The sequence below is a fragment of the Bradyrhizobium prioriisuperbiae genome (assembly GCF_032397745.1).
Classification (GTDB): Bacteria; Pseudomonadota; Alphaproteobacteria; order Rhizobiales; family Xanthobacteraceae; genus Bradyrhizobium_A; species Bradyrhizobium_A prioriisuperbiae.
In genome coordinates, this window is record NZ_CP135921.1 from 5,785,892 (window position 1) to 5,900,572 (window position 114,681).

Consider the following 114,681-nt stretch of genomic DNA (forward strand, 5'->3'; position numbering starts at 1 on the left):
GCGCGATACACCACCTGATGCCGATTGCGCGTACCGAGGTCAGCTCGTTTTGATGTGCCAAAGCTATCTGGAGGCAGCGAGGGTGAAAGGACAGTCGGCATAACCAAGGAGTTCGGGAAGAAAAATGCGAATGTTGGTTCGCAGGCTCTCCTTGTCCTGCGAAATTTCATCTCCAGGAGGACATGAAACACACCTGCCGCGCGATTCGGCTGGATAGGTCTCAAAGCTAGTTTCTGCGAGTCTTCGTCATCAAGCCGGTCTCTTTCGGTGTTGAGCGGTCAGACCTCTTGAGCCGGTGGTCTCAGAGTTCGTCGGGCGGCGGTTCTTCTCGATCTTCCGGCTCCAAAACCCACCCGAAGCGCGGCCATCAGAGCAGCTGAGCCGGGTTGCACGGAGCGGCCTCGTGCGGTGGCTATCGCTATTGAACGCATTAGCGGCTTGGGCGCAACGCCGGCGGTCTTCAGGTCGCAGGTCTCGAACAGGGGAAGGACGCCGACAGGCAAGTAAGAGATGCCGAACTCCGCCTTCAGCATGGCCACGATCGTGATGACATTGTGGGATTGAAAGGCCGGTTTAAAAATCGCTCCTTCCGCTTCATAGGCCTCGCGTAACATCTCCCAGGCTGCCGTCTCGGTCGGCATAGTCAAAAGAGGATACTTCGCCGCCTCAGCCAACTGGACAGTACGGCTGCGAAAGAGCGGATGATTGGCGTGTGCGACCAGAACGAACTGTTCCAGGACAAGCGGTTCAAACTCGAAGCGATCATCGGCCTTAGTCATCGGACCAAGTGAAAAATCGATCTCGCCCGAAACCAGCCGGTCAAGTGAGCGACCGACCAGGTCATCGCGTACGATTACCTCGATCCCCGGCCATCTGCGCCTGAATTTTTCGATAATCGGAATGAAGACCGTGCCGGCCGCCACGGTCGGAGCGACTCCTATGACGACGCGCCCGCGCTGCATGCGTGCTTCATCACGGAATTCGTGGATCACCGCGCGAAGCTCCGCCATCGCCTGTTCCGACCGGATGCGCAGGCGCTCACCGTGCTCGGTAATCCAGACCTTCCGGGTTGTGCGATGAAACAGCTTCACGCCAAGCACATCCTCCGCATGTCGAACGCGCGATGACACGGCGGGTTGTGAGATGCCGAGCGAGATAGCCGCGGCGTGGAAACTGCCGTGCGCGGCGACCGCAAGAAATGCCTCGATATCGCGGGGACCGAGATTGATTTCAGACATGAATTAATCGATACAATAAAATGATTTTTGTTGTCAATCGTTTCGACCTAGCGTTCTGGCCAACGACAACCGCCTGCGATGCAGGGAGAGTTGCTCAGGGAGGTCAGATTTTCCGTGACGGTTTCCAGACAAGCCAAGCAAACAGAGTCTCAGGCGCTTGCGCACTTCGCTCTCGGATTGAAGTACGAGGCAATACCTTCCGAGGTGTTGCAGATCGCGCGCGGTCATTTCGTGGACGCTCTGGGAATTGCCCTTGCGTCGTCCACTTTCGACTTCGGTGATAGCGTGCTGCGCGCAGCGCGCCAACTCGGCAAGGGCGGAGAAGCGCACGCCATCGGATCTCTGACGCCGCTGCCGGCCGCTGCTGCCGCTCTCGTCAATGGCACGCTCGCGCACGGACTTGATTTTGACGACACGCACATCGCCGCGATTTATCACGCCAGTGCGCCAGGGCTGGCCGCATCGCTCGCCGCCGGCGAAGCGGCGGGCGCGAGCGGTGAGGATGTGCTGGTCGCGTTCGTCGTCGCGCTTGAAATCGGCTGCCGGCTCGCTGGCGCCGCGCCCGGTGCCTTCCACGCGCGCGGGCTCCATCCAACAGCTATTTGCGGAATTTTCGCGGCGGCTGCGGCGTCGGCACGACTGCGCGGAGCCGACGAAGGTCAGCTGGTTTCTGCCCTGGGGATCGCGGGCAGTCAGGCAGGTGGAATTCTCGAAATCGGAGACAGCTGGCTCAAGCGCCTCCATCCGGGGTGGGCGGCTCACGCCGGTTTGGTGGCCGACGCCCTCGGCCGCAGCGGCTTCAAGGGGCCACAGACCGTGTTCGAAGGCCAGCACGGACTTTACGCGTCCCATATTGGGGATGTCCCACAAGGGGCGCTTGCGCCTTCGTACAAGCTCGGCGAGGACTGGCGGATTCCGGGTATCGCTCTCAAGCCCTATCCCTGCTGTCACTTCATTCACGGTTTTGTCGATGCAGCGCTTGCGATACGAGATCAGGTTCCGCTCGACCAGATCGTCCGCATCGAGTGCCCGCTGAGTCCGGCGCTCCATCACATGGTTGCCGAGCCGCACGGCCAGAAGATCAAGCCGACCACCACATACGAAGCCTTGTTCAGCGTGCAATATGTCGTGGCGCTCGCACTCGCCAAGGGGCGCGTGGATCTCGCCGGGTTCTATTCCGATCCACTTGATGACGCTCAAGTTCTTGAGACCGCAGCACGCGTCATCTGTACTCATGACCCAATCAGTGACTACCCCAAACATTTTCCGGGTGAGCTGCGCGTGCAACTGAAGGACGGGCGCGTCATCCAACGGCGCGAGCATACGAGCCTGGGCACGCCCGAACGACGCCTGCCGAGGGAGATGATCGATCGGAAGTTCGTGGCGAACGCCGGCCGCGCGCTCGGTCCAGAAGATGTCCAGCGCGTGCTCGACGCAGCTTGGCATCTCGACACACTTCGTACCGTCGGTGAACTCATCTCGCTCTGTGGATCCAAGGAAGGGAGGGCCGCGTGACGACCAGGAAGATTCCACATGGCCTCTACTACGAGGATTTTGAGGAAGGCCGCCGCTTCGACCATCACTGGGCGCGCACTTTCAGCGAGTCCGATGCGCTCTGGTACGCGAACATGACGATGCAGTACAATCCGATCTACTTCAGTGCGCCGCATGCGAAAGCGATGGGCTACGAGGGCATTCTCGTCCATCCGCTGTTTGCGTTCACAACCGCGCTTGGCCTTTCCGTCGAGGATCTTTCTGAGGCCGGTGGCCCGTTCCTCGGCATCGACGATCTGCAATTTCGCAGGCCCGTTTATCCTGGCGACACCATCCGCTCTGGTTCCGTTGTCGTGAGCCGCCGTGCCACAGCATCGCGGCCCGGGTGGGGCGTAGTCGAATGGACGACAATTGCGGTCAATCAAAGAAGCGAGCGCGTGCTCGAATTCCGCAGGCGCAACCTTTCAAAGATGCGCGACGCTGCGAAGGGAGTCTGACATGGAAGACCTGTCAAGAGATCTGCTCGAACTCAGGGCCGCGACAAAGCAATTCGCAGACACGGAGGTTCGTCCGGTCGCACATACGCTTCATTTGAAGGACGAGCAGATCCCCGATCCGATGCTCGCCAAGATGAGGGAAATGGGCTTTTTCGGGCTGCTGTCCTCACCGGAGCACGGTGGGCTCGGCCTCGGCGCCATGGCTGTGGCCGTCGTGACGGAAGAACTGAGCGCAGCCTGGTTTTCGGTCGGTGCCCTGCCGGCCCGCAATTGGGCTCTCGCCGTCCTGCTCGAGAAGTTCGGCACGCCTGACCAAAAAGAGAAGTGGCTGCCGAAGATCGTGTCGGGCGAACTTCAGGCGGCCCATTCCGGAACCGAACCGGAGGCCGGATCCGACGCCGGCAATATCAAGACAATGGCTTACCTGAAAAATGGCACCTACAGCATCCACGGCGCCAAACAATGGTGCACTCATGCCAACCGAGCCGACATTATCTCGACCTTTGTGCGCACGAGCAAAGAGAGTAAGCACGGAGGCATCAGCCTGCTGTTGGTCGAGAAGCCGCGCGGCGAGGATTTCGTGCCGCCGAAGCTGACGGGCGCCCGCCTCGAGACCATTGGCTACCACGGCATGCACTCCTATCAACTCTTCTTCGACGGGTACGAGGTTCGGCAGGAAAATCTGCTCGGCGGCGTAGAAGGCAAGGCTTTTCGTCAACTCATGGCGGTCTATGAGCTCGCCCGGATGCAGTTCGCCTTCCGGTGTATTGGTCTCGCGCGTGAGGCTTACGAGCACGCCGTTTCATATGCGCAGCAGCGTGTGCAGTTCGGTCAGCCGATCGCGCAGTTCCAGGCCATTCGTCACAAGCTGGCCGACATGGCGACCCAGATCGAGGCAGCTCGCCAGCTAGGCTACATGGTGGCGCGCAAGATGGACGCCGGCCTGCGCGTGGATCTAGAGGCGGGCATGGTCAAGTTGTTCGCCTCGGAGATGGCCCATCGCGTTTGTCATGAGGCGGTCCAGATCCATGGGGGCAATGGTTTTGCGATCGAGACCCCCGTCAACCGCTTCTGGCGCGATTCGGGCCTCTGCACGATCGGCGAAGGCACCAGCGAGATCCAGCGTGAGGTGATCGCCCGTCGGTTGCTCGGGGAGCGCTGAGATGAACTCCAGCGTCGTCACCTACTTTGAGGACTTCGCCGTCGGCGACATCTACGAGCATTCCCGCGGCCGGACCGTTACGAACTTCGACAACTATTCGATCACGCATATGTCCATGAACACGGCGGAGGCGCATTTCAATCTGCCATATTCGTTCAAGATGCTCGATGGCCGCTTCCGCGAGAGGATCGTCGCGGGCCCGTGCACGATTGCCATCGTCGTTGGCCTGACCAGTCAGGACATGAGCGAGAATGCGTTCATGGATGTTGGACTGACTGGAATAATGCTTCATCACCCAGTCTTTGCCGGCGACACACTTTACGCGCGCTCGGAAGTCCTCGCCGTTGAAGAGGATACCGGCCGCAACGACACGGGAATGGTGCGTTACCGCTTCTCCGCCACGAACCAGGACGGGAAGCTGATTGCCGAAGGCGAACGCACAGTTTGCCTCAAGAAGCGTTCCGCATGGGAAGCGCGCGACAAGGCTGCTCAGAAATTGGAGATTGCACCATGACCGCCGCACTTTCGGGAATAACCGTCATCGATCTGACGCAGGGGGTCTCGGGGCCGTTTTCCACGCGGTTGCTTAGCCAGATGGGCGCGCGTGTCCTCAAGATCGAGCGCCCGGGGAGCGGTGACCTCATTCGCTTCTGGGATAATATCGTGCATGGCATGTGCTCGGGCCATGCCTGGGTGAATCCGGGCAAGGAGAGCGTCGCACTCGACTTGAAGAAGGAGGCGGGACGTGACGTACTCAAGCGGTTGATCGCTGAAGCGGATATCGTCATCGAGAACTTTGTGCCGGGCTCGCTCGAGGCTTGGGGGTTAACTTACGAGGCCATCAAGGCGATCAAGCCGGACATCATCTTTTGCCGGATTTCCGGCTTCGGCCAGGATGGTCCATATCGCGACCGCGCTGCGCTCGATCTGATCGTGCAGGGCGAGGCGGGGCTTATCCTTACGAATGGGACGCGAGAAGATCCGGCGAAGATCTCGGTCTCGCTCTGCGACATCGCAGGTTCTATGTATGCGACGATTGGAATTCTCGAAGCGTTGTTTCATCGGCAGCGCACTGGACGCGGCCAGCAATTTCAGGTCTCGCTGCTAGAGGCGGTTCTCACCTGGACTGGCTACTTCCCCTATATGTACTGGTACGGTGGCAAGCTTCCCCAGCGCGTCGGGCTGCATCATCACACCATGGCGCCCTATGGGCCCTATCCTTGCCGCGACGGGAAGCAGGTTATCGTCGCTGCAGGTGCCGGTCACGTCGAGATGTGGCGCAAGTTTTGTCAGGCTATAGAGCGGCTAGAGATGTTCGACGATCCGCTCTTTGCCAATAACAACGCGCGGCTCTCCAATCGCGTTTTGCTCGACAAACACATATGCGACGCGATTGGCAAACACGACCGTCCGTACTGGCTCGACCGATTCCATAAATTCGGCATTCCGGCGGGTGCCTTGAACGATCTCAGCGAAGCGCTCAGCCATCCGGCAATCGAGGCGCGTGGCTTCATCAAGGAAGTCGATAGCGCGGTTGGTAAGGTCAAGGTGTTCGACTTTCCGCCGCAGTCCTCGGAAACGCAGTCGGTCAATGATCTCGGCCCGCCCACGCTGGGGGAACATACGGCGAGAGTGCTCGGCGAGTTCGGCTATTCGGCCGACGAAATCGAACGCATGCGCGCAGATGGGGTCATCCAGTGCAGCGAAACCGCGAAGGAGGCCGCCCGTGCTTGAGCGCACTCCTACGTCGCAGACGCGACATCTAGCGGACTTCGCCGCTACCACTGAGCTCGCGAGTGTTCCTGCGGCTACGCGAGCGCGACTCAAGGAATGCCTGCTCGACACGATCGGCGTTGCGGCATTTTCTGCGCAATTCGCTGAAAGCAGCCCAGCGTTCCGCAACGGTGTCCTTGCCATGGGCTACGGTCCCGGCGATGCGACGGTCATCGGCGAGGCCCGGACCTATGCGCCGATGCAGGCGGCGCTCCTCAACGGCGCGTTTGCCCATACACTCGATTTCGACGATACCAACGTCTGGGGATACCTCCATCCCGGCGCCCCTGTGATCGCAGCGGCATTGGTGGAGGCTGAGCGCCTGCGTTCGAGTGGGGCCGAACTGCTCGAAGCACTCGCGGTTGGTTATGAGGTCGCCTGCCGGGTCGGCGCCGCGCTTGGGCAGACGGCATACGACCGGGGTTTCCACATCACGTCTGTGGCCGGTATCTTTGGCGGGGTCGCGGCGGCCGGGCGGCTCCGGCGGATCGACGGTGCCACAATAGCAAGTGCGTTCGGCGTCGCAGGGAGCAGTGCCGCCGGCTCCATGCAATACCTGTCGAATGGTTCGTGGAACAAGCGCCTCCATCCGGGGCTTGCCGCGCATGCGGCACTGCTGTCGTTGGGATTGGCGCAGGCGGGCGTCCTCGGCGCCGAGGCGGCGATTGATGGGCAATACGGATTGCTGGCGGGCTACACGGACAAGCCGAATGCGGCGCTTCTGACAGAACGGCTCGGGACTTGGTGGCCGAGCACCAACACGGCTCTGAAACCGTTTCCGTCCTGTCGACTCACGCATACCGCAGCGGAGGCAGCACTCCTGCTGCGCGAGCGGGCGACCGAAGGGCAGCGCAGGAACGCGCGGCTGCGGGTACGCCTGTCGCCCAAGGCGGTGCAGATTGTCGGTGAGCCTCTCCCCAACAAGATCAAGCCAGCGAACATCGTGGAGGGGCAGTTCAGTGTCTATTTTCAGGTCGCAGTTTCCTGGCTCGACGGGCGCTGCAACTGGCAAAGCTACGAGCGCCTGGGTGCAAGCGACGTCGATACCTTCGCTTCGACGATTGAGGTCGTTGCCGACGACAACCTCGCAATGGCGGCCGCTGAGCTGACCGACACCGTGCATCCGTCTCTGACGTTACGCATCGATGATCCGCTCGGCGAGAGCAATCGTCCGCTCGATCCAGACCATGTTCACCGCAAGTTTCGCGATCTCGCCATGCCCGTTTACGGCAAGGAGCGGGTGAAACGGATTGTGGAGCGCGTCGCGGCGCTCGAAGAGGAACCAGACGCCGCCGTCCTCATCCATCTGCTCCGCGCGGAGTCTGGCTCATGAGCGAACAGGACTTTGTCCGCCGAAGCCAGTTGGTGACGCCGGCCGCGAGTGAAAAAATGATCGTCAAGGCGCTTGCCGTTGACTGCGATAGTGTGGTCATCGATCTCGAAGACGCAATTGCGCCGGGCCGGAAAGCGGAAGGCAGGCAGGTGCTACGCAATGCTCTATCCGGTGCAAATGCCGGAACTAGAGAACTAGGTGTCCGGATCAACGGCCTTGAAACGCCGTGGTGTCTCGACGACCTTCTGGCCCTTGAGGGGCTTCCGATCGACACGATAGTTGTACCGAAGGTCAATTGCGCGGAAGACGTCTATGCGTACGACCAGCTTGTCCGCCAGATCGAGTTTCGCCTGAAAAAGAGACTGACACTTCAGCTGTTGATCGAAACAGCGCGCGGGCTTGAAAATGCATATGCAATTGCACGGGCTTCGCCACGGATCCGCTGCCTGATCTTCGGCGTCGGCGACTTCATGGCCGACACCGGAATGGCGTTCGATGCCGCACTGCTTATGCCGGTGCGCAGCCGCGTCGTTACAGCGGCGTCCGCTGCCGGCGTTCAGGCGATCGACCATGTTCACCCCGCCGTGGCCGATATCGAGGGCCTTAACCGCGCGGCGCGTGAGGCGCATGCGCTCGGCTTCGCCGGCAAATGGGCGATCCACCCGCAGCAGGTCGGGCCGATCAACATGGCCTTCAGCCCTTCGCCCGAAGAGATCGAAAAGGCGCGGCGGATCGTCGACGTCTACGAGACAGCGCAACGCGCTGGTCAGGGTGCAATCTCCCTCGACGGCGCGCTCGTGGATGAAGCGGTGCTCAAGATTGCGAGACGCAGCCTTGCGATTGCTCGATCGAACTCGTGAGCGTCAGTTCAGAATAATCGATAAGAGTATAAGGGAAACGCGACAATGGAATATACAGCAGCGCAACGGCTCGACCGTTTGCCGGAGACCAAATTTCACCGCCGCATTGCCGCGATGATTGCGGCGGGGCTGTTTTTCGACACTTTCGATCTCTATTTGGCGTCAAGCGTGATGGCAGCGTTCACGTCCACGAGGTGGGCAACGGTAGAACAGAACGCTCAGTTTGCTTCCGCCGGTGCGTTTGGCGCCCTCATCGGTGCCTTTCTCGCAGGATGGCTCGGCGACCTATATGGCCGCAAGTTTTCGTTTCAGTTCAATTTGCTTCTATTCGGCGGCGCCTCGCTAGCCGCTGTCTTTGTACCCTCGATGGACTGGCTGATCCCGCTTCGCTTCATCATGGGAATCGGGCTCGGCGCCGAGATAGTCGTGGCCTACGCGACGATTACCGAGTTTGTACCTCCCACGAAGCGCGGCAAGTGGAGCGCGATTCTCTTCTTCGTTGGCACGGCGGCTTTGCCAACATCCAACGTCCTGGGCTACCTGCTGATCCCGGCGGTTGGCTGGCGCTCGATGTTCGCCATCGCCGGCCTTGGTGCCATGTTCGTTTGGTGGATGCGCAAGCAGCTGCCGGAATCGCCGCGCTGGCTCGAATCGAAGGGCTATATAAAGGAAGCACGCGAAATTCTTGATCGTATCGAAGCCGACGTTGTGAAGGATACCGGGGCAGCCTTGCCGGTTCCGGATGTCGCAGCTTCGGTGTCGAGCACCGCAAAATTTACTTTCGGGGACTTGTTCAAACCGAACTTGCTCGGTTCGACGATTACCGGGATGGTGCTGCATATTGTGGCGCTGAGCTCGCTCTACGGTTTTATCGTTTGGTTGCCGACATTCCTGATTAAGCAGGGCCTATCATTGGAAACGGCGCTCGGTCATGCGGCGCAGGTCTCCATCGGCGCTTTGGTTGGCGTCGTTGCAGGCGCTTGGTGGTCAGACAAATGGAGCCGCAAGCGTAGCATCGTTCTCATTTCGATTGTTTCGGCCGTGGTCGGCTACATCTATGCAAATGTCGGGTCGATCGAGAGTACCAAGCTTTTGGGGAGCGCCTTGATTGCACTTATCTATTTCAGCGCAGCGATGGGTTACAGCGCGTATGTTCCCGAGCTCTTCCCAACGGAGCTCCGCTTGCGAGGGACTGGAATTTCAAGCATGGCGGGCCGTGCTGCGTCGATCGTGGCGCCGCAGGTGGTCGCAGTACTGTTCGCTGCAAACGGCGTCACTGCGGTAACGCTCGTGCTTGTCGGGCTCTTTCTCATTCAGGCCGTCGTCATCGGTCTCTTCGGTGTCGAGACGAATTCACGCAGTCTCGAAAGCCAGTTTGCCGCCAGAAGTGGTGGAACACCGACTGTAGAAAGACGAGTTGCCGCAGACATATAGCCCAGACGAAAGCGCGATCGGCATCGAGGATGCCGGTCGGACATCGACATATCAGGCATTGAAATTCTGATGGTGTCCGCGCCGTATCTCTAGCAACCGCTACCATAGATGGAGAATCGACTTGACTACTCAGACGATCGATCAACGACCTGCCCAGCCCACTCCGGGGTGGCTCAAGGGCTACTACTTCACCCGCTTTGCCTTCTCGGCGGCCTGGGTCGCGACGGCCTTCGGCGCCGCGAAAAATGTGCCGATGCTGGCCGCGATCATGCTGGTTGGTTATCCAGCATGGGACGGCATTGCGAACTTTGTCGATGCCCAGCGCAATGGGGGCCTCGGCCGTAACAAGACTCAGTTGCTGAACTTCATCGTCAGCATTATCACCACAGTCGCCGTGGCCGTCGCACTCGGCAGCATGAACAGCGTACTTGTGGTATTCGGCATCTGGGCCGGCTTCGCGGGCATTTTCCAACTCGCCACCGGCGTCCGCCGCTGGAAATCCTATGGCGCCCAATGGGCAATGATCCTGAGCGGCGCGCAGTCCGCATTGGCCGGCTTCCTATTTGTGAAGATGGCTGGCGGTACCGAGCCGGTCGGTATCTCCACCGTCGCCCCATATGCCGCCTTCGGCGCCTTCTACTTCCTCGTTTCGGCTGTCTGGCTGACGGTGAGCCAGGCCCGCAAGAGCACGTAACGCACAGCGAGTTGAGGCACCCAAGATGCTCTCGGGTGCATAATGGCCGGCTCAATCCATGTCGCCATGCGCATTTCGTCCGAACTTTGACGACCATTTGGTGCAATCGCGCAGGCTCGATGGCCACACCTCATGCGAAGGTTGGATAAGTCTGATCGCGGCGATCTCAGGCCGCCAAGTCGCCGACGATCCCGCTAAAGCCTCAAACACTCCCAATCCGATATTGTCGCGGCATCTCTTCAAGTTGATCTAGTACGATGTCTCGCTTACCCCCCGACTGAATTAGAATATATGTGACATCATTCTCCGTTTCGTTTTTGACGTGATGAATCACCCCCCGATCAACAGAAAAATAGTCGATTACTTGTACCGATCTTTTTTCATCGCCAACTCTAAACTCGACCGTCAACACACCGGCAACGACAACCCAGCGATCACTTACGCTTGTGTGATAGTGCCATTGTGTCTCGCCGCCGGCACGCACAGTAGCTTTCGAAACATGGTAGCCATCCGCTTCAAGGAGTGTTTCATATTGAACTTTATCGTTCGCAAGCGGCATATTCTGGTCAATCACCTGTATCCCTCCAATTTGGTTTTGCGCTTAGCGTTCACGTCACCTCCACAAGGAGCTTCATGCAAAACCGCTAGTAGCGCAGCCTAAGATTTTTCGTCGTCCGATTGTAGGCAGCATGTGAAATGCGACGAGCAGTCACTACCAATTGCGACGACTATAAGCACAACTGAAAGCTTCACTAAAAGCGCGAATTATAAACAGGTGTTTGGGCAATCGCATCGCGTTATAAACTTATCACTATATTCGCAGATGCAATTACATTTTATTATCATCTCATTTCCCTCCTCCCCAACGACCTGCAAAATGATGAGTCGGACTGGGTGAGGTTGCTAGGGTCCAGACTCATTAGATCCACCATACAAGAGCGGCGGCGAGGCAGACAGATGCCAAGTAGTTGCGGGCCAGCTTATCGTATCGGGTTGCGATGCGCCTGAAGTCCTTCAGTCTGCTGAAAGCGCTCTCGATACGCCAGCGCAGCTTGTAGAGGCGCTTGTTGAAGCTGAAAGGTTGCTTCCTGTTGCGGCGGTTTGGGATAACCGGCTTGGTCCCGCGCGCGTGCAATTCCTCGCGCAATTCGGCGCTGTCGTAAGCCTTGTCGCCGAGCATGCACTCCGGCGGCATCACCCTGTGGATCAGTCGTTCCGCGACCGGGCAGTCATGCGCTTCACCTCCGGTCAGCAGAATGGCGATCAGGCGCCCCTTAGCATCTGCGAGTGCGTGGATCTTCGTGTTGCGCCCTCCGCGCGAGCGGCCAATAGCCTGATTGTGCTCCCCCTTTTTCCGCCCGCTGCCGAGCGATGTGCTTTGACATGGGTTGAGTCGATCATTTGCGTGTCCGTGGCGCGGCCCCGGCCGGCAAGCTCTCGGAACAGATTTTCCCAGACCCCACGTCGTGCCCAGCGCACAAAGCGATTGTAAATCGTCGTCGGAGGACCATATTCGGGCGGGCAATCGCACCAGCGGCAGCCGCTTCTCAGCACATGAATGATGCCGCTGATGACCCGACGATCATCCGCGCGCTCTACGCCGCGGACATCCGTCGGAAGGTGAGGTTCAATCCGTCCCCACTGTTCGTCGCTCAACCAAAATAGATTCTTGCGCACGATCCCAAACCCTTCCAAAAGCGAATCAGGATCGTATTGTCTCTGCTGAGAAATTAATGAGTTCTAACCCTAGTTCGGTGAGAACCCGTCTTAGGTGAGAATCCGTCGCGATTCTTAATCGCTTCATATGCGCGTGAAAAAAAACAAGCGGGCACGCAAATTGGTAGCCACGCTTAAGCTGACAAAGTCGTCGCCCGTGTGAACTGAAGCAAGCCTCGCGCAATCGGTACTGCGGACGGAGACGCGCTTCTCATTTGCTCAATAAGTTGGCAGCAACGATTATAAAAAACCCATTACTCTAGCAGAGTGCAATGTTGCAATTAACTGTGCGCAACTCTGCCTTCTCTTTTGCACGTGCGTAACGAACAATCGCAGACATCATCTGCACACTCTACCGCAGATGAAAGCGAAATGCATCACACGAATAAAAATGTGAAACGCAGTGGTAGCGTAAATGCTGGCGAGAACCGAAATCCCAAGTCAGGTCGAAGCTTATGATCTGATTCATATGGAGCAGGCGGGTCTCGTATATCGCTGCGGCGACTCCGTAGTCGAGGCGCTGGCAAAAACCGAGCTACGAATCGCTGCTGGCGATTTCGTCGCGCTGGTGGGGCCGTCGGGCTGCGGCAAGTCAACAATCCTGAAACTGGTAAGCGGCTTGCTGCAAGCGACGTCGGGCTTTGTGTTTTTGGCGGGGCGCGAGATAGGCGCCCAGGACGTTCGCATCGGAATGGCTTTCCAAAACCCAACGCTGCTTCCATGGCTGACCATTCGTCAGAATGTCATGCTGCCGCTAAAGATCGTTCGTCCTTTTCGGCAAGAGTGGCGCAAGAAAAGGCGTAGCGAATATACTGAACGCGCGCGACACCTGCTCGCTAGTGTGGGATTGCTCGACTTCGAGCACCACTACCCGTGGCAACTGTCGGGCGGTATGCAACAACGCGCATCGCTATGCCGAGCGCTTATTCACAACCCGACGCTATTGCTGCTAGACGAGCCGTTTGGCGCGTTGGATCAGTTTACCCGTGAGGAGTTGTGGGAAACGCTGCAGCAGCTGTGGATCAATCAGAAACCGACAGTGCTTCTGGTGACGCACGATCTTCGGGAAAGCGCCTACCTAGCGAACCGCATCATTGTCATGAGCGCGCGACCAGGGCGCATCGTCGAGGATCAGCGTGTGCCCTTCGCTCGGCCCCGAAATGTGGAAATGACTTATCGGCCGGATTTCGTAGTCCTCACTCAAAGACTGCGTAGCCTTATTGTTGCGGGAAACGAGGCAAAAGTTGTTGCGGGAAACGAGGCAAAAGCCGCGCGTTCCGGAGCAATCCAATGATTGCCACGCTTAAGCGGCGGTCTCTGTCGACTATCGTCATCGTTGGTGTGTTCGTCTTTTGGGAGGTCGCATGCTTAACTTTTGATATTAGCGATATCGTCCTGCCCCGTCCAAGTCAGATTGCTGTCGAACTCTGGAATCGTTGGCCGCTGATTGCGCCACATGTGTTGCAGACCCTCTACACGACTTTGATTGGCTTTGCGCTTGGTGTTGCGATCGGTGTCGCCTTCGGCGTTATGATTGGATCGTCCAGGCTGGCATATGAAACGGCCTATCCCCTCTTGATTGGCTTTAACGCTATTCCAAAAGTGGCCATCGTCCCGATCCTGGTTCTGTGGTTCGGAATGGGAACGACGCCTGCAATACTTTCGTCGATGTCGATCGCCATGTTCCCGGTCGTTGTCAACATCGCGACTGGCCTGGCAACGACCGAACCCGAGCTCGAAGACGTCTTAAGGGCACTCAAGGCGACAAAGCTGGACATCCTCTGGAACGTAGGCCTGCCTCGTACGGCTCCTTACTTCTTCGCTTCGTTAAAGGTCGCGGTCACGCTCTCATTTGTTGGTACGGTTCTCGCAGAGACCGTCGCGGCAAACAAGGGCATCGGCAATATGATGATTGTGGCATCATCAAGCTTCAACGTGCCTCTGGTATTTGCCGGCCTGATCGTCCTCGCAATCATGGGAATTGCGCTTCACGTCCTCTTTTCGCTGATCGAAATCCGATTGACCGGCTGGGCCAATCGTAGATCGGAAATTCTGGCCAACTAGTCGTTTGAATGGAGAAACTGATGCCTACGATGAGCCGTCGTCGCACGCTTCTGGGAGTGGCCTCAATTATTGCTGCGCCATCGATCGTCAGGGCCCAAGGTGCGGTGACTCAGCTTCGTTTCACCTTGGATATTCAAGTGCAGGGCGTACATGCCTTCTACTATCTCGCGCGCGAAAAAGGCTATTTGCGGGAGGAGGGCATCGAGCTTGTTATAGATCAAGGGGAAGGCTCAGCAGCGGTGACATCGCGCGTTATGTCCGGCGCTTACGACGCTGGCTTCGGTGACATCAACGCTATTATTGAAATGGCCGCCAAGCGCCCCGGCGAAGCACCGCAGATGGTCTACCAATACTACAACCGGCCGCCGTTCGCCTTGATTGTGAAGGCGTCGAGCCCGATCAAGACCTTGAAAGACTTCGAGGGACACACCGTCGGCGCACCAGCCGGCGCCGCGACGGTCCGGCTCCTTCCGCTGCTCGCTAAGCTCAATGGCGTTGATCCCAGCCGAATAACGCTTTCAAACATGCAATCGAAGCTGCAGGAGCAATTGTTTCTGCAGGATCAGGTCGACGCTCTCGCCAGCTATGACAACAACCTCTATTTCAATTTAGCTATCCTCGGAAAGAATCCAGACCGTGACTTCCGCTGGTTCAGGTACGGGGACTTTGGTCTCAATCTCTATGCAAACGGCGTTATGGTCTCGCGCAAGCTTCTGAAGGAGAAGCCGGACAAAGTTGCAGGTCTCGTGCGAGCCATTAATCGTGCTACAAGGGACGTCGCTGCGGACCTCAATGTCGGAATGGCGACACTGATGAAAGCCGAGCCGTTGCTCAATGAAAGGATCGAGAAGCAGAGGCTCGAGTGGTGTTTCAAGAACTCGTTCACGTCGGCTGAAACTGATCGGAATGGCTTTGGTGATATCGATGATGTTCGCTTTAGTGGTGCGATCGACCAAGTGACCACCGCGTTTGGCCTCACGCGAAAGCCAGAGCCCAGCGATATATTCAATCGGTCATTCCTGCCGCCGAAGATGGAGCGCGACTTTAAACTGACTTCTACCTAACGCGGTTTGATCGAAGTAGGCATTGGCAAGTCATTCTGAAGCATCGGGCTGGCTATATCCTTGTCTGCACCGATGCTGAAGGCGGGTGCAGTGTCGTCTTCAGAACTGATACTGCGCGGAGCTTCGCACATGACTGAACTCTCCTACACGGATGATTTGAGACTTTGCTGGCTCATCAGCCTGCGGCAGGCCATTGCGTCGAAGAGAATTACGGGCCGACACGGACGCGAAGCTGACGACGATCGCGACCGTCGAGATCATCAATTGCATGGAACTGGTCGGCGAGAGCATGGGCGTCCGCACAAAGGAACATCTATGGGTACCCGAAGATAGCGCGCGATGTCGACTGGATTATCGCCGCGACACGCGATCAAGCCGCCCTTCACGGGTTGGACGACGACACGGTACGAAAGTCTTCTTGCGGAACCTGCGAACGTCCCGTCCATGCCCGCATTGAAGAGGCGATAGGCCTCATTCAAGCTATCAGGTCGCCGCGGCCAGCCTTGCGGGGCTCACGATTGGGACATCGCGAGGATCATATCGGACGATCGTGTCGCGCAGGGTGCGGCTGCGCCTCACGAGAAAATCGATGATGTGGTTGCGGATAGGATAGTAGTGGGGATGCCGGTGCAGTTCCTCGCGCGCGTAGCTCCTGGCCAGCGGGTTCTCAACGATCTCGGCAATGACCGAACTAGGGCCGTTGGTCATCAGAAAGATCTTGTCGGCGAGATAGATCGCTTCGTCGACGTCATGGGTGATCATGAAGGTCGTTTGCCCGGTTTCCTTGCAGATCCGCCTAACCTCGTCTTGCAGCGCGCCGCGGTTCAGCGCATCGAGCGCGGAGAACGGCTCGTCCATCAGCATGATCTTCGGCGAGATGCTGAGCGCGCGGGCGATTCCCGCGCGCTGCTTCATGCCGCCGGACAGTTCCGACGGGCGCTTAAGCTCCGAGCCGTGCAGTCCGACTAGATCAATGTAGTTCTGCGCGTGCGCAAGAACCTTGCGCTTGTCCCATGATGGCCATTTCGATGCGACCGCGAAGATGACATTCCCCATCACAGTACGCCACGGCAGCAATGCATGGCTCTGGAAGATCACAGCACGGTCGAGACTTGGACCATCGATGGCCTCTCCATCGACGATGACGGCGCCGGCACTCGGAGTGTCGAGCCCAGCCAGTATGTTCAGGACCGTAGTCTTGCCGCATCCGGAGTGGCCGATGATGCAGCCGAATTCGCCGCGTCCCATCGCGAACCAGAGATCTTCGAAAATGACGTTCGAGCCGCCGCCACGTGCCGGGTATCGTTTTGCGATACCCTCGATCGAGATAAACTCGCTCACGACTTACTCCGTGAAGGTGACGAGTTTCGTTAAAATCGCGAGGAACTGGTCCAGTACCATTCCAACAATTCCTATCCCCAAGATGGCTACGATCACATTGGCGATCGACAGATTGTTCCATTCGTTCCAGACGAAATACCCGATGCCGGTTCCGCCAACCAGCATCTCTGCGGCGACGATCACGAGCCAGGCAATGCCGATCGAGATGCGCATCCCGGTCAGGATGGTTGGCGCGGCGGCCGGCAGAATCACCGAGAAGGCCTGGCGCCATACGCCGACTTCGAGCGTGCGTGCGACGTTGATCCATTCCTTGCGTACGCTGGCGACGCCGAAGGCGGTGTTCAGCAGCATCGGCCACAACGCGCATATGAAGATGACGAAGATAGCCGACAGCGTCGAGTCCTTGATCGTGTACAGAGCGAGTGGCATCCAGGCGAGCGGCGAAATCGGTTTAAGGATCTGGATGAAGGGATCAAGCGCCTTGCTCACCACCGGCGACATCCCGACCAGAAATCCGATCGGCACCGCGAGCATGACGGCAAGCAGATAGCTGGCGCCGACTCGCGCCATGGAATAGGCGAGCTGTATGCCGATGCCGCGGTCGTTCGGGCCGTTGTCATGAAACGGGCGCTCGATCTGTCGCCACAACGTCACGCCGACGTCTAGAGGGGTCGGCATCGGCGACTTTCCCTGGGTCACCGCCAGGCCCATCAACTCGGCATATTCGGGGGACATGCTGACAGTGCGGGCCGCCGATCTCGTTGCGAGATGCCAGGTTGCGATGAAAGCCATCAAAATCAAGGCCGACAGAAGCGACGCACGCAGGCGGATCGAATGCGCCATCACTCTGCGGCCTTCGCATGTGCGCCGAATTTCCGGGTGGGCGCGGCGAAGCCGCATGACGTGCCGTCGGTGACCTTGACTTGGTCTTCCCAGGGCAGGCGGAAGGTGCCGGCGACCATGTCCTGCATGAATGTATAAGGGCAATCCATCGCGCCGCCCTTCACCGCGACATAGCCGCGGTGCCAGAGCTGGTAGATGTTGTTCTCGACGCCCCAGTTGATCCGGGCCTCGCGCACCAGGTCGGGGCGCACCTCGGCGGTGATGATCTCGTCGACGCGGCCGGTGGTGCCGTGGGCGATGACGGTGCCGTCGAAATTGACGATCATGCCTTCGCCCATGGAATCGAATGAGCCGTCCGAGCCGCACATGCAGACGTTCGCGGTTACCATCAGATTCTGGAACGCATTGGCCTGGTTGGTGAAGCGCCAGCTCTCGCGGATCGGCGCGGTATAGCCGGCAGTGCGGATCATGATCTCGGCGCCCTTGTAGGCGCATTCGCGCGCCATCTCCGGGAACATACCGTCATGGCAGATGATCAGCGCGATCTTGGCGCCCTTCGGTCCCTCGATCACGGGAATGCCGATGTCGCCGGGCTCCCAGGGCTCGACCGGGATCCAGGGATGGAATTTGCGGTAATAAAGCTTGATCTCGCCGTGATCGTCGATGATCAGCCCGGAATTGTAGGGGTTGCCGTGCGGGTTAAGCTCCATGATGGAGAAGCAGCCCCAGATCTTGTTGTCGATGCAGGCCTTCTTGAAGGCTGCGACCTCCGGCCCGTCAAGCCGGCACATGATCTCCGGATTGGTGTCCATCGACAGACCGTGCAGAGAGTATTCCGGGAAGACCACGAGATCCATGGTCGCGAGGTTGCGCCGCGCCTTGCCGACCATCTCGACGATGCGCCTAGTCTGTCGCGCAAGGTCCTCGGGGGTAACGACGACCGGCAGCTGCAATTGAACCAGGCCGACGACGACGCCGTCGGGCGATTTGTTGAGGCCGCCAAGTCCGTTCATCCGTTGCTTCCTTCCCCGTTGGGAGACCCGTTTGTCTGCCGGGAAGAAAGCATAAGTTGCACGCTGAGGGGCGCACATATTTCAACATCTGCTCTGCCCGCCGGTGCGGCTCGCTCCGGCTATGACGAGATAAGGTCGCATTATAAGCCCCGAAAAACACTCTGAAAACGCCCGCGGCCTATGCCTGCAGCACAACCATCAGCGCTGGCATGTCGTTTGCTATGTGCAGCGCTTGAAGGATGGTGCTGCCGGTGAATCACGACGACGTCGACACAGGACATGGACTCGATTGTAACTGCGGCTGTCGGGGGGCGATGCAGGAGCATCGCGCGGCTCTCGGGCCGGCCATGACGGAGAGCGCGTACGCGGGCTACGAGCAATACAGCGACCGTCTCGTCGAGATGACGCTGCTCAATGCGATGTTTCCGCATCCGCCGACGCGGCGCGCCCTCCTGAAGGCCGTCGGCGCGTCGACTGCGCTCGCCGCGATCGGCCAGCTGTTTCCGCTGGGCACGATGAAGGCGCTGGCTCTGGACACGCCCAAGCTGGAGAAGACCAAGCTGAACGTCGGCTACGTGCCGATCACCTGCACGGTGCCACTGCTGCTCGCGCATGCGATCGGCGAGTACCAAAAGGAAGGCCTCGAGGTCAATCTGGCTCGCACGCCGGCCTGGGCGCTGGTGCGCGACAAGCTGATCAACGCCGAGTTCGACGCCTCGCACCTGGTGCTGGCGCTGCCGTTGACGATCTCGCTCGGCATCGGTTCGCCAGCCACGCCCACTCATGTCCCGATCGTCCAGAACGTCAACGGCAACGCGATCACGCTGCACGTCAAGCATAAGGACAAGCGGGATCCGAAGGACTGGAAGGGCTTCAAATTCGGCATCCCGCACGAGCAGTCGATGCACGCGATGCTGCTGCGCTACTACCTCGCCAACTCCGGGCTGGACCCGGATCGCGACGTCGAGCTGCGCGTCTATCCTCCGCCGGACTCCGTCGCCAACATGGCCTCCGGGAACCTGGACGGAATGCTGTTCGCCGAGCCCTGGGGCCAGCGCGCCGTGTTCGAGGGCGTCGGCTTCCTGCACAAGTTGACCCGCGATATCTTTCCCGATCATCCCTGCTGCGTCGTCGCGGTCACCGACAAATTGCTGACCGAGGCGCCCAACAGTTTCGGCGCGCTGTATCGGTCGGTGGTCCGGGCCACCGAATATGCCGACAAGGCCGAAAACCGGAAGCGTGTTGCCGAGCTGCTCGCGCCGCAGGCCTATCTCAATCAGCCGCAGACCGTGCTCGAGCAGGTTCTGCTGGGGCGCTACGCCGACGGGCTGGGGCAGGTGGTCGAGGTGCCGGATCGGATCGGTTTCAAGGCGTTTCCCTATGAATCGACCGCGGTCTGGCTGCTGACGCAGTTGCGGCGCTGGAACATGGTCCCCGCCGGCATCGACTACGCGCAAGTGGCTAAAAGCGTCTTCATGGCGACAGACGCCGAAAAGCGGATGAAGGAGATGGGCTTTGCGGTACCGCCGTCGCCGATGATAAAGCACACGATCATGGGCAAGACGTTCGACCCCGCGGCGCCCCAAGCCTATGTCGACAGTTTTACGATCAAGCGGATCTAGGAGGATTGCCGTGCGAGGTTATCACGATATCGGCGGTGACGAAGCCGGTCCGATTCCGATCGTCGAGCTGCCATGGCTGCATTGGGAGAAGCAGGTCGAGGCAATTCGCAACCTGCTGGGCGACGGAACGCGCCGGATGATGTCGCTCGACGAGCTGCGGCGCGGCTTCGAATCTTTCGGCGAGGACAAGTACAAGAAACTGTCGTTCTATCGACGTCGCCTGGAATCCGTCGTCGACATCATGATCGAGAAGGGCGTGTTCAGCCGCGAAGAGTTCGACAGGGAGGCGGAGGCGGTCCGCGGCCGCTGGACGCCGCCGGACGCTTGCTGGGAATGAGGCACCGGTTTGATACGGGCGACAAGGTCATCGTGCTCGAACTGAACAAGGCCGGCCACGTGCGCACTCCGCATTACGTGCGCAACCGCGTCGGCACCGTGCTACATCGCTGCGGCTCCTACCTCAACCCGGAGCAGCTCGCGGTCGGCGATGTCGGCGGGCCGGTCATTCCGCTCTATCGAGTCGCATTCGACCTCGCCGAACTTTGGGACGATTACCAGGGCAATCCCGGCGATCGCCTGTGCGTCGAGATCTACGATCACTGGCTCGAAGCGTCGCCCGACCTGCGATCCGAGCGTTTCCACGAACTGGAGTGCTGAATCATGAGCGATCACGATCACGACGACCACGACCACTCGCATGCCCATGAGCCGCTGGTCGTGGAGGATGAGGCCGGCAATGTCGAGGGACAGATCCTTGTGGACGCGCTGATGAACTTGCTGGTGCGGCAGAAGCTGCTGGCGCCCGGCGAGGTCCGGCGCGAGATCGAGAAGATCGAGGCGCCGGGCGCGCATCTGGGCGCAAGGATCGTCGCACGTGCCTGGACCGACGACCGCTACAGGCAGCGTCTTCTAGCGGACGGAAAGTCGGCGGCGGCCGAACTCGGGATCGCGGTCGGCGAAGCGCAGCTGATCGTGGTCGAGAACACCACGGACACGCACAATCTGGTCTGTTGCACGCTCTGCTCCTGCTACCCGCGGTCGATCCTGGGACAGCCGCCGGCGTGGTACATCAGCAAGGCTTACCGCTCTCGTGCTGTCCGCGAACCGAGGGCCGTACTCGACGAGTTTGGATTGCATATCCCGGACCACGTCGAGCTTCAGGTCCACGACAGCAATGCCGACATGCGCTATCTGGTGCTTCCGGTCAGGCCGGCCGGCGCCGAAGGCATGACCGAAGCCGATCTTGCCGCGCTGGTGACCCGGGACTGCATGATCGGGACAGCCCAAGCCGTGCTGCCGTCGTCCTGACGGCGACCCCAAATGCCATGACCGGATCGCGTGTCAGCGAGGCCTGAACCGGTCCAGATGTTGCCCGACCTGAGCCTCCTCGGCCGTGTCCAGAAAGGCCTGGATGACCGGTGGAAGGGGACTTCGTTCCTGAACGAGGAGGCCGATGGCGCTGGTGATGACCGGATTTTCGATCGGAATCGAGCGAATGTATCCCCAGTCCCCAAGCAGATAGAAGTAGGAGTGCGGCACGACAGTGAGCCATTTGTTCGACCGCATGTGCGCGAACAGGCCGAGACTGCAGTCGGTTTCGATCACCGCCTTCGGTGTCACGCCGACTTGGGCGAAGACGCCGTTGAGGATGACGCGGTTCTGTAGCGACGGCGCCAGTAGACACAATGGCAGCTCGCCGACCTCCTTCCAGCCGATCGAGCGGCGGCCGCTGAGGTCGTGACCGTCCGGGACCAAAAGGTAATATGACTCGCTGTAGAGCTGATACGGTCGCAGGCCGGGATGCTCGACGGCATCGAGATAGCTTACGCCGACATCGACGTCGAAATTGCGAAAATCCTGTTCCAGCTGCCGCAGGGTTTGTGATTTGATCGAGATGGTGACGTTCGGATGGCGATCGGCGAACGGCGTCGTGAGCAGAGAAACGATCGACATCGTGACCGGCGCGAGAGAGAGCCGAAGGCTGCCGCGCAGTTCAGCATCATGCGGCTTTCCCGCCTCAGTGACCAGGCGGTCGTGATCGACGACGGCCTGGCGCGCCCACGCAAGGATGTCCTGTCCCTCCGCGGTGAGACCCTGAAATCCGCTCTGGTGCCGCTGCACGATCGAGACGCCGAAATGGCGCTCCAGCTGCTGGACGGCCTGCGACAGAGCGGGCTGGCTGATCGCAAGCGCGTTGGCGGCGCGGCTGAAATTTCGCTCCTTCGCCAACATGACCAGATAGGTCAGATGTTTGAACTGGAGCCCGCTCCTCAAAATGCAGCGTTCCTTCGAAGTCCGTGGATGGACCTGCGCCACAGTGACAAGTCCCGGTCGCAAACGCCAGACAAAACGATCGACGAGACACAAAGCTTGCATATGTGTTTCTGCACTGCGCGTCGCACAATTCGTTATTTTCTTTTCCCATAGCTTAGAGACACTCCAAACATCGATTGCTCGCGCGAGGACTGCAATTGCTGCGCTCGCGACCTGCTCACTATTGCCTCTGTTGGGAGACACTCCATGCCGATGATCACCCGCCGCAACTCGCTGGCCGCCGGCGCGGCGCTTCTCGTCGCGCCGAACGCCGTCGGCGCCGAGCCAGCGCGCGATACGTCCGACCCGGCGCTGCGCTGGCTGCGGGTCTCCAACCTCGCTATGACGCGCCTGCTGGATCTCGACCTCGCCGGACGGTCGCAAATGACCTTCATGCGCGGCCACATGTCTGAGATCGTGCAATACACGGACGCGCAAGCTTACTTCAACAGGTTCTATACGAGCGTAGGCAAGGAGTTTCTGCAGTTCGACGATTACTCGTTCGTGCTGCATCATTGCCTGCGTGTGCTCTACGTGCCTTGGAGGGAAGAGATCGAGCTGTTGCGCACCGGCCTGCTCGGATCGACGCTCGGCAACGTCGGCGGTCGATTGCCGGACATGCGGGAGCGGCCGACCGCGCCAACGCGGCGGCCCGGCGCGGTCAAGGCGAACTGGTACAGCGAGGTGTATGAGGCCCTGTCCAAAGGCGTACGGCCGGTAGAAAAGGGCGCGCGGAACGAGGCCATCAAGCCTGATAAGTGCGTGCTGAGCGGATCCGAGGGTTTGGATCTGATCTGGGCTTCGTTCCTCGTCTACGGTTGCGACGTCTGGGCGCGTCAGATTCCGTTGATGTGGGAGCTGGTCGGATCGGCGATCTCAGCACGCAGGGCTGTCGACCAGATGCCCAAGAGCGATCTGCAAAAGGCCATCGCGGCCCGCGCGGACGAGTACACTAGGGAGAGCCAGGAGTTCACGCGTCTGTTCCTGGCCTGGCAGGACTATCACTCCGGTACAGTCGCCGTTCACGATCCCATGTTCGACAAAATCGTTCGTGGACTCGGCGCCTGGCTGCAGTCGCTCACGACGGATCTGGATTCCTGGACCATCAAGCCGATCATGAAAGACGAGATGTATGGCGAAGTCGCATCGACCGTTCTCGCTATGCGTGGGACGCCAACGTCGGTCAAGCTGCCCGAGATGAAATATTGGCGCGTGCTGCAGTTCACGCCGCCCTCCAACAAGATCGGAGCCCCGGGCATGCCGCCCTTCGCTTGAACCGGACGGTCGCCGACCAGGGAGATCATGGTGATGTCATCGCGCGGCATCATGGCGTGGGATCTTCCGACCCGCATGGTCAAGTGGCTGCTCGCGGCAACGGTCGTGATCGCTTGGGCGACCAATAGATACGCGGTGCAGCACCCGGATTGGCACAAGTGGAACGGCTATGCAGTTCTCGTGCTCGTCGTCTTCAGGCTGCTCTGGGGACTCTACGGCAGTTCGACTGCGCGATTCTCCTCTTTCGTCAGATCGCCACTGGCGCTGGCCGCATACGTTCGCGCGCAGATGCAGGGCGGGACGCGGCTGTTTCTCGGACACAATCCGCTCGGCGGCTGGATGGTGATCGCGCTGCTCGTCGCAATGGCGGCCCAATCCGTGCTGGGTCTCTTTTCGGCCGGCGACGATTATCTGAGCCTGCAAGGACCGTTGGCGCGCCTTGCAAGCGTCAAGACTGTCGATTGGGCCACTTACCTGCACCGTCTCGGCTTCGACGTAATTCTCGCACTGGCAACCATCCACGTCGCCGCGAACGTTTCCTACGACCTGTTTCGCCGGACCGGGCTCATTCGCGGAATGATCACTGGCCGCAAGCCGATGGGGGACTATGTCGACCAAACCGAGGTTCGCGGGTCGCGGCGCGGGGCGGCGGTCTGCCTGGCTGCGGCTTGCCTGATCGTGTACGGCGCGCTCCGACTGTTGGCATGACGGGAGGCGCCGATCTCCACTGCGGCGGCCATCGCAACAATGGAGGATCACCTTGACGGAATCATCGAAGCTCGCCCATCCGGCGCCGTATCTGCACAGCGCGCCCGTGCCGGATCGCTGAAGCGTCTCCAGGCTATGCTCGAAGATCCGTGCGCCGTTCCCGCCGACGCACATCGCGCCGTGGCGGCGACCCTCGCGGCGGTGGCGGGGAGCGATCTTCGCGAAGCGATCGATCTCTGCCTTGCGCATCTCTCGCCCGTGGACAGCGAGTTTCTGGTGGCGGATGTGATTGCCCGAGGTCGCGCGGCCGACGCATTCGCGGAGCTAGTCTAGACATGTCAATTCCGGCAATACTGGTCTCGGGCGGACTCGGCAGCGGCAAGACCACCTTGCTGAGGGCGGCGCTCGTCGCGGCGATTCGGCGAGATGGGTGTGGACGGCGATCTGATCCGGCCAAGCGTTCCGGAGATCGTGGAAATCCGCAACGGCTGCATCTGCTGCGCGACGCAGGATCAGTTGGCGCCCGCCATTCGCGAGCTCGTCCGAACCTATCACGTCGACATTCTCATGGTCGAAATGTCCGGCGTGCCGGAGCCGCTGCCAGTGCTTCGCGAGCTCCAGGTGCTCGCTCCGCTCATCGACGTGCGATCGCACGTCGTGCTGGTTGACGGCACCGCCGATCCCGATCGTTCGACGCGCGATCGAAGCGTCCGCACCGCGCTGGAAGCCGCGGATGTCGTCGCGATCACCAAGATCGATTTTTGCCGCACGGACCAGCTCGAAGGCTGGTCGTCCCTGTTGGGCACGATGACGCGTACCGCGACCATCTTTCGTGCGGCGCGCGGCGACCTGCCGCTGTCGTCCCTTCTGGATCGTCCCAGAGACGAGCCTCGCGAACCCGCCGTGCGGGTAATGTCGCACGGTTCAACATTGCACCGCTTCACGAGCGTGTGCCGTTTCGTGGCGGTGCTCGTGCGCGAAGACCTCGCGGATTTCGTCCGTCGCCACGGCGCAAAGATGGATCGCATCAAGGGCATCGCGCGGGTCGACGGCATCTGGTCTGAGGTCCAGGTCGTGCGGTCGGATCTGCAGATCAGGCCATTTCAGGGGCTTGCGCCCAAACGCGGCCGGTTGGTGTTCATTAGCAGGCAACTCTACCGCGCCGAGTTGCTCAGGACGATTGACGCGGCCTTCGATGACATTGCCACCTTCGATGGAAACGATCCGACAACCATGGCGGTCTCCCGGGGGATTTTGGACGGCCGAGCCCCGACTTCTCGGGGCTGAGATCGAAGGCATCGGACCGGCTTTCGGGACGATTTCCGCAACCGCAACACAGGTGAACTCCGCCAGCGTCGCACAAATTTTGTGCGTAGTCGCGCGGGCGCGCTTGTCTGCACGCGCGTGCAATCGTCATTGGTGCAAACGGTTTAGCGGCCGTGAAGGGGGCTCGGCGTCCGATTGCCCGCAAACAAGGCATGCGAGCACGCAAATCAATCAGACAAAATCTTCATTTCAATTTGGAAAAATGCACAACGCGGTGCACAATTCGCCATTCCATTCATCGTCGTTTGCCAAGAAATTGGCTGTCTTCCGGCGCGTTTCTGCGCCGGCATCGTGGATCGAAAAATGAGCGCGCTGACCAACCCTCTCGGAAAACCGAACCTCAACCGCGGGCTGGAACTCGTGGTGGGACCGCTGCTGCTGATCCTGGTTTGGTGGGTCGCCTACAAGGCGCAGCTGGTGAACAAGGATCTGCTGCCGTCGCCGATCGACACGCTGCACGATACCGTGAGCAATATCAACGCCGGGCGTATGACCAACGACTTCGCCCGGACACTGACGCGCGTCGGCTATTCGGTGGCGATCGCCGTCGTCGCTGGCGTCCCGGCCGGGATCGTGTTGGGCGCGAATGCGGCCGTCTACCGCTCGATCGAGTTCATCATCGATTTCTTCCGCTCGACGCCCGCAACCGCCATGTTTCCGCTGTTCCTACTGCTGTTCGGGCTCGGCGACTTCGCCAAGATCGCGGTGGCCGCGTTCGCGTCGTGGCTTGCCATCGTCTTCTACGTCGCCTACGGGGTGATGAATGCGCGCCAGACCCGGATCCTCGCGGCGCACTCGATGGGGGCCTCGTCCCTGCGCATCTTTAGGGACGTCATCTTCTACGAGACGCTGCCCCAGATCTTCCTCGGGTTGCGGACCGCGGTGTCGATGGCGCTGGTCGTGATCATCGTCGCCGAGATGTTCATCGGCGCCACCGACGGCATCGGTCACCGCATCATCGACGCGCAGATCTCGTACTCGCTGACCGACATGTACGGCTCGATCCTGGTCGCCGGCGCGATGGGATACGGCCTCAACTTCGCACTTCTCCTCGTCGAACGCTCGATCGTTCACTGGTCCGGAAAATAGTCGGATGTCTCACCAGCATGAAGGCCGCCTCGTCATGATCAAGTATCTCGTCGTCGCTCTCTCGTCGCTGTTCCTCGGGACCGCCTCAGCCCAGGCCGCCTGTAGCAAGATGGACACCGTCAGCGCCGCCTGGCTTCCGATCATGCAGACCACGGCCTATTTCGTCGCGCTCGAGGAGAAACTGTTCGAGAAGGCCTGCATCGAGATCGTGTCGACGAAGATGGAATCGCCGAACCAGATTATCGACGCGCTGATCGCCGAGCGGGCCGATTTCGGACCTCCCGGCGCCGCGGCGGGCATCGCCATGATCGCGGAGTCGAAGTTTCCGGGCAAGCTCAAGGTGTTCGGCTTGCAGGGCGGCGGCATCGCCGTCAACCGCATCAATGATGGGCTGATCGTCAAGCCGGACAGCCCGATCAAGAGCTTTGCCGATCTCAAGGGCAAAACGCTGGGTCATGTGCCCGGCATCCAGTGGCGGACCATCTCCCGCCACATGGTGCGCGCCGCCGGCCTCAATCCTGACACCGACATCAAGCTGGTCGAGCTCGCGGTCGGCCTGCAGGTCTCCGCGGTCGTCGGCGGCACCGTCGATGCCGTGCTGGCCCTGGAGCCGGTCGGATCGATCGCTGTGGCATCCGGCAAGGCGGCGCGGGCCATCACCAATCCCGCGGCGCAGTTGATCGCCGATCCCTTCTATTCCGGGGCGGCGCTCATGACCTCGAAGTTCGCTAAGGAGCGCCCGGACGTCGCGCGCAAGGTCGTCGAGGTCATCGACCAGGCCACCGACATGGTCAACGGAGACTTCAAAAAGTACAAGCCAATCCTCGCCAGGTACACCCCGATCAAGGACGATCAGCTCAACGATCTCGCGCAGCCCTATCTGCGCAGCTCAAAAGATCTGAATGAGACGGATCTGACTTCGTATCAGAAGCTGGTTGACATCTTCGTCAAGGAGGGCGTGATCGGCGCTCCTATGTCCGTCAAGGACAAGATTCTGGCGAAGTCGGATCTCGGAAACTGAGTGACCGGCGACATGAGCAATGTTTATTCGGTTCAGCGGGCGGCGCGCGCGGCGGATACCACGCGCCCGGTGGCGGCTCCATCGAGCGTGCGGCAGCCGAAGCTGACGGTCCGCGGTCTATCAAAGACGTTCCGGGCGTCGGCGGTCTACCGGGATTTCTCGATCGATCTGCCGATGGGAAAATTCATCTCGATCTTTGGACCGAACGGTTGCGGCAAGAGCACGCTGATCAACATGATCTCCGGTCTGATGCCGATGGATGCCGGAGAGGTGCTCTATGACGGCCGGACCATCCGCGAGACGAGGACGTCCTACGTCTTCCAGAACTATCGCGAAGCGCTGTTTCCGTGGATGCGGGCGATCGACAACATCCACTACCCGCTCAAGATCTTGAAGGTCGATCGCAAGGAGCGCCAACGCCGCGTCGACAAGCTACTGGCTGAGTTCGACGTGCCGTTCGATCTCAACGACTATCCCTATACGCTGTCGGGCGGCCAGCAGCAGACCGTCTCCATCCTGCGGGCGCTTGTTACCGATCCGGAAGTGCTGTTCCTCGACGAGCCGTTCTCGGCGCTGGACTACGAGATGACGCTATTCATGCGTGAGCGGCTGCAGAGCATCTTCATGAAGCGGAAGATGACCATGCTGCTGGTATCGCACGATCTCGAAGAGGCGATCCAGCTCGCCGACAAAGTTGTTCTGCTGAGCCGCCGCCCGACCCGCGTGGCCGAGATCGTGGACGTGAACCTGCCATGGCCGCGTGATCTCGACGTCACCACGGGACATGCATTCATCGAGCTGAAGCGCCACTGCCTCGACCGCTTCTGGCGCGAGGTCAAGCGCAGCTCCACGACACCGAACACCAAGGAGTGAGATATGAAGAAGCGTCGCTTCCGCGCCGCCGCAGTACAAACGATTGCCCGTCTTGGAGATTTCGAACACAATATCGCGCTCGCGACAAGCTTTGTCGAAGAGGCGGTGCGGCAGGGCGCCGAATTGATCGTTTTCCCAGAGTGCATGGACACGGGATATCTGTTTGACTCGCAGGAACACTGCCGTGAGCTGGCGGAAACTATCACGGACGGTCCATTCGTTCTCGCGCTTTCCGCGCTGGCCAGGAAACATTCCGTCTATATCGCCAGCGGTATCACCGAGTGGGATCCGACGAAGGAAAAGATCTTTAATTCGGGCGTGATGTTTGGCCGAAGCGGCGAATTAGTCTGTCATTACCACAAGCAGTTCCTGGCAACCCACGACCAGAACTGGTTCAGCTTCGGCGAGCGGGGGTGCCCGGTCGTCGAAACGGATTTAGGCCGGATCGGTCTCTTGATCTGTTTCGATGGGCGCATTCCCGAGATCTTCCGGGCGATGGCGATGCAGGGAGCGGAAGTCATCGTCGACATGGCGAACTTCTTCGCGATGGACCAGGCCGACATGTGGGGTCCCGCGCGCAGCTTCGAAAACGGAATCTGGCTCGTGGCCGCCACCAAGGCCGGCTATGAACGTTCGATCTACTATCCCGGCGGCAGCATGATCGTGGATCCGAAGGGCAGGGTGCTGTCCAAGGTGCCCTATGACACGCATGGCCTTGCCGTGTCGGACATCGATCTCGACGCGGCCGCGGACAAGTCGATCTATGCGCGGAATGACAAAATCGCCGACCGCCGGCCGGAGACCTACGGCATCATGGCGCAGCCTTACGAGAAGACGCCGGTTTATAAAATTGCCGACAGGCCGCTTGTGCCTGCTAAGTCCGTGACGAAGGTCGCCGCGGTCCAGATGCACGTCACGGCCGACTGCACGGCGCATGACGTGCTCGACATGGTCGATCACACCGCGAAGCTCGGGGCCAAGGTGCTCACCCTACCCGAATACGCCTTCTGCGGCCGGGCGATTCTCAATGCAGCCGAAGCTGCGCGGCTCGCGGAGCAGATGCCGGATTTGCTGGCGAGCGTCGCGTTCATTGCTTCGAAATATCAGTGTCTGATCGCAGTGCCCGGCGTGGAAAAAGCGGGGGGCATGACCTTCGTGACGACCTTTGTGGTCGGACCGGGCAAGCAGGACGTTGCAAAATATCGCAAGACGCATTTGACCGCGGAAGAGCGGTCGTGGGCGGCTGCCGGCGAAAGCTACCCCGTGTTCGAAACGCCCTTCGGCCGGATCGGCGTCATGTCCGGCTACGACGCCGTGTTTCCCGAAACGTCGCGCTGCCTGGCGATCGGTGCGGCCGACATCGTGCTCTGGCCAGCCTCGCTGCGTGAGCCGTTCGAGCGTGAGCTGATCGCTGTTCCGCGCGCCGAAGACAACAGGGTTGCGGTCGTCCTAGCCAATCGGACGGATTCGCAATACCCCGGCGGCAGCCTCGTCATTCCACCGAACGGCTTCCCGATGTGGGACATCAATGTCGCGGCGCCGCGCGTTCTGAAGCACGGCGCCGTGATGCCCAAGCACATCGATCTCGCGCTGTGCCGGCAGAAGCTGATGATCCCGAAGGTCGATATGTTCGCTAACCGACTGGTGGAGACTTACGCGCCGATCGTCGCGGCATGACTGTTGCAGGGCGGACTTGACCGAAACGCATGTTCTCCAGCACTCTCGGGAGCCCGCAGATCGCCAAGTCGGACACAGCCAACGCAACGCGCGAGATCCGCTACAACTGGGATGACGTGATCTTTTTCCTCGAGGTCGCGCGCGCCCGCAACCTCGTTCGGGCCGGGCAGAAGCTGAAGGTCGATCACACGACCGTCAGCCGTCGCGTGCGGGAACTCGAACGCAGCCTGAACATATCCTTGTTCAAGCGTAGCAAGGCGGGCTTTTCCTTGACGGAAGCGGGGATGCGTCTCCTGCAATTCGCGGAGGGAATGGAGAACAACGCAAATGCGATCGTTGAAACGGTCGTCGGAACCGCCGACGCCGCCGGTGCGGTGCGGCTGGCCAGTATGGAGGGCATCGGCAGCATGTATCTGACGACCTGCTTGACCGAGTTTCAACGCACATATCCCTCCATACAGCTTGAGCTGATCACTGACACGCGGCTCCTCGACATGACGCGGCGCGAGGCCGATGTGTTCGTCAGTTTCTTTCGGCCTAAGGGTCGACGGCTCTCAGTCAAGAAGATTGGCGAATTCAAGATTTTTCTGTACGCGGCGACGTCTTATTTGAAGAAACATCGGGCGCCCACTGAGCTGAAGGAGTTGGAGGCGCACAGCTTCATCGATTTCATCGATGAGCATATCCATATTAAGGAAAATCGCTGGCTTTCGGATATCCTGCGCCCGCCTCACGTGGTTTTTCGTAGCACGAGCCTAGTGTCGCAGTACATGGCCGCCTGCAGTGGAGCCGGAATTGCGATGCTGCCGTCATTTGTGGCTGCACAAAATCCCGATTTAGTGCCGATCCTCCCAAGCTATTTCTCGATCCGAGACATCTGGATGTCCGTGCACGAAGACATGCTTCATATCGGGCGGATCAAGGCGGTCATGACGTTTCTTGAAAAGCGTGTTGCCGCAGACGCGGTTTATCTCAAGTCGGTTGGAAGCCGTGCTCAGCGGATTTCGTAAGGCGTACATCTCGCTTAATTGACTATCGGCCATCGATATCGGTCATACCGGGTCAAAATTATCGGGAGCAGAGTGGCTAAAACTGCCGACATACACGCCCATTCGTTAAGTTTTCTATTTTTAACGTTCATCAATCAAGCGACCAAAACCACTCAGTTGCGCGCTGGCAGAAGAAGTCAAATAACTGGCAGCGAGGGTCATTCATCTCTTTGCGCGTTCGGTCGATAATGCGCTGCATGCGGTTTAAAGTATTTCGGCAGCGGGGCACGCCGATTGCAATACGAGCGGGACACTAAGTGGAGACATCTTTCCTATCTCGGCAAAAGGGCTGTTGTATGCCGATCGGCGTATCAGGCTCACCTCGATCATGCGGCGACAAATCGCTCGCCGAACTATCTTTCATAGCCCGTTATTGGGCACGATCCCAAACAAGCTAGATCTTAGTTCGCCAAATTGCCAGTCCAAGAAAAACAATGATTTTTTCGCTCGACGGTGACGTAGCGTTGATCTTCGGCTCAGGTTCGTCAGGACCTGGTTGGGGCAACGGCAAGGCGGCTGCGGTGGCATATGCTCGCGCTGGCGCCAAAGCAGTAGCAATTTCTTAAAGAGAGTTGCGGCGTTCAAGGAATGCTGAGCGTCCGTATCGCAAAACCGAGCGACGCCGTCATTAGAACTTAAAAGAAAGGAAGTTATCACATGCCTACCTACGTATGTACCAGCCATTCGGGGGTTCTTTCTCCAGAGCAGCGGGCGCGCATCTCACGACGCTTGACCGAGATTCACCACGAAGTGGCGGTTGCTCCGCGGTACTTCGTTCAAGTCATCTTCAACGACCTCTCTCCACACTCGCACTACATTGGCGGCGACGAGGCTGGCCCGGGACAAATCTGGATACGCGCCGATATCCGGTCGGGGCGGACGCAAGAGCAGAAGGCGAAGTTGCTCACCCGCATCATCGATGCAGTAAGTGAAATCTCAGGTTCGTCGAGGGAGGACGTTTGGGTATACATTTCGGATATTCCAGGCCAAAGCGTAGCGGAGTTCGGTCACATACTTCCTTCGCCAGGTGAGGAAGAGGTCTGGTTCGCAGGACTGCCGTCCGCGATTCAAGACAAGTTGCGATCGCGAGCGTGAGGTTTCCATCGAGTGGTCATCCGATGCGCGAGACCAGTTGAGATTTCGCGACATTTGTACAGAAACTCGGTAACTGAGCTCCGATTCAGGGACATTCTGGTCCTGCGATTGCAGCGGCTCCTGTAGTCGGTGTGTACTTGCGGTCAGACTAATTGACACTGCGCATTTGCGCTAACAGCGCGAACCTGTTCCTGAGCTCGGGTGGTTGGATAATCGGCATATTTGTCCACTGGGGTGCGTCCGATGTCGCGGAGCTGGCGATCGAACGCGCCGAGTCATCAGTGCACTCAGCACGTAGCTCACAATTTACGATCCGCCGCCGTTGCGTTCCATTTGCACGGCTCCGAGCTGCTTGTGTCTGTCCGTCCTCTCTGAGGTTGGTTCCCCCGCTGTTACGCCCAAGCGTGTCGCGAAGGGGGTAGCCGACAGCGCAGTCGGATGCAAAGCACCTGTTACGAACGCCTGCGCTTAAAAGTTGGGCGCGTGGACTGTCTTTTGGGCTGATTTGCAGCCCGCCTTCGGCGCGATATCGGAGCCTGGCTTGAAAATGCGTACGTTTATTTTGGCATGAGCATTGCTTCCATGAATGCATCCAATATTGGGTGCAATATTGTATCCAATAACTAGGAGGGGATGATGGCGCGTTGGAAGTTGATGCTCGTGCTTGCCTCTGGCCTTGCAGCTTCAGGGATTCCGAAGGCGGAAGCGGCGGATTGGTGGCCGGCTAAAGTGTACGATCTTGCAAATGGCAAGTCGGCGGAGGTCGGTTATGTGCCGCTCGAAAAGGCCGATAAAAAGTGGAATATCTGCATCCTTTTCCCGCACGTTAAAGACAGCTTGTGGGTTGCTGCGGCCTACGGCGCGGTCGAGGAAGCGAAGCGCCTAGGTGTTAGAATCACACTGTTTCAAGCTGGTGGCTACGAGAACCTTCCGAAGCAGCTCTCTCAATTCGATGACTGCGTCGCATCCAAGCCAGACCTGATCATTACAGGAGCGATTTCAGAAGCCGGACTTGCGAAGAAATTTCAGGAGGGTCTGGACAAGAAGATACCGCAGGTTGCGCTGATCAATCCGGTTGCGAACGCGCCAGTCACGGCCAAGGTCTCGGTTGACTATCCCACTATGGGTGAGTTGGCCGGCCAGTATCTCCTTGATACACATCCCGGCAAGCCGGTCAGCGTCGCCGTGTTCCCCGGACCACAGGGCGCTGGTTGGCCCGAGTCCTTCCTCAAAGGCTTTGATCAGAGGCTCAAGGGAACCTCGGCGAAAATTGTCGACACGAAGTGGGGTGATACCGGAGTCGCTGTCCAACTCAAGCTTGTCGAGGATTCGCTCCAAACCAATCCAGACATTGGCGTGATCTGGGGGGCTCCGCCTGCAATCGAGGCCGCGGTCAGCGCCGTGCAAGATGCTGGCAAACGCGGCAAGATTGACCTGCTGCCTTCCTATGAAAATCAGGCGATGCTCGATTTCCTGAAGAACGGTGAAGTCAAAGGATTTCCCACTCTTGCGCCGGTTCTCGAAGCACGCATCGCTATCGACATTGCCGTTCGGATACTGGAGGGCAAGCCATACTTGAAGGCCCCCATGATCGTTCCCGAGATGATTACCAAGGAGAATCTCGGCAAGTCGGATCTCGGCAACATCTTCGCACCGGCCAACTGGCAGCCCGTCTACTCCGTGGACTGATCGAGAGCCGCGCGACCGCCTCTCTGCGGTTGCGCGACAATGCCACCGCGGCTTGTGGCGGACTTCAGTGAGATACGTGGCTATGACGAAAATGCTTGAACTCTGCGGAGTATCGAAAACGTTCCCCGGAGCGATTGCCCTCGATAGTGTTGATTTCGATCTTCGGGCGGGCGAGGTGCACGTTCTGTTTGGCGAGAATGGCGCCGGCAAGTCGACCCTGATCAATATTATCGCGGGCACCATGAGCCCGACGCGGGGAGACCTGTTGTTCCGGGGAAGCCAACTCACGGCGCTTACGCCCTTGCTGGCTCGCTCGATGGGTATCGCCGTCGTCTTCCAGGAGTTCAGTCTGGTCAGCGAACTGACCGTCGAGGAGAATCTTTTCCTCGGACGGGAGCGGTTGAGATTCGGCTTGCTGGACAAGGCAGCGATGACCGCAAAAGCGAGCGCGATCCTGAGCGATCTTCGCTTTTCCATCTCATCCGGCGCACTGACTGGCGACCTCTCACGTGCGCAACAGCAAATGATCGAAATTGCCAAAGCTCTGCTTTTTGAGCCGAAGGTCCTTGTGCTCGATGAACCGACGGCCTCATTGACCGAGGCGGAGACGGCAATCCTCTTTGAAGCCATAGCCCGCCTAAAGAACGCCGGCGTCGGAATCATTTACGTTTCGCACCGCATGCAGGAAATTCGTGCTCTGGCTGACCGAGTTTCCGTGTTGCGCGACGGTCGAAAGATTAAGACCGTCCTTGCTTCCGAAACCACCAACGACGAACTGGTTGCCTTGATGGCAGGCCGCAAGATGGAACAACTCTACCCACCCATCGCCCATAATCCCGGGCCACCGCGTCTCGTCGTAGAAGACCTGACCAGCAGGGGCGAGGCTGTAAAACACGCAAGCCTTACTCTGCGCGGGGGCGAGATCATTGGCATCGGAGGCCTTATTGGAAGCGGCAAGTCAGAATTTGTACGCGCGCTATTTGGTCTTGAGCCGATCGCCTTCGGAACGATTTCCGTCGATGGGGTAGCCGTACCAAATCCGACTCCGGCGGCCATGCTTGCACGCAAGCTGTGCTATTTTCCATCCGACCGGAATACCGAGGGGCTGGCGCTCACGCGCAGCGTTATCGAGAACGCATCCATCACGGCCCTCTCAACGCCGGCCCTGATGCGCGGGCCGTTTCTGCGCAAGAACAGTGAACGATCATTGATTGGACGAATAGCCAATCAGCTGGCGATCAAGCCGCGGCGAACGGACACTATGGTCCGCAATCTCTCGGGCGGAAATCGTCAAAAGGTTGTGCTGGCAAGAGGATTGGCGCGGCCCACAGAGATCTATCTTTTCGAGGAGCCGACCGTGGGAATCGACGTCGGCGCAAAGCTCGACGTTTACAAGACCATTCAGGGGATCGTGGAGCAAGGACATGCGGTCCTGCTTGTTTCTTCCGATCTTTCGGAACTTCTACATCTGTCGCATCAACTGCTGATCTTCAGTGGGGGTCAGATCGTTGCGAGGCTGGAGGGCGAAAACCTTACGGAAAAGGAGGCACTCTCCCACTTCTTCACGCGCCGCGGCGTCGTGACGGAGCGGGCGCCATGAGCACGATTCCCACCTCGCTTCAGGGTGCCGTTGCACGTGCCGCCCGGCCGCCGGACAGACGGTTTTGGTCGGCACGGTGGTATCTCCCTCTCTTGCTCCTCCTATTGCTTGCGGGACTTTCGCTCGGCGAGCCGCGTTTCCTGAGTTCGCTCAATCTTCTCAACCTGTCGCGAAACGTCTCTTACCTCGCGATTGCGAGCGTCGGCCAGATGATCGTGATGATCTTGGGGGGAATGGATCTCTCGATCGGCGTTGTTGTGGCGCTAAGCAGCGTCACCACCGCGATCGTCATGAATCTGGTCGCCGTTTGGTGGCCGGGATATGAATTGCTCGCTATTGCTGTCGCGATTGGCGCTGCCTTGACGATTTCGGGATTTGTCGGGTTCTTGAACGGCCTCTGCGTCGCGAAAACGGGCGCATCGGCCTTCATCGTGACGCTCGGGGCATTTTCGATCGTCAACGGCATTGCATACTACGTGACGGCCGGAATTCCGATCTACGGCATGCCGGCCTCGTTTACCAACGGATTGGGACGCGGTACGGCGGCAGGCATCCCTTACAGCGTATTTGCCGCCATCCTGCTGACGATCGTGATCGCGGCTGTGCAACGACGCACCCGGTTTGGCCGCTATCTCTATGCCATCGGTGGCAATCCTCATGCCGCACGCATCTCGGGTCTTCCCGTCATACGGTACACGGTTTTCGCGTACACGCTCTGCTCGTTGCTGGCAGGCCTGACTGGCGTTCTCCTCACGGCGCGCGTTGGCGCCGGACAAGCCAATCTGGGCGCCGAGTTCATGCTTCAGAGCATCGCCGTGGCGGTTGTTGCAGGCGTCTCCTTGCGGGGTGGATTGGGACGCGTTGAAATAGTCTTCCTTTCCGCCGTATTCATCACCGTTCTCGCAAATGCGATGAACCTCATCCGCATCGACAGCAAAGTCCAGACCATTGTCTTCGGTGTGGTGCTTCTGGCCGCAGTCTTTCTGGATCGGCGCAAAGCGAAAGGAAATGATCATGCTTAGCGCCGTCATGCCTCGCATCCGACAGTCGATGGACGCGTCAGCAGCAGTACCCGTTCTCATGCTCGCACTCCTGGCGATGGTCTTCGGCATCGTGCAACCGACCTTCGCCACCCTGGGCAACGCGAGCAATGTCGCCATCCAAGCGAGCTATCTAGCCATTTTCGCGCTTGCCCAAACGTACGTCATGATCACGCGCGGTTTCGATCTTTCGCTCGGAACAACCGTTTCGCTGATTAGCGTCGCGAGCGGCATGGCGATCATGCATGTGCTTGGCCAGGGATTCAGTGCAGCTGCCGCGATCGGCGCCGGAATCTTCGTCGGGATGGCGATCGGCGTCTCGGTCGGCGCCATCAACGGCATTTGCGTGGCCTGGCTCAGGCTGAGCCCTTTCGTCGTGACGCTAGCGACACTCAACATCTGTCTCGGGCTGGCGTCATCGATCTCGCAAGGGTTCCCGATTTTCAATCTTCCAGACGGGTTGAACGGCACTTTCTACCGCGCCCAGCTCGTTAGTCTGCCTGCTCCCGTCATAGCCGCTGTCGCGTTGCTCGCGATATCTTTTGTGCTGTTTCATCACACGAGGTTCGGACGGTCGCTATACCTCATAGGCACAAACCCGCGCGCATCGGCCGTTGCCGGTCTCCCGTCCAAGGTCTACGTACTCAGCTCCTATCTGATCTGCTCGTTTCTGGTGGCGTGCGGGGCGCTCCTTCTGACCGCGCGCACTGGATCGGGTGAGCCAAATCTCGGCGGAAATCTCATGCTGGAAAGTATCGCGGCTGCCGTGGTTGGAGGCGCGTCGCTCCGAGGAGGGCGGGGGGGCGTGGCCTCCCCCATCGTGGGCGCGCTTTTCATAACCGTGCTGTCGAACGGTATGAACCTCACACGCATCGACGGTTACGTGCAGCAAATGATCCTCGGGCTTGTCATTGTCGCAACGGTCTTTGGCGACATGAAGCGTGGGGATCTTCGTTCTTAGAATCATTTTCCTTCGAAAGGAGTCGGCTAATGGCGAAAGTAAACATCATCGGAGCAGGTCCGGCAGGTTGTGTCCTCGCGTATGCGCTTCTACGTGATGGCCATCAGGTAACGCTCTTCTCGGACCGGACGCCCGATCAGTGGCTCAATCACTCGGCGCCGACAGGCACGGCTTATTTATGGGGCGAGGTCATTGATATTGAGCGGGAGTTGGGAATGGACCACTGGTCTCGAGATATGTTCGGAGGACACGGCGTCTTGTTCGATCGTGCGGAACAGGTCGGTGACCCCAATCCGAAAGTCATGAAGGGCCGTTTTGAGTACGGAAAGGAAGGCTGCGGCATAGATCAGCGGATGCGTGTCCATCGCTGGCTTGAGGATCTCGAGAGCCGGGGCGGCAGGCTCGTGATCGAGAGCGTGACGCCACAACGCCTTGATCAAATCGCGCTTCAGGCCGACGTCACCATTCTGGCGGCAGGAAAGGCTGACCTCGCCAATATCATTCCCCGCGACGCCGCTCGAAGCGAGTTTGACAAGCCGCTCCGGAATCTCTCGATGGCTATCGTCCGCAGCAAGTCGGGTCGGCACGTACGGGACTGGTTTTCCGATCGATGGGAATATGTGCCAACCAAATTTGATTTCTTCGCCGATGCCGGCGAGTACTTCTGGGTCCCCTATACTCACAAGACCGCAGGTCATACATTCGCACTCTTGTTTGAAGCGAAACCGGGTGGTCCCTTCGACCGATTCAACGGCTTGAAGTCCGGCGAAGAGGTGACCGAGGTTGCCAAGGATATTATGCGCAAACATGCGCCGTGGGAACGTCATTTTGCCGACGACGTCGAATATGTCTCGGAGGACCGTCACGGTTGGCTCACGGGTCGCTTTCCACCAACCGTGCGCCAGGCGTTCGGACGTCTGCCGTCGGGTGGCTTGGTCATGCCGGTAGGCGACACAGCGATTACGTTCGACCCGATCTGCGGGCAGGGCGGCAATTTTGCCAATCGAAGCGCCAAGTTCATCGCGGAGCAGATCACAAGCCACGGCAATGCAAAGTTTGACGAGGTCTGGATGACCAAGGTGAACTACCTGCTCTGGTCCGCTTACGGGAAAAACCAGTGTCTCTTCAACAATACGTTCCTGAAGGAGCTGTCCGCGACCGCCCAACTAGTTGTCGATACGGCGTGCTCAAGCGATGATGCAGGAGATGCGTTCTATTATGGCTTCCCCCATCCGGAGACGATCTGTCCCGCGCTTAGCGACGGGCATGTCGCGAGAGCTTTCGCCGCACGTCACGGTTATCCTGTCGGGCAGGCCGCATAATGGTCGCACCTTCAAATGTTCACTTCCGGGAGGCGATGTCGCGCCTGGGCGCGGCAGTCAATGTGATCACTTCGGCCGGCGCCGCCGGCCGCCTCGGATTCACCGCAACTGCGGTCTGCAGCGTTAGTGACCAACCGCCAACCTTGGTCGTATGCATGAACCGGGGCAGTCCTCAGAACGAAGCGATCAAGAAAAATGGCGTTTTGTGTGTCAATACGCTCGCCGACGTTCAACTGGACCTCAGTCCCGTCTTCGCTGGCATGACGCCGGCAAGGGGAGAAGATCGCTTTTTGGTGGCCAGTTGGTCCAGTCTGGCGACCGGATCGCCGGTTCTTTCGGATGCGTTGGTGTCGTTCGATTGCGCGATTGATCGTACCATAGAAGTTGGGACCCATAGCGTTCTGTTCTGCACGGTGCTCGACGTTGCAACCAGGGAGCACGGCGAACCGTTGCTGTACTTCGGGCGTCAGTATTGTTCAAGACGGCCTCTCATCAGCGACTGCTGAGGCCAAGTCGATCCTAAGGAGACTACGAGTTGAAGAATGCCGCCGGAAAAATTCGCGGCCAGTTGGAGCAGCAGATTCGAAGGCGCCTCTTGCAGGCAATCTTTGAACAGCGCCTGCCGCCAGGCGCTCGACTGACAGAGGAAGTTCTCGCGGAGACGTTCAACGTAAGCCGCACGGTCATCCGCCAGGTTATCGCGCGGCTCGCCCAGGATGGAATTCTAGTAAAGAATACCAGTGGTGCGACCCACGTTGCTTCTCCGTCCAAAGTCGAAGCCAAGCAGATGCTCGCGGTTCGCCGCATGATCGAGCCGGAGATCGTAAAATATCTCGCAAACCAGGCGAACAATCTTTCCTTTGCGGATCTGCTGGTTCACATCGAAAGCGAAGCCAGGGCTCGGCGGGCAGAAGACGGCGGCACGTTGGTACGTCTTACTGGAGAATTTCATCTTCTGCTCGCGAGGATGACGGGCAACGCGGTCCTCGCCCGTTTGATGACGGAATTGCAAGCGCTCATTTGTTTGGCCATTCTGCTTTATGCGACGGGCAACGATGCGTGCCACGAGGACGAACATCGCCGAATGGTCGACGCGATCAAGGCTGGAGACGGCTCAGCCGCCGCTGTCCTCATGATCCATCATCTTGACCATATCGAAGCCGATCTCAATCTCGAAGAGAGCACCCGGCCGGGGTTCGAGATCGGTGCTGCTCTTAACTGGTTGAGCGGTGGCGGCTGACTGCGCTTGCATTGACCTATAGGCATTTGGCCGGGCACCTTGGTCAGGATAGTGGATCTAGGCAGGCTCCAAGCCAAATAGGTCTCAAACTCAAGCTAGGAGCCAGCCGAAGTTCTCTGTCTTTGTCCGAGCCACGTGAGTGCTTCCGAGATTTCGACGGTGGGTTTGTCGTCCAATCTCAGATCTCTTTCGATGTGATCCAGATGATGGAGCATCATGGCGGCAGCTGAGGAGCCGTCCTTCTTTTTGATCGCCGTCACGATCTTTCGGTGTTCGTCAGGAGGGCAAGCATCATCTCCGCTCGCGTAAAGAAGGATCGCCAGGCAAACGAGCGCCTGGAGTTCCGTCATCAACCTGATCAGGACCTTATTGCCGGTAAGCTGGGCCAATTGCAGATGGAATTCGCCGGTAAGGCGGACGAGCGTGCCTCTGTCTCCAGCGCGACGTGCACGATCTTCCAGCGCGAGATGGGCGGACAATTCTGTAAACGACAGAGTTGCTGCGTTTTCCGCAAGGATCTTCACGATTTCCGGCTCGATCATCCGGCGAACCACAAGCAGTTGTTGCGCCTCGCGCCGCGAAGGCGCAGCCACGTGAGTCGCTCCCGTGGAGAGCTTGACCAAAATACCGTCTTGGGCAAGGCGAGCGATGACCTGACGGATCGTCGTACGGCTGACGTCGAATGTGGCGGCAAGCGCCTCCTCGGTAAGCCGTGCGCCAGGCGGCATCCGTTGTTCAAATATGGCTTGAAGAAGCCTCGTCCGGATGACTTGCTCCGACTGGCCTCTCTGGCTTTTCTTCATCAACCTGATCCTATCGGTTTTGCGCGCTCGCACTTTCTGCCTTTGCACGGTCCTGAGTAGCCCAACATCGCCGCACAAACAGCCGTCCCGCAGCAGATAGTTACAAACAATCCCTGCGAATGATTTCCGCCGCTCCCTGTCGTTTGAGAGAGCGATCTTGCCGTCGCCGCAATGGTGGGACCAGCATGTGAGGCTGCGTCGTCGCTCAACCTTTAAGCATAACGCGGATGATTTGAACAATTTGACCTGCTTCACAAAATTACGACGACAGAAACCTGAAATATTTCAATGGCATCTGTTGTGGCACGAGGCTTGCTGACGCGTATTGTACACAATTTTGTGCCCAATATAATGAAAAATTGTTTTCAAAATTTCTGCCTGCCAATATTGTCCGCGCGCGATCGACGTTGCGCGCAAACCGTCGCGCGGCTCTCGGTGAACACGAGCAACAGTAATCGGCGAGGCGGTGCGATGCGTGAGCAGCGATGCAGTGCCCCAATGCGCGATCTGAGGGTTGTTCCGGGCGTGAGATTGTTTTCGACATTCTCTGCTGTCGGCGCTCGAGCATCTCCTCTCGATCGCGCCATGGCGCCTCCCGCATCTCTGCGGTTGTCTACCTGGTTTAGTCGCCGAGGGCGGCGCGGGGCCGGTCGCTCGCGGATTCCGGTCGAGAAACACCGCTGCGGCATCATTCCGGTCTGCAGTTCGGAGCGCATTGCGATCCCGCTTGGATACTGCCGCATCGGCACCGGCGGACGCCCGGTGCCTCCGAGCGAGTCGTTTGCCACGCTCTCGTCCCAATCCCTTGCCGGACAGATTACTTATGAAGAGGAGGCGCGTTAATGATTGATATTTCGACCACGTCGTTAAATGAGAAGGTTCGCCCGGCACGGCGCGGCAGCGTGTCTTCGGTCTTGCAAGCGATGATGCTCGCACTGCCCGCCTTGGGTTACACTTGGTGCTCCCCGGTCTCCGCTCAAGGGGCGGCCAAGACAACCCTGGTGGTGGCGGCGCCCCGCACGCCGGAGTCGCTCGACCAGGAATATCCCCCGACCGAAGCAGTCCACGAAGTCCGGCGCAATGTGTACGAGCGCCTCCTTGGTTACGTGCCGAAGGTCGTGGATGGGATTACCTACGAAGATTTCGACAAGATCGTCGGTGCGCTCGCCGAAACCTGGGATGTTGCGCCCGACAAGAAGTCGATTACGTTTCATCTTCGTAAGGGTGTGAAAAGTTCTGCCGGCAACGAGCTCAACGCCGACTCGGTCATGTGGTCGTTCGAGCGAGGCTGGAATTTGAAATCCAACTTTCACTGGTACATGACCCAGATCCTCAAGATCACGTCCTTCCAGGATGCGTTTTCGAAGCTCGATGATTACACCGTCAAGGTCACCATTCCGAATTCGTCGCCGCTGATCGATCGCCTCTGGGTCAATAGCGACCTCGGCATTCTCGACGCTGTTGAGATGAAGAAGCATGTCACCGCTGACGACCAGTGGGGCGGCAAGTGGCTTGCATCCCATTCGGCTTCGTTCGGGCCCTACTATGTGACCGAATACAGCCCTGGCCAGCAGGTTATTTACGAAGCGAACGACAGCTACTATCGCGGCGCTCCGAAGATCAAGAAGATCATCTTCCGCGAGCTTCCGACGTCGTCGAACCGCGTCGCCGCCTTGCAGGTCGGCTCGGTCGACGTCGCGGAATACCTGTTGCCGCGCGAACTCTCCCTTCTGGAGAAGGCGCCGGGTGTGAAGATCTATAAGGTCTTCGGCAACTACATCCACCGTGTGGAGATGAACAACGCGCTGAGGCCTTTTACCGATCCCAAGGTGCGGCTGGCGCTCAACTATCTCGTGCCGCGCGATGAGATCTTGAAGGCGGTTTATTTTGGGACGGCGCGACCGACCAAGAGCCCGATTTCAGAGATCTATCCGGGCTTTACCGACCAGTATTTCCACTTCAATCTCGACGTCGCCAAGGCGAAGGAACTCCTCGCGGAAGCCGGACTGAAGGATGGCTTCAAGACCGAGTTGGGCTATCGCACGGGTGACCAGATCGAAGAGGAGATCGCCGTCATTCTAAAGTCCGCTTTTGCCAAGGCTGGCGTTGACGTCACGCTGTCCAAGCTGCCGGCATCCACGCTCGTCGAGCGCTACACGAAAGGAGAGATACCGATGTATTTCTTCCGTGATATGGCGATCGTTCCTGACGCGGCCTATGTCGCGAACCTCTGGCTGAACAGCGGCTCCCTCATCGACTATTCACGCTTCAAGAGCCCTGAGGTCGACCAATTGATCAACAACGCGTTGACCAGCGTCGACGAAGACAAGCGACTGGAAGCCATGAAGCGGGTGCAGCAGATCGCGGTCGAGAACGCGCCCTGGGTGCTGCTCTTCAATCCCGGCTACCAGCTTGCAACCCGGACAAACGTCAAGGGTTATTCATGGTACACGCCGAACGGAAATTTCTGGTTCGACTTCTACAAAGAGTGATCAATGGTGGGAGCGCCATCGTCGCTCCCGCTTCCTTTCGCTTTCGTCGAGAGCTGCCATGCATCGCTTTGTGCGCCTTTGGCGTTCTACCCCGCGTCCGCTGAGAATTCTCATTGCGCGGTTGCCGTTAATCGTGCCTCAAATGTCCGGCGTGATGCTGGTTACGTTTGTTTTGGTGCGGTTGCTGCCCGGAGATCCTGCGCTCCTGATGCTCGGCAACACGGCCACGCCCGAAACGATCGCAGCGCTGCGCGAGCGCCTCGGCCTGAATTTGAGCATCTGGAAACAATTTCTCCGCTATGCCTGGAACGTCCTGCACGGTGATCTTGGCATATCGCTCTTTACCTCGAACCCTGTAGCGACCGATTTGCTTGAGCGGGCGCCCGCAACACTCGAGTTGATTGTCTATGCCATGATGCTGACCGTCGTCGTCGGCGTCACGGTCGCCGTTGTATCGGTCGTGCGTCAGGGCGGCATCGTCGATGTCGCGAGCAGGTTCTATGGTCTTGCGGCGGGGGCCATTCCCGACTTCTGGGTAGGGCTGCTCCTGATCTATTTCCTCTTCTATCTCGGTGGGATCGCGCCCGCTCCTTTCGGGCGGATCGACGCTTTCGTGGCACCCCCGCCGCGTATTACGGGATTCTACACGCTCGATGGCATCCTCACCGGCAACTTTGCGGCTGTTGCCTCGGCCTATGGCCGCTTGGCACTTCCCGTGCTGACCCTGACCATCGTCAACGCTGGCGCACTCATGAAAATGACGAAGTCGACCTTCGCCGACGTGTACCGGAGTGAGTTTATCCGCCACCAACGAGCAAGCGGCCTGCGCGAAAGCACCATCACGCGCTGCGCGCTGCGGAACAGCCTGCCGCCGGTTATCACAATGGTCGGTTTTTTGTTCGGCTTTCTGCTGGGCGCGGCCGTGCTCGTCGAAACGATCTTCGCCTGGGGCGGACTGGGGCAATACGCGGTGCAGGCCGTCATCAACAGCGACTACCCGGCACTGCAAGGCTTTGTGCTGGTCGCAGCCGGATTCATTCTGATCGTCTACCTGATCGTCGATATTCTCTATGAACTCGCTGACCCGCGCATCAAGGTCTGACGGAGCCGGCCGTGAAGGACATCCTTTCTCAAATTCTCAAGCGACCGGCCGCGATGGCAGGACTCGTTCTGCTGTTGCTGCAACTGCTCATGATCATCTTCGCCCCGCTGCTGACGTCCTACTCGCCCGAGGCGGCCGATCCGCTCAGCTCGCTGCAGGCGCCTTCCAGCGAGCACTGGCTTGGCACCGACGTATCGGGAATGGACATCTATTCGCGCATAGTCTTCGCGACCCGCATCAATCTCCTGATCAGCATTTCGGCCGTCGCTTTCGCTCTCGCGATCGGTGTACCAATTGGTCTCTTCATCGGCTACTATCGCGGGTTCGTCAGTTCGCTGGCGATGCGCATTTTTGACTTCATTCAGTCGTTCCCCGTGTTCGTGCTTGGGATGGCCCTGGTCTCGGTCCTGGGGCAGGAAATCTGGAATGTTGCGATCGCGCTCGCCGTGCTCTTCGTGCCAATGTTCGCCCGGCTGATCCGGGCGGAGACTCTGTCCCTGCGTGAGCGGCCGTTTGTCAGCGCAGCACGCTGCAGCGGCGCCACCGATCTCTCGATCATGTTTCGCCATATCCTTCCGAATGCCTTCGGTCCGGCCATTGTCCAGATCTCGATCAGCATCGGCATGGCGATCCTGCTCACCGCGGGGCTGTCCTTCGTAGGGGCGGGCGTTCGCATGCCGACGCCCGAATGGGGACTGATGGTTTCGGGGGGCGCGCAACAGATGATTCTCGGAATCTGGTGGGTGTCGCTGTTTCCCGGTCTTGCAATCGTCATGGCCGTGCTTTGCTTTGCTCTCTTGAGCGATGCGGCGCGCGACATCATGGATCCCCAGAGCCGGACGCGCCGATGATCAAGCCTTCTTGTTCACCGCTTCTGGAAGTGAAAGGCCTCACCGTCGTCGCCGATGACAAGGCGGTTCTTTCCGGTATCGAATTTTCGATCGCTCCCGACGAGGTCCTGGGCATTGTCGGCGAGACCGGCGCCGGCAAGTCGGTGCTCGCACGGGCGCTCATTAAGCTGCTACCCGAAGGGCTTCGTGCCACGTCTGGCGAGATTGCCATCAACGGGGAGAAAATCTCAAACTACTCGAAGGAAGAGGACCGTCAGCTGCGCGGCAGACATATCGCTCTTATCGGCACCAATGCGAAGGCGTTGCTCGACCCCGTTGAGACGGTAGGCATGCAGGTCGCCAGGGTGCTGCAGGCCCACCGCGGCGGCACCCGTCAGGACGCCTGGAAGGCTGCCATCGACCTGTTCACAAAAGTCGGAATCGTCGATCCAGAGCGTCGCGCGCGGGCCTACCCGCACGAACTCTCGGGGGGCATGGCGCAGCGTGTCGTTATCGCGATGGCCCTCATCGCCGGGCCCCGGATTGTCTTGGCCGACGACGCGACGCTGGGGCTGGACGCGACCATCCAGGTTCAGGTGCTTGATCTGTTGATCACCCGCTGCCGCGAGCTTGGCCTGGGTGTCGTTCTGATCACGCATGATCTTGGTATCGTCGCGCACTATTGCGATCGGGTCGCGATCATGAGGGGCGGCAAGATCGTCGAGCTTCGTCCGACCGGCGATTTCCTGGAGCAACCGGAGACGACCTATGGACGTGATCTGATCGCCGCTGCCAGGATCCGCCCGACGCCAATGATCGAGAGCCCGCCGAAAGCCGCCGAAACGCCGTCACGCCGTGGGAAACTGCTCGAAGTCCTGAATGTAAGGAAACATTTCCCGCTCGGTGACGGCCAAGTGGTCAAGGCCGTCGATGATGTGTCTTTCTCGGTCGCCCGAGGGCAGACGCTGGCGCTTGTCGGCGAAAGCGGCTCCGGCAAGACCACCATTGGCCAATGTCTTGTTCGCCTGCTCGACATCGATTCGGGCAGCGTCGTGTTTGATGACCAAGAGATCACAAACCTCGAAGAGCGGCGCTTTCGTACGCTGCGACGACGCATTCAGATGGTCTTCCAGGAGCCGTACGTCGCCCTCAATCCGCGGTGGCGTGTCGAGGGGCTGATCGCGGAGCCACTGAGACTGGATCGGACGCTCAAACGCGACGACCGCGCGCACCGGGTCAGGCAGCTACTCGAAATGGTTCATTTGCCAGCTCGGGCGGGACAACTGTTCCCGCATGAAATCACGGCAGGTGAACAGAAACGGGTGGGCATCGCCCGCGCCTTGGCGACAAGCCCCGATTTCGTCATCTTCGATGAGCCCACGACGGCCCTGGATATCCGTGTCCGAGCTCAAATCATCGATCTTGTGCGCGAGTTGCAGCAGGGAATGGGCCTGTCCGCCTTGTTCATTACGCACGATCTGAACTCGGTGCGGTCGCTGGCGCACAATGTTGCGGTCATGCGCTACGGAAAAATCGTCGAACAAGGTCTGACCGAGCAAGTGTTCAACGCTCCCGTGCATGACTACACTAAGATGCTACTCGCCGCCGAGCTGCCGATCGAACAAAGCGAAAAGCAACGGTCGCGCGAAGAGAACAAGCGCCTCGAAGGGCTGAGGAGAACGAAATGAGTAACGAAGCAGTTCTCGTTACGGGCGCGAACGGGCTCATCGGCAATGCCGTTAGAACAATGCTCGAGGCGACGGGGCGGAAGGTGCTTCCGCTCGACAGGGTCTCGCGGACGGAGGAAGGTAAGGACATTATCGAGTGCGACGTGACCGATGTGCACCGTCTGCATGTGGTTGCCGGCCGCCAGCCTCTGGCCGGCGTCATTCATTGCGGCGCTTTCTCAGGGCCCATGGTGGCGCGCGACAACCCCGTCGCGATGGTCAAGGTCAACATCGTCGGAACCGCCAATGTTCTGGAAATCGCGCGAATTCATGGAGTGTCGCGCTTCGTGTTTTGCTCATCGACGAGTGCGTTTGGAACGACCCATGCCGCGAGCCCGATCCCCGAGGACGTGGCCTTGTTTCCTGGGAGCGTCTATGGAGCCAGCAAAGTTGCCGCCGAACAGCTCGTCTCGACTTTCTCCCGGCAGTACGGGTTGGACGGCGTGAGCCTGCGACTGTCCTGGGTCTTCGGTCCGCGCCGGACCACAGACTGCGTGATCCGAACCATGATCGAAGATGCTCTTGCCGGCAAACCGACGCGTATGCCGTTCGGCCGAGACTTTCCCCGGCAGTATATCCATGTCGAGGACGCTGCACGGGCGCTGATGACGGCGCTCGATAGACCTTCGTTGCCGCGGTCGGTCTACACGATCACCGGTGGTACGTTCCTTACGCTGGGGCAGATCGCAGAGATCGTTCGAAAAATATTTCCTCAAGCTGATATCGAGCTCGGGCCGGGAGCAGACCCCGTTGATGAGGTGCAGGGACAGTTCGACATCACGGCGGCGGCTAGGGATCTCGGCTTTCAGCCGGCACTCAGCTTCGAGCAGGGCGTCGAGAGATACGCCGAGTGGCTGAAGGCGCGGAAATGACCGGCGAGGGATGTGTGATGAAAGACGTATTCAGCCTCAAGGGCCGCAAAGCGGTCGTAACCGGCGGCAGCCGGGGTATCGGCGGATCGATCGTCGATATTTTCTGTGCTCATGGTGCGGATGTCGCGTTTTGTCATTTTGGTGACGCAAAGAATGCGGCCGCGAAATGCACCAAATTGCGTGCGCAAGGCTATGGCGTACACGCGATCGAATGCGACGTCGCTGATGAAGCCAGCGTCGCAGCAATGGCTGCTTTGGCGAAGAAGGAGCTAAGCCAAATCGACATCCTCGTCAATTGTGCCGGCATTGGAGGCGATAAGCCGTTTTCGTCGATCACGGTTGCGGATTGGGACGGCATGCTCGGCGTCCATCTGAAGGGGACGTTCCTTGTCACCAGACAATTTTTCGCGGACATGGTCAGCCGCTCCTATGGTCGCGTCATCAACTTCTCGTCCCAGCTCGCTTACAAAGGAGCGCCGGGGCTGGCGCACTACTGCGCAGCCAAGGCTGGCATCGTCGGTTTCACGCGCGCATTGTCCTATGAAGGGGCTCCACACGGCGTCATGGTCAACGCTATCGCGCCAGGTCCTGTCGAGACAGAGCTCTTGATGGGACTGAGCGACGAATGGCGCGCCATGAAGCTGGCAGAGTTGCCCATCCGGCGGTTCGGTAAAGTGGAAGAGATCGCGCCGACCGCCCTGCTGCTGGCGTCGGATGCCGGTGCCTTCTACGCAGGGCAAAGCTTGTCGCCCAACGGTGGCGACGTGATGATCTGATCACGCGCTGTTCCAGCAAAAAAAGAGAGAAACTTAAATGAGCGACTTCGATCTAGTAATTCGTGGGGGCACGGTGGTGACGGCCGCCGATACCGTCAAAGCGGATGTCGGAATCCGCGCGGGGCGCATCGTAACTGTAGCTGAAAAGGTCGATGGCGGGAGAAGGAGAATCGATGCCTCGGGCATGCTGATCATGCCCGGCGGCATCGACAGTCATGTGCACCTGGCACAGCCGGCGTTCGGCGGACCAGCAATGGCGGACGGCTTTGAAAGTGGTACGCGATCGGCCATCGCCGGTGGAAACACGACCGTTTTGCCGTTCGCCTTGCAACCGCGCGGGGCATCGCTACGGACAAGCGTGATCGACTATCATAAGGAGGCCGAAGGCAAGTGCTATACGGACTTTGGCTTCCATTTGATCATCTCTGATCCAACTCCAAGTGTCCTGGGCCAGGAACTTCCTGCTCTTGTTAACGACGGATACACGTCCTTCAAGGTCTTCATGACGTATGATGATCTCGTTCTGAACGACCGTCAGTTGTTGGAAGTGTTCGACTGCGCCAGAGGATGCCGAGCGCTCGTCATGGTCCATTGCGAAGGCTACGACGCGATCCGGTTCATGACAGATCGGCTCGAGCGTGCCGGCAATACGGCGCCTTACTACCACGCGATATCGCGGCCTCAGTCGGTCGAACGTGAGGCAACACATCGCGCTATTAGCCATGCCGAGCTTACAGATGTGCCGATTATGATCGTGCACGTGTCTGGGCGGGAGTCCATGGAACAGATCCGCTGGGCCCAACAGAAAGGCCTGAAAATCTACGGCGAGACTTGTCCGCAATACATTGCCCTGACGGCGGATGACCTCAAAGGCTTGAATATGGACGAGACCGGCGGCAAGTATGTGTGTTCACCGCCACCACGCGATCGGGCGAGTTGGGATGCCATTTGGGAAGGCATTCGAACCGGTGTATTTCACACGTTCTCATCGGATCATTGTCCATTCACATACGGCTCCGTGATGGGTAAGCTGAATCCAAAGGCGCGAACATCATTCCGCTGGGTACCAAACGGAATTCCAGGGGTCGAGACCCGCCTGCAAATCCTCTTCTCCAAGGGGGTCGTCGAGGGGCGTATAACGCTCAACGAGTTCGTTGCGTTGACCTCAACGAACCACGCCAAGATGTATGGACTTTATCCAAGGAAGGGCTCTATCGCGCCCGGTTTCGACGCGGACATTGTCATTTGGGATCCGAATCGTAAGGAAACAGTTCGTCAAGAGTTGATGCACCATGGTGCCGACTACACACCCTACGAAGGCCACGCTGTGACGGGATGGCCGATAATGACTATCCTGAGGGGAAAGGTGGTTATGGAGGAAGGCAAGATCCTCGGCGCTCCAGGGGATGGTAGCTTCCTCAAGCGTGATCTTTCTCCCTATGCCGCACGACCATCGGTCGCTGCCTGATATTTGGCTGTCCCATCTTCGGGCCGTACCGCCTTCCGCCGGCATCCGCCTTGGGCGCGACGGTCGACAACGACATGATTGCAGTCCGCATTAAGCTGATCTCCGGGCCGTGGTCGTAGCGACGCCAGCATATTTCGAACGGTATGCGAGGCCGGAGACGCCTCGAGACCTGGAAGCGCACGTCTGCATTAACTACCGTCTCGTCGGCGGCGGCCTCTTGCCATGGGAGTTTGAGCGCGAGGGCTGCGAGGTCAACATCCGCGCCACTAGGCAGCTAATCGTCAACGACGGCGTCCTTGCTACGGCTGCCGTGCGGGCAGGTGCGGGGCTTGGCTACTTGATGGAGCACAAAGCCGCGGACGAAATCGCCGATGCGCGGTCAAAGATCGTCGAATGGGTTGCTGACTACAATGGGGAGCGCCCGCACTCCTCGCTAAAATACCAGACCCCCGCGGCCTACGCCGCCACATTCACCGCAACGGGCGATCGGCTGCGCAACCCGACCAGCTCCGCCGATCGCCCGTTGCTCCACCCGCGCCGCAAGTTGTACAAACCCCCGAGACTCTAATCGCCGCCGGATGAAAGTTCGGTGGCACGTCAGCTCATTGAAAAGATCGGGACTCTGGCGAGAGGGAGATTGGATACATGCTCCAACCACCCAACTCCTACTTCATCCGGAATGATCAAGATCGGAAATGGAACCTACTCCATTCGCGAAGCCAATGATCCGCCGAATACACTGTGTTCAGGAACTCCGTCCCTCCGGGGCGGCTTGGATCGTTCCACGACGACCGTCTCGTATTGTCAGCCAAACCGCTGAAATTAGGAAGTAGAAGGCACCAAAGGCAGCGTAGGGAGCGATGTTGATAATGCTTGGCGTTTGAGCACCGCTCGCAGCATGAATGAAGAAAATCCCTGCCAACGCGGACTGTGCGCCGCTAAGAACCATTGCCCATTGTGCTCCGTAGGACTTCCAGCGTCGAATGCCCGTCGCGAGCTGTAATATGCCTGACAAGACGGCCCAGACGCCGAAAACAACCAGAACGGCGCTCATGCTTTGAGTAAGTGCGATAGCGACAGCGAGTGTAGTGACTGCACTAACCACCAGATTGAGTGCCTGACTAGAGTTGCTGATGAGACCGTCGTTGCTCGCTGCATCCACGTAGTTCGCGGCCGCGTCCCAAGCCGGATAAACGACTAACATTACAGCAGCGAGCTGGGGAAGCTGTCGTCCGACTGTGAGCGCCAAACCTACCCAGATCAACGAGAAGGCCGCGCGAACGTAGTAATATCCCTTCAACCAACTTGAGGCCGAGAGGGACGAAACCAGGGATTGCTGACTTTGCATCTTTTAAACTCCATGCGTCGCCCCTCATCCTACTAGTAGGTAGCCATCTCGATGTCAATGCTCGCCATACACCTTCCTGATCGTTGGGCGACGCTTCTCGTATGGCGCGAGCCGCGGCAGTGCTCGTAGTGCAGCAGTCGGTCATCCCGAGCCAGTGGAAGCGCATGGCCGATTTTGTGCACGCTTGCTCCCGATTTGGATCCGAATTCTCGATAGAATGGCGAGGCTGACGTATCGACACGAAAGATTGCGCGCCGACACTGCGACTTAGCAGCTTGACAGTCTACCGACTAGAAGGTAGCAATCTCCTATGAGCAATCTTTCCACCACTGCAGACGACATCCTTGCTTGCGCGCAGGTTCTGATTATAGCGGGCGGCTACAACGGCTTTAGCTATGCCGACGTTGCGGAAGTTGTCGGGATTCGCAAACCAAGTATCCATCATCATTTTCCGACGAAAGCGGATTTGGTACGTACGCTGATTTCTCAATATAGGGAGAAGGCGACAATTGGTTTTGCAAACCTGGAACGACAGATTCCCGATCCAGTCGAACAGCTTCGAAGCTATACGGGTTATTGGTCGGCCTGTATCAGAGACGCTAGTGCGCCGTTCTGCGTGTGCGCCCTTCTAGCGAGCGAGCTTCCCGGTCTGCCAGCCGAAGTCGCTTCCGAAGTAAGGACGCATTTCCAGGGTATCTCGACCTGGCTGACTTCCGTTTTTAAGCGAGGTCAGCTTGAGGGAAAGTTTACTTTAAAAAGCGCGCCTCGCATCGAAGCGGAAATCTTTTTGGCAACTGTTCACGGTGCAATGTTGTCGGCGCGTGCCTATGGCGATGCAGAAATTTTCCAAGCTATCACCGCTCCGATGGTCGACCGACTCTGTACTCGACATTGAGAGTTTGTTCGATTTCAAAAACCGAACATCTGCTCAGCACTCAATAGGGCGACAGCCCACCCCGCTGACGGTTTTGGGCAGAAAAGCGCGCTGCTCAAACTAGAAAATCCACGCGCCGAAAACTACCAACTAGTTGGTACATGAGGATATCATGCGTCTCAACACCTTCCACGCCTTCGTCCTTTCCGCATTGCTTGGTACGTCATTGATGTCGGATTTCGTGCCGCCAGCATTCGCCCAAAATCCGAAAGCGCAGCAGGTGCGCGTGCGGGGCAGCATCGTCGAGCTAAGTAACGCGGTCCTCAAGGTTAAGACCCGCGAGGGGAAGACCGTCGATGTCACGCTCGCTCAAGGCTTCAATGTTTCCGGCGTCGCGAGAGCGTCGGTGAGCGATATCAAGGCAGGCGACTATGTCGGCATCGCATCCCTGCCGAAAGCCGATGGCGGTGACGGTGCCTTGGAGGTGTTGATTTTTCCGCCGGCGCTCAAAGGCGCTGGGGAAGGTAGCTTTGGCTGGGACCTCAAGCCAAATAGCACGATGACGAACGCGACTGTGGCAAATGCGGTCAAGGGAGTATCGGGACGCACGGTGACGGTCATGTATCACGGACAGGAGAAGACGATCGCCATTTCCGAAGGGACGCCCGTCGTTACCCTCGCTCCTGCAACCGAGGCCGATTTGAAGCCGGACGCTGTTGTTTTTATCTCCGCCGAGAAGGGCGCAGGCGATGCGATCGTCGCGCAGCGAGTTGTCGTCGGCTCCAACGGTGTAGTTCCGCCAATGTGAGTTGCGGCGTCCCGGCCGGGCGTCGCCTTAACCCGGCCGGTGGCATTTCCGAGCCCGCAGACCGATCAAAATATCCCTCACCCGGACAACCCGATGAACGAAGAGATGAGGCGTTCGCAGCAAACCCCAGGCCGGAGGACCATTTTTGTTTGGCGTCACTCCGTCGTTACGCGTTTGACCCACTGGTTGAACGTTCTGTGCCTCGGCTTCCTGCTCCTGAGCGGCCTCCAGATATTCAACGCCCATCCGGAACTCTACTGGGGGCAGTTCGGTGCGGATGCTGATCCGCCTTTTATCAAGATCGGTGCGAGCGAAATCAACGGCGAGCAGCATGGTCTCCTAACTATCGGCAGTGTCTCCGTCCGCACGACGGGTGTCCTGGGCCTATCGAAGATGGAAGGCGAATGGACGCCGCGGGCGTTTCCGGCTTGGCTCACGCTTCCATCCGACCAGGACCTTGCCGCCGGCCGACGTTGGCATTTCTTCTTTGCCTGGATATTTGTCGTCAACGGTCTCGTGTACCTCTGGTACGGGCTCTTGAGCAGCCACTTTTATCGCGATCTGGCGCCGGGCCGCCACGAACTTGCATTACGTTATCTCTGGCGCGAAATGATGGATCATGCACGTCTGCGCTTTCCCTCCGGGGAGTTGGCGCGCCATTATAATCCTCTTCAGAAGCTTACCTATGTCCTCGTCATCATGGTTCTCTTGCCGTTGATGGTGCTGACCGGTCTGACGATGTCGCCGAGCGTCGATGCGGGATTTCCGGTTCTTCTCGACATCTTCGGCGGCCGTCAGTCTGCTCGGACGCTTCACTTCATTACGGCATCGCTGCTTGTCGGTTTCGTCGTTGTTCACGTTGCGATGGTCATCCTCTCCGGTCCTTGGAACAACATGCGTTCGATGGTCACCGGCCGCTATGCCATCCGGCAGGACGGGCCTGACGCATGACCGGTCTTACTCGCCGTCGTTTCCTGATGGGTAGTACCTGTGCCGCAAGCGCGCTCGCGCTGTCTAGCTGCGATGTACCGGGGCAAAATGCCGAATTGGGAGCAGTCCTTCGCTCAGCCGAGAAGCTGACGATGAAAGCCCAAAGGCTGCTTGTAAGTCGCGGCGCGCTCGCGCGCGAGTTTGCCGAAGCGGACATCTCGCCATCATTCCGGGTGAACGGGACGAACAAGCCGGACGGCGACGAATATGCCCAGCTCGTCGAAGGCAAGTTCGCAAGCTGGCGATTGAAGATCGATGGCCTCGTCGAGCGGCCGCAGGAGATTTCGCTCGCAGACATCAAGAAGCTCCCGGCCCGCACCCAGATTACCCGCCATGATTGCGTCGAAGGCTGGAGTGCCATCGGCAAGTGGACAGGCGTTCCGCTTGGAATCCTGCTGAAGTCTGTCGGGCTGAAGCCCTCGGCGCGATTTGCTGTCTTCTACTGTGCCGACGAACTGGAGAGGACGCTCGATGGAAGTGGACGCTACTATGAAAGCATCGATCTCATCGACGCTTTCCATCCGCAGACGATCCTCGCTTATGCTATGAACGACCGGGGCCTTAGTGTCGGCCACGGCGCTCCACTGCGCCTTAGGGTTGAACGGCAGCTTGGCTACAAGCAGGCAAAGTACATCATGCGCATTGAGATAGTCGCTAATTTCGCAGGGTTGTGGGGCGGCAACGGCGGTTATTGGGAAGACCGGGGATACGAATGGTACGCCGGAATTTGAGCGGCCTTCGAGGTCCCCGCGGCTTTGCTTGCGTACCTCTCCGCCAATCGTGAATCACGCCGAAACAGCAGCAAGAATGTGGAAGAAGATGCTCACTGTTCGTACGAGATCCGGCACACACCATCGCCATCGAATTGATCGACAAGGCGTTCCAGACGGTCGACGTCGATACGCTAGTCAGCCTATATGACGATGCCGCCGTTCTGATCTCGACAAAGATCGCTCCTGGTCGCGAGATCTACGGGCAAGCAGGAGTTAATCGATTTCTATGCTCGCGTATTGCAGCCGGAGCTGCTCCGTCGCTCAGATAAAGATCCATGTCGTCGAGGCGGACGGCATCGCGCTCTTCTAATCGCGTTGGGGCTTGAGCCGGGAGGAGCGCCGACCAAGAGTTTCATTGCGACGGCGGTGTTCCGACGGTTATCCGCTTACGCCGAGTTCTTACTCCGCGCTCTAGGCGGGTGCCGCTACACCGCACAGAATCCGGCTTGGATAGCGTGAGGCCAGTCGTCCGGTGGAACTGTGAGAAGCCGATGTTATTCCCGTGACAAACGCGAACTTCGCGACGTCCTCGGGACGTTCGTCACCGGCGTGACTATCGTGACGACGCGCGACCCGAGCGGAATTGGGCACGGAGTTACCGCGAACTCGTTCAGCTCTGTTTCCCTCGACCCTGCGCTCGTGCTCTGGAGCCAGTCGATGACATCACGCAGCCACAATGCCTTCAAGGAAAGCGATCATTTTTGCTGTTCACATCCTAGCCGAGGATCAGATCGAGATTTCCAACTATTTTGCAAAATCGCGGGACAACAAGTTCGATGGAATTGACCACGGCTTGGGGATTGCCGATCTGCCCATCATTGGTGGATGCGCGGCATATCTCGAATGTAGCAAGGTCGCCGAATATCCCGGTGGGGATCACATCGTGTTCCTCGGCAAAGTGGAGCGCTTCTATCGTTTTCCGAAGTGCCCCCTGGCATTTTACTGTGGCAAGTATGCGGTGGCGTCACCGCACGATGGCGTCCCAATCTCGCCCGGAGGCCGCGCGCAGCAGGAGAATTGCTCGATTGAACGGCCCGACGATCCTTTGAGCGCATCATCTCACAATGGGCTCGGTACGCCGCATGGTGAAGAGAGCCAAACGGCTTTGGCCGCCCGGCTTAAGACCGATTGAGAAAAATACAAGCTGAGGGGCCGTTCCGCTAGAGTGCCTGCTTCGGCAGATGACGCTATGTGGTGTGCCTGGTTTGCTCGATGGCGGTTTTATGATGCAGCGCTCTCAAAAACTCGATCCGGATGCCGTAGAGTACGCAATCACGTCTCGTCGCAGCATCCGAGCCTTCCTGCCGGAGCCCGTGTCGCGCGATACGATAGAACACCTGTTGAGAGTTGCAAGCCGAACCCCGAGCGGCAGCAACATGCAGTCTTGGCGCGTCCATGTACTACTCGGCATGGCGCTTGCGGAGTTGACCCGAGAACTATCGGCTTCACATCGGGCCGGAGAGCCGCCACGGAGCGAATACCACTATTATCCGACTGACTGGCGGTCGCCTTATATCGAACGTCGTCGGAAAGCCGGGTGGGATCTTTACACGCTCGCCGGAATTGAGCGTGGCGATCGCGTGTCTAGCGAAAGACAACGAGGCCGCAACTACAACTTCTTTGGCGCTCCAGTCGGTCTGATATTCGTGATTGACAAATACCTTGAGCGCGGAAGTTGGCTCGATTTCGGGATGTTTCTTCAGAATATTATGGTCGCGGCCCGTGGTCGCGACACCTGTGCTCAAGCGGCGCTTGCCAATTTTCCAGCCATCACTCGACGCCATCTGGCCATACCCGACGACCAGATGATCATATGCGGTATGGCTTTGGGCCGTGGTGATCCAGATGATGCGACCAACAGGTTGATCACCGGCCGACGTGGCCTTGGCCGTCGGCGCCGAGAAGATGTCGGGGCCGGACAAGACGCGCACTGCGGCGATCTTCGACGGTTCGTGGGACGTCCATGACGTCTTGCGCTCGACCGCAACGCTGCTTGCCCTCGGCGAGGGGATCGAGACGCCAGCTGAATTTCAAGACGCCGGCCCGCACAGCGTCTTCATGGATGTCTATCAGGGCTTCACCAAATTCCACATGCGCGAGTTTGGAACGACGGTCAGGCAACTCGCGACCGTCTCGTCGAAGAATCATGTTCATTCCGTCGACAATCTCCGCTCGCAATATCGGCAAGCCTACTCGGTCGACGAGGTGCTCGCGGCGCGGATGATCGCCTGGCCGCTGACACTGCCGATGTGTTCGCCAGTCAGCGACGGTGCGGCGGCGGCGATCGTGTGTTCGCCGGCTGCGTTGGCGAAGCTCCATCAGAGTCGAGTGGTGCAGGTGCGCGCTTCCGTGCTCGCGGCGGGTGGAGTCCTTCTCTGGGCGGGCAATAGTCCCGAGTATATCGAGGTGATGTTCGCCGCCTGGTTCGCCGGCGCGGTGATCGTTCCCGTCAACTTCGCGCTCCATCCGCGAGAGGTGGCTTCCATCGCTGAAGATTGCCGCGCCAAGGTCTGTTTCGCGACGCTCGAAAAGATCGGCGAGTTGCAAGAATTCATGTCCTCGGAGAAACGCTGCACTCTGCCCATGGATGAAACCGCGCTGAAGACGTTGCGGGGAGAGGACCGCGGCGTTGTTGATGTGGAGTTCTCGGACGTCGCATGGATCTTCTATACCAGCGGGACGACTGGGCGACCGAAAGGCGCAATGCTGAGCCACCAGAACCTGCTGGCGATGACTTTTGCCTTCCTAGCCGATGTGGACGCCCTGTCGCCGCATGACTGCCTATTCCATCTCGCGCCGCCCCAGTCGCACGCGGGAGGGCTGTTGATGCTGCGCATATCATGAAGGGCACGCGAAATGTTATCCCTGATCCTGCGGGTTTCGATCCGGAAGAGGTGTGCCGCCTCACGAGAATATTCGGTTCGGTCAGCAGCTTCATGTCGCCGACTATGCTTGCACGGTTCGTCTCGGCGCCGTCTCTCGACAGCGATGTGATCGCAGAAACACGAACCATTCCTTGCGGTGGAGCGCCGATATACGCGGAAGACATGAAGCGTGCGCTGAAGGTGCTGGGTCCGAAGGTTTGGAATGACTATGGGCAAGGCGAATCGCCGTGCACGATCTCGGGGCTCCCCAAAACCTGGTTGGCCGATCCATCGCATCCTGATTTCGAGCGACGTCTTGCTTCCGTCGGGGTCGCAAGAAGTGGCGTCGAGATCGCAGTACGAGCCCGGGATGGATCCTTGAGCCGAACGGGCGAGGGCGAAGTTGCCGTTCCCGGACCGGTGGTGATGAGTGGATATTGGGGCGACGAACCTGCGACGCGTGGGGCAAGGATGGTTGATGACCGGCGACCTCGGCTTGATTGAGAGCGATGGTTTGTTGACGCTGAAGGGGCGGGCCAAAGAGCTGATCATAAGCGGCGGCTCCAATATTTATCCTCGAGAGGTCGAGGAAATATTGTTGAGACATCCAGGTGTGGCGGAAGTCGCGGTCGTCGGCACTCCGGATCCAGTATGGGGCGAGAACGTCGTAGCCTTCGTCGTGGCGCGCAATGGCAGCGAATTGTCGCCGTCCAAGTTGGACGAATTGTGCCTTTCGCAAATCGCGCGCTTCAAGCGCCCGTAGGAATACCACTTTGTACCTGATTTACCCAAGAATAATGCCGGCAAAGTCTTAAAACGTGAACTGCAGGCCACGCTAGGCGCCAAAGCCGATTGGGAACGAAAATAGGCTAGCGACGGCTTGGCTGCGACGGGTTTGGCCGCTTCTCGCTTCGTTCGATTCGATTGCTGCCACGTCTCTGGATATCGGAGCATGTAGGAGCGGATCGGCGTGACATCCGAGCAAGAACACAATTTTAGGTCCCTTTGATCACGTACACGCGCAGTTCCAGACGTGCCGGCACTCGAAGTAGACCTCGGCTGGAGGCTACCTTTGTTCGTATTTCGAGCATGAGTCAAAGCATGAAGAGCATTGGTAAAGACCGCTTGCCCAGCGTGTTAGTCCTCCTCGGAGACGCCCTGATTTAATTCCGGAAGGCGAGCCATCATGCGGCGAAGGAAGACGAGAAGCTGTTCTTTTTCGCCCGGTGTGAAGTCGATTAGGAGGGAAGCCTCTCTTTGCAGCGCGACGACAAGAATCTTATCGTGCAAGTGCTTGCCGGATGGGCTGAGCGACCAAGTCCGGCCATTTACGCCTGTGTTCTGCACGAGACCACGACCGTGCAGTGTATGCAGCGTACGGCTGGCGGGGGCCTTGTCCAAACCTATCACTTCGCAAACCCTTTTGGCGGTCGAACCGGGGTAGATCGCGAGCATCACCATGATGCGCCACTCAACGACACCTACACCAAATCTTTGGAGATAAAGACGCGAAGCGCCTCGAGACAATTTATTCGATATGACAACGAGAAAGAAAGGAACATAGGAATCGACGTTTAGAAGACGGGAAGGTGATCTCTTTGGCATCAGGTCTCAATATCACTTGACGGGCAAATCTCCCAATGGCAAAAGTTGCTAAAGTAAGTTGCTATAGCAACTAGATTTGGAGGAGCTTTGATGGTTTTGCTCGGATTAGCGGTCGATCGAGCAAAGCTATATCAACATGGGTGCCGAGATTGGGCAGGCCATAAAGCGACGTCGCCGCATGCCGCGTCCGCTAAATTTGGCGGGGTTTGGTGTGCAGGAGACAGGCAGCCGAACACGACACGCTACATGCGGTTTCCGACAATTAGTCGAGTATATTAGCCGATTTTAGCTGATTGCCGGCGGATGAGTTCTTCCGACACCGACGACACAATGGCAATTTGGAGGACGCAAGTATGACCACACTGCTGATGAGCAAGCCAGCGCAGCTTGAGAAGCCTGCGGCTCCCATCTTGTCGGACGAGCAGGTAGGGTCTCTCCGCCACATCGACAACTTGTCCCGGCTACCCCGTGGGGACTGGCACCACATGACGGGGCCTCTGCCTTTGCAAGAGGACTTTAGCGCCTATCGTTACCAACTCGGCTACATGAGCTTGGCGCTGGCGCTCGCTCACTATCATCGTTTGCCGGCTGCACCAACTGTATTCCGGGGCACCCTGGACCGCCTGATCCAGCGGATGCTGGAGACCGACGTGTGGTGGTACTGGCGTGACACCAGTACGGCCGGCGGCGTCGCAGGTGTCCCGCTGCCGCAGTTGCAGAGCAAGACCGATCCCGTCGCCGTCGACAATATCATGTACAGCGCCTACCTGATGGACATGACGCTGCTCTACACAATGCTGTTCGACGACCGCAAATATGAGGAGCCAGGATCTCTTACCTTCCGCGTCCAGCCGTTCTTATGGGGAGCTGATCGTCAAGAGGAGTTCCGGTACGACCAGCGTACATTGGTCGATCGCATCTACTGGAATCTGATTCAGAATGGCTACCTGGGAGTAGCCTGCGAGCCGTACTGCGTCTTCCAGATCTGCAATCAGGTTCCGATCCTCGGCTACCGGCTCCATGACCACATCTACGGTGGTGACCTCGCGCAAGAAGCCATGGATGGCTATATCAAGGCTTGGAGCGACTTTGGGGGTGGGGTGAATGAGCGCGGCCACTTCATCAAGTTCATCATTCAGCGCAACGAACTCCTTCCGAAGGATCTACCGATGGACGCGGACTCGCCGTTCGCGGACGCTTGGCTCGGACTCCTGTTGAACATGTGGCGGCCGGAGTTGGTCCGTAAGACCTACAACGATAAGGTTGATCGGTGGCTAGACCGGACACCCGACGGCACTATCGGCGTCAACAATTTCGGGCGCCTGCCGGGCAGTCAAGATCTGGTTCAGCCGGGCACGCTCGGTGAGTTCGGATGGTTCGCCGGGTGGGCCTCGGAGATGGGCGACGAGGAGGTCGTAGCCGGCTTGCTTCGCCATGCCGATCGATTCATGAGCCCACGATGGGAGAACGGTGGGCTCTACTACCCTCGTCGCGACAATAGCCACGACGGCCAGGGTCGTTTCGTCAACATGACGCCGATCGTCAGCAACGCGATGATTCCCTACGCGCGCCTGAATGTTGCCGACGGCCTGCAAAAGCTTTTCCGACACCCCTGGACTGATCGTGAACGGTCGCGTCCAGCCCTGACGGAGCTGAGCGAAGAGGTCGACGTGCGTCGCGCCTGGTACCATGAAGAGAAGCGGAAGCTGCAGCTCACCCTCAGTCCTATGCGCGGCCTCGCAAAAACGACTGCGGAGCTCACGATCTCGTCGGTCTGGTCCGACAACTGGTCGCTCACCGTCGATGGTGTCGCAGTGGCCCGGGGGAGGGACGGGACTGTCGTCGCGACGGAAGCGGGGCGGCAGTTCGCACCCCGCAGGAGAGACAATCTGCTCGACCTTTCGCTACCTCTGGACCATGGCTCCCGGGATATCGAGATGACGTGGGGGGAGGCATGACCGCTGGCGGGGCACCGACCGAACCTCGGTGGACGCTCACTGACCATCACGGTCGTCGCGTCACTGAGCGGGATTTCAGGGGCTGGTACGAGTTGGTCTTCTTCGGCTTCACCCACTGCCGAGTGGTGTGCCCTCGCGCACTGAGCAAGCTCACCGCTGTCCTGGACGACATCGGCGAGCTCGCCGAACGAATTCAGCCGCTGTACATCTCGGTCGATCCAAAGCGCGACACGCCTGACGTCATGCGCGCGTTCCTCGAACAGAATTATCCCCACTTCCTCGGGTTGACCGGAAGCGTCGAAGAGACCGAAGTTGCCCGCAGCGCCTTCCGGGTTTTCGCTGGCCGCCGCGAAGACCCCGACGACCCGGACGGGTACGCCGTGCCGCACTCAGCTCTGACCTATCTGATTGACCCTGACGGACGCTACGTAACGCATTTCCCCGATGTGGCCGAAGCCGATCGCATCGCCGACAGCCTTAAGAAGCTCCTCTGCTGACCACTTGAGTTGTAAGTTAAGAGAAATCGGTCCACTGGACGTCGTTCGTCCCAATCAAGGGCATTGCCAACATATGCAATAGGACATTATTTAGCTGCACGTAGCGGTACAAGCGTCCACTTGATGCTGCAGGCCTACAGATGCGCTAATCATCACCAGAGCAAGCGCCCATATTTTTCATGCCGCGCCGTGAATTGTGGCAAAGTTCGCGATTTGGAGAACCTCAAGCGTCGTCAACTTACTACGTCGTTTGAGCGTCGCTGCTGCAGTTAGAGTTAACCGAACGAGATCGCTTTGACCACGGCTACGCGAAGCTAATGGCGGCTGCCGCTGCCACCACCAGCGGCGCGACCCGGCGCTCGAAGTCGTCGAGCTGCCACTCACCCAAGGAGCCGGCGACATGTACGGCGCCGAACGCTCGTCCCTCCCTGTCCTTTAGAGCCGCGGCAATTGCTAACTCCCCCACGTAGACTTGCTCGAGTGAGGTAGCGTATCCCGTTTGTCGCGCGCGCTTCACGTGCTCCATAATTTTGGGAATTTCCGTCGTTGTCCGCGATACTGCGCGCAAAATCCGATGGTACAGGTCAATTACCTGCTCGTCGTAGAATGGGATATTAGGGCGAGCAAAATGGACAATATGCTCTGCCCGTCGCCGCAGGATACGACTTGCTGACGAACAAGAACCGGATTGTTCGGGGCAGCGTGGCATTGCGCGATCGAATGAACGGAGCACGTCCGCCTCTCAACGTTCACTTGCGTTGAGGCATGCCGGCCGGAACGATTGTTTGAACGATGGACGAATCGAGAGCTTCGTAGTCGTGCAGGCCGATTGCTGCGTAGAGTTCCGCCCGCGTCTGCATCCGCTCGACGACCCCATGCGTGCCGCCGTCGCGCGAAATCGCCGCGTAAAGATCTGCCTGGGCCTTGTTCGCCATTCGGAGGGAAGAAACCGGCCAGATGACCATCGCGTAGCCCATGGCCTCGAACTCTGCGGCCGTGAAGAACGGCGTCCTTCCAAATTCCGTCATGTTCGCGAGCAGGGGCACGCCCGGCATGCGCTCGGCAAAGGCGCGGAACATCTCGGCCGTGTTGAGCGCTTCCGGAAAGATCGCGTCGGCACCTGCCTCCATGTAGAGCCTTGCGCGGGCAACCGCGCCGTCGAGGCCCTCGCTTGCTGCGGCGTCGGTCCTGGCGATGATCACGAGGTCGCGCCGCGCTTTCGATGCAGCCGAGACCTTCGCCGCCATGTCATGCGCATCGGCGAGCCTCTTGTCGTTCAGATGGCCGCACTTCTTGGGCAGGATCTGGTCTTCGAGGTGAAGCGCGCCCGCACCGGAATCCTCGAAGACGCGGGTCGCGTGCATCACGTTCAACGCCTCGCCGTAGCCCGTGTCGGCGTCGACGAGGAGGGGCAACCCTGCCGCGCGGACGATCTGGCGGACGAAAAAGGCGACCTCATCCACGGCGATGATGCCGAGATCGGGCAGGCCCATCGACGCCGTCATGGCTGCGCCCGAAAGATAAAGCGCATCGAAACCGGCCGCCTTGGCCTGCAGCGCCGCCATGCCGTTGTGAGCGCCCGGCAGTTGCAGGATGCCGGGCCGCTTCAAGAGGTCGCGGAAGCGGCGGCCGGCGGATTCTCGGGGAAGATCGGCGGCAACGAGATAAGTCATCGTCCAGGGCTCCAGGAATCTTTAGAAGAATCGTTACGCGCTGCGCCGCGCTTGCGCGGTCGCTTTGGCAGTACGATAGAACACGCTTCCCTCGAACAGCCGTCTGGCGGTGCGGTACACCGCGCCATGAACGGCGCGCGCCTTTGCGGGATCATCGGCATGTTCGACGGCTGCATCGACCACGGTCGTGCCGGAGGGGTGGGCGATGGTGATCGGGCCATCACCGGCGCGAGCCATCCGGTTCGCGAGCGTGCCCTTGATGCGCACCGCGATGGCCAGGCAGGTGGCGCCGGTGATCGGGACCGCACGGTGCGGCTGACCGATCGAAATCATCCGGATGCCCAGCGATATGTCCGAAGGCTCCAGCCGTCGCCCCGACAACGTCGCCATCTGGCGCGGCGCCACGATCATCGCGACTTTGGGCACGCTCGGGATCTTGGCTGCTTCCGTTATATTTAGCGCAAGGCCCATCGCCACCGAGGCCGCGCAGCGAATCGCTTCCATCCGCTCGAGGAATACCGGATCGCTCTCCAGCGCCTCGGGCATCTCGCTGCCGTCCTTGCCGACCGAATTGGCCGCGATGAAGACGCAAGGGTTGGCGGCATCGACGAGCGAGGCCTCGATCGTGCCAAGGCCGGGGATATCGAAATGATCGAATGCGTGTCCGGTCGGGAGCAGGCGTCCGGTTCTGGTGCCGCCGGGATCGGCGAATTCAAGCCGAACGGGCGCTCCCTGTCCGCCGACGCCATCGATCGTCATCTCGCCATCGGTCTCGACTTCCCCATCGCTCATGGGGAAGCGAGACACGATGATCTTGCCGGTATTGGTATTGTGGATGCGCACGACGGCTTCGCCGTTCGCAGGCGCCTTCACCAGGCCTTCGCTGACGGCGAACGGGCCCATCGCCGAAGACATGTTGCCGCAATTTGCGCTGTAGTCGACTGCGGCGCTCTTCACAGAGATCTGCGCGAACGTGTAGTCGATGTCTGCATCCGGCCGCGTCGGCGCGCCGACCACGCAGACCTTCGATAGAGACGACAGCCCGCCGCCCATTCCGTCCAGTTGGCGGCCATTGGGATCGGGCGAGCCCATCACGGATAGGAAGATGGGGTCCCATTGTGCGGGATCTGCCGGCAGGTCCTGTCTGTTGAATACGACGGCTTTCGACGTGCCGCCGCGCATGAAAGTGGCTCTGAGCTTGTTCTGCGGCATAAATCTACCTTATGCATACCATTGTATACGTTGGATACCAGTGTATACATTAATGGAGTGGGCTGCTACTCTTATTCTATTCGGTGGACGCTTATTGCCTCGTTCCAGACAGGCGGCACGACGCCGAATATCCTGCTCCGTTCGTGTGCCTTGTAGGACCAGAACGACCAGACGCAGATCATTGATGGACGGTTTGGCGCGTCACGCTCTTACGAGCAGCTCCTGCCGAATGAGATCGGAAAGACTTCATGACCGACGAGATGCTGTTGCCGGACCGCACGAAGTTCGCATCTGCTGCCGACTACGCTTACGCGGCACTGCGGCGTGAGATCGTCGAAGGGCGCTTTGCTCCAGGTCGGCGCATGCGCGAAGTCGAACTGGCGGAACATCTCGGCATCAGCCGAACGCCGACGCGTCAGGCGTTGACGCGGCTCGAGCTCGAGGGCTTGCTCGATCTTCGCCCGAGAACCGGGCTTGTCGTTTCCGTTCTCGACATGGATGCGGTCGAAGAACTCTACGAAATGCGCGCGGCGCTCGAAGGCACCGCAGCCGCATTGGCCTCGAAGCATGCAAGTCCGAAAGATCTTGCAGCGCTCGCCCGGCTCGTCGCCGAAGGCGAAAAGCTCGGCCGCGAGCCCTTCAATCTTTATCGGCACAACAGAGAACTGCACGACGCGATTCAAATGGCCGCCCACAACCGCTATCTCGAAAAGAGCTTGTCCGCGCTTCAAGATGCGATCGCGCTTCTGGGGCCGACGACATTGGCCGAGAAGGGCCGCTTTGCTGTCGCCCAGGCGGAGCATGCCGCCATCGTGCAGGCCATTGCGCATAGAGAAGGCGAGAAGGCCGAGCGCCTGGCGCGAGCGCACGTTCTGAGCGCGCTCGAGACCCGTCGGGCGATCCTGGCGAAAGAGCGCGAGTTGGAGACACGTGGCGAGCAGGGCGGCGCCTGAATGACGATGCGAGCGGCGCAATCTTCGCGGCTCACAAACGTGCTTTCGATCTCGAGCCCAATCCCAATCTTCGGACAACCCACTGTTTGAACGGCATTTTCCGCGTACCAGGGACTTGCATCATTTCGCCTTGCATTCTAATGTATACATTAGTATTCATAAGAATACTGAAGCGCAAAAGTGATAGTTCGGCGGGAAGGAACGGAAATGCACGAAGAGTTCGATGTGATCGTCGTTGGCGCGGGAAACGCCGCTCTGGCTGCGGCAGTCTCAGCGAAAGAAAACGGCGCAGACCGTGTCGTCGTTCTCGAGAAGGCTCCCCGCGAAATGCGAGGCGGAAACACGCACTGGAGCGGCGGTGTTCTGCGCTTCGCCTATGACGAGCCGCGCGAGATCGGCGCTCTGTTGCCGGGCATCGAAGACGAATTCGAAAACTTCTACGACGGCATCTCTCCCTACACGCAGGAAGATTTTCACGGCGATCTCATGCGCGTCACGAACGGACGCACGGATCCGATTCTGTCTCGTCTTCTCGTGTCGAACTCGCAGGCCACCGTTCGCTGGATGAAGGACACCGGCGCCATCAAGATGGAGCCGGCGATCAGCCTTTCCGCCGTCAAGAAAGACAACGTCATGGTCTGGGCGCGCGGCCTAGTCGTGCGTGCGGCGCACGAGGGCGTCGGCCTCTCGCGCAGCTGGTTTTCGACCTGCGAGCGCATGGGCATCGAGGTGCGGTACGGCAGTGCCGTCGCGGAGCTGCTTCAGGACGAGAACGGTAGTGTTGTCGGCGTCAAGACCAAGGACGACGATGGGGTTCGCACGCTCGGTGCGAAGGCCGTCGTGCTCGGCTGCGGTGGTTTTGAAGCAAACGTCCAGATGCGCACGCAGCACATCGGTCCGCTGGTCGGCGCCGCAAAAGTTCGCGGGACGCCTCACAATCAGGGCGACGGTCTGCGCATGGCGCTCGCCATCGGCGCGATGCCGTGGGGGCAGTGGAGCGGCTGCCATGCAACGCCGATCAGCGCGGACTGGGGCGACTTCGCGCCCCGCGAGATGACCGACCGCAGCAATCGCCTGTCCTACGTCCATTCGGTGATGATCAATCGCAAGGGCAAACGCTTCGTCGACGAAGGCGAAGACGGCGCGCTCTTTACCTACGCCAAATTCGGCCGCGCCATTCTGGCCGAGCCGGGCGCCAAGGCCTACCAGCTGTTCGATAGCAAGGTGATCCATTTGCTCGAGCCGCGCTATTCGACCAGCGACCCGATCAAGGCCAATTCGCTTGAAGATCTGATTGCGCAACTCGATATCGACGACAAGCAGCAGGCGCTCAAGACCGTCCTCAATTACAACGACCACGCGCGATCGGCCGACGAAGGATTCGATCCCACGAAAAAGGACGGCCTCTCCACCAATGGGCTCGATCTCGAAAAGACCAACTGGGCGCTGCGGCTCGACAAGCCGCCTTATTATGCCTACAGCGCGACGGGCGGAATCACCTTCACGTTCGGCGGCCTGAAGATCAACGAGAATGCCGAGGTGATCGGCACGGATTGGCGTCCGATCAAGGGCCTGTACTGCTGCGGCGAGCTCGTCGGCGGTCTGTTCTACGACAACTATCCTGCGGGCACCGGCCTCGTCTCCGGCGCGACATTCGGCAGGATCGCGGGCCGCAACGCCGCACACCAGCAGAGCGTCGCGCCAACTGCTGCGGTGGCGGCGCGATGAGCGTTAGCACCGTCATGTCGGGACCTGATGCCTGGGCCGAAAGCCTGGCGGATCAAATCAGCGCCTACGATTCACGGCAGCGAGATGCCAGGACCGCAGGAAGGGCGAGGGCGGCGGTCATCACTGCGTTCGGCCGGGCGCTGTCCGGTGCGCCGGCCAGCATGGCGAAAGCGCTGCTGGGCACGTCCGGCGTCGCAACGACCGGAGGATCGTCGCTTGTCTTCGGAACCGAACGGCGCACCAGCGCGGTCGATGCCGCACTGATCAACGCCACGGCTGCCGTCGCCGGCTCCGAAGCATCGCGCGATGCTGCGAATTCGGCCTGTATCGTGGCGCTGTTCGGGCTCTGCGAAGAGCGTGGAAAGACAGGGCAGGATTTCCTCGACGCATTGATATCAGGCGCGGAGATATCCCCCTCTCTCGCGCCGACGCTGTCGCCTGCCACCGGCCAGCTCGGATTCGCCCTGTTCGGCGGCGTCGCGGCAGCTGCGCGCGTGCTCGAATTGAGCCGCCCGAAAATTGCAGCTGCGCTGTTGATGGCCGGGATGGCAAACGTTGACAGTCCTTCGGCCGGGCAGGTCGGCGCATCGTCGCTCATGGTCGGCCTAAGCCTTCGAAGCGGATTGCTAGCCGCTCTGCTTGCCGAAGCCCTCGACGAGGCGTCCTGCGCCGAGATGATCAGGAGCGAAGGGCGCGCAATCCCCAGTCCGGCCGCGGGCAACGGGGCGCCGGGCGAGACCGCTTTCGATCTTCTTGCCGTGCCATCACCGCCGGGAGCCAATCTCTGGGATCAGTTCGAGCGGCAAGCTGGCGCCGTCTTGCCGCGCGATCATATCGCTCCGCTGTTCGAGCGGCTCGAGACGATCGACAAGGTGAAGGACCTCGCGACGGTCTCGCGTCTGTTGCAGGGACGCGGCGCTCAGGCGGCGCCAAAGAAAGTTGTCTTCGCCGCGCGAGGAACGCACGAGCCGGAGGAGACGACTTGGGTTCCCTGATCCGCAAATGAATACGAGGCGGCCAAGCCGCGTCGCGACGACAAGCCTTACCTGAAAACAAGAGCAAGGCCGACAAAAGCAACATCTGGGGAGATTGGAATGAAACGTTTTGAGTTGGTTGCCGCACTCGCCGCATCGGTCGCGTGTTCTGCGGCCCAGGCCGAAGACAGTGTCACCATCGGCGTACACGCCAGTTTTTCCGGTGCGGGCGCGGCCTTTGCCGAGGGCATGCTCGCCGCCACCGACTTTGCCGCCGAAGACGTCAACAAGGACGGCGGCCTCGACGTCGCCGGCAAGCGCTACAAGATCCTGTTCAAGCAATATGACGATCGCTACCGCGCCCAGGATGCGGTCACAGCCATGGATCGCCTGATGATCCAGGACGGAATCCGCTTCGTGGTCGGCCCGATGGGGTCGGCGGCGGCGGTGGCAACCAAGGATCAGACCACCTCCGGAAAAGTCATCACCATGACGCTGGCCTTCACGCCGCGGGCGCTTGGCGCCGATGCGCCGTTCGCGTACCGGCCGGTGATCACCACCGGCGAATTCTCCGATCCGCAGGTGGCCTGGCTGATGAAGAATACGTCGGCGAAGCAGGTCGTGTCGCTTCTTCCCAATGATGAGACCGGGCAGCAAATCGGCGTGGCGAACTTCAACTCATATGCCAAGACCGGTGCGAAGCTGCAGGTCGAGTATTTCGAGCGCGAGCGCGTCGACTTCGTGCCCATTCTCACCCGCATTCTGATGAAGGTCGACGGGCTCGAGCTCGGCGGCAACTCTCCGACCACCGCCGGGCTCATTCTCAAGCAGGCCCGCGAATTGGGCTACCGCGGTCCGGTGTTCGTCACGGGCGGCGACGTCGCCGCCGAGATGCTCAAGGTCGCGGGCAAGGATGCGGCCGAGGGCATCTATGTCCATCTGCCGATCGATACCGGCTTGCCGGATACGGCGGCCTACGTTGCCCGCTTCAAGGCCAAGTATGGGCAGAACATGAACGGCTTTAGCCCGTTCTTCTATGCCGGCCTGCAGATGCTGTTCACAGCCATGAAGAAGGCCGGGACCGTGGACGACACGATCAAGATCGGAACGACGCTCGACGGATTGTCCGACGTTCCGACTGCGATGGGCAAGGCGGGTTGGACCGGCGAGCAGAAGTACGGAATCAAGCACCAGATCGACCTTCCCTTCTACATCGGCCAGATGAAAGACGGCGTCGTGGCGAAGGTGGCAACCTGCGACGTCAACGCGTGCAAATAAGCGACCGCTGGAACAGGCGAGGCGCTTTGCGCCTCGCCGACGCGATTGGAGTCGTCGTCCCGTGAGCATGGAAATCATCCTGGTTCAGACCATCGTGAACGGCCTCATGGTCGGCATGATCTATGTGCTGATGGCCATCGGCTTCACCATGGTGTTCGGCATCATGCGCATCGTTAATTTCGCGCATGGTGAGTTCTACATGGCTGGCGCGTTCCTGTTCGCGATCCTCTATGGCAGCAACAATCTGCCGTTCTTCATCAGCGTCTTGCTCGCCGTAGGCGCCACGGCCCTGCTTGGACTGCTGATGGAGCGGATCGTGTTCCGCAAGTTTCGCGGCAACGAGCTGAACGGGATGATTGCCTCCGTCGGCGTCGCTCTCATCCTCCAGAACAGCGCGCTGCTGCTGTGGGGATCGTCGGCACGCACGGTGCCGCCCGTCATATCCGGGGTCCTGTCCGTCGGCGGTATCGTGTTCCCCTGGTCGCGGCTGGTGGTCATCATCGGAGCGATCGTTGCCGTCGTGTCGCTCAATCTGTTGATCGGCCATACCCGTATTGGCCGGGCCATGCGCGCGGTGGCCCAGGACGCCGAGATCGCACAGGTGCAAGGCATTCGGGTCGATATCATATTCCCAGTCGCGTTTGTGCTGGGCGTGAGCCTTGCGGCCTTCGCCGGTGTTCTCATGGCTCCGGTGCTGTCGGTCTCGCCCTTCATCGGCCTTGCGCCGACGCTGAAAGCCTTCGTGATCGTTGTTATCGGAGGACTCGGCAGCGTTCCCGGTGCCGTGGCCGGGGGATTGCTCATCGGCCTGATCGAGAGCTTTGCCGGCACGTTCGTGAGTGCTTCGCTGTCCGAGATCCTTCAATTCCTGGTCGTCATCGCCGTCGTGCTGCTGCGTCCGCAAGGTCTGTTGGGCCGAAAGGAGCGTGAAGCGTGAATTCCCCCGCAACCAAGCCGATGCCTTATGTCGGCGTCACGATTGCCGTTGGTCTCGCAGCACTGCTGCCTTGGTTCGCTCCGAACCAGTTCTATGTCCATCTGGCGACAGTCGGCTGCATCAATCTGATGCTCGTGCTCGGCCTTGCCATCATTGCCCGCGCCGGGCAGCTCTCCATGGGGCACGGCGGTTTTGCGCTGGTCGGCGGATATGTCTCGGCATTGTTGTCGATGAAGGGGTGGCCGCCACTGCTGACCCCGTTCATCGCAGGACTGGCCGCGGCCGTGATCGCCGCCGCCCTTGGCTGGATCATTCTACGCTTGCGCGGCGTCTATTTCGTGCTGGTGGCCTTTGCGTTCAGCCAGATCGCCGTGTTGCTGGCGCTGGACATGAGCTCCGTCACGGGCGGCGCGAACGGGCTCGTCGGCGTGCCCCCGATCTCGATCTTCGGCTACGTCCTTCGCGCCAAGCCGCAATTCTATCCCTTCGCGCTAGTCTGCGCGTTGACCACGCTGCTCCTGACCTGGCTGCTCTACCGGTCGCCTTTGGGCACGATGATGGCGGCCACCGCCGAGAATCAGCGCCTCACCGAATCGAGCGGCATCGATACGCATCGGGTCCAGGTGATCGCCTTTACGATCGGCTCCGGCATCGCAGGCTTCGCCGGTGCGCTGTCCACGCACTATCTCCGATTCATTTCGCCGGACTCTTATACGTTCTGGGAGTCGGTATCCTACCTGACCATGCTGGTGGTCGGCGGACGGGACGGCGTGCTGGGCCCGGTTGTCGGCGTCCTCGTGCTGACACCCTTGCCGGAGCTGCTGCGCTCCACCGAAGGACTTCAGCATATCATCTACGGGGCCGTGCTGGTGCTCTGCCTGATGTTCGTCCCGAACGGCCTCGCGAGCCTCGTGCAAATCTGGCGTTCGCGCCAACGGGTTGCGAGAACGAGCGCAGCACTGGTGGCCGAGGAAGTGCCATGAGCATGCTTGAAGTCGAGAACCTGAAGCGTTCCTTCGGTGGGCTTGTCGCCGTTCGAAACGTGTCCTTCGCTGTCAACGAGGGCGACTTTCTCGGCCTTATCGGTCCGAACGGCGCAGGCAAGACCACGCTGTTCAACGTGATCTCCGGCGTTCTGAGACCGTCGGCGGGGACGGTCCGGTTTCTGGATCGCGACATCTCCGGACAGCCGGCTAATCAGACGGTTCGCCAGGGGCTGTCACGGACTTTCCAGGCCGCAACGATCTACCCGGAGGCGACGGTCATTGAGAACGTCGCGCGCGGCACCTTGGCGTCGGGGCTGACCGGACTGTGGGGAGGCTTTTTCTCGAACAAATGGCGCCTCGCGGTGGAAGAGAAAGCGCTTCGTGTGCTCGATCTGTTCGGACTGACGCGCCGTGCGGGCCTGAAAGCGCGCGAGCTGTCCTATGGCGAGCAGCGGCGCCTCGGCGTCGCCATCGCGCTCGCCAGCGAACCCAGGCTTTTGATGCTCGATGAGCCGGTCGCTGGGCTCAATCCCGAGGAGGCGGCCGAGCTCGCTTCGGTTCTGCGCCGGGTGAAATCGGAGCGCGGCGTTACGATGGTGATGGTCGAGCATCACATGCGCACGGTCATGGGCTTGTGCAATCGCGTCGTTGTGCTGGATCACGGCACGCTGATCGCCCAGGGAACGCCTGCGGAAGTTGTCTCGAACCCGGTCGTGATCGAGGCGTATCTCGGCAAGGAAGCCGTCCATGCTTGACGTTCGCGGGATCAGTGTCGCCTACGGTGCCCTGACGGCAGTCCGTAATTTGAGCCTGTCCGTGGCTGATGGAGCTATTGTCTCTCTCATCGGTTCAAACGGGGCGGGAAAGACCACCACGATGAAGGCCGTCATCGGCCTCAGGCCGGTGAGCGGCGGAGAGATCTATTTCGACGGCGAGCGTATCGATGGCCGATCGGCGCCGCAGCGCGTGGGGCGCGGGATCGCGCTTTCGCCCGAGGGACGGCGTGTTTTCCCGCAGATGAGCGTGCTCGATAACCTCCTGGTGGGTGGCTATTCGCAGCGCGACAAGGCTCAGCAAAAGAAGACGCTCGAGCAGATCTACGGCTATTTTCCCCGCCTCGTCGAGCGCAGGAGCCAAATGGCCGGCTCGTTGTCGGGCGGCGAGCAGCAGATGGTGGCCATCGGCCGCGCGCTGATGGCGAAGCCACGCCTGTTGCTGCTGGATGAACCCTCGCTTGGGCTTGCCCCGATCATCGTCGACGAGATCGCGCGCATCATCGTCGAGATCAACCGCGATATCGGCATGTCGATCATCCTGGTCGAGCAGAATGCGAAGCTTGCGCTCAATCTATGCACCGAGGCCTTTGTGTTGGAAACTGGCGCGGTCGCGCTGAGTGGGAAGGGAAAAGACCTTCTGGCCAGTGACTATGTGCGGCGCGCCTATCTCGGCATCTGAATATTCCTCTGTCTGGAAATTCCGGAGTTTTGACATGACTGACTCTTCGACCTTCGGCTTCATCGGTTTGGGTGTCATGGGGGAACCCATGTGCCGGCACCTCGTGCAGAAGAGGGGGAGCAGGGTTCTGGTTCACGACCTCAATGCCGAGCCCGTGACGCGCTTGGTTCAGGCCGGCGCGGTCGATGTCGGCTCGATCTCGGGGCTGGCGAAAGCCGATGTCATTTTCATTTCCATGCCCAGCGGCGAGCACCTCAAGAAGATATGCGAGATGCCCGGGGGACTCCTCGAGTTCGCACGCTCCGGTCAAACTATCGTGGATCTGTCGACGAGCCCGCTGAAATTGACCCGCGAACTGGCCGGAATCTTCGCTGCAAAGGGGGCCGATTATGCCGATGCGCCCGTTGCCCGGACACGCGTGGCGGCCGAGGCGGGGACGCTTGCGATTTCGGTCGGGGCATCACTCGAAGTGTTTGCGCGTATCGAACCGTTGCTGCGTTGCTTCGCGTCCGAGGTGACCCATTGCGGCGATGTCGGATCGGGCCAGGTCGTGAAGATCCTGAACAACATGGTCGTAGTAGGCACCGTGACTGCGCTGTGCGAAGCCGCCGCGATCGCGAATTCGGCGGGTGTGTCGACCGAGACTTTGTTCGACGCCTTCTCCAAGGGCTCCGCGGACAGCTTTGCGTTGCGCAACCACGGCTACAAGGCCGTTGCTGCGCGGGAGTTTCCCGAACGGGTCTTCTCGACCGACTACATGCACAAGGACGTCTCCTACGCGCTCGACATGGCAAGGGATGCCGGGATCGAGGCCCGGGAGGCCGCACTCGGTGCCAGCCTTTTGACCGAGGCCTCTCAAGCCGGCTTTGGCGCAAATTACTGGCCGGTCATCGTGAAGGTTATTGAACGCGCTTCGAAGAAGTCATGATCAACGCGTGAAGGCGGCCAAATAGCAGAAATAGCAATGGGAGGGTCTTGTGCGGGTGCTGTGGCTGACGATTGCCCTGCTGCTTTCGCAGTTGAACGGGGCAGGGGCGGAAAATTATCCCTCGCAACGAATTACGGTGATCGCGCCGTTTGCGCCGGGCAGCGGGACCGACGGCGTTGCGCGCATCGTGTTTCAGCGGCTGTCGGAGTTGCTGAAAACGACGATCATCATCGATAACCGCGTCGGTGCGAATGGCGCACTCGGTGCGACGGTTGCCGCGCGATCAGCGCCCGATGGATACACGTTGCTCGTCGGCGGAACGTCGACGCACGCGGCCAATCCCAGTCTGCTGAAATCGATACAATACGATCCCATAGCCGACTTCGCGCCGATCTCGCAATTCGGCCTGTTTCCGTACTTTCTGATCGTCGACCCTGGACTGCCTGTCAAGAACGTGACCGATCTCGTGGCCCTGGCGAAAAGCAAGCCCGGCACGTTGACGTTCGGATATGCCAATGCGCTCGGCCAATTGTCCGGCGAGGCGTTCAAGCGCAGGGCGGGGATCGACATTGCCGCCGTGCCCTACCGAAATAGCCCGCAGGTCGTGACCGATATCATCGCCCAGCGTGTCTCCATGACGTTCATGGATATGGCGCCCGCGGTCTCGCAAGTCGAGGCTGGTCAAGCGCGTGCACTCGCAACCACGAATCCGGACCGCGCTTCGCGTTTCCCTGAGATCCCGACCATGAAGGAGGGAGGCGTTGCGTTCATCAATATCTCCGCCTGGACGGGACTCTTCGCCCCAAAGGACACGCCACCCGAAATCGTCGCCAAACTCGCGGAAGGCGTGCGCGAGGTATTGGCGGAATCCGAGATCCGCAGCCGGCTCGCCGACATCGGCTTCGAAGCGCAATGGATCGGGCCGGTGGAGTTCGGCAAACATGTCAAGGACGACATGGAATTGTGGGCGACGACAACCAGGGAAGCTGGCATCGAGCGCCAGTGAACGACGACATGTCCGAGTATGAAATCTATGCGATCCGCTACGCCAGCAAGGATGATCGGCGCTCATCGGAAAATTTCATCGAGAACGATGCGCCGGATATTCAGATGCCGTTGGACTTTTTCGTTTGGGCGCTGGTCAGTCCAAACCGTACGGTGATCGTCGATACCGGATTCGACGAGAAGGCGGGCAACGCTCGCAATTACGCCGTCACGCGGCCGGTCGCTGAAGGCCTGAAGCAGATCGGTATCAATCCCGACAACGTCAAAGACGTCATCCTGACCCACATGCATTGGGACCATGCCGGTAACCGTGGCCTGTTTTCCCAGGCCCGGTATCACGTACAGGAGCGAGAGATGCATTTCTGCACCGGCAGATGCATGTGCGACGCTCAGCAAAACAAGGCGTACAACGCCGAGGACGTCAGTCACATCGTCAGGCGGAATTTTGAAGGAAGCGTGACCCTTCACGATCCAAATTCCGATTTTGACGACGGCATATCCTTGCACTGGCTGGGCGGCCATACCGCGGGACTTCAGGTCGTGAGGGTGAAGACGCGACGAGGTCATGTGGTGCTGGCCTCGGACGCTTCGCACTATTACGCCAATATCCTTCAGCGTCGGCCTTTCCCGGTGCTGTTCGACATGAACCAGATGCTGAACGGTTTTGCTGTCATCCAGAAGCTGGCTGATAGCCCCTCCCACATCATTCCGGGGCACGATCGGCAGGTGCTGTCGCTGTTTCCCGCCGCGCGCGAAGGGCTCGACGGGATTGCTCGACTGGACGCCGATCCAATCGGACGTCCGGCCTGAACCCGATCAAATCCAGAGGTCGGTCCGCGCAGGACGCACCGTCCCGATCAGAAGCACTCAATTCGCCAATAGCGGAGACGATGGATCATGTCGAAGAGGTATGGACTTGCGATTGCAAACGAAACGGTGAGCGCATCGAACCAAGAATGGTTCGCAGCGATCAATCCCTATAGCCGCGAGGAATGGGCGCTGGTGCCGCAGGCAACGCCCTCGCAGGTCGCCGATGCGATCGCCGTCGCCAGGAGAGCGTATGAATCCGTCTGGAGCAAGACGACGGGCCTCGCCCGCGCGACATTGCTCGACAAGCTGGCCGACTTACTCGATGCGCAGGCCGAGCGCATGGCGATCATGGAGAGCACCGACAACGGAAAGATCATCCGGGAGACGCATGGACAGATGCATTTTGCGGCTCGCGCCTACCGGTTCTTTGCTGGATGCGCCGACAAGATCTTCGGTGACACAATTCCGCTCGACCAGCGCGATGTGTTCGACTTCACGCGCAGGGAGTCGATCGGCGTCGCGGTGCTGATTACGGCCTGGAATTCTCCCATGGGCCTGCTTGCCAACAAGCTCGCGCCGGCGCTGGCCGCAGGCAATTGCGTCGTCATCAAGCCATCCGAGCATGCATCCGTGACGACGCTGGAATTCACCGAACTGGTCCGAGAGGCTGGGTTTCCAGCAGGTGTGGTCAACGTTGTCACCGGCGACTACAGAACGGGGCAGGCGCTGCTGTCGAGCGGGCGGATTGATCGCGTCAGTTTCACGGGCAGCCCGAATGTCGGCCGCCAGATCGCGGCAGAGGCGGGCCGCTCTCTTGTTCCGGTGACATTGGAGTTGGGTGGCAAGTCTCCCAACGTCATATTCGAGGATGCCGATCTCGATAAGGCGACCGTCGGCGCACTCGCCGGCATCTTCGGCGCAACCGGACAGACCTGTATCGCCGGCTCGCGGCTCCTCGTTCAGCGTTCAATTCACGATGAAATCGTGCAACGGCTCGTCGCCCGCGCTCAGAAGATCAGACTGGGCAATCCCCTGGAGAAGACGACGGAAATGGGAACGGTGGCGAATGAGCCGCAGTTCGATCGTATCCTCAAATGCATTGGCGATGCCCAAGGCGAGGGTGCGGTTCTCGCTTGCGGTGGAAAGCCTGCGACGGGGGATGGTCTGGGAAAGGGCCTATTCATCGAGCCGACCATCTTTACCGGCGTGGAGAACAAGATGGCGATCGCCCAGGAGGAAGTGTTCGGACCCGTGTTGTCGGTCATTCCCTTCAACACGGAGGATGAGGCGATCAGCATCGCCAACGATACGAAATATGGTCTGGCATCCGGCGTCTGGACGACGAATTTGTCGCGCGCCTTGCGCGTGTCGCGCGCTGTCCACGCGGGAACGGTCTGGGTGAACACCTATCGCGCGTCCAGCGCGATGGCGCCGTTCGGCGGCTTCAAGGACTCCGGATTTGGCAAGGAGCGCGGCATTGCGGCATTGGACGAATTCCTGCAGACCAAGAACGTCATGATCGATTTTTCAAACGAAGAGCGTGATCCGTTTGCTCTCAAAATGTGAGGTAGGCTTCGCCAAGTTTAAGACCGATATCGGCCTTCTCGTCTGGGAGCGTGCGACGAATGCCCATCATCGGCCGGATAAGCCCCAGCTTGCGACTGGCAAGTCATTGATTGTTCTTTACCCGTGGCTAACTCTTAATCAGCGGATCCCAGGTTCGAGCCTTGGTGCGCCCACCAAGCTTTTCAAAGACTTGGCCAGACCTCGCGGAGAACGGACCTTTCAGTTGGGAGGTTAGCGTAATTCCTTCTGAAGATTCGGTTGAGAGTCGAAGATTTTGGTGCAAGCTGACGTCGGGTTTGCTCGCTGATTTCAAAGCAGCAAGCCTAAGGCGTTCGTTCGATGTGGGCCCGGATCGCGGCTCGCCCGGCATCGATCCAGCCATGCTCGCGCGCTTTGGCCACCATCTCCGCGTAGTGCCGATCCCAGCTTGCATCGTCCGGCCGACCCGCCAGGGTGGGAACCAGATCGATCGAGACCAGTGCATCACGATCGCCCAGAAACGTGATCCCCTTCCATTCCAGCGTTCCCGGCGATGTCTTCGCATGAAGCACCAGCTTGAACCTGCGGAAGTCGCACGATTCTGTCAGCCGGACATCGCCGCCGTCGAAGCATTCGATGATCACGATGTCGGTCCTTCCTGCGATAGGGCCTGGCGCGATGGACGGCGTCGTGCCGAGCGAAAGGCGGTTACGCCTGAGGCAACGCGCGCAGCGCGCCCTGGAAGTTGACGAGAGGATCGCCGTTCCCGCCGCGGGTGGCGACGATTCTGCCGATGAAGAGACCGTGCGTGCCGACGACCTGGTGATGGTGCAACACGCACTCTAACGCGCCGATCGCGGGTTCGAGCAGCGGTATATCGAGGATGCCCTGCTGCCACGGTGCCGTCGCGAAGCGATCGACGCCATTGGCGCCGCCAGCAAAGCGCAGCGCCAAATCCTCCTGCCCCTTGCCGAGGAGGCTGATCCCGAAGCGGCGATTGGCGAGGATGGCGGCGTGCGTTTCGGAGCTCGTATTGACGCCGACGAGCAGGCAGGGCGGTTCCATGCACAGCGAGGTGACGGAGCTGACCGTCAGTCCACGCCGCGCGGCCTCTGCGCCCGTCGTCACGATTGCGACGCCGCTCGCGAGGTTGCGCATGGCCAACCGGAATTCCGCGGCTTCGACTGAGCGGACATCAGTCATTTGAGACATCTGACATCCCATGACGTACCTCCGAACCTCGCTCCTCGCCGGTCGCGCTTACGCCGAAACCGCTTCGCTCGCGACCTTGCCGCGGCCGGATTTCAGCTCCTTCCGGATCGCGGGAATGATCTTGCTGCCCCACAGCTCGATCTGGCGCAGCATCGTGCGCTGATCGAAATCGCCGAGCTGGGTTTGAAGCGCGATGTGGGTCGGCTTGAGGATGCTGATCTCTTCCAGCATGCGATCAATCACCTGGTTGACGCTGCCGACAGGTAGATTGTTGCGCATCGTCTCCAGGCTCATGTCGTTCGGTCCGGCCTCTTCCTTGATCAGATAGCCGTCATCGCTCTGGGCGCGCCGGAACTTCAGGCTTTCGGAGAGCCGGCGCTGAAAGCGCGCATTGTCGAGATACGACTGGATCTCGCTGTCATTGTCGCTGGCATAGGCGCAGCGCAGGAAGCCGAAGTGTGTGTCGTCGATGGAACGGCTTTCTTTGGCTGCGATACCCTCGAGGCGTTCGCGCAGCGCCTTGATGGCGTCGAGGCCGTTCAGCAGCGCGGTGACGAACAGATTGTGGTTGTCGCGAATGGCGCGGCCGAGCGTTTCGCCGTGGCCGGACGTGACCCAGATCGGCGGCATCGGCGTCTGCACCGTGCGGACGGCGATGGCGGTCGGCGGCATCTTCAGGTGCTCGCCCGAATAGGAGAAGATGCGATCGCGCATGCCGGCCTGGAGCACGTCGTAGAACTCGGCGAACAGCACATGCGAATGGTCGAGGTCGACGCCGAAGCGGTCGAATTCGAACTTTTGATAACCTGAGCCGATGCCGAGATCGAGGCGGCCGTTCGAGACGGTGTCGGCAAAGCCGATCTCGCCGAGCAGTCGCGCTGGATTGTACAGCGGCAGCACGCAGACGGCCGAGCCGAGCCGGATGCGCTTGGTCAGGCCGGCGCAATGCGCGACCATCATCAGCGGCGAGGGGCACAGGCTGTAATTGTTGAAATGGTGCTCGGCGTACCACGCCGTATCGAAACCGGCGTGTTCGGCGGCAACCGTCTGCTCGACGGCGTTGTTGATGACCTGCTGCGAGCTCTGATGATAGCCGCGCTGCTGCGCCAGAATGAATACGCCGAATTCCATCGGTTGTGTCCTCCACCAAATCGCGGTCGCTGTTGCGATCCCGCGGTCGCGCTTGCGACCCGTTCCGAGCAAGCTACGGCCTTGAGCTTTTTCGAACAATTGATGTAATCTGAGCATGTCCTTTGCAGAATCTGAAAAGATCGATGAACCGCCTCCAAGCCATGGAATTGTTCGTCAACTCCGTCCGCGAGGGCAGCTTTTCGGCGGCCGGGCGCCGCGTCGGGCTCTCGCCGGCGTCGGTGTCGCGCTATATCGGCGAGCTCGAGGCGCAGCTCGGTGTGCAACTCCTGAATCGGAGCACGCGCCATCTCGGATTGACCGACGCGGGCAAGATCTTCTTCCAGCGGACGGAGCAGGTGCTGCATGGCATCGAGGACGCCGAAGCCGCAGCGCTCGCACTCCAGACCGCCCCGCGCGGAACGCTGCGGGTGCATTCGCGGACGCTGTTTGGCATCAAGGTGCTCTCGCCACTGATACCGGGCTTTCAGAAGCTCTATCCGGAGCTGAAGGTGGAGCTGCGCCTGTCCGAGCGGCGCGCCCAGCTTCGTGAGGACGAGTTCGACGTCGATTTCCAGATCGCTGCGCCGAAGGATCCTGGCCTCATGCAGCGCAGGCTGCTGAAGAGCGAGCGGATTCTCGTGGCCTCGCCGGATTACGTCGGCCGGATGCCGAAATTGCGTGAACCGGAAGATATCACCCGCCACAACTGCCTGACCTATTGGATGGGCCCCGACGATGTCGTCTGGAAGTTCATGCGAAAGAACAGGCTGCGCGAGATCGTCGTGCCGTCGTCCTTTGGCAGCAACAACGGCGTGGTGCTGTGCGATCTCGCCGTCACCGGGCACGGCATCGCGCTGATGGATGACTACACCGTGGCAGAGGAGCTGAAGAACGGACGCCTGATACGTCTGCTGCCGGGCTTCCGGGTAACGAATTCCACCTTCGACGAGGGAATCTACGCTGCGTTTCTCCAGAGCAGCTATCTGCCGGAAAAGATCAGGGTCTTCGTGGACTACATGGCCGAGAACGTGCCAAGGCAGATCAGGCGATCGGCGCCATAGGTGCCGATCAGTCCGAGGCGAACCGGAGCGCCGGCAATCCGCGAACGCCGAGGCCTTCGACGGCAAACAAGCCTCCGGCATCGGGGTGATCGTCGCCGAGAGCGTGGCTGCGCGAGATCGATGTCACATACAGGACGTCGAGATCGGGCCCGCCGAAGGTCACGCTGGTGGGATGACGGACCGGCATATTGATGGTGTGTGCGATCGTTCCGTTCGGCGCAAAACGCGCGATCTTGCCGGTACGCACCAGAACGGACCAGAGATAGCCTTCCGAATCGATCGTCGCTCCGTCGCAACCGGACGCTTGTGCCTCGGTGTTGACGAAAACGCGCTTGTTCGAGAGGGGGCCATCCTGACTGTAAGCATAAGCCCAGATGACCCGTCTCGCGCTGTCCGCGAGGTAGAACGTCCGTCCGTCCGGGCTGAAGCATGGGCCGTTGCTCACGGCGAGGTCCGTCTCCAGCAGTTCCGGCGCGCCCGATGCGTCCAGGCGATAGAGACCGCCGAGCGGCGGCTCATCCCGGGCGCGGTCGCCGTGCATCGTGCCAGCCACGAAGCGTCCATACGGATCGGCCTTGCCGTCGTTCAGTCGCACCTTCGGGTGGTCGAGACCGATCGACGGACCTTCCGTCAGCGCGCGAATGTCGAAATCGTAGCGCGCAAATCCGTTGCGCAGGGCCAGGACAGCGCCGCCGTCGCCGCGCAGTGCCAGCGAGCCGATCGGTGCGGGCACGCTGAACTGCTCGGCCGCGCCGGTGACGGGATCGAGCGCATGGATCAATCCGGCCAGGGCGTCAATCCAATAGAGGCGCTGTCGGCGCTCGTCCCAGACCGGGCTCTCGCCGAGTTGGTCCTTCGTCGCGCCGATGCGGGTGATGCGGACCGCGCTCATGCGCCCTCGTGGAATCGCCGGGCTTGACCGATCGGTCGGTGAAAAACTAGGGTCATTCTAAATCTCTCGGGTTGGCGCAGGCTGACGAATGGATTGTGGACTGCATGACTGAACTGTCGACGATGAAGGATGGCGTTGCGAACCAGGCCGAGGCCTCGGATCGCGTACTGCAAATCCTCGCCGAGGCCGGGCGGCTGTTTGCCAGCAAGGGTTTTGAGGGAACCTCGATGCGCGACATCGCGCTCGCTTGCGGCATCTCCAAGTCGCTTCTCTATCATCATTTCGCCAACAAGGACGAAATCTACGCGCGCGTCGCGGTCGGCTCGACGCTCGAGCTCTATCTGTTCGTGCGCGATCGCATTCCCGACGGGCCGCCCTCGCAGAAGATCCGTGCTTTCATGGTCGCAACGGCGGAATATTTCCGGCGCTACCGCTGGGCCTGGATCGCCTCCACGACCGCCTTCTGGAACGATCCCGACCGGCTGCGGCACAAGGAGCGGCTGACGCGCCGCGACCGCTTCGAGAATTTTCTGCGCGGGCTGATCCAGGAAGCCATCGATGCCGGCGAGATTCGCAAAGTCGATGTTCCCATGACCGGGCGGCTGATCCTCTCCTCGCTGAATTGGATGCACCGCTGGTACAATCCCAACAAGTCCGCAACGCCCGAGCAGATCGCGGAGATCTTCTTCGACATGATTTTCAACGGCCTGCGGATTGGCGAACTTGTCGAGCTTCCCCGGGCGGAGCCGCCCAAGGCAGGCCGGCGCAAGTCGCGCTGATCGGCGGGCGGCAGCCGCGCCTTATTCCAGGGCGATGTTTTGCGCCTTGATCACCGGTCCCCAGAGCGCCGCATCCTTGGTCAATTGGGCATCCAGCCGTTCCGGTGCGCCGGTATCGACCATCAGGCCATCGGTATCGAGCTGCTTTGCGATCTCGGACTTCTGCATCGCAGCGTTGGCTGCCGCGTTCAGGCGCGCGATGACGTCGCGCGGCGTGCCCGCGGGGGCGTGAAGTGCGGTCCAGAACGATGCCGTGAGGTCGGGATAGCCGGATTCGGCCAGCGTCGGTATTTCGGGGAAGCTCGCCATGCGCTTTTCCGCGGAGACGGCGAGAATACGAAGCTGACCGCCGCGCGCGTGCTCGATGACGGCGGCGGGCGTTGCGAAATTGAGGTCGCATTCGCCCGACAGCGTTTCCATGATGGAGGCGGGATTGTTGCGGTAGGCGACCTCGGTGACGGCGAATCCCATCGATTTGCCCATCATGATCCCGAACAGGTGAGTGACGCTGCCCGGGCCCAACGTGGCGTAGAACAGCGGCTTGTCGCGCCCCTTGGCATAAGTGACGAAGCTCTTCACGTCGGCGGCGGGCGTCCGCGCGTTCACGGTCAGCGACAGCGGCCCATTGCAGAGCATGGCGACGGAGGCGAAGTCCTCGAGCTTGTAGGGCAGGTTCTTGCGCAGCAGGATGTTCAGCGAAATCGGCCCGGTGCCGCTAGCCAGCAGGACCGACCCGTCCTTCGGTGCGCGCGCCACATATTGCGATCCGACGATGCCGTTGGCGCCGGGCTTGTTGTCGACCAGGACCGGCTGATCCAGGGTTTCCGCCATGGCTTTCGCGATCGAGCGCATCAGGCTGTCGATTGAGCCGCCGGGTGCATAGGGCACGATGATGAAGATCGTCTGCGAGCGTGCCCTTACGATTGCAGGTGCGGCAAGCGGGGCAACAAGGGCGCCGGCGATCAAAATTGTCGCCTGGCGTCGGCTGATCCTGGGCATGCGAGTCCTCCTCAAGGTCGTTCTTTGATTGCGCGGAAATCTATCGGCTGACCGATCGGTCGGTCAATAGGAGATCAGCTGGATATTGCAAGCAGCCAAACTTGGTGTTATCAACACAAAAAGCTGACCGATCGGTCAGGACGACAAGCGAACCAAGCAAGACGAACAGAAGCCCAGGAGGAAGCCATGTCAGGAGATATCGTCACCCTTGAAGTGTCCGATCATATCGCGCTGGTGACGCTGAACCGGCCTCCCGTGAACGCGCTCGATCGCGCGATGCGCGACCGCATCGTGGCCGTATTCGACGAGATTTCCGAGCGCAGCGACGTCAGGGTCGCGATCCTGACCGGCGCCGGAAAGGTGTTTTGCAGCGGCGCGGATCTGAAGGATCGTCCGGATCCGGCGAAGATCGGCGCGTTTCACAGCCACAACCGTATCACGCGCGAGACCGGAAACTGCATCCGTGAATGTTCAAAGCCGGTCATCGCGGCGATCAACGGCGTTGCGCTGGGAGCGGGCGTGGGCCTGATGGCTTCCTGCGACATTTTCTACGCCTGCGAGGAGGCCGTCTTCGGCATGCCGGAGATCAATGTCGGGCTCGCCGGTGGTGCGGCGATGCTGAATACGTTGTTCGGTCGCTCCCTGATGCGCCGCATGTTCTTCACCGGCTACCGCGTGCCTGCCGCCGAGCTCTACCGCCTCGGCATCATCGAGGCCTGCACGACCAAGGAAAATCTGATCCCCGAAGTGATGAAGCTCGCCAGCGAGATCGCCTCGAAGAGCCCGATCGCGATTGAATATGCCAAGAACGCGGCGAACATGGTCGAGCTGATGCCGCCGCGGGACGCCTACCGTTTCGAGCAGAACATCACCATGGCGCTGTCCAAGACGGAGGACGCCAAGGAAGCGCGGATGGCGTTCCTGGAGAAGCGCACGCCGGTGTTCAAGGGGCGCTGAGATGCGGCCGGGAGAGGGTCTCGACGCGCTGATGTTGCCGCGCTCGATCGCGATCATCGGCGCCTCGCAGGAGGCGACGAAGATCGGCGGCCGGCCGGTCGATCTGTTGCGCCGTCACGGCTATGCGGGCCGCATCTATCCGGTCAATCCAAAGGCGGCGACGGTACAGGGGCTGAAGGCCTACGCCTCGGTGGCCGAGGTGCCAGAGGCGCCGGATCTCGCCATCATCGCGGTCGATGCGGAGCGAGCTGGCGAGGCCGTGGAGCAGTGCGCGGCCCGTGGCGTCCGTAGCGTCGTCGTGTTTTCCTCCGGCTTTGCCGAACTCGGCGAGCAGGGCCGTGCGATGCAGGACCGCCTGCGGCTGGCCGCGCGCAACAATGGCATGCGCCTGCTTGGGCCGAACTGCCTTGGCGCCGTCAGCATCGCCGAAAAGAGCATCGCGACGTTTTCGATCGTGCTCGAACAAGGCATGCCGACCGCCGGCGCGCTCGGCATCGTCTCGCAGAGCGGCAATCTCGGCAGCTACACCATGCGCCTTGCCAGCGAGCGCGGCGTCGGCGTCAGCCGCTTCATCACGACGGGCAACGAGTGCGACATCGACATCGCCGACGGCATTGCCTGGATGGCACGTGATCCCGCCACCAAGGTGATCCTGTGCTGCCTCGAAGCGTGCCGGGATGCTGGCCGCCTGATCTCGGCGCTGGAAGAGGCGCGCGATGCCGGCAAGCCTGTCATCGCCATGAAGATCGGCACGTCTGCGGCAGGCCAGGCCGCTGCGGCCTCGCACACTGGAGCGATGGCGGGATCGGATGCCGTGTTTGACGCGCTGTTTGCGCGTTGCGGGGCGGTGCGCGTGCGCAGTATCGACGAGCTCATCGATCTCGGTCATGCCGCATCGATCCTGCTGCCGGACCGGCTGCCGAAGGGCCCGGGCATAGCGATCCTCACGGCGTCGGGGGGCTTTGGCGTGCTGCTCGCGGATGCGGCGCAGGCGGTCGGATTGTCGCTGCCCGAGCTTGACGAGGAGACGCAACGAAAGATTCTGGAGTTGGTACCGTTTGCATCGGCCCGCAATCCGGTCGACGCCACTGCGCAGATGTCCAGTCGCCCCGATCTGCTGGAGAAGATCATGTCCGCCGTCGTGGCGGACGAGCGGGCCGATACGGTGATCCTGCCACTCCCGTTCTCGCTGCATCTGCCGCGCCTGCGTTCCATCTATATGGACACGCTGCGCAACATCCGCGCGCAATTTCCCGCACGTTCGATCGTTTTGTGCGTCGACGGTCCGGAGGATGCGCTGACCGAGCTGCACGCGCTGGGCTTTCCAACGATCGCGAGTTTCGACGGCTGTTGCGCAACCGTCGCCGCGCTGGTGCGGTTGCAGGCCGTGGCGAGGCGTCCACAGGACAAGCCGGCGATCGAGCGGGCACAGCCGCTTGCGGCCGACGCCTTCCGCCACGAACTCGGTGCCAAGCGAGCGCTCGCGGACGCCGGCGTTCCGGTCCTTGCCGAGCGTCTCGTGCAGGATGTTGATGCGGCGGCTCGCGCCGCCACCGACATCGGATATCCCGTGGTGCTGAAAATCGCCTCGCCCGATCTGCCGCACAAGACGGAGGCCGGCGGCGTGGTCGTGGGCGTTGGTTCGGAAGCTGACGTCCGGCGGGCTTATGCCCAGATGCTGGATCGCGTCGCCACCAGGGCGCCGCACGCGGCGATCGATGGCGTGATCGTGGCGCCGATGGCCAAAGGCGTCGCCGAACTCATTCTGGGGAGCCGCGTCGACCCGGTGTTCGGGCCGGTTGTGATGGTCGGTCTTGGCGGCATCTTCGCGGAGATCCTCCAGGACTCAGCCGTGCAGATGGCACCGGTCAGCGAGGCGCAGGCGATGGCAATGCTGAAATCGCTGAAGGCGTTCGCTGTGCTCGACGGCGCGCGGGGGCGGCCGCGCGCCGACCTCGAAGCCGCAGCCCGGGCCGTTGCCGCGTTGTCGCGCTTCGCCGCTGCGCATGCCGACACGATCGCGGAGATCGACGTCAATCCGCTGCTGTTGCGGGGCGAAGGCGAGGGGGCCGTGGCGCTCGACGCGCTGTTGATCCCGCACGGCAAGTTCCCGGCTCACGAGCATCACTGAAGCCAATCGACAAGAGGTCGGAGAAGCCGGCCCAGAGGAAACGCAGGAAGCAGGAGGAAATGGTAAAGACATCGACGATCGCTACACTGGGCATGATTGCCTTGCTGCTCACGAATACGCCGCTGTCCGCGCAGGGCATCTCCGGCGATGTCGTCAAGATCGGCATCATGAACGACCAGAACGGTCCCTACGCCGACAATTGCGGCCTGGGTTCGGTCGCCGCCAAGCTCGCGGTCGGCGATTTCGGCGGAACGGTCAACGGCAAGAAGATCGAACTCGTGATCGCCGACGATCAGAACAAGCCCGATGTCGGCGTCGCCATCGCGCTGCGCTGGGTCGACAATGAAGGTGTCGATGCCATCGTCGGCTGCTCTGCTTCGTCGATCGCGCTTGCCGTGCAGGAGATCATGAAGAACCGCAAGAAGCCCTACCTGCTCGCGGGAACGGCGGGATCGTTCTTCACGAATGACAAGTGCTCGCCGATGACGACTCAGTGGGTGGTCGACACCTACGCCCAGCCGAAGGCCACTGTGAAAGCGCTGCTCGCGCAGGGGATCGACAGCTGGTTCTTCCTGACGGTCGACTACGCCTTCGGCAAGGCCTGGCAGGCGGACGCGACGAAGTTCATCGAGGCGGGCGGCGGCAAGGTAGTCGGCTCGGTGCTGCATCCGCTCAATTCGTCGGATCTCTCCTCGTTCCTGCTGACCGCGCAGGCCAGCGGCGCCAATGCGATTGCGCTCGCCAATTCAGGTGCGGATTTCGCCAATGCGATCAAGCAGGCCCAGGAGTTCGGGCTAACGAAGAAGCAACTGCTCGTTCCTCTCGGCCTCATGATCAGCCAGACGCACGGAATTGGCCTCAAGGATCTCCAGAACGTGCGGCTGACGACGCCCTTCTACTGGGACATGACTGCGGAGAGCCGGGCCTTTGCCAAGCGCTATGCCGAGGCGACGAACGGCCAGCTTCTCAATGAAGGCAAGGCGGCCACCTACAGCGCCGTCACACACTATCTGAAGGCGGTCGCCGCCGCGGGTTCCGACGATGGCGACGCCGTGATGCGGCAGATGAAGAACACGCCGATCAACGATTTCGAGATGAAGAATGTCACCATCAGGGCCGACGGCCAGGTGATGCGTCCGCTCTATGTCGCGCGGATCAAGGCTCCGGCCGAATCCAGATACACCTACGACTATTACGAGATCACCGGCACGATCGCGCCCGAGGACGCGTGGCGGCCGGCATCGGAGAGTACCTGCGATCTTCTCAAGTCGCAGTGAAGAACAGGCTGCCGGTACATGAAGGCACGTATGGCGAAAGCGGGAAGCAGGCGATGAGTGTACTTGAAGCGGTATCGACCCATCCGGTCGCAGGTGAGACCCTGGCCGGCGAAGCCTATCGCGAAGCGATGCATCGCTGGCTGCACGCCAATCTGCCTGCCAGCTTCCGCAGCGACAGCGCCAGATTCACGACGCCCACGCTCCAGCAATCGGTCGCCTGGGAGGCGGCGATGTACCGCGCCGGGCTGACCGGAATCACCTGGCCGGAGGCCTATGGCGGGCATGGCCGTTCCTTGCGCGAACATCTCATCGCCAATCAGGAGATCGGCCGGCTTGCGATGCCGGAAAGCGTCAACTCGATCGGCAAGGAGCTTGCCGGTCCGATCATCCTGGCGGTCGGCAGCGAGGAGCAGAAGCGGCGTTTCCTGCCCGCGATCATCGAGATGCGCAACATCTGGTGTCAGGGCTTCTCGGAACCTGAAGCCGGCTCCGATCTCGCGGGGCTTCGCACCCGTGCCACGCAAACCGGTGACGGCTGGCGGATCAACGGCCAGAAGATCTGGACCAGCGGCGCATACCGGTCGCAGCGCTGTCTGGTGCTTGCCCGTACCGGGCCGCTGGAGGATCGCCATCGCGGCCTTGCCATGTTCGCGGTACCGCTCGATGCCAGCGGCGTGCGCGTGCGCACCATCAAATCGATCGACGGACGCGAGAGCTTTTGCGAGGTCTTCTTCGACGAGGTCGAGGTCGCCCAGACTGACGCACTCGGCGCGCCCGACGAGGGCTGGGCCGCGGCCATTCGCGTGCTGGAGATCGAGCGGGCGACCAACCGCATGTATCGCGCCTGGCGATTCGAGAATGAGCTGCGTCATCTGATTTCGGCCTGCAAGGCAGATGCCGCGCTGTCCGAAATGGTCGGCGAACGCCATTATGCGGTCAGGCTCGGCGAGGTCGCCGTCGAGATCGAGGTGCTGAAGGCGCATGTCGAGACCGCCGTCGAGGCGCTCGCCAACGGTGACAAGATCGGGGCGCGCGGCAGTCTTGCGAAGCTGTACTGGAGCGAAGCGCATCAGCGCTTTGCCGCCCTCGCGCTCGAACTGCTTCAGCAGGCGTCGCTTCCGCACATTCCCGCGATCACGGTGGCGCGGCGTCGCTTTGAGGCGATCTATCTACAGGCGCGTGCCGAGACGATCTATGCAGGCACGACCGAGATCCAGCTCGGCATCATCGCCGATCGCATCCTGCAGCTATCGAGGGGCAAATAATGGTCTCTCAGGGGCAGGTCCCGGGTCTGCTGCACGATCGCCTCGTCATGGTGACGGGGGCGGGGCAAGGGATCGGACGAGCCATCGCGCTTGGGGTGGCCTCGGCAGGGGCAAAAGTCGTCGTGGCCGATCTGCGGGACGAGCGGGCGGAGGCTACCGCAGGCGAGATAAGGGCGGGAGGCAGGGAGGCCGCCGCCTATGCGCTCGACGTGACCGACGCTCAGGCCTGCGTCCAGCTGGCGAAGCGCGTGGATGAGGAGATCGGTCCCGCCGATGTCATCGTCAACAATGCCGGGATCATCATTCGCGAGCCCATCGACAGCCCGCGCGCCCATCAGAACTGGCGCCAGGTCTTCGATGTAAACGTCAACGGTACCTTCAACGTGGTTCATGCTTTCATTCCGGCGTTACGTAAAACGCGCGGGTGCATCATCAACGTTGCTTCCGTCGCGGCCTTTGGCGGCATGGGCGGTACGCTCGGCTATTCTCCGTCCAAAGGTGCGGTGAGGCTGTTCACGCAGGCACTTGCCCGCGATCTCGCGCCTGATGGCATCCGGGTCAACGCCGTCGCGCCCGGCATCGTGGCGACCGAGATGAGCGAGAGCACCCGCGACGATCCGACGAGGTTGTCTGGCCTGATGGCGCGTACGCCGTTGAAGCGTGTGGGACAGCCCGACGAGATCGCGGGGCCGGTGATCTTTCTCGCCTCGGCGATGGCGTCCTATGTCAACGGTGTCATCCTGCCCGTCGACGGCGGATATCTCGCTTAGTGAGCAGTAGTAGTCGCGCAGTTTTCGAAGAGGACGATGATGACGACGGCCGAAGGACTTCAACCCGACGAGTTTGCGGCAACCGCGGCACGCGCAGTGGCCGCATGTGCGGGTACTAACGTGCGCGAACAGGCGCAAAATCTCGCCGGCGACGGTTTTCTCGGCGTCATCGCGGATGAGGAGGTGGGGGGACTGGCTCTGCCGCTCGGCTTCGCGGTGCCGGTGATCGCGGCCGCGCATTCCGGATTGCTCGGGTTTCCGCTCCTTGAGACCATGCTCGCCGGCCGCCTGCTGCAATCATCGCTGACCCGTCTTGCTACTGCGATCGTTGCCGGCGGGACATTGGCGACGATCGCCTGGCAGGGTGAGGTCGTCGCCGAACGCGACGGCGGGGTACCGGTGCTGAGCGGCTCGCTCGCACGCGCGCCTTGCGCGGCGGGGGTCGACTACATTCTGGTACGGATGAGCGGAGACGCCGCGGCGCTGATCCCGACGGATGCCGAGGGTGTCGTGGTCGAGGACGCGGCCGGCCTCGATCTGACGGTACCGGAGCATACGGTGCGACTGGAGAAGGTCGAGGTTCCCATAGGCTCGATCCTGCCGGCCGGTACGTGGGATCTGCTCAACTCGGATGCCAACGTACTCCGTGCCGCTGCCATCCTGGGATCGGCCGAAGCATGCTTGTCGCTCGCGCAGGAGCACGCCTCGACGCGCCGTCAGTTCGGGCACGCCTTGTCCTACAATCAGGCTATCCGCCATGCGCTGGCGCGCCAGAAGCTCGGGCTCGAGAGCATCCGTCATGCGATCACGCGGAGCCTGTCCGACGACGGCGGCCCCGCTCAGCGCGACGCGGCGTTCCTTGCCGCAGCGACCTATGGCAGCTCGATCAGCGAAGGCGCGCTCCAGATCCATGGTGGCATGGGTTTCACATGGGACGTGCCGGTGCATCGCCATCTGCGCCGCATCCGCACGCTGCAAGCGCAGGGCGACGCCAGCGGCCTGATCAGCACGTTCGGCCGCCGTTACGTATCGGAAGTTGCTCCGTTTGCCGAGGCAGGAGCGTGAAGGAGACAGCCATGACCGAAACCAGGGATCAGACGCTCGCAGGCCGCGTCGCACTCGTCACCGGTGCTGGAAACGGCATCGGCCGCGCAACCGCGCTCAAGCTTGCCGCGCGCGGCGCGATTGTCGGCGTCAATGATCTGAAGCCGGAGTTCGTGGACAGCACGGTGGAGGCGATCAAGACGGCCGGCGGCAACGCGGTTGCCGTCGCCCAGGACGTGTCGAGCCGGGATGGCATGCGGCAGGCGGTGCTCGGATTGGCGGAGCGCGCGGGGCGTTTCGACATCCTCGTCAACAACGCGGCATGGGTCCGCTATCAATCCACCGCTGAGATCGCCCCGGAAACCGTCGACCGCATGCTCAATATCGGCTTCAAGGCCGTGATCTGGGGAATCCAGGCCGCCGCGGAAGTCATGGATGCGGAGCGCGGCGGTGCGATCGTCAACGTTGCCTCGGTAGCCGGCCTGATCTCGGCCAAGAACAGCATCGTCTACAGCGGCATCAAGGCCGGTGTCATGGGGATCACGCGAGCAGCCGCAGCGGAGCTCGGCGCGCGCAACATCCGTATCAATGCCGTGGCGCCATCGGCGATTCCGACCGAGGGAACGATGCGCAACCGCAATGCCGAACTCGATGCGCGCCGGATCGCGAGAACGCCGCTGGGCCGGCTTGGCACGGTCGACGATATCGCCAAGGCGATCTGCTTCCTCGCCGGCGACGAAAGCGGATTCATCTCGGCGCAGGTGCTCACCGTGGACGGCGGCATCACGCTGACCAACATTGCCTGACAGGACAATCGCGATGTCCGATCTGACGGCGGAACAGCAGGCGCTGAAGGAAGCCTACGTCAAGGCCCGCGGCTATTGGCGGCCCTGGACCGAGGGGCTGCTGCGGCTCGATCCGGCGTTTCTCGAGGCTTACGGCAAATATGCGGGCTATGCCGCGGAGAAGGGGCCGCTATCACCCAAGATGCGGGAGCTGATCTATGTCGCGCTCGATGGATCGGCGACGCATCTGTTCCGTTCCGGCCTCGCGCTGCACCTCCGCCTTGCGCTTCAGGAGGGAGCCACGGCGCATGAGATCATCGACGTGTTTCGGCTGGCGACGGCTCAGGGGCTGGATGGCTGCAACCTCGGCATCGGTATCCTCGCCGAGGAGTTGGCGAGCGCTGGCGAGGACGTCGATCATCCCGAACTCACGAATGAGCAGCGCGTGCTGCGGGACGCCTATGTGGCGCAATTCGGCGACTGGCCTGATTTCTGCGAGCAATGGCTGCGGTACGATCCCGGCTATTTCGCCGTCCTGCTGAATCTCCTCGCGGACCGGCACGCAGGAGGCGGTCTCGACCGACGCTCGCAATGTCTGATCTCGCTCGCATTGAACGCCTGTTTCACGGCGCTCAATCAGCATGGCCTGCGCATGCAGATCAAGCGGGCGCTGCGGCTCGGCATCGGCCAGCGGGAGATCCGTCAGGTTCTCCAGATGACCGCACATCTCGGCGTACACGCGTGCGCCGTCGGTGTCCCGGTTCTGATGGAGGCCCTTGAGGAGCGTTCCTCGAACGACGGCAACGGACTGCGTGAGGGAGGACGGGAATGAAAGGATTGGCGATCCGCAATCACAGGGCTTTCGCGTCTGGCGCGCTGTTCCTTGCATTTGCAGTCTTCTTCTTCGTGACGGCGCTCCAGTACCCCGCAGGCATCGCCGCGAAGATGGGGCCGGGCTATTTCCCGCGTCTGCTCGCGATCGTGCTCGCCGCCATCGGTCTCGTCATCATCCTCGGTGCGATCAAGTCCACCGCGGACCGACAGACACTGCGCACATGGGACCTCAAGGGGCTCGCCTGGATCGCCGGATCCGTGATCCTGTTTGGAGCCCTGCTGTTTCCGCTTGGTCTGGTCGGTGCCCTGTTCGTCCTGGTTATGGTGTCGAGCAGGGCCAGCCCCGAATTCACATGGACAGGCGCGCTGACGAATGCGGCGGTGCTCATCGTGCTGTGCCTTGCCGTCTTCGTCTACGGTCTCGGGCTGCCATTGCCCGTCTGGCCCTCTCTTCTCAACTGAACGAGCTGACCGATGGACCTCTTTCATAATCTGGCGATTGGCTTTGCGACGGCAGCTCAGCCCACCAACCTCCTCTACGCCTTCTTCGGCTGCCTGCTCGGAACCTTGATCGGCGTGCTTCCCGGACTCGGGCCGCTCGCCACCATCGCGATGCTGCTGCCGATCACCTATGCGCTGCAACCGGACGCCGCGCTGATCATGCTCGCCGGGATCTATTACGGCGCGCAGTATGGCGGCTCGACCACGGCCATCGTCGTCAATCTGCCCGGCGAGTCCTCGTCCGTCGTGACCACGATCGACGGCTATCAGATGGCCAAGCAGGGCCGCGCCGGCGTGGCGCTCGCCACCGCGGCGATCGGCTCGTTCTTCGCCGGATGCGTCGCCACGCTGGCCTTGGCGGCCCTCGCAGGTCCGCTGACCGCGACCGCCTTGCTGTTTGGCCCCAAGGAATTCTTCGCGCTCATGATCCTGGGCCTGATCCTCGCCTCGGTGCTGTCGAGCGGCCCGTTTATCGAAGGCATCGGCATGGTCGTACTCGGCATGCTGTTGAGCCTTGTCGGCACCGATCTGAACAGTGGCAGCCAGCGCTTTGCCTTCGGTATTCCGCAGCTCTTCGATGGCCTCGATTTCGTGCCGCTGGCGATGGGCATCTTCGGCTTTGCCGAGATCGTCAAGAATCTCGAGCAGGACGACAAGCTGTCGCTGGTGACCCAGAAGATCACCAATTTGTTTCCGACCCGCGACGATTTCCGTCGCATGGTGCCCGCGATGCTGCGCGGCACCGCGCTGGGAACGCTGCTCGGAGTCTTGCCGGGCGGCGGCGCGGTGCTTTCGTCCTTTGCGTCCTATACGCTCGAGAAGAAGCTGTCGCGGCATCCCGAGCAGTTCGGCAAGGGCGCGATCGAGGGCGTTGCGGGCCCGGAGTCCGCCAACAACGCCGGCGCTCAGACCTCGTTCATTCCGCTGCTGACACTTGGAGTGCCCTCCAACGTCGTGATGGCCCTGATGGTCGGCGCCATGAACATCCACAACATTCACCCGGGTCCGGAGGTGATGACGAAGAATCCAACCCTGTTCTGGGGCCTGATCGTCTCGATGTGGGTCGGCAATCTGATGCTGCTGATCCTCAATCTTCCGCTGGTCGGGCTGTGGGTGAAGCTGCTCACCATTCCCTACCGATATCTCTTTCCGGCGATCATGGTGTTCTGCTCGATCGGCGTCTATTCCATCAACAGCGGAACGTTCGAAGTCTACGAGGCGGCCGTGTTCTGCGTGTTCGGCTATGTCCTGATCAAGCTGCAACTGCCGGCGGCGCCGCTGCTATTGGGCCTGGTTCTGGGTCCTGCCATCGAGGAAAACTTTCGCCGGGCCATGGTGCTGTCGCGCGGCGACGTCACCGTGCTGCTCACCTCACCGCTCTCGGCGAGCCTGCTGGCCGCGGCCGCCATCGCGATCCTCCTGATCATGCTGCCCACGATCCGCGCGCGGCGCGAGGAGGCGCTCCAGGAATGACTTCAAGGATGAGGCGCATCGGAAGGTCTCCGCCGTGATCCGTGAACCTGCCGCCTTCGAGGCCCTGCTGGAGCGTATTCGCCGGTTTGTCCGCGACGTCGCCATTCCGGCCGAGGCGCGCGTCGAAAGCTGCGATGATGTACCCGAAGACATCGTCGCCATCATGCGCGCCGAAGGCTTCTTCGGCTGGAGTATCCCCGAGATCTATGGCGGAGCCGGGCTCACCACGGAAGAGCTCGTTCTGGCGGCGTTCGAGCTGTCGCAATGTTCGGTCGCCTTTCGCGCCCGCGTCGGGACCAATACCGGCATCGGTTCCGAGGGAATCGTCGCCGACGGGACCGAGCAGCAGAAGCAAGCCTATCTGCCGCGGCTTGCCAGCGGCGAGTGGACCGGTTGTCTCGCCGTGACCGAGCCCGATGCCGGCTCGGAAGCCTCGAACGTGCGGACCATCGCTCGCCGCGACGGCGATCACTACGTTATCGACGGCGAGAAGTGCTTCATCACCAACGCGCCGCTCGCCGACATCTTCACCGTCACGGCGCGAACCGATCCGCAGTCGAAGGGCGCTGCGGGCGTCTCGGCCTTCATCGTCGAGCGCGGCAGCCCCGGCCTTGCGACCGGCGCACCCTATCGCAAGATGGGACAGGCGGGCTCGCCAGTCAGCGCGGTCTATTTCAACCAGTGCCGGGTGCCTGCGGCCAACCTGATCGGCGGCCGCGAAGGCGCGGGCTTCAGGACCATCATGAAGGTGCTGAACAAACAGCGCATCCATCTGGCCGCCCTGTCGACGGGGCCAGCGATCCGGATGCTCGATATGGCGATCCAGCATACGAGCCAGCGCGTTCAGTTCGGCGAGCCTGTTGCGAACTATCAGCTCGTTCAGGCGATGATCGCCGACTGCCGGACGGAGATCTTTGCGGCACAATCGATGATCCTCGAGACCGCGCGCAAGCGCGACCGCGGCGAGGACATCGCGCTCGAAGCGTCGATGTGCAAGTACTTTGCGACCGAGATGTGCGGCCGGGTGGCAGACCGCTGCGTGCAAATGTTCGGCGGCGCCGGCTACATCGCCGATCACTCCTCGATCGAGCGCTGGTACAGGGACGTCCGGCTGTTTCGCCTCTACGAGGGGACCAGCCAGATTCACCAGCTCAATATCGCGCGTCTCCTGCTACGAGATACAACGTGAGTCGCGCGGCAACAATGCGTTCGAGGATGTGAGATGAGTGGACCGCTCGAAGGATTGAAGGTTCTGGACATCGCGACGATCGTGGCCGCACCATTTGCCGCGACGCTGCTCGCGGACTATGGCGCAGATGTCCTCAAGCTCGAGATGCCGGGGCAGGGCGACGGCGTGAGAGCCTTTCCGCCGTTCAAGGACGGCAAGCCGCTGTGGTGGAAGACGGTCAACCGCAACAAGAAATTCGCAACGCTTGACCTTCGCAAGCCGGAAGGCGTGGCGCTGTTCAAGCGGATGCTGCCGCATTTCGACGTGCTGATCGAGAATTTTCGGCCGGGCACCCTCGACCGCTGGGGACTTTCGAAGGAGGTGCTGTGGCAGGTCCAACCACGCCTGGTCATCCTTCGTGCGACTGCTTTCGGCCAGGATGGACCCTATCGGGATAGGCCCGGATTCGCGCGAATTTTCGAGGCCATGGGCGGGCTCACCTACATTACCGGCGAAGCTGATGGTCAACCCATGCATCCCGGATATCCGATCGGCGATTCGATCGGCGGGCTGTTCGGTGCGGTCGGCGTGCTTGCGGCGCTGTGGAAGCGGGCAAAGGACCCGAACGCGCCTGGTGAGGAGATCGATCTGGCCTTGACCGAGGCCATCTTCCGCCTGCTCGAAGTTCTTCCCGTCGAATTCGATCAGCTCGGCTTGGTCCGCAAGCGCATTGGGAACGGCAATGGCTATTCGGCGCCGGCGTCGGTGTACCGAACCAAAGATGATCGCTGGGTTACGTTGGCAGGATCGACCAACGCGCTCTATGCGGCAAATTGCCGGGCGATCGGCAGGCCGAACCTGATCGTGGATCCACGCTTTTCCGACAATGCCTGCCGCGTCGAGCATTCCGGAGAACTGAATGCGATCTTCTCGCAATGGTGTAGCGATCACACCCTCGAGGAAGTTCTCGCGGCGTTCTCCTCGGAACAGGGAACGCTGGCGCCGATCTATTCGATCGACCAGATCGCCGCGGATCCCCAGGCAAGAGCCCGGGACATGATCGTGCGCGTTCCGGATCGGGATTTCGGCTCTGTCGCGATGGCAAATGTGGTGCCTCGGTTCACGGTCGACCATGCGCAGTTGAGCAGATCCGCCGGCGAGATCGGCGAGGACAATCAGGACATCTATCAGCGCTGGCTCGGCCTTTCGGATGAGGAAGTCAAGGCGCTGGCAGGCCAGAAGGTCATCTAAGGCACGATCTGAACGAGTGCAGCGGTTTCGGACAAAGCCGGAAGCGTGATCATCCTCAAGGGCGGCCAGCTCGTCGGCGCGTCGGTCCGCCCACGTCACGAACTCTCGTAGTTGGATTTTTCGCTGCAAGCCATTGATCTCTCATGATCGAATTTTGGGTCGGTTGGGAAAATTCGATCGGGAAATCAATCGTCGCAGGATGCCTCTTAATCGGCGGGTCCCAGGTCGGAGCGGGCCATTGCCCACGACCGCTGGCCTCTCATGAATCATGAAGGGGTGAGACGCGCTGATGTCGTTCAACCGATTATTTTTGGGGATGATCGGCTTTTTATTCCGTGCGGGACGCGCGTGTTTCCAGAACTCGGGTGGTGAGGTTGGTTTGTGCTGACGATCTCAGCTCAGGTGATGGAGTTTTGCCGCGAGATTGGAGCGGCTTGGCTCAAATGGAGCCGCGTCCTTCGAATACATCGTCACTGACGACACCCATGGCTCGAGCTCCGGCAAGGTACGGGGGGCAATATTGCAAGCCGAATGACGATCTGAGCTCGGCGCGGACGAATGAACAAAGCCATGGACAAATCATTCTGGCGGAGTCGGAAGAAGCTCGGCCAAAATATCTTTCCTTAGCCTATTCGCCGGATTTGGCTGCGACAGAAGCAATCGCGTCGACAAAGATCGGAACGAGACCCACCGAGAAATCGTGTCCCATGCCGTCGATAATCCTGAGTTCTGCATCGGGTACGGACGTTGCTATGTCGCGAGCTGCTTCTATGGGAAGGATGGGGTCATCCGTGCCATGCACCACGATTGTGGGACGCTTGACCGTCCGCAGCTTCGCTCGACGATCCAAACTCACGGCAACGGCCGCCATCTGCCGGGCAACTCCGTCGGGATTGTAATCGCGCTCATAGTCCGCGCGCGCGGCAGCACGTATTGCATCGATGGCTGTTGGATAGGCTGGACTGCCGCGGAGCATTGTCGTCATGGCTGCATGCTCGATCACGGAAGCGGCGTCATCGGCGGGCGGTGGTGTAAAGATCGCCATGGCCTTGGGTCCGATGAGCGGAATGTCCGGGTTTGCCGCCGTGGACATGATCACGGTGAGTGATAGCGTCCGCTCCGGATAGTCGGTCGCCACGAGCTGGGCTATCATCCCACCCATGGATGCGCCGACGATATGTGCCATTGGAACCGAAAGCGCGTCGAGTAATCCGACGGCGTCAGCCGCCATGTCCGAGAGGGAGTAGGGAATTGGCAGTGGCGCGCCGGAGCGTTTTGCTTCTGCAACGGCTTCATGATCTGGAAGACCGAAATTCGCAAACTTGGTGGACAGCCCTGCATTTCGGTTATCGAAACGAACCACCCTGTAGCCGCGCCGTGTTAGTTCTTCGCACATTTCCACGGGCCACATGGTGAGCTGAGCCCCCATGCCCATAATCAAAAGTACGACTTCTTGGTCAGCGGAGCCGACATCCTCGTACTCGATATCGATTCCATCAGCCCAGATCAGAGACATTCTATGATCCTTTGCGTTAAACAGAAACCGGCGAGAGCGACGTCGAGCAAACACTAGGATCGCTACCGGAGCGACCTGGATGTCATCTATCTTAGATGGTCTGCGGCCCTAAGATTTTGATGGATCAGAAGTTGCTGGCCGAACCCCAACAGCACCTTCGAGAAAAGGGCGTATGAAGGCCGCTCCGCGGACGCAGCAGATCGCACTTCAAGAATGCTGAAGCCAATGATATGATTTCAGCTATATGCCGAATGAAATTGACCTTTCTCGTGCCGACCTGAATCTCCTGGTGCTGTTCGAAGCCGTGCTCAGGAAGCGCCATGTCGGCCGAGCCGCGGATCAATTGCGCCTGACGCCGTCGGCGGTCAGCCACGGGCTCGGTCGGCTGCGCCGGCTGCTCAACGATCCGCTCTTCCTGCGAACACCCAAGGGCGTGGTGCCGACGGCGCGCGCGAGCGAATTGGCCACGCCGATCGCGGAGATCCTGTCGCGCGTGAGACACGTGATGTCGATCGCCGAGCCGTTCGATCATTCCAGCTCCACGCGCCGGTTCACGATCGGTGCGCCGGATGGCGTGTCGGCGGTGGTGCTGCCGCCGCTTCTTGCCGAACTGCGGCAGAGCGCGCCGGGCGTCGACATCAGCGTGCGTCAGTTGCTTCCCGTGCAGGGCGAGATGTCACCGGAGCGGGCCTGGCAATCCACCTTCACCGAGCTGGAAGCGCGTGCGATGGACATCGCGATCATTCCTTCCGACCACATCCCGGTGCGCTTTCTGTCGCGGATCCTTTACGAAGAGACTTTGTTGTCGCGATCCGCGCCGGACACAAGTTTGCAAAAATCCTGTCACTCGATTGCTATTGCGAGATGCAGCATCTGGTGGTTTCTCACACCGGCGATGCCCACGGTTTTGTCGACGAGGTGCTGGCGAAGCAGGGACGTTCGCGGCGGATCGCGCTGACCGTTCCGAATTTCATGTTTGCTCTTGCCGTCATTGCCGAGACCGATCTGATCTCGGCATTGCCGCGGCAGTTCGTGGCCATGCATGCGGCGCGTTTCGGAGTGGTGGGTCTGGAAGCGCCGCTGCCGTTGGCTCTGTTCCAACTGCATGCCGTCGCTCCCAGGGCCGCGATGATGGATGCGGGCCTTGTGTGGCTGTTCGACGTGCTCGCAGGAGCGGGGCAGTCTGTGCAGACGCGCCGCAAGCGCGGGGGTAACAGACCGCAGGGCAAATAGGTTACGGCGCCGGGACGCACTATGTTCTCGCGACGTTCGCCGGCCACATAGGGCCGTGGCGCGTGCGAGAAGCCCGGACACGGGGTGACGTAACGTCAAGCCGGCGATCCAAGCGGAAAATGACAAGCGACGAAATGGCCGGGTTCCGCCTCTTGCCATTCCGGCTCAATCTCCGCGCAACGCGCTGCGGCGCGTGGACATCGGGTCCGAAAGCGGCAGCCGCTTGGCGGATTCATAGGGGAGGGCAATTCACCGACGAGCAGTCGTGAGGGGTCTTGGCGCCTGTCAGGGTCCATGACAGGAATGGCAGCCAGCAGCGCTGCCGTGTAGGGATGAAGCGGCGCTTCGTAGAGCCGCGCCGATGGCGCGAGCTCGCACAGGCGGCCGAGATACATCACGGCCACGCGGTCGCTGATGTTCTTCACCACGGCAAGGTCATGGCTGATAAACAGCAAAGTCAGGCCATAGTGCGCCTTCATATCCTCCAGCAGGTTTAGGATTTGCGCGCGCACGGAGACGTCGAGCGCCGACACCGGTTCGTCGCAGACGACGAGATACGGCTCCATGATAAGGGCGCGGGCGATCGCGATGCGCTGGCATTGGCCGCCGGAGAATTCGTGCGGGCGGCGGTCCATCACCCGATCCGGATCGAGGCTGACCGTTTCGAGCGTGCTGCGGACGCGGCGTTCGCGTTCTGCAGCGGTGCCCACGCCGGCAATCGCCATCGGTTCGGCCACGATGTCACGCACCTTGCGGCGCGGATTGAGTGAGGAAATCGGGTCCTGGAAGATCATGTGCAGCCGCGTCCGCGTCCGACGCAGCGCCTCGGCGTCTAGGCCTGCGAGGTCGCGTCCCTCGAAGATCACCGAGCCGCCGGTCGGTGGCGGGAGCTGCATGATCGAGCGCCCGACCGTCGACTTGCCGCAGCCCGACTCGCCGACCAGTCCGAGAGTCTCGCCTTTGTAGACGGTGAAGCTGACGTTTGCGACGGCGGTGAGTTGCCGCCCGCCCGGCAACTTGTAGGTCGCCGACAAGTCGTCGACAGTGAGGAGCTCTTCCGGAGTCATGGCAATACTCCGCGCCAGCTGACGGGATGCCAGCAAGCATAAAGATGCGCTCGGTCCGTTTCGCCGGCCGACAATGCAGGTTGATTAGCTCGACATTTATCGGTCGCGTAATCGCAGCGCGGGCTGAAGCGGCAGCCGATCGGCGGCTGCAGCATGTCCGGCGGCCGTCCCGAAATCGCGCGTAACCGTGTGTGCGGCGGATCGGACAGGTTCGGTGCGGAGCGGATCAAAGCCTGGGTGTAGGGCATGCGGTAATTGTGGAACAGCGACTGCGTCGACGCGCCTTCGACCATCTGCCCGGCATACATCACCGACACCATATCGGTGTGCCCTGCGACCACGCCGAGGTCGTGCGAGATCAGGATCATTGCCATGTTGTGCGCGAGCTGCTGACGCCGCAGCAGATCGAGGATTTGCGCCTGGATGGTGACGTCGAGCGCGGTTGTCGGCTCGTCGGCGATCAGCAATTTTGGCTCGCAGGCGAGTGCGATGGCAATGGCGACCCGCTGGCGCATGCCGCCGGACAGCTGATGTGGATACTGGCGCAGGCGCTCCACTGGCAGGGAAATTCCAACGGAGGCGAGGAGGTCGATCGAGCGGGCTTCGGCGGCGCGGCCACGCAGGCCGAGGTGGCGCGTGAGTACCTCCCCGATCTGGGCGCCGATCCGCTTGACCGGATTCAGCGAGGACGTTGGATCCTGGAAAACCATCGCGATGTCCTTGCCGCGAACGTCGCGCATGTCTGGCTCTGACAACGTCAGCAAATCGCGGCCCTCGAATGCAATGCGACCGGTGGTGGTAGTCGAGCTATCCTTTGCCAGAATGCCGATGATAGTCCGCGCCAGCACGCTTTTGCCGGACCCGGACTCGCCCACGATGCCGAGAGTCTGGCCGCGTTCGATCGAGAATGATACACCGTCGACGGCCCGCATCAGGCCACGAGGCGTATGGAAGTGCGTTACGAGATCGGTTACCTCAAGGAGGGAGGGGCTTGCTTGTGTCATAAGGCGCTGCCGCGGACATCTGTTCGGGCGCGCAGGCGCTCGCCGATCAGGTTGATGGACAGTACTGTGAAGTACATCAGCGCCGAGGGTATGAACGGGATGTAAGGCAACGCCGCCAGATCGGCCTGGCCGTCTGCGATCATGTTACCCCACGTCGGCTGCGGTGGAGGCACGCTGAGACCCAGGAAGGACAGCACGCCCTCGATGACGATGATGCGGGAGACCACGAGCAGCGCGTAGATCAGCATAGGGACAATGACGTTCGGCAGGATTTCGAGCGCCAGCACGCGCGTGTGGGTCGCGCCCATGGCCCGCGCCGCCAGCACGAATTCGCGCTCGGCAAACACCAGCGTGTTGGCGCGCGCCACCCGCATGAACGCCGGGACCGTCAGGGCGCCGAGCAGCAGGATCAGAACGGCGGTGTTTGCACCGACATAGGCCGTGACCGCAAGCACGACCAGGATTCCGGGAAACGCCATGATGGCGTCCATGGCGGCGACAATGATCGATTCGGTGCGGCCGCGGAAATAGCCGGCAGCCAGCCCAAGACACATTCCCAGGCCGAGCCCAAGCACCGGGGCAAGCAGTCCGACGACGAGGGAGACCCGTGCGCCGAACACGGCGCGTGAGAAGATGTCGCGGCCGAGCTGGTCGGTGCCGAACCAGTAGGTTGCATCCGGCCAGTTGGAGATGGCGGTGAAGTCGGTTTCGATCGGGTTGCGTAGCGGCAGCAAGTTGGCGGCCATGGCCAACACGACGACCATCGTGGTCCAGGCCACCGGAATCCAGAACCCGGCACCTAGCCGGTGGCGTACGAGGGGAGGACTTGGCGTGCCGCTCGCCGTGGACAGAGCCTGATCATTTGCGAGCGCGCTCATCTGCGGATTCTCGGATCGAGCAGCGCGTAGATCAGATCGACGCCGAAATTGATCAGTACGTAGCCGACGGAGATCACCGCGACACAGCCCTGGACCAGCATCATATCGCGATTGTAGACGGCGCCCGTCAGCATGCGGCCGATGCCCGGCAGGCCGAAGATCGTCTCCACCACCAGCGCGCCGGCGATCGTCGCGGCGATCTGCAAGCCGGAGATCGTCACCAGTGTGAACGATGACGGCCGCAGCGCATGCCGCAGCAGGATGAAGGCGGGACCAAGCCCTTTGGCTTTGGCGAGCGCGATATAGTCCTGCTGCAAGGTCTTGATCATGTCGGCGCGCAGCACGGCGAACAGTGGCGGCCATTCCGACAATCCGATCGCCAGTGCAGGCAGCGCAAGATGTGCGAGATTGCGCAGCGGGTCGGCCATGAACGGAACGTAACCGGTCGACGGCAGCCAGCGCAGCTTGAGTGCGAACAGGAACATCAACAGAATGGCCGTGATGAACACGGGTGCAGCGAACAGCAGCAGCGCGGCCGAACTGATCAGCCGGTCGATCCGGCTGCCGGCCTTGTAGGCGCACAACACGCCGGCTGGCACCGCGAGCAGCAACGCAAATACCTGACTCAGCAGGATCAACTCGATCGTCACCGGGAGCCGGCCGATGATCGATTCCATGACCGGCACCTGGGTGATGTAGGAGCGCCCGAGATCACCGTGTAAAAAGCCAAACAGCCAGTGCAGGTAGCGTAGGACGATCGGCTGATCGAGGCCGAGCTCCGTGCGCACCTGTGCGATGGCTTCCGGCGTCGCTTCATTGCCGAGCAGGGCGAGTGCGACGTCGCCCGGCAGCAGGTTCAAGAGGAAGAAAGCCGCCGCGGCGACCATCAGCAAGACCAGGATCAGGCGCAGCAGTTTGCGCAGGACGTAGTGCATCATCTCCTACACCTTGCAGCGCGATCTCAAGGGCTGGTGTGCTGAATGCGAAGTTCGTGCGATTTCGCGGCAGATGCTTTCACGAACTTCGCATTCATAAAGCACACGAGGATCATACATTTGCTAGTGTCCTTATCGAATCCGAAGTTCGGTGGTGCGAACTTCAGATTCGAGAAACTAGGACTATTTCGGGTCGACCCACACTGCGTTAAGCCGAACCAGACCGCGCCTCAGCGGGGGAATGTCATGAACCCGCGCTTGCGTGATGGCGGAATAGTTCGACTGGGTCCGCAGCAGGATGGGCATCTGCTTCGCCATTTCCTTGCTGACATCGCAATAGGCTTTCTTGCGAACGCCGACATCGAGACTGCGGCGGCCGGCCTCGATCGCTTCGTCGAGCTTCGGGGCGCTGATCTTGGTAATGTTGCCTCCGCTCTTCGAAAAGAACGCCTGATAGACCTGAAAGTCGGGGTCGGGAACGTCGACGACTTCCCAGAATGCAATCTGATAGTCGCCGCGCAAGACCGGATTGATATAAGAGGGGCCACCCTGAATGCTTTTGATTTCCGTCTCGATGCCGACCTTCTGCCAGAAGCTTTGGTAAAGCTGTGCAGGCACCGCCTGCGCCGGTTGCGCCTGGAGCACAATCTTCACTGGCTTGCCATAGTCCTTGAGCAGTGCCTTGGCTTTTTCCGGGTTGTATTCGGGGTAGCCAACGTCGGGGCAATTCCATACCGACCCCGGTCCCCAGAAGCTGGTGGCGAGTTTGCCGACGCCGTCGTAGGCGACCTTGAGCTCGACATTACGATCCAGCGCGTGGGCCAGCGCCAGCCGCACTCTGATGTCATTGAGCGGTGGTGACGACGTGTTGATATTAAGGGTGGAGGCGCCTGTGCCAGTGTATTCAACGACCTTCAGGGTCTTGTCATTGCGTGCTTCGTTTACCTGCTTGCCAAGCGGCTCGTAGAAGACGTCGATGTCGCCGGTCTTCACCGCTGTAAAACGCGCGGTTGTATCAGGCAGGAAACGGATCACGACCTTGTCGAGATGCTGTGCCCTGGGATTCCAGTAGTTCGGGTTTTTCTCGAAGGTGATGCTGTCGTCCTGTTTCCAGTCCGTCATCACGTAGGGGCCGGCGCCAATTGGACGGCGGTTGAGGTCGGGGCCGGCGCTGTCCTGATGCTCGATGGGCATCGCCCAGATCAGGTGGTTATCGGTCGAGAAAATGGTTTGGAACGCTGCCCGGGCATAGGCCAGGTGGAATTCAACCGTGGTGTCGTCAATAGCGACAGCCTCCTTCAACTCACCGATAGCGGCGGCGAACGCCTGATTCTTCGTCGGATCGAGGATACGCTGGAAGTGGCGCACCACGTCGCGTGAGGTGTAGGGCGCCCCGTTGGAGAATTTCAATCCCGGTCGCAGCTTCAATCGCCACGTCAGGCCATCAGGCGAGCCGTCAAGTGAGGTGGCGAGGTCCGGCACGCGCTCGCCTTTGTCATCGAGCGTGAAGAAGTTCGAGAACACGAGTGCGCCAGCCATGATCGTCTCGCGATTGGCGGCGCGCATGGTGAGCGGATCGAAGCCCTGGATCTGGCCGCTTGTCGCCATGATGAGCGAGCCGCCGTCTCTTGGCGCCGGCTCTGCCGCAGCGCATGGCTGCGATCCGATCAGCGCGAACGCCAACGTCCCGACGATCAGACCAACGAGCTTATCAATACGCCGCATGCCCCCTCCCGTGTTCGCTTGATTGACAGGCCTGCTGCCGATCGGGCCGCAGGCCAAGCGCAACACCGCTGTTTCGGGGTAGCTTAGCGCCCCCGTTTTGCATTCTTTGCATAGGCTACACATGCGATGGTCCAGGACTCATAGTTCTTTAGTCGGAGTGGCAAACCCCTCCGCCACAGCATTATCAATTTCATGCTAGGGGCTCTATGCAGCCGAACACTGGCTTCACCTGTGCTTGCCGATGCGGAGATCTTGCGCGCAGGCGGGTTTCCGCGGACACCATTGACGCGATGGGGCGGAGACACGACATACCATGAACCTCGAATCGGAGCACTGCTCAGGAGCAAGAAATGAACGAGCCGCCAAACATCGATCCCATCGCCGCGTCTTCTGACGGCGATGTCGTGCACTGGCTGGCAAACGACACCCACGATGAGCGCTTCATCGACAATATTTTCACCGAGCTGTGTGTCCGGCTCCAGCGATCGGGCATTCCCGTCAAGCGGGCGTCACTTCATATGCTGATCCACCATCCGCAATGGCTGGGCGCCCGGATCATGTGGGCCGAGGGGATGCGAGAGGCCGAGCTTGCGAGAGTCGACTACGACGTCAGGGAGCGGTCCGAGTATATCGGCAGTCCCGCCAACGAAATGCAGGACGGCGCGACCGAGGTGCGCGAAAATCTCGAACGCGATCCGTCGCTGGGCCGCAAGCACGCCGTTTATGACGAGATGCGGGCCAAAGGCCTGACCGACTATGCAGCGTGGCCACTGTATCATACGCTCGGCAAGCGGCATATGGTGACCTTCGCAACCGACCGGCCCGGAGGTTTCGACGACGCGCATATCGCTGGTCTGTTGAGGCTGTTGCCGATTTTGGCGCTGGTCAGCGAAATCCGGATCAAGAACCGGTTGGCGCGGACGCTGCTCGAAACCTATGTCGGGTCGCATGCCAGCGAGCTCATTCTGGCCGGCGCAACCAGGCGCGGAAGTGGCACGACGGTCCGTGCCGCCATCATGATCTGCGATCTGCGCGGCTTCACCCAGATCTCCGACAACTGGCCGCGCGATGACGTCATTGATCTCTTGAACGGTTATTTCGACGCCATGTCGGAGCCGATCGAGCGGCATGGTGGGGAAATATTGAAATTCATTGGCGATGGCCTGCTTGCGATTTTTCCGCTGAGTCAGCCGTCGGCCTGCGCAAATCTGCTCCATGCCGTGAGCGAAGCCCGTCAGGCTATGATTGCTTTGAACGAAAAGAACGGCGAAACCGGTCGTGCGCCGCTGAACTACGGTATCGGCGTCCATGTCGGAGACGTCATGTATGGCAATATCGGGTCGCGCACCCGGCTCGACTTCACCGTCATCGGTCCTGCGGTCAACATGGCGTCCCGTCTCGAAACCCTTACCAAACAACTGGGCAGAACGGTGCTGCTGTCCCAGGCGTTCGCCGACCTCGTCAAAAGTGATTTCGATCTCGAACCTGTCGGTGAATATCCCGTGCGTGGCTTCGCCGACCCGGTCGAGCTGTTTGCGTATCACGGCTGATTGCCGATCTATCGCCAAGTGCGCATGATGGATTGGGCGTTACGCATCGCCTTCAGCCAGGTTATAAAAAACGAACGGAAGGAATGCGCCGTGGCCTTCCTCGAGCGGCTGTCGCCGACTACGCAAGCCGGGCGTGAGGGGCGTGCGCGTCATGACGGATAACGGCGTGTGCTACAAATCCTTCGCCTTCGGCAATCTTCTTGGATCACCAAAAAAGTGGCCAGGCGTTACAGCCAACCCCGCTCGCCAAACGCAGAGAGATCAATTCCAGGCGGCGCATACCATCCCGTCGCGCCATAACGGGCGCCCAGCTTGAAGGCGACCTCTTTGTTGCCGTAGGGAATTCGCAGCGGCGTTCCTGTTGCGACGTTTGGCGGAGCGGGAGTTGGTGGAACGGCGACGGCATCGGCCTTGTGTTTCCGAGACCTCTTCCTCGGCGACGTCGATTGATGTGCAATTGAGTCCGCCGGCTTGAGGGAGGTCTTGCGGCGGCGTTTCGATTTCGGTTCGCGCTTTCCAGCAGCTTCATCATCGTTTTTACCCTCGGTTTTCTTGGGCGCGTGCTGCCTGAGAAATGCGCCGCAGATTGACATCGACGTCTTGTAGCCGGGCGGTGGCTTGATACCGTTTTGCCGGGCGAGGCTGTCGGCAAAGCGCTTCATGGCGGGCGTGGGGGGATAAGCAGCAGCGCCGTTGCCGGCCGCGGCACCCAGCAAGGCAGGTCCTCCGGTCGCGGCGCCGTCTTTGAGTTTGCCGATGATGCGCTGGGCGACATCACACACCGCGTCGATTGCGCCGACCATCTCCTGCTTGCCGACCACGACATCGTCGAGCAGGCATTCAAGCTGCGCCGTCACGCCCGGATCAACCAGCGCGGGATCCGCCTGTTTGAGAATGCCGAACAGCGACAGGCCGGCCTCGGTCGGCACGATGTGCTTTTCCTGTACCATCAGAAACCCCTGTTTCTTCAGGCCGCCAATGATGTCGGCGCGGGTTGCCGGCGTGCCGATCCCCTTGGCTTCCTTCAGGCGGTCTCGCAGCACCTCATCCTCGACAAAGCGCCAGGCATTTTGCATCGCTTCGATAAGAGTGCCCTCGTTATAGCGCGGAGGCGGTCGGGTCTCCTTGTCCTCAATTTTGGGATCCTGCAGTTGCGCGGTCTCGCCGTTTTGCAACTGCGGCAGCAATTGCGCCTCGTCGCCCTTTTCGTCGGCGGGTTGCCAGTCCGGGAATGCGGCGCGCCAGCCGAGATCGATCGGCTGACGACTGGCAGCGCGGAATTCGAAGCCACCCACATCGAGCGTTGCGGTCGTCTGCCGGTAGCGGAAGTCCGGCATCAGCGCCGACAGGTAGGCCCGCGCGATGACGTCGAACAGTTTCTTTTCGTCGGACGATAGACGGGGCCAGACCTCGCGCAGTTTGTCGATGGTGTTGACGTTGGGAATGACGGCATGATGGCTCGCGCCCTCCAGCCCCCTGTCGTAGAAGGTGCCGCTCGCGCCCTTGCGGATGACAGGCGGCTCGGGCGCGGGGATCGCACTGAACGATTGCTCCACCCGCAGTCCAGCCAACATCCGTGGCACGTCCGAGATCAGGCTCTGCGGCAGGTAGCGCACCTCGGCGCGTGGGTAGGTGATGATCTTCTTACCCCGGCCATCGTAGAGCTGCTGAGCCACCTCGAGCGTTTTGCTGGCCGGCCAGCCGAAGCGGGAGCTGCATAGTTTCTGCAGCGACGGCAAATCATGCAGTTTGGGTGGCCCCTGACGCTTGTCTTCGACGCGCACGGCGAGCGCGCCCTCGAAGCCTTCAGCTGCCTTGACGACATCCTCGGCAATCTCGCGTCGAACGATCCGGTCCTGCGGCGCGTGCCACATCCGGAATTGGCCTCCCGCCACCTTCGCCGTGGCGACAACTTCAAAATAGGCCAGCGGCACGAAGTTCCGGATTTCCAACTCGCGCTTGCATACAATTGCCAGTGTCGGCGTCTTCACGCGCCCGACTCCAATCACTCTGCGCGTACCGTGCCCCAGAATGACAGTTGCAGTCCGCGTGAGCGACAAGTTGTAGATCTGATCGGCCTGCCGGCGCGCGACGGCAGCGGCGTAAAGACGTCCATATTCGCTATTTGGCTTTGCCCGGCTGAATGCGTCTCGGATGGTTTGCGAGTCCTGCGCGGTGACCAGCACCCGCATGACGTCGCCGCGATACTTGTAATGTTCGAGAATCTCCTGACCGATCAGCTGACCTTCGCGATCGCAATCGGTGGCGAGCCAGACCCGCTCAGCGGTCCGAAGCGCCTCGCGAATGTCCCGGAGCTTGGCGGCCTTGTTGCCGCCCTTTGCCGGGCGCGTGTCGTAAAGGCCCTCCGGCCGCAGAAGGATCGGCGACCAGCGCTTCCAAGCCGGCATGACATCCTCAGGCTCAACAAGGTCGAACAGATGGCCTTCGGCCGGAAGGATATCTCCGTAGCGCGCGCCGACGGCGGCGCGGACGTCCTTTGCCTGGCTGGTCTTCTCCGTGATGACAATTTGATTGGGCATGGCGGATGTGTTGGGAGAATGGATTCGATGCAGATGTTTATGGAACATATAGTGAACGTGGTGTGTCCGCAAGCTGTCGAATTGGATGCCCGGGTCCCTCTGATTTCGTTTCCGCTGTCGCCAAATACGTTTTGCCAGGGCGGGGCCGATGCACTCGATTTCTGCTGCGTCAATGTTCAGACAACCGGATGCGAGTGCCCCATCAGGGAGCGCCAAGGCCGGGATGAGCCGCCGAAATATGAGCAATCGTTGCGCCGAACTCCGGTGTGAGGCGATGGACACAAGCACGATCTCACGAGCCGGAGTTGCGGCCAATCTTTGTGCGTTGTGACGAGCGCGGCCTTTTCAATTGGAAGCCCTGCCTCGAACGGGCCAGCTCCCTCTTGTTGCAAATCGCGTAAATGCAAGTGTTCGATCTTGAGCTTATTGTGCGTGTTCGCAGATTAAGTTGACGGTGCGCCGAATAGATCGGGACAGCTCAGATCTCCATAACAGCGCGGCAGTAGTCGGTATTTTTCGACGGGCCGTCGTCCTGGCGGGTCGACGATATCGCGGGGATTCCTCGCGATGAGGCGCATAGACATCCAGCGGCAAAAGTTCTGGCTCTTTCCGACGCATCGACGCGAAGGCGTGGGCGGGCTTTCGAACGTAGAGGTGTCGAGAATCGGAGGTGCGGACTGCTCGGTTGAGCACAACCGGATTCCGTTTCTGAGGCTGTGAGCGACGTGGAAAACCGGGCCGAGCCCTTGGCTGAAATGCCGGCTGAACGTCACGCGCATTTTATCACACGCGTCATGCGTGCGATTTTTATCCAGTTGATTTTATTGAATATTTTGAGGGTGGCTGGCGGAGACAGAGGGATTCGAACCCTCGATAGGGCTTTACAACCCTATAACGGTTTAGCAAACCGCCGCCTTCAGCCACTCGGCCATATCTCCGTCCCGGCTGCATATGCCCGACCCTGCGGTTGCCTGCAAGCCGGAGATTGCAGGCCGCTCACGCCTATTTCGTGCCGCCACTCCGGCGCCGCGAATCCATCGTGCGTGCGAGCCAGCGTTCGGGCGCGATTGCCTTCGCATTAAGTGCCATTTCTGCTGAAGCGGGCCTCGAGCGCAGGATTTGCCGGAACGCAGCTCTTTGTCCGAATCCTCCCGGCGTTCGAATGCGCGCGTGCGAATTCAGCCGCGGGGCCCATTTCAATCGTTCAAACCGCTTTGATTCGTCCCGTCCACGCGGTTTTGGCGCCTGGCGGGGCGATTGCCTCATTGTGGCCTTGTCATCGAGGACAAAATCATCGATCTGAAATTCTTTTTAACTTCAATAGGTTGTCTGATCACGCCGATCACGAATGCGTGTTATTTGTGCAACACATCTCCAAAAACGGCGCGATTGGCCCGTTTGTAAGGCGGTCCTTTGTTGCCTGTGCAGATGTGTTGGGTAATTGTCGTGATGCGACGGAGGGGGGCATCCCGAGGTCGTCCCGTTCAGATGTTTCGCTGAAGTCCCTCGCGTTATGCGGGAGTGTCCGAAAGCGCGAGGCACCGAAAACGGTTTAACGGGGACAAGGGGACCATCCCAGCGTGCGTATTAGCACGACGGAACTGGAACTCTCCCTAGAGAGCAAACTTGGAGGTTTACATGAAGATGGTTAAGAGCCTTATGCTCGGCACCGCGGCGGGTTTCGTCGCGCTGACCGGCGCACAGGCAGCCGATCTTCCCGTCAAGGCCAAAGCGGTCGAGTACGTGAAGATTTGCTCCCTCTACGGCGCGGGTTTCTATTACATCCCGGGCACCGACACCTGCATCCGCATCGGTGGTGCGCTGCGTATCGACACCTCGATCCATGGCGGCATTTACGACACGCCGTACTGGCAGGGTGGCAACAACGGTGCTGGTCAGTTCAACAAGGACTACTTTCAGACCCGCTCGCGTCTGAACATGTTCCTGGATACGCGCACCGCCACCGAATACGGCGTTCTGCGTACCTACGCCAACCTGCAGTTCGACTTCACCCGCGGCCGTGAAAACATCGCGGGCGGCTTCGTCGAAGTCGATTACGCCTTCATCCAGTTCGCTGGCTTCACCTTCGGTAAGGCTGTTTCGCAGTTCGATCCGCAGTGGGCACTCGCCAAGCCTTACATCACCTCGGGCTTCCTTGCCGGCTCGAACAACGCGACCGGCATCAACCAGCTGGCCTACACTGCCTCGTTCGGCAATGGCGTGTCGGCGACGATCTCGGTTGAAGACGCCCAGCCGTACCGCACCGCTGGTGTCATCAATGCGAATCAGCCGTTCGCTCTTCCGTTCACGACCACTCTCCCGAACTACGGAACCGTGGCGAACACCTTCACCGGTAACGCCTCCGGCGGTGATCACGTTCCGGATATCGTCGGCAACATCCGTGTCGATCAGGCTTGGGGTTCGCTGCACTTCGGTGCCGCCGCTCACGAAGTTCACGGCACCTACTACAATCCGACGGTTGTCGGCAGCGACTCTGGCAAGCCGTCGTCGACCTGGGGCTATGCCGTCACCGGCGCTTTCGAGCTGAAGAACCTGCCGACCGGCGTGGGCGACAGTTTGAAGGTTGAAGCCACTTTCGCGAACGGCGCTGCCAAGTACGTCTTCGGCGGCACCTACGACTCCATCGGCGCTGGCCGCTTCGCGGTTGCCAACGGCAATGGCCTGACCTTCGGTTACGTTCTCGACGGTGTCTATGGCGGTACCAGTTCGGCGAATGGCACCGGCATATCCAAGAGCACCGCCTGGGACGTCAGCGCGTACTACGAGCACTACTGGAACCCGGCCTGGCGCACCTCGGTCTTCGGATCATACAGCCAGATCGACTACGGCTCCGGCGGCAACACGCTGTTGCTGACGGCGATCAATGGCGGCATTGCGCCCCCTCCGGGCGTCGGCAGCACCAAGTTCGCTGTCGCTCAGATCGGTACGCGTACGGCCTGGACCCCGGTCCAGAACCTGACGCTGTCGGCTGAGTTCATCTACACCCGTCTCGACCAGAACCTGACGGGTACGTTCGGCGCGGTTGTTCCGGGTTATGGCGCAGCGGCCTTCCCGTTCACTCTCAAGGACGCGAGCCTCTACAACGGTTCGGTTCAGATCCTGCGCAGCTTCTGATCGTTATCGTCTGACGACGATAGCTATCGCAGCTACAAGCCCCCGGCGGTCTCCGCCGGGGGTTTTTCTTTGGCTCGGTGGTCGTGAAGGGATCGCGGCGTCAGAGCGGGCGGTTAACAAGAATCAGTCCGGCACCACGATGTGAGCAGGCGCCAGGCCGGCACGATGACGCTCGACCATCGCGGCGAAGGCGGCTTCGAGATGCCGGGTGAACCGCGCTGTATCGAACAAGGGCGTGTTCAGGCGATGATCGTCCAGTTTCTGTCGGATCGCAGCCAGCCGGTCCGGATGGTTGGCGAGAGTAACTGCTGACAGCACATAGTCGTCCAGCGTCTCAGTCACCAATTCCGGAAGTTCGATGTTGCGAAGCAGGCTGGCCGCGACCCGGCCGGCGAATGTCGTGCCCGAACAGGTCAGCAGCGGTAGCCCGGCCCACAGTGCATCGCTGGCGGTGGTGTGGGCGTTGTAGGGCAGGGTGTCGAGGAAGAGATCAGCACAGCGGTGCCGCGCCAGATGCTCGGCCGGCAGCCTGCGCTCGGCAAAGATGAGGCGACCGCCGTCGACGCCGCGTGCGACCGCTTCGCGTCTCAAGTTCGCCGCGGCGGCGGGATCGTCCGCCAACAGCCAGAGCACGCTGCCCTCCACCTGCGCCAGGATTTGCATCCAGCGTTCGAAGATGTCGGGCGTGATTTTGTAGACGTTGTTGAAACAGCAGAACACCACGCCTTGCGTGGGCAGGCCGCAATCCGCCCGGCTGACAGGCGGCGCGATCTTGCTGCTGCGGTCGTTGGCCTGATAGCAGTTCGGCAGATAGGCCACCCTTTCCGCGTAGAACGGCTTGTCTGTCTCGGGCAGCACATGCCGGTCCGCGATGATGTAATCCATATAGCTGGCGCCCAACGTCCCGGGAAACCCGAGATAATTGACCTGGATGGGCGCCGCGCGCCGCGCGAACACGCGGGTGCGCTCCTCGCCAAAATAGCCGTTCAGGTTGACCAGGATATCGATCTGCTGATCACGGATTGCCGTGACGGCGTCGGGATCGGCGAGCCCCCGGATCGGCAGCACGCGGTGCACCGCGGCGTCGATCCGCTGTCGCGTCTCGCTGCCGTCGTCCCAGCCATTATCGATCGCCGTGATCTCGAACAGATCCTTGTCGTGCTGCTCCAGCACGCCGACCAAAAGCAGCGAGGTGGCCTGTTGCCGGAATTCGCCGGAGAGATAGCCGATCCGGATCTTGCCGTTTGCAGCCGGTGACGGACGCGGAGCGGTCCTGACGTTCGGCGGAAACCGCGTGTCGCTGAACAGTTTCGCACACTGCTGCAGGCTTTGCTGCGATGTCGCCAGGCCCTGCCAGCTGAAGGGTTCCGTGGCGAGTTTTCCGGCGGCGATATCGCGCTCGATATCGGCGATCAAGGGTGCGATCCCGTCCCAGTCGCACGTCAGCATCTTCTCGTGGACGAGGGAGCCTTTCAGAAAAGGCAATTTCGGATCGATCTGCAGGGCTTTTTCGTAGGCGCGCGCGGCCTCCTCATGACGTTGCAATTGGTGAAACACGAAGCCGCGACCGAACCATGCCTCGGCGAGGTTTGGATTCAGCGCCAGCGCCTGGTCGTGCGCCGCAAGCGCCTCGTCGTATTTTTTGAGGTCCGCAAGCGATCTGGCCTTGTTGAAATAGGCCGCGGCATAACGGGGATTGATCGAGAGGGCCTTTTCGAAATCATCGATCGCCCGAACGGGATCCTTCAGATCGTTCAGCACGGTGCCGCGATTGTTCCAACTGTCGGCATTGCCGGGATTGAGGCCGATCGCCTGGCTGAAACGCGCGAGCGCTTCATCCGGCCGGCCCAGGGCTTTCAGCACCAGCCCGT

107 protein-coding genes, 1 tRNA gene and 4 pseudogenes (2 of these 112 only partly in view) are annotated in these 114,681 nt (G+C 60.5%); 85 read left to right on the plus strand and 27 right to left on the minus strand.

The features are described from left to right. A protein-coding gene (locus RS897_RS27430) for a TetR/AcrR family transcriptional regulator (protein WP_315831853.1) crosses the window boundary here: on the plus strand, positions 1 to 103 show its 3' end. 572 nt of this gene lie to the left of the window's left edge; 103 of the gene's 675 nt are visible here — the last part of the coding sequence; the start codon falls outside the window, past its left edge; it ends in the stop codon at positions 101 to 103. A gap of 175 nt (positions 104 to 278) precedes the next feature. Here RS897_RS27430 and RS897_RS27435 read toward each other — a convergent pair whose 3' ends face one another. After that, positions 279 to 1,238 (minus strand): LysR family transcriptional regulator, encoded by a 960-nt coding sequence (locus RS897_RS27435; protein WP_315831854.1) that lies wholly within the window; start codon positions 1,236 to 1,238, stop codon positions 279 to 281. Between the two features lie 114 nt (positions 1,239 to 1,352). On the opposite strand from RS897_RS27435, the gene RS897_RS27440 reads away from it, so the two are divergent. From RS897_RS27440 to RS897_RS27480, 9 genes are all read left to right on the plus strand, one after another. Continuing rightward, a complete protein-coding gene (locus RS897_RS27440) occupies positions 1,353 to 2,753 on the plus strand; it encodes an MmgE/PrpD family protein (protein ID WP_315831855.1) in 1,401 nt (466 codons plus the stop codon). Beyond that, complete coding sequence (locus RS897_RS27445; RefSeq protein ID WP_315831856.1) at positions 2,750 to 3,229, plus strand: MaoC family dehydratase; 480 nt, start codon at positions 2,750 to 2,752, stop codon at positions 3,227 to 3,229. Before RS897_RS27440 ends, RS897_RS27445 begins: the two co-directional genes overlap by 4 nt. A 1-nt stretch (position 3,230) precedes the next feature. Further along, entirely contained in the window at positions 3,231 to 4,391 is a 1,161-nt protein-coding gene (locus RS897_RS27450) for an acyl-CoA dehydrogenase family protein (RefSeq protein WP_315831857.1), read from the plus strand. 1 nt (position 4,392) lies between these two features. Then, on the plus strand, positions 4,393 to 4,905 hold the full coding sequence (locus RS897_RS27455) for a MaoC family dehydratase (RefSeq protein WP_315831858.1): 513 nt from the start codon (positions 4,393 to 4,395) through the stop codon (positions 4,903 to 4,905). After that, positions 4,902 to 6,125: a CaiB/BaiF CoA transferase family protein gene (locus RS897_RS27460; RefSeq protein ID WP_315831859.1), complete on the plus strand. Its 1,224-nt coding sequence runs from the start codon at positions 4,902 to 4,904 to the stop codon at positions 6,123 to 6,125. Before RS897_RS27455 ends, RS897_RS27460 begins: the two co-directional genes overlap by 4 nt. Beyond that, a complete protein-coding gene (locus tag RS897_RS27465; RefSeq protein ID WP_315831860.1) occupies positions 6,118 to 7,497 on the plus strand; it encodes an MmgE/PrpD family protein in 1,380 nt (459 codons plus the stop codon). The genes RS897_RS27460 and RS897_RS27465 overlap by 8 nt, the downstream gene beginning before the upstream one ends. Further along, on the plus strand, positions 7,494 to 8,357 hold the full coding sequence (locus tag RS897_RS27470) for an HpcH/HpaI aldolase/citrate lyase family protein (RefSeq protein ID WP_315831861.1): 864 nt from the start codon (positions 7,494 to 7,496) through the stop codon (positions 8,355 to 8,357). Before RS897_RS27465 ends, RS897_RS27470 begins: the two co-directional genes overlap by 4 nt. A 45-nt stretch (positions 8,358 to 8,402) precedes the next feature. After that, a complete protein-coding gene (locus RS897_RS27475) occupies positions 8,403 to 9,791 on the plus strand; it encodes an MFS transporter (RefSeq protein WP_315831862.1) in 1,389 nt (462 codons plus the stop codon). Positions 9,792 to 9,912: 121 nt separating this feature from the next. After that, positions 9,913 to 10,485: a DUF308 domain-containing protein gene (locus RS897_RS27480; protein ID WP_315831863.1), complete on the plus strand. Its 573-nt coding sequence runs from the start codon at positions 9,913 to 9,915 to the stop codon at positions 10,483 to 10,485. A gap of 202 nt (positions 10,486 to 10,687) precedes the next feature. Here the strand turns inward: RS897_RS27480 and RS897_RS27485 are convergent, their stop codons facing one another. Together RS897_RS27485 and RS897_RS27490 are read right to left on the minus strand one after the other, a co-directional pair. Continuing rightward, positions 10,688 to 11,059, minus strand: coding sequence for a cupin domain-containing protein (locus RS897_RS27485; protein ID WP_315831864.1), 372 nt, complete (start codon positions 11,057 to 11,059; stop codon positions 10,688 to 10,690). A gap of 345 nt (positions 11,060 to 11,404) precedes the next feature. Next, a protein-coding gene (locus tag RS897_RS27490; protein WP_315831865.1) for an IS5 family transposase occupies positions 11,405 to 12,162 on the minus strand; the annotation gives its coding sequence in 2 pieces (ribosomal slippage) (positions 11,405 to 11,835 and positions 11,835 to 12,162; 759 coding nt in all). A 454-nt stretch (positions 12,163 to 12,616) separates the two neighbouring features. Between RS897_RS27490 and RS897_RS27495 the strand changes: the two genes are divergently transcribed. The 3 genes from RS897_RS27495 to RS897_RS27505 are packed head-to-tail and all read left to right on the plus strand — an operon-like array spanning position 12,617 to position 15,329. Continuing rightward, positions 12,617 to 13,495: an ABC transporter ATP-binding protein gene (locus tag RS897_RS27495; RefSeq protein WP_315831866.1), complete on the plus strand. Its 879-nt coding sequence runs from the start codon at positions 12,617 to 12,619 to the stop codon at positions 13,493 to 13,495. Continuing rightward, positions 13,492 to 14,265, plus strand: coding sequence for an ABC transporter permease (locus RS897_RS27500; protein ID WP_315831867.1), 774 nt, complete (start codon positions 13,492 to 13,494; stop codon positions 14,263 to 14,265). Before RS897_RS27495 ends, RS897_RS27500 begins: the two co-directional genes overlap by 4 nt. A 20-nt stretch (positions 14,266 to 14,285) precedes the next feature. Next, a complete protein-coding gene (locus RS897_RS27505) occupies positions 14,286 to 15,329 on the plus strand; it encodes an ABC transporter substrate-binding protein (protein ID WP_315831868.1) in 1,044 nt (347 codons plus the stop codon). A 483-nt stretch (positions 15,330 to 15,812) separates the two neighbouring features. Here the strand turns inward: RS897_RS27505 and RS897_RS27510 are convergent, their stop codons facing one another. The 3 genes from RS897_RS27510 to RS897_RS27520 are packed head-to-tail and all read right to left on the minus strand — an operon-like array spanning position 15,813 to position 18,526. Then, positions 15,813 to 16,670, minus strand: coding sequence for an ABC transporter ATP-binding protein (locus RS897_RS27510; RefSeq protein ID WP_315831869.1), 858 nt, complete (start codon positions 16,668 to 16,670; stop codon positions 15,813 to 15,815). A 3-nt stretch (positions 16,671 to 16,673) separates the two neighbouring features. Continuing rightward, positions 16,674 to 17,513 carry a nitrate ABC transporter permease gene (ntrB, locus tag RS897_RS27515; protein WP_315838758.1) on the minus strand — a complete coding sequence of 280 codons (840 nt, stop codon included), beginning with the start codon at positions 17,511 to 17,513 and terminating at the stop codon, positions 16,674 to 16,676. Continuing rightward, positions 17,513 to 18,526 carry a formamidase gene (locus RS897_RS27520; protein WP_315831870.1) on the minus strand — a complete coding sequence of 338 codons (1,014 nt, stop codon included), beginning with the start codon at positions 18,524 to 18,526 and terminating at the stop codon, positions 17,513 to 17,515. Before RS897_RS27520 ends, ntrB begins: the two co-directional genes overlap by 1 nt. Before the next feature lie 347 nt (positions 18,527 to 18,873). On the opposite strand from RS897_RS27520, the gene RS897_RS27525 reads away from it, so the two are divergent. Genes RS897_RS27525 through RS897_RS27540 form a run of 4 tightly spaced genes read left to right on the plus strand, consistent with a single transcriptional unit; the run spans position 18,874 to position 21,456 of the window. Continuing rightward, positions 18,874 to 20,148: a CmpA/NrtA family ABC transporter substrate-binding protein gene (locus RS897_RS27525; protein WP_315831871.1), complete on the plus strand. Its 1,275-nt coding sequence runs from the start codon at positions 18,874 to 18,876 to the stop codon at positions 20,146 to 20,148. A gap of 10 nt (positions 20,149 to 20,158) precedes the next feature. Beyond that, complete coding sequence (locus RS897_RS27530; protein ID WP_315831872.1) at positions 20,159 to 20,485, plus strand: SH3-like domain-containing protein; 327 nt, start codon at positions 20,159 to 20,161, stop codon at positions 20,483 to 20,485. Continuing rightward, the gene (locus tag RS897_RS27535) at positions 20,482 to 20,805 is read left to right on the plus strand and encodes an SH3-like domain-containing protein (RefSeq protein ID WP_315831873.1); all 324 of its coding nucleotides are present in this window, start codon (positions 20,482 to 20,484) and stop codon (positions 20,803 to 20,805) included. The genes RS897_RS27530 and RS897_RS27535 overlap by 4 nt, the downstream gene beginning before the upstream one ends. A gap of 3 nt (positions 20,806 to 20,808) precedes the next feature. After that, positions 20,809 to 21,456 (plus strand): nitrile hydratase subunit alpha, encoded by a 648-nt coding sequence (locus RS897_RS27540; RefSeq protein ID WP_315831874.1) that lies wholly within the window; start codon positions 20,809 to 20,811, stop codon positions 21,454 to 21,456. Positions 21,457 to 21,489: 33 nt separating this feature from the next. Here RS897_RS27540 and RS897_RS27545 read toward each other — a convergent pair whose 3' ends face one another. Further along, a complete protein-coding gene (locus RS897_RS27545; protein ID WP_315831875.1) occupies positions 21,490 to 22,665 on the minus strand; it encodes a LysR family transcriptional regulator in 1,176 nt (391 codons plus the stop codon). A gap of 3 nt (positions 22,666 to 22,668) precedes the next feature. On the opposite strand from RS897_RS27545, the gene RS897_RS27550 reads away from it, so the two are divergent. The 18 genes and pseudogenes from RS897_RS27550 (at position 22,669) to RS897_RS27635 (ending at position 40,426) form a co-directional block, all read left to right on the plus strand. Continuing rightward, positions 22,669 to 23,736 carry a hypothetical protein gene (locus tag RS897_RS27550; protein WP_315831876.1) on the plus strand — a complete coding sequence of 356 codons (1,068 nt, stop codon included), beginning with the start codon at positions 22,669 to 22,671 and terminating at the stop codon, positions 23,734 to 23,736. 33 nt (positions 23,737 to 23,769) lie between these two features. Beyond that, positions 23,770 to 24,444, plus strand: coding sequence for a cytochrome b/b6 domain-containing protein (locus RS897_RS27555; RefSeq protein WP_315831877.1), 675 nt, complete (start codon positions 23,770 to 23,772; stop codon positions 24,442 to 24,444). A 135-nt stretch (positions 24,445 to 24,579) separates the two neighbouring features. Further along, entirely contained in the window at positions 24,580 to 24,777 is a 198-nt protein-coding gene (locus RS897_RS27560) for a hypothetical protein (protein ID WP_315831878.1), read from the plus strand. Positions 24,778 to 24,870: 93 nt separating this feature from the next. Continuing rightward, positions 24,871 to 25,731, plus strand: a complete 861-nt coding sequence (locus RS897_RS27565; RefSeq protein ID WP_315831879.1) for a CobW family GTP-binding protein — start codon at positions 24,871 to 24,873, stop codon at positions 25,729 to 25,731. 342 nt (positions 25,732 to 26,073) lie between these two features. Further along, complete coding sequence (locus RS897_RS27570) at positions 26,074 to 26,859, plus strand: ABC transporter permease (protein ID WP_315831880.1); 786 nt, start codon at positions 26,074 to 26,076, stop codon at positions 26,857 to 26,859. A gap of 4 nt (positions 26,860 to 26,863) precedes the next feature. After that, the gene (locus RS897_RS27575; protein ID WP_315831881.1) at positions 26,864 to 27,880 is read left to right on the plus strand and encodes an ABC transporter substrate-binding protein; all 1,017 of its coding nucleotides are present in this window, start codon (positions 26,864 to 26,866) and stop codon (positions 27,878 to 27,880) included. A 12-nt stretch (positions 27,881 to 27,892) separates the two neighbouring features. Then, positions 27,893 to 28,753, plus strand: a complete 861-nt coding sequence (locus RS897_RS27580; RefSeq protein WP_315831882.1) for an ABC transporter ATP-binding protein — start codon at positions 27,893 to 27,895, stop codon at positions 28,751 to 28,753. Between the two features lie 3 nt (positions 28,754 to 28,756). Next, positions 28,757 to 30,430, plus strand: coding sequence for a carbon-nitrogen hydrolase family protein (locus tag RS897_RS27585; protein WP_315831883.1), 1,674 nt, complete (start codon positions 28,757 to 28,759; stop codon positions 30,428 to 30,430). A gap of 29 nt (positions 30,431 to 30,459) precedes the next feature. After that, positions 30,460 to 31,440 (plus strand): LysR family transcriptional regulator, encoded by a 981-nt coding sequence (locus RS897_RS27590; protein ID WP_315831884.1) that lies wholly within the window; start codon positions 30,460 to 30,462, stop codon positions 31,438 to 31,440. Between the two features lie 473 nt (positions 31,441 to 31,913). Continuing rightward, a pseudogene (locus RS897_RS27595) lies at positions 31,914 to 32,039 on the plus strand (3-oxoacyl-ACP reductase); the annotation flags it as partial. A gap of 97 nt (positions 32,040 to 32,136) precedes the next feature. Further along, the gene (locus tag RS897_RS27600; RefSeq protein ID WP_315831885.1) at positions 32,137 to 32,574 is read left to right on the plus strand and encodes a tautomerase family protein; all 438 of its coding nucleotides are present in this window, start codon (positions 32,137 to 32,139) and stop codon (positions 32,572 to 32,574) included. A 636-nt stretch (positions 32,575 to 33,210) separates the two neighbouring features. After that, complete coding sequence (torT, locus tag RS897_RS27605) at positions 33,211 to 34,263, plus strand: TMAO reductase system periplasmic protein TorT (RefSeq protein ID WP_315831886.1); 1,053 nt, start codon at positions 33,211 to 33,213, stop codon at positions 34,261 to 34,263. Between the two features lie 82 nt (positions 34,264 to 34,345). After that, positions 34,346 to 35,863: a sugar ABC transporter ATP-binding protein gene (locus RS897_RS27610; protein ID WP_315831887.1), complete on the plus strand. Its 1,518-nt coding sequence runs from the start codon at positions 34,346 to 34,348 to the stop codon at positions 35,861 to 35,863. Further along, on the plus strand, positions 35,860 to 36,885 hold the full coding sequence (locus RS897_RS27615; protein ID WP_315831888.1) for an ABC transporter permease: 1,026 nt from the start codon (positions 35,860 to 35,862) through the stop codon (positions 36,883 to 36,885). The genes RS897_RS27610 and RS897_RS27615 overlap by 4 nt, the downstream gene beginning before the upstream one ends. After that, entirely contained in the window at positions 36,878 to 37,864 is a 987-nt protein-coding gene (locus tag RS897_RS27620) for an ABC transporter permease (protein WP_315831889.1), read from the plus strand. The genes RS897_RS27615 and RS897_RS27620 overlap by 8 nt, the downstream gene beginning before the upstream one ends. A 29-nt stretch (positions 37,865 to 37,893) precedes the next feature. After that, complete coding sequence (locus RS897_RS27625; RefSeq protein WP_315831890.1) at positions 37,894 to 39,186, plus strand: styrene monooxygenase/indole monooxygenase family protein; 1,293 nt, start codon at positions 37,894 to 37,896, stop codon at positions 39,184 to 39,186. After that, positions 39,186 to 39,692 carry a flavin reductase gene (locus tag RS897_RS27630; RefSeq protein ID WP_315831891.1) on the plus strand — a complete coding sequence of 169 codons (507 nt, stop codon included), beginning with the start codon at positions 39,186 to 39,188 and terminating at the stop codon, positions 39,690 to 39,692. Before RS897_RS27625 ends, RS897_RS27630 begins: the two co-directional genes overlap by 1 nt. 29 nt (positions 39,693 to 39,721) lie before the next feature. Continuing rightward, positions 39,722 to 40,426: a GntR family transcriptional regulator gene (locus tag RS897_RS27635; protein ID WP_315831892.1), complete on the plus strand. Its 705-nt coding sequence runs from the start codon at positions 39,722 to 39,724 to the stop codon at positions 40,424 to 40,426. A gap of 95 nt (positions 40,427 to 40,521) precedes the next feature. On the opposite strand, the gene RS897_RS27640 is transcribed toward RS897_RS27635, so the two are convergent. Next, positions 40,522 to 41,229 carry a GntR family transcriptional regulator gene (locus RS897_RS27640; protein WP_315831893.1) on the minus strand — a complete coding sequence of 236 codons (708 nt, stop codon included), beginning with the start codon at positions 41,227 to 41,229 and terminating at the stop codon, positions 40,522 to 40,524. Positions 41,230 to 42,071: 842 nt separating this feature from the next. On the opposite strand from RS897_RS27640, the gene RS897_RS27645 reads away from it, so the two are divergent. The 9 genes and pseudogenes from RS897_RS27645 to RS897_RS42340 all read left to right on the plus strand — a co-directional run. Next, positions 42,072 to 43,721, plus strand: coding sequence for an ABC transporter substrate-binding protein (locus RS897_RS27645; protein ID WP_315831894.1), 1,650 nt, complete (start codon positions 42,072 to 42,074; stop codon positions 43,719 to 43,721). A 58-nt stretch (positions 43,722 to 43,779) separates the two neighbouring features. After that, positions 43,780 to 44,823, plus strand: coding sequence for an ABC transporter permease (locus RS897_RS27650; RefSeq protein WP_315831895.1), 1,044 nt, complete (start codon positions 43,780 to 43,782; stop codon positions 44,821 to 44,823). Positions 44,824 to 44,834: 11 nt separating this feature from the next. Continuing rightward, positions 44,835 to 45,674, plus strand: coding sequence for an ABC transporter permease (locus RS897_RS27655; RefSeq protein WP_315831896.1), 840 nt, complete (start codon positions 44,835 to 44,837; stop codon positions 45,672 to 45,674). Next, positions 45,671 to 47,341: an ATP-binding cassette domain-containing protein gene (locus RS897_RS27660; protein WP_315831897.1), complete on the plus strand. Its 1,671-nt coding sequence runs from the start codon at positions 45,671 to 45,673 to the stop codon at positions 47,339 to 47,341. Before RS897_RS27655 ends, RS897_RS27660 begins: the two co-directional genes overlap by 4 nt. After that, positions 47,338 to 48,252: an NAD-dependent epimerase/dehydratase family protein gene (locus RS897_RS27665; RefSeq protein WP_315831898.1), complete on the plus strand. Its 915-nt coding sequence runs from the start codon at positions 47,338 to 47,340 to the stop codon at positions 48,250 to 48,252. The genes RS897_RS27660 and RS897_RS27665 overlap by 4 nt, the downstream gene beginning before the upstream one ends. Before the next feature lie 17 nt (positions 48,253 to 48,269). After that, positions 48,270 to 49,028, plus strand: coding sequence for an SDR family NAD(P)-dependent oxidoreductase (locus tag RS897_RS27670; RefSeq protein ID WP_315831899.1), 759 nt, complete (start codon positions 48,270 to 48,272; stop codon positions 49,026 to 49,028). 37 nt (positions 49,029 to 49,065) lie between these two features. Next, entirely contained in the window at positions 49,066 to 50,496 is a 1,431-nt protein-coding gene (gene hydA / locus RS897_RS27675; RefSeq protein ID WP_315831900.1) for a dihydropyrimidinase, read from the plus strand. A gap of 109 nt (positions 50,497 to 50,605) precedes the next feature. Next, a pseudogene (locus RS897_RS42335) lies at positions 50,606 to 50,833 on the plus strand (LysR substrate-binding domain-containing protein); the annotation flags it as partial. A gap of 36 nt (positions 50,834 to 50,869) precedes the next feature. Beyond that, positions 50,870 to 51,078, plus strand: a pseudogene (locus tag RS897_RS42340) (integrase core domain-containing protein); the annotation flags it as partial. Positions 51,079 to 51,241: 163 nt separating this feature from the next. Here RS897_RS42340 and RS897_RS27685 read toward each other — a convergent pair. Continuing rightward, on the minus strand, positions 51,242 to 51,844 hold the full coding sequence (locus tag RS897_RS27685; protein WP_315831901.1) for a DUF308 domain-containing protein: 603 nt from the start codon (positions 51,842 to 51,844) through the stop codon (positions 51,242 to 51,244). A gap of 310 nt (positions 51,845 to 52,154) precedes the next feature. On the opposite strand from RS897_RS27685, the gene RS897_RS27690 reads away from it, so the two are divergent. The 10 genes from RS897_RS27690 (at position 52,155) to RS897_RS27725 (ending at position 58,916) form a co-directional block, all read left to right on the plus strand. Continuing rightward, the gene (locus tag RS897_RS27690) at positions 52,155 to 52,739 is read left to right on the plus strand and encodes a TetR/AcrR family transcriptional regulator (protein WP_315831902.1); all 585 of its coding nucleotides are present in this window, start codon (positions 52,155 to 52,157) and stop codon (positions 52,737 to 52,739) included. A gap of 151 nt (positions 52,740 to 52,890) precedes the next feature. Beyond that, a complete protein-coding gene (locus tag RS897_RS27695) occupies positions 52,891 to 53,526 on the plus strand; it encodes a hypothetical protein (protein WP_407654312.1) in 636 nt (211 codons plus the stop codon). 93 nt (positions 53,527 to 53,619) lie between these two features. Beyond that, positions 53,620 to 54,477 (plus strand): cytochrome b/b6 domain-containing protein, encoded by an 858-nt coding sequence (locus RS897_RS27700; protein ID WP_315831903.1) that lies wholly within the window; start codon positions 53,620 to 53,622, stop codon positions 54,475 to 54,477. Further along, complete coding sequence (locus tag RS897_RS27705; protein WP_315831904.1) at positions 54,474 to 55,247, plus strand: molybdopterin-binding protein; 774 nt, start codon at positions 54,474 to 54,476, stop codon at positions 55,245 to 55,247. Before RS897_RS27700 ends, RS897_RS27705 begins: the two co-directional genes overlap by 4 nt. 600 nt (positions 55,248 to 55,847) lie before the next feature. Further along, positions 55,848 to 56,075, plus strand: coding sequence for a flavin reductase family protein (locus tag RS897_RS42345; RefSeq protein WP_407654313.1), 228 nt, complete (start codon positions 55,848 to 55,850; stop codon positions 56,073 to 56,075). After that, complete coding sequence (locus RS897_RS27710; protein WP_315831905.1) at positions 55,966 to 56,421, plus strand: flavin reductase family protein; 456 nt, start codon at positions 55,966 to 55,968, stop codon at positions 56,419 to 56,421. The genes RS897_RS42345 and RS897_RS27710 overlap by 110 nt, the downstream gene beginning before the upstream one ends. A 94-nt stretch (positions 56,422 to 56,515) precedes the next feature. After that, complete coding sequence (locus RS897_RS27715; RefSeq protein WP_315838760.1) at positions 56,516 to 57,256, plus strand: nitroreductase; 741 nt, start codon at positions 56,516 to 56,518, stop codon at positions 57,254 to 57,256. After that, positions 57,174 to 58,133, plus strand: coding sequence for an AMP-binding protein (locus RS897_RS27720; protein WP_315831906.1), 960 nt, complete (start codon positions 57,174 to 57,176; stop codon positions 58,131 to 58,133). The genes RS897_RS27715 and RS897_RS27720 overlap by 83 nt, the downstream gene beginning before the upstream one ends. After that, complete coding sequence (locus RS897_RS42350; RefSeq protein ID WP_407654314.1) at positions 58,130 to 58,657, plus strand: AMP-binding protein; 528 nt, start codon at positions 58,130 to 58,132, stop codon at positions 58,655 to 58,657. Before RS897_RS27720 ends, RS897_RS42350 begins: the two co-directional genes overlap by 4 nt. Next, positions 58,632 to 58,916, plus strand: a complete 285-nt coding sequence (locus RS897_RS27725; protein WP_315831907.1) for an AMP-binding enzyme — start codon at positions 58,632 to 58,634, stop codon at positions 58,914 to 58,916. Before RS897_RS42350 ends, RS897_RS27725 begins: the two co-directional genes overlap by 26 nt. Before the next feature lie 374 nt (positions 58,917 to 59,290). Here RS897_RS27725 and RS897_RS27730 read toward each other — a convergent pair whose 3' ends face one another. Then, entirely contained in the window at positions 59,291 to 59,758 is a 468-nt protein-coding gene (locus tag RS897_RS27730) for a MarR family winged helix-turn-helix transcriptional regulator (protein ID WP_407654315.1), read from the minus strand. A 353-nt stretch (positions 59,759 to 60,111) separates the two neighbouring features. Here RS897_RS27730 and RS897_RS27735 point away from each other — a divergent pair, with 353 nt between their 5' ends. Next, positions 60,112 to 61,716, plus strand: a complete 1,605-nt coding sequence (locus tag RS897_RS27735) for a linalool dehydratase/isomerase domain-containing protein (RefSeq protein WP_315831909.1) — start codon at positions 60,112 to 60,114, stop codon at positions 61,714 to 61,716. Then, on the plus strand, positions 61,713 to 62,213 hold the full coding sequence (locus RS897_RS27740; RefSeq protein WP_315831910.1) for an SCO family protein: 501 nt from the start codon (positions 61,713 to 61,715) through the stop codon (positions 62,211 to 62,213). Before RS897_RS27735 ends, RS897_RS27740 begins: the two co-directional genes overlap by 4 nt. A gap of 304 nt (positions 62,214 to 62,517) precedes the next feature. Here RS897_RS27740 and RS897_RS27745 read toward each other — a convergent pair whose 3' ends face one another. From RS897_RS27745 to RS897_RS27755, 3 genes are read right to left on the minus strand one after another with little or no spacing between them, the layout of a single operon-like run. After that, on the minus strand, positions 62,518 to 62,922 hold the full coding sequence (locus RS897_RS27745) for an IclR family transcriptional regulator domain-containing protein (RefSeq protein WP_315838761.1): 405 nt from the start codon (positions 62,920 to 62,922) through the stop codon (positions 62,518 to 62,520). A 40-nt stretch (positions 62,923 to 62,962) separates the two neighbouring features. Next, positions 62,963 to 63,886 (minus strand): methylisocitrate lyase, encoded by a 924-nt coding sequence (prpB, locus tag RS897_RS27750; RefSeq protein ID WP_315831911.1) that lies wholly within the window; start codon positions 63,884 to 63,886, stop codon positions 62,963 to 62,965. 33 nt (positions 63,887 to 63,919) lie between these two features. Then, a complete protein-coding gene (locus tag RS897_RS27755) occupies positions 63,920 to 65,098 on the minus strand; it encodes a 2-methylaconitate cis-trans isomerase PrpF family protein (RefSeq protein ID WP_315831912.1) in 1,179 nt (392 codons plus the stop codon). A gap of 248 nt (positions 65,099 to 65,346) precedes the next feature. Here RS897_RS27755 and RS897_RS27760 point away from each other — a divergent pair, with 248 nt between their 5' ends. The 12 genes from RS897_RS27760 (at position 65,347) to RS897_RS27815 (ending at position 77,718) form a co-directional block, all read left to right on the plus strand. Then, on the plus strand, positions 65,347 to 66,051 hold the full coding sequence (locus RS897_RS27760; protein WP_315831913.1) for a GntR family transcriptional regulator: 705 nt from the start codon (positions 65,347 to 65,349) through the stop codon (positions 66,049 to 66,051). A gap of 207 nt (positions 66,052 to 66,258) precedes the next feature. Beyond that, complete coding sequence (gene tcuA / locus RS897_RS27765; protein ID WP_315831914.1) at positions 66,259 to 67,779, plus strand: FAD-dependent tricarballylate dehydrogenase TcuA; 1,521 nt, start codon at positions 66,259 to 66,261, stop codon at positions 67,777 to 67,779. Then, on the plus strand, positions 67,776 to 68,774 hold the full coding sequence (locus RS897_RS27770; RefSeq protein ID WP_315831915.1) for an MmgE/PrpD family protein: 999 nt from the start codon (positions 67,776 to 67,778) through the stop codon (positions 68,772 to 68,774). The genes tcuA and RS897_RS27770 overlap by 4 nt, the downstream gene beginning before the upstream one ends. Before the next feature lie 99 nt (positions 68,775 to 68,873). Continuing rightward, positions 68,874 to 70,031 (plus strand): ABC transporter substrate-binding protein, encoded by a 1,158-nt coding sequence (locus tag RS897_RS27775; protein WP_315831916.1) that lies wholly within the window; start codon positions 68,874 to 68,876, stop codon positions 70,029 to 70,031. 67 nt (positions 70,032 to 70,098) lie between these two features. Beyond that, complete coding sequence (locus tag RS897_RS27780; RefSeq protein ID WP_315838762.1) at positions 70,099 to 70,968, plus strand: branched-chain amino acid ABC transporter permease; 870 nt, start codon at positions 70,099 to 70,101, stop codon at positions 70,966 to 70,968. Beyond that, entirely contained in the window at positions 70,965 to 71,951 is a 987-nt protein-coding gene (locus RS897_RS27785; RefSeq protein WP_315831917.1) for a branched-chain amino acid ABC transporter permease, read from the plus strand. The genes RS897_RS27780 and RS897_RS27785 overlap by 4 nt, the downstream gene beginning before the upstream one ends. Further along, positions 71,948 to 72,709, plus strand: a complete 762-nt coding sequence (locus tag RS897_RS27790) for an ABC transporter ATP-binding protein (protein ID WP_315831918.1) — start codon at positions 71,948 to 71,950, stop codon at positions 72,707 to 72,709. Before RS897_RS27785 ends, RS897_RS27790 begins: the two co-directional genes overlap by 4 nt. Then, positions 72,702 to 73,409: an ABC transporter ATP-binding protein gene (locus RS897_RS27795; protein WP_315831919.1), complete on the plus strand. Its 708-nt coding sequence runs from the start codon at positions 72,702 to 72,704 to the stop codon at positions 73,407 to 73,409. The genes RS897_RS27790 and RS897_RS27795 overlap by 8 nt, the downstream gene beginning before the upstream one ends. A gap of 34 nt (positions 73,410 to 73,443) precedes the next feature. Further along, positions 73,444 to 74,337 (plus strand): NAD(P)-dependent oxidoreductase, encoded by an 894-nt coding sequence (locus tag RS897_RS27800; protein ID WP_315838763.1) that lies wholly within the window; start codon positions 73,444 to 73,446, stop codon positions 74,335 to 74,337. Between the two features lie 49 nt (positions 74,338 to 74,386). Continuing rightward, positions 74,387 to 75,343, plus strand: a complete 957-nt coding sequence (locus tag RS897_RS27805; RefSeq protein ID WP_315831920.1) for a Bug family tripartite tricarboxylate transporter substrate binding protein — start codon at positions 74,387 to 74,389, stop codon at positions 75,341 to 75,343. Beyond that, complete coding sequence (locus tag RS897_RS27810) at positions 75,340 to 76,152, plus strand: N-acyl homoserine lactonase family protein (RefSeq protein ID WP_315831921.1); 813 nt, start codon at positions 75,340 to 75,342, stop codon at positions 76,150 to 76,152. The genes RS897_RS27805 and RS897_RS27810 overlap by 4 nt, the downstream gene beginning before the upstream one ends. 87 nt (positions 76,153 to 76,239) lie before the next feature. Continuing rightward, a complete protein-coding gene (locus tag RS897_RS27815; RefSeq protein ID WP_315831922.1) occupies positions 76,240 to 77,718 on the plus strand; it encodes an aldehyde dehydrogenase in 1,479 nt (492 codons plus the stop codon). A 323-nt stretch (positions 77,719 to 78,041) separates the two neighbouring features. On the opposite strand, the gene RS897_RS27820 is transcribed toward RS897_RS27815, so the two are convergent. From RS897_RS27820 to RS897_RS27830, 3 genes are all read right to left on the minus strand, one after another. Then, positions 78,042 to 78,341, minus strand: coding sequence for a hypothetical protein (locus tag RS897_RS27820; RefSeq protein ID WP_315831923.1), 300 nt, complete (start codon positions 78,339 to 78,341; stop codon positions 78,042 to 78,044). A gap of 64 nt (positions 78,342 to 78,405) precedes the next feature. Beyond that, positions 78,406 to 78,900, minus strand: coding sequence for a flavin reductase family protein (locus RS897_RS27825; RefSeq protein ID WP_315831924.1), 495 nt, complete (start codon positions 78,898 to 78,900; stop codon positions 78,406 to 78,408). Positions 78,901 to 78,957: 57 nt separating this feature from the next. Continuing rightward, positions 78,958 to 80,040 carry an LLM class flavin-dependent oxidoreductase gene (locus tag RS897_RS27830; protein WP_315831925.1) on the minus strand — a complete coding sequence of 361 codons (1,083 nt, stop codon included), beginning with the start codon at positions 80,038 to 80,040 and terminating at the stop codon, positions 78,958 to 78,960. 143 nt (positions 80,041 to 80,183) lie between these two features. Between RS897_RS27830 and RS897_RS27835 the strand changes: the two genes are divergently transcribed. Then, the gene (locus RS897_RS27835) at positions 80,184 to 81,101 is read left to right on the plus strand and encodes a LysR family transcriptional regulator (protein WP_315831926.1); all 918 of its coding nucleotides are present in this window, start codon (positions 80,184 to 80,186) and stop codon (positions 81,099 to 81,101) included. A 7-nt stretch (positions 81,102 to 81,108) separates the two neighbouring features. On the opposite strand, the gene RS897_RS27840 is transcribed toward RS897_RS27835, so the two are convergent. After that, positions 81,109 to 81,993 carry an SMP-30/gluconolactonase/LRE family protein gene (locus tag RS897_RS27840; RefSeq protein WP_315831927.1) on the minus strand — a complete coding sequence of 295 codons (885 nt, stop codon included), beginning with the start codon at positions 81,991 to 81,993 and terminating at the stop codon, positions 81,109 to 81,111. A 104-nt stretch (positions 81,994 to 82,097) separates the two neighbouring features. Between RS897_RS27840 and RS897_RS27845 the strand changes: the two genes are divergently transcribed. Then, positions 82,098 to 82,772, plus strand: a complete 675-nt coding sequence (locus tag RS897_RS27845; protein WP_315831928.1) for a TetR/AcrR family transcriptional regulator — start codon at positions 82,098 to 82,100, stop codon at positions 82,770 to 82,772. A 21-nt stretch (positions 82,773 to 82,793) separates the two neighbouring features. Here the strand turns inward: RS897_RS27845 and RS897_RS27850 are convergent, their stop codons facing one another. After that, complete coding sequence (locus RS897_RS27850) at positions 82,794 to 83,771, minus strand: tripartite tricarboxylate transporter substrate binding protein (protein ID WP_315831929.1); 978 nt, start codon at positions 83,769 to 83,771, stop codon at positions 82,794 to 82,796. Between the two features lie 186 nt (positions 83,772 to 83,957). Between RS897_RS27850 and RS897_RS27855 the strand changes: the two genes are divergently transcribed. Genes RS897_RS27855 through RS897_RS27910 form a run of 12 tightly spaced genes read left to right on the plus strand, consistent with a single transcriptional unit; the run spans position 83,958 to position 97,227 of the window. Then, entirely contained in the window at positions 83,958 to 84,728 is a 771-nt protein-coding gene (locus RS897_RS27855; RefSeq protein ID WP_315831930.1) for an enoyl-CoA hydratase/isomerase family protein, read from the plus strand. Position 84,729: 1 nt separating this feature from the next. Further along, complete coding sequence (locus RS897_RS27860) at positions 84,730 to 86,859, plus strand: acetate--CoA ligase family protein (RefSeq protein WP_315831931.1); 2,130 nt, start codon at positions 84,730 to 84,732, stop codon at positions 86,857 to 86,859. A 59-nt stretch (positions 86,860 to 86,918) separates the two neighbouring features. Beyond that, entirely contained in the window at positions 86,919 to 88,136 is a 1,218-nt protein-coding gene (locus RS897_RS27865; protein ID WP_315831932.1) for an ABC transporter substrate-binding protein, read from the plus strand. 53 nt (positions 88,137 to 88,189) lie between these two features. Continuing rightward, positions 88,190 to 89,401, plus strand: a complete 1,212-nt coding sequence (locus tag RS897_RS27870; protein WP_315831933.1) for an acyl-CoA dehydrogenase — start codon at positions 88,190 to 88,192, stop codon at positions 89,399 to 89,401. Next, positions 89,401 to 90,171, plus strand: coding sequence for an SDR family NAD(P)-dependent oxidoreductase (locus tag RS897_RS27875; protein ID WP_315831934.1), 771 nt, complete (start codon positions 89,401 to 89,403; stop codon positions 90,169 to 90,171). Before RS897_RS27870 ends, RS897_RS27875 begins: the two co-directional genes overlap by 1 nt. 39 nt (positions 90,172 to 90,210) lie before the next feature. Then, on the plus strand, positions 90,211 to 91,236 hold the full coding sequence (locus RS897_RS27880) for an acyl-CoA dehydrogenase family protein (protein ID WP_315831935.1): 1,026 nt from the start codon (positions 90,211 to 90,213) through the stop codon (positions 91,234 to 91,236). Positions 91,237 to 91,247: 11 nt separating this feature from the next. Next, positions 91,248 to 92,021, plus strand: a complete 774-nt coding sequence (locus RS897_RS27885) for an SDR family NAD(P)-dependent oxidoreductase (RefSeq protein ID WP_315831936.1) — start codon at positions 91,248 to 91,250, stop codon at positions 92,019 to 92,021. Positions 92,022 to 92,034: 13 nt separating this feature from the next. Then, positions 92,035 to 92,832 (plus strand): carboxymuconolactone decarboxylase family protein, encoded by a 798-nt coding sequence (locus RS897_RS27890; RefSeq protein ID WP_315831937.1) that lies wholly within the window; start codon positions 92,035 to 92,037, stop codon positions 92,830 to 92,832. Beyond that, entirely contained in the window at positions 92,829 to 93,296 is a 468-nt protein-coding gene (locus RS897_RS27895) for a tripartite tricarboxylate transporter TctB family protein (RefSeq protein WP_315831938.1), read from the plus strand. Before RS897_RS27890 ends, RS897_RS27895 begins: the two co-directional genes overlap by 4 nt. Positions 93,297 to 93,308: 12 nt before the next feature. Continuing rightward, entirely contained in the window at positions 93,309 to 94,808 is a 1,500-nt protein-coding gene (locus RS897_RS27900) for a tripartite tricarboxylate transporter permease (protein WP_315831939.1), read from the plus strand. Positions 94,809 to 94,842: 34 nt separating this feature from the next. Further along, positions 94,843 to 95,997, plus strand: a complete 1,155-nt coding sequence (locus RS897_RS27905) for an acyl-CoA dehydrogenase family protein (RefSeq protein ID WP_315831940.1) — start codon at positions 94,843 to 94,845, stop codon at positions 95,995 to 95,997. Positions 95,998 to 96,030: 33 nt separating this feature from the next. Beyond that, positions 96,031 to 97,227, plus strand: a complete 1,197-nt coding sequence (locus RS897_RS27910; RefSeq protein ID WP_315831941.1) for a CaiB/BaiF CoA transferase family protein — start codon at positions 96,031 to 96,033, stop codon at positions 97,225 to 97,227. Between the two features lie 628 nt (positions 97,228 to 97,855). On the opposite strand, the gene RS897_RS27915 is transcribed toward RS897_RS27910, so the two are convergent. Beyond that, complete coding sequence (locus RS897_RS27915) at positions 97,856 to 98,743, minus strand: alpha/beta fold hydrolase (protein ID WP_315831942.1); 888 nt, start codon at positions 98,741 to 98,743, stop codon at positions 97,856 to 97,858. A 244-nt stretch (positions 98,744 to 98,987) separates the two neighbouring features. Here RS897_RS27915 and RS897_RS27920 point away from each other — a divergent pair. After that, positions 98,988 to 99,976: pseudogene (locus RS897_RS27920) on the plus strand (LysR family transcriptional regulator). A gap of 95 nt (positions 99,977 to 100,071) precedes the next feature. Here RS897_RS27920 and RS897_RS27925 read toward each other — a convergent pair. The 5 genes from RS897_RS27925 to RS897_RS27945 all read right to left on the minus strand — a co-directional run bounded on the left by RS897_RS27925 (position 100,072) and on the right by RS897_RS27945 (position 105,651). Then, positions 100,072 to 101,043 (minus strand): ABC transporter ATP-binding protein, encoded by a 972-nt coding sequence (locus RS897_RS27925; RefSeq protein WP_315831943.1) that lies wholly within the window; start codon positions 101,041 to 101,043, stop codon positions 100,072 to 100,074. After that, entirely contained in the window at positions 101,040 to 101,975 is a 936-nt protein-coding gene (locus RS897_RS27930) for an ABC transporter ATP-binding protein (protein WP_315831944.1), read from the minus strand. Before RS897_RS27930 ends, RS897_RS27925 begins: the two co-directional genes overlap by 4 nt. Before the next feature lie 68 nt (positions 101,976 to 102,043). After that, entirely contained in the window at positions 102,044 to 102,925 is an 882-nt protein-coding gene (locus RS897_RS27935) for an ABC transporter permease (RefSeq protein WP_315831945.1), read from the minus strand. Further along, entirely contained in the window at positions 102,922 to 103,863 is a 942-nt protein-coding gene (locus RS897_RS27940) for an ABC transporter permease (RefSeq protein ID WP_315831946.1), read from the minus strand. The genes RS897_RS27935 and RS897_RS27940 overlap by 4 nt, the downstream gene beginning before the upstream one ends. Positions 103,864 to 104,043: 180 nt before the next feature. Next, positions 104,044 to 105,651, minus strand: a complete 1,608-nt coding sequence (locus RS897_RS27945) for an ABC transporter substrate-binding protein (protein WP_315831947.1) — start codon at positions 105,649 to 105,651, stop codon at positions 104,044 to 104,046. 284 nt (positions 105,652 to 105,935) lie between these two features. Here RS897_RS27945 and RS897_RS27950 point away from each other — a divergent pair, with 284 nt between their 5' ends. Next, positions 105,936 to 107,135: an adenylate/guanylate cyclase domain-containing protein gene (locus RS897_RS27950; protein ID WP_315831948.1), complete on the plus strand. Its 1,200-nt coding sequence runs from the start codon at positions 105,936 to 105,938 to the stop codon at positions 107,133 to 107,135. A 227-nt stretch (positions 107,136 to 107,362) separates the two neighbouring features. On the opposite strand, the gene RS897_RS27955 is transcribed toward RS897_RS27950, so the two are convergent. Together RS897_RS27955 and RS897_RS27960 are read right to left on the minus strand one after the other, a co-directional pair. Further along, positions 107,363 to 109,723: a DNA topoisomerase gene (locus RS897_RS27955; protein ID WP_315831949.1), complete on the minus strand. Its 2,361-nt coding sequence runs from the start codon at positions 109,721 to 109,723 to the stop codon at positions 107,363 to 107,365. 796 nt (positions 109,724 to 110,519) lie between these two features. Further along, positions 110,520 to 110,613, minus strand: a tRNA-Ser gene (locus tag RS897_RS27960). Between the two features lie 700 nt (positions 110,614 to 111,313). On the opposite strand from RS897_RS27960, the gene RS897_RS27965 reads away from it, so the two are divergent. Continuing rightward, complete coding sequence (locus RS897_RS27965; RefSeq protein ID WP_315831950.1) at positions 111,314 to 112,810, plus strand: porin; 1,497 nt, start codon at positions 111,314 to 111,316, stop codon at positions 112,808 to 112,810. 123 nt (positions 112,811 to 112,933) lie between these two features. Here RS897_RS27965 and RS897_RS27970 read toward each other — a convergent pair whose 3' ends face one another. Further along, on the minus strand, positions 112,934 to 114,681 hold the 3' portion of the coding sequence (locus tag RS897_RS27970; RefSeq protein ID WP_315831951.1) for an O-linked N-acetylglucosamine transferase, SPINDLY family protein. 232 nt of this gene lie beyond the right edge of the window; the window shows 1,748 of its 1,980 coding nt (coding positions 233–1,980); its start codon lies off the right edge, out of view; the stop codon is at positions 112,934 to 112,936.

Excerpts from the sequence above, each read along its gene's own strand:
- RS897_RS27435 (WP_315831854.1), bottom strand. The coding sequence starts at position 1,238 with ATGTCTGAAATCAATCTCGGTCCCCGCGATATCGAGGCATTTCTTGCG.
- RS897_RS27450 (WP_315831857.1), top strand. The coding sequence starts at position 3,231 with ATGGAAGACCTGTCAAGAGATCTGCTCGAACTCAGGGCCGCGACAAAG.
- RS897_RS27455 (WP_315831858.1), top strand. The coding sequence starts at position 4,393 with ATGAACTCCAGCGTCGTCACCTACTTTGAGGACTTCGCCGTCGGCGAC.
- RS897_RS27460 (WP_315831859.1), top strand. The coding sequence starts at position 4,902 with ATGACCGCCGCACTTTCGGGAATAACCGTCATCGATCTGACGCAGGGG.
- RS897_RS27470 (WP_315831861.1), top strand. The coding sequence starts at position 7,494 with ATGAGCGAACAGGACTTTGTCCGCCGAAGCCAGTTGGTGACGCCGGCC.
- RS897_RS27475 (WP_315831862.1), top strand. The coding sequence starts at position 8,403 with ATGGAATATACAGCAGCGCAACGGCTCGACCGTTTGCCGGAGACCAAA.
- RS897_RS27495 (WP_315831866.1), top strand. The coding sequence starts at position 12,617 with ATGCTGGCGAGAACCGAAATCCCAAGTCAGGTCGAAGCTTATGATCTG.
- RS897_RS27500 (WP_315831867.1), top strand. The coding sequence starts at position 13,492 with ATGATTGCCACGCTTAAGCGGCGGTCTCTGTCGACTATCGTCATCGTT.
- RS897_RS27505 (WP_315831868.1), top strand. The coding sequence starts at position 14,286 with ATGCCTACGATGAGCCGTCGTCGCACGCTTCTGGGAGTGGCCTCAATT.
- ntrB (WP_315838758.1), bottom strand. The coding sequence starts at position 17,513 with ATGGCGCATTCGATCCGCCTGCGTGCGTCGCTTCTGTCGGCCTTGATT.
- RS897_RS27520 (WP_315831870.1), bottom strand. The coding sequence starts at position 18,526 with ATGAACGGACTTGGCGGCCTCAACAAATCGCCCGACGGCGTCGTCGTC.
- RS897_RS27525 (WP_315831871.1), top strand. The coding sequence starts at position 18,874 with ATGACGGAGAGCGCGTACGCGGGCTACGAGCAATACAGCGACCGTCTC.
- RS897_RS27535 (WP_315831873.1), top strand. The coding sequence starts at position 20,482 with ATGAGGCACCGGTTTGATACGGGCGACAAGGTCATCGTGCTCGAACTG.
- RS897_RS27540 (WP_315831874.1), top strand. The coding sequence starts at position 20,809 with ATGAGCGATCACGATCACGACGACCACGACCACTCGCATGCCCATGAG.
- RS897_RS27550 (WP_315831876.1), top strand. The coding sequence starts at position 22,669 with ATGCCGATGATCACCCGCCGCAACTCGCTGGCCGCCGGCGCGGCGCTT.
- RS897_RS27555 (WP_315831877.1), top strand. The coding sequence starts at position 23,770 with ATGTCATCGCGCGGCATCATGGCGTGGGATCTTCCGACCCGCATGGTC.
- RS897_RS27560 (WP_315831878.1), top strand. The coding sequence starts at position 24,580 with ATGCTCGAAGATCCGTGCGCCGTTCCCGCCGACGCACATCGCGCCGTG.
- RS897_RS27565 (WP_315831879.1), top strand. The coding sequence starts at position 24,871 with ATGGGTGTGGACGGCGATCTGATCCGGCCAAGCGTTCCGGAGATCGTG.
- RS897_RS27570 (WP_315831880.1), top strand. The coding sequence starts at position 26,074 with ATGAGCGCGCTGACCAACCCTCTCGGAAAACCGAACCTCAACCGCGGG.
- RS897_RS27575 (WP_315831881.1), top strand. The coding sequence starts at position 26,864 with ATGTCTCACCAGCATGAAGGCCGCCTCGTCATGATCAAGTATCTCGTC.
- RS897_RS27580 (WP_315831882.1), top strand. The coding sequence starts at position 27,893 with ATGAGCAATGTTTATTCGGTTCAGCGGGCGGCGCGCGCGGCGGATACC.
- RS897_RS27585 (WP_315831883.1), top strand. The coding sequence starts at position 28,757 with ATGAAGAAGCGTCGCTTCCGCGCCGCCGCAGTACAAACGATTGCCCGT.
- RS897_RS27590 (WP_315831884.1), top strand. The coding sequence starts at position 30,460 with ATGTTCTCCAGCACTCTCGGGAGCCCGCAGATCGCCAAGTCGGACACA.
- RS897_RS27600 (WP_315831885.1), top strand. The coding sequence starts at position 32,137 with ATGCCTACCTACGTATGTACCAGCCATTCGGGGGTTCTTTCTCCAGAG.
- torT (WP_315831886.1), top strand. The coding sequence starts at position 33,211 with ATGGCGCGTTGGAAGTTGATGCTCGTGCTTGCCTCTGGCCTTGCAGCT.
- RS897_RS27610 (WP_315831887.1), top strand. The coding sequence starts at position 34,346 with ATGACGAAAATGCTTGAACTCTGCGGAGTATCGAAAACGTTCCCCGGA.
- RS897_RS27615 (WP_315831888.1), top strand. The coding sequence starts at position 35,860 with ATGAGCACGATTCCCACCTCGCTTCAGGGTGCCGTTGCACGTGCCGCC.
- RS897_RS27620 (WP_315831889.1), top strand. The coding sequence starts at position 36,878 with ATGCTTAGCGCCGTCATGCCTCGCATCCGACAGTCGATGGACGCGTCA.
- RS897_RS27625 (WP_315831890.1), top strand. The coding sequence starts at position 37,894 with ATGGCGAAAGTAAACATCATCGGAGCAGGTCCGGCAGGTTGTGTCCTC.
- RS897_RS27630 (WP_315831891.1), top strand. The coding sequence starts at position 39,186 with ATGGTCGCACCTTCAAATGTTCACTTCCGGGAGGCGATGTCGCGCCTG.
- RS897_RS27640 (WP_315831893.1), bottom strand. The coding sequence starts at position 41,229 with ATGAAGAAAAGCCAGAGAGGCCAGTCGGAGCAAGTCATCCGGACGAGG.
- RS897_RS27645 (WP_315831894.1), top strand. The coding sequence starts at position 42,072 with ATGATTGATATTTCGACCACGTCGTTAAATGAGAAGGTTCGCCCGGCA.
- RS897_RS27650 (WP_315831895.1), top strand. The coding sequence starts at position 43,780 with ATGCATCGCTTTGTGCGCCTTTGGCGTTCTACCCCGCGTCCGCTGAGA.
- RS897_RS27660 (WP_315831897.1), top strand. The coding sequence starts at position 45,671 with ATGATCAAGCCTTCTTGTTCACCGCTTCTGGAAGTGAAAGGCCTCACC.
- RS897_RS27665 (WP_315831898.1), top strand. The coding sequence starts at position 47,338 with ATGAGTAACGAAGCAGTTCTCGTTACGGGCGCGAACGGGCTCATCGGC.
- RS897_RS27670 (WP_315831899.1), top strand. The coding sequence starts at position 48,270 with ATGAAAGACGTATTCAGCCTCAAGGGCCGCAAAGCGGTCGTAACCGGC.
- hydA (WP_315831900.1), top strand. The coding sequence starts at position 49,066 with ATGAGCGACTTCGATCTAGTAATTCGTGGGGGCACGGTGGTGACGGCC.
- RS897_RS27685 (WP_315831901.1), bottom strand. The coding sequence starts at position 51,844 with ATGCAAAGTCAGCAATCCCTGGTTTCGTCCCTCTCGGCCTCAAGTTGG.
- RS897_RS27690 (WP_315831902.1), top strand. The coding sequence starts at position 52,155 with ATGAGCAATCTTTCCACCACTGCAGACGACATCCTTGCTTGCGCGCAG.
- RS897_RS27695 (WP_407654312.1), top strand. The coding sequence starts at position 52,891 with ATGCGTCTCAACACCTTCCACGCCTTCGTCCTTTCCGCATTGCTTGGT.
- RS897_RS27700 (WP_315831903.1), top strand. The coding sequence starts at position 53,620 with ATGAACGAAGAGATGAGGCGTTCGCAGCAAACCCCAGGCCGGAGGACC.
- RS897_RS27705 (WP_315831904.1), top strand. The coding sequence starts at position 54,474 with ATGACCGGTCTTACTCGCCGTCGTTTCCTGATGGGTAGTACCTGTGCC.
- RS897_RS27710 (WP_315831905.1), top strand. The coding sequence starts at position 55,966 with ATGCCTTCAAGGAAAGCGATCATTTTTGCTGTTCACATCCTAGCCGAG.
- RS897_RS27715 (WP_315838760.1), top strand. The coding sequence starts at position 56,516 with ATGCAGCGCTCTCAAAAACTCGATCCGGATGCCGTAGAGTACGCAATC.
- RS897_RS42350 (WP_407654314.1), top strand. The coding sequence starts at position 58,130 with ATGAAGGGCACGCGAAATGTTATCCCTGATCCTGCGGGTTTCGATCCG.
- RS897_RS27725 (WP_315831907.1), top strand. The coding sequence starts at position 58,632 with ATGACCGGCGACCTCGGCTTGATTGAGAGCGATGGTTTGTTGACGCTG.
- RS897_RS27730 (WP_407654315.1), bottom strand. The coding sequence starts at position 59,758 with ATGCCAAAGAGATCACCTTCCCGTCTTCTAAACGTCGATTCCTATGTT.
- RS897_RS27735 (WP_315831909.1), top strand. The coding sequence starts at position 60,112 with ATGACCACACTGCTGATGAGCAAGCCAGCGCAGCTTGAGAAGCCTGCG.
- RS897_RS27740 (WP_315831910.1), top strand. The coding sequence starts at position 61,713 with ATGACCGCTGGCGGGGCACCGACCGAACCTCGGTGGACGCTCACTGAC.
- RS897_RS27745 (WP_315838761.1), bottom strand. The coding sequence starts at position 62,922 with ATGCCACGCTGCCCCGAACAATCCGGTTCTTGTTCGTCAGCAAGTCGT.
- prpB (WP_315831911.1), bottom strand. The coding sequence starts at position 63,886 with ATGACTTATCTCGTTGCCGCCGATCTTCCCCGAGAATCCGCCGGCCGC.
- RS897_RS27755 (WP_315831912.1), bottom strand. The coding sequence starts at position 65,098 with ATGCCGCAGAACAAGCTCAGAGCCACTTTCATGCGCGGCGGCACGTCG.
- RS897_RS27760 (WP_315831913.1), top strand. The coding sequence starts at position 65,347 with ATGACCGACGAGATGCTGTTGCCGGACCGCACGAAGTTCGCATCTGCT.
- tcuA (WP_315831914.1), top strand. The coding sequence starts at position 66,259 with ATGCACGAAGAGTTCGATGTGATCGTCGTTGGCGCGGGAAACGCCGCT.
- RS897_RS27770 (WP_315831915.1), top strand. The coding sequence starts at position 67,776 with ATGAGCGTTAGCACCGTCATGTCGGGACCTGATGCCTGGGCCGAAAGC.
- RS897_RS27775 (WP_315831916.1), top strand. The coding sequence starts at position 68,874 with ATGAAACGTTTTGAGTTGGTTGCCGCACTCGCCGCATCGGTCGCGTGT.
- RS897_RS27780 (WP_315838762.1), top strand. The coding sequence starts at position 70,099 with ATGGAAATCATCCTGGTTCAGACCATCGTGAACGGCCTCATGGTCGGC.
- RS897_RS27790 (WP_315831918.1), top strand. The coding sequence starts at position 71,948 with ATGAGCATGCTTGAAGTCGAGAACCTGAAGCGTTCCTTCGGTGGGCTT.
- RS897_RS27795 (WP_315831919.1), top strand. The coding sequence starts at position 72,702 with ATGCTTGACGTTCGCGGGATCAGTGTCGCCTACGGTGCCCTGACGGCA.
- RS897_RS27800 (WP_315838763.1), top strand. The coding sequence starts at position 73,444 with ATGACTGACTCTTCGACCTTCGGCTTCATCGGTTTGGGTGTCATGGGG.
- RS897_RS27815 (WP_315831922.1), top strand. The coding sequence starts at position 76,240 with ATGTCGAAGAGGTATGGACTTGCGATTGCAAACGAAACGGTGAGCGCA.
- RS897_RS27825 (WP_315831924.1), bottom strand. The coding sequence starts at position 78,900 with ATGACTGATGTCCGCTCAGTCGAAGCCGCGGAATTCCGGTTGGCCATG.
- RS897_RS27830 (WP_315831925.1), bottom strand. The coding sequence starts at position 80,040 with ATGGAATTCGGCGTATTCATTCTGGCGCAGCAGCGCGGCTATCATCAG.
- RS897_RS27835 (WP_315831926.1), top strand. The coding sequence starts at position 80,184 with ATGAACCGCCTCCAAGCCATGGAATTGTTCGTCAACTCCGTCCGCGAG.
- RS897_RS27840 (WP_315831927.1), bottom strand. The coding sequence starts at position 81,993 with ATGAGCGCGGTCCGCATCACCCGCATCGGCGCGACGAAGGACCAACTC.
- RS897_RS27845 (WP_315831928.1), top strand. The coding sequence starts at position 82,098 with ATGACTGAACTGTCGACGATGAAGGATGGCGTTGCGAACCAGGCCGAG.
- RS897_RS27850 (WP_315831929.1), bottom strand. The coding sequence starts at position 83,771 with ATGCCCAGGATCAGCCGACGCCAGGCGACAATTTTGATCGCCGGCGCC.
- RS897_RS27855 (WP_315831930.1), top strand. The coding sequence starts at position 83,958 with ATGTCAGGAGATATCGTCACCCTTGAAGTGTCCGATCATATCGCGCTG.
- RS897_RS27860 (WP_315831931.1), top strand. The coding sequence starts at position 84,730 with ATGCGGCCGGGAGAGGGTCTCGACGCGCTGATGTTGCCGCGCTCGATC.
- RS897_RS27865 (WP_315831932.1), top strand. The coding sequence starts at position 86,919 with ATGGTAAAGACATCGACGATCGCTACACTGGGCATGATTGCCTTGCTG.
- RS897_RS27870 (WP_315831933.1), top strand. The coding sequence starts at position 88,190 with ATGAGTGTACTTGAAGCGGTATCGACCCATCCGGTCGCAGGTGAGACC.
- RS897_RS27875 (WP_315831934.1), top strand. The coding sequence starts at position 89,401 with ATGGTCTCTCAGGGGCAGGTCCCGGGTCTGCTGCACGATCGCCTCGTC.
- RS897_RS27880 (WP_315831935.1), top strand. The coding sequence starts at position 90,211 with ATGACGACGGCCGAAGGACTTCAACCCGACGAGTTTGCGGCAACCGCG.
- RS897_RS27885 (WP_315831936.1), top strand. The coding sequence starts at position 91,248 with ATGACCGAAACCAGGGATCAGACGCTCGCAGGCCGCGTCGCACTCGTC.
- RS897_RS27890 (WP_315831937.1), top strand. The coding sequence starts at position 92,035 with ATGTCCGATCTGACGGCGGAACAGCAGGCGCTGAAGGAAGCCTACGTC.
- RS897_RS27895 (WP_315831938.1), top strand. The coding sequence starts at position 92,829 with ATGAAAGGATTGGCGATCCGCAATCACAGGGCTTTCGCGTCTGGCGCG.
- RS897_RS27900 (WP_315831939.1), top strand. The coding sequence starts at position 93,309 with ATGGACCTCTTTCATAATCTGGCGATTGGCTTTGCGACGGCAGCTCAG.
- RS897_RS27910 (WP_315831941.1), top strand. The coding sequence starts at position 96,031 with ATGAGTGGACCGCTCGAAGGATTGAAGGTTCTGGACATCGCGACGATC.
- RS897_RS27915 (WP_315831942.1), bottom strand. The coding sequence starts at position 98,743 with ATGTCTCTGATCTGGGCTGATGGAATCGATATCGAGTACGAGGATGTC.
- RS897_RS27925 (WP_315831943.1), bottom strand. The coding sequence starts at position 101,043 with ATGACTCCGGAAGAGCTCCTCACTGTCGACGACTTGTCGGCGACCTAC.
- RS897_RS27930 (WP_315831944.1), bottom strand. The coding sequence starts at position 101,975 with ATGCGGGCCGTCGACGGTGTATCATTCTCGATCGAACGCGGCCAGACT.
- RS897_RS27935 (WP_315831945.1), bottom strand. The coding sequence starts at position 102,925 with ATGAGCGCGCTCGCAAATGATCAGGCTCTGTCCACGGCGAGCGGCACG.
- RS897_RS27940 (WP_315831946.1), bottom strand. The coding sequence starts at position 103,863 with ATGATGCACTACGTCCTGCGCAAACTGCTGCGCCTGATCCTGGTCTTG.
- RS897_RS27950 (WP_315831948.1), top strand. The coding sequence starts at position 105,936 with ATGAACGAGCCGCCAAACATCGATCCCATCGCCGCGTCTTCTGACGGC.
- RS897_RS27955 (WP_315831949.1), bottom strand. The coding sequence starts at position 109,723 with ATGTTCCATAAACATCTGCATCGAATCCATTCTCCCAACACATCCGCC.
- RS897_RS27965 (WP_315831950.1), top strand. The coding sequence starts at position 111,314 with ATGAAGATGGTTAAGAGCCTTATGCTCGGCACCGCGGCGGGTTTCGTC.